The 109,542-nt window shown below is 61.3% G+C and carries 114 protein-coding genes (2 of these 114 only partly in view); 54 read left to right on the top strand and 60 right to left on the bottom strand.

Annotated elements, in window-relative coordinates; translation table 11 throughout:
* Positions 1–2,208 carry the 5' portion of an LPS-assembly protein LptD gene (locus tag QLQ16_RS03820; protein WP_283223359.1) on the bottom strand. Its footprint begins 210 nt before the window's first position, so the window shows 2,208 of its 2,418 coding nt (coding positions 1–2,208); it begins with the start codon at positions 2,206–2,208; its stop codon lies off the left edge, out of view.
* A gap of 79 nt (positions 2,209–2,287) precedes the next feature.
* Here QLQ16_RS03820 and QLQ16_RS03815 point away from each other — a divergent pair, with 79 nt between their 5' ends.
* Genes QLQ16_RS03815 through QLQ16_RS03805 form a run of 3 tightly spaced genes read left to right on the top strand, consistent with a single transcriptional unit; the run spans position 2,288 to position 5,342 of the window.
* Positions 2,288–3,382, top strand: coding sequence for an aminoglycoside phosphotransferase family protein (locus QLQ16_RS03815; protein WP_283223358.1), 1,095 nt, complete (start codon positions 2,288–2,290; stop codon positions 3,380–3,382).
* Positions 3,383–3,384: 2 nt separating this feature from the next.
* Complete coding sequence (locus QLQ16_RS03810; RefSeq protein ID WP_283223357.1) at positions 3,385–4,107, top strand: 16S rRNA (uracil(1498)-N(3))-methyltransferase; 723 nt, start codon at positions 3,385–3,387, stop codon at positions 4,105–4,107.
* A gap of 56 nt (positions 4,108–4,163) precedes the next feature.
* Positions 4,164–5,342, top strand: a complete 1,179-nt coding sequence (locus QLQ16_RS03805) for an MFS transporter (protein WP_283223356.1) — start codon at positions 4,164–4,166, stop codon at positions 5,340–5,342.
* On the opposite strand, the gene QLQ16_RS03800 is transcribed toward QLQ16_RS03805, so the two are convergent.
* Both QLQ16_RS03800 and QLQ16_RS03795 read right to left on the bottom strand, forming a co-directional pair.
* Complete coding sequence (locus QLQ16_RS03800) at positions 5,308–6,150, bottom strand: alpha/beta hydrolase (RefSeq protein WP_283223355.1); 843 nt, start codon at positions 6,148–6,150, stop codon at positions 5,308–5,310. The two genes, QLQ16_RS03805 and QLQ16_RS03800, sit on opposite strands and share 35 nt — an antisense overlap.
* Positions 6,147–7,628 (bottom strand): M20 family metallopeptidase, encoded by a 1,482-nt coding sequence (locus QLQ16_RS03795; RefSeq protein ID WP_283223354.1) that lies wholly within the window; start codon positions 7,626–7,628, stop codon positions 6,147–6,149. Before QLQ16_RS03795 ends, QLQ16_RS03800 begins: the two co-directional genes overlap by 4 nt.
* A 119-nt stretch (positions 7,629–7,747) precedes the next feature.
* On the opposite strand from QLQ16_RS03795, the gene QLQ16_RS03790 reads away from it, so the two are divergent.
* Entirely contained in the window at positions 7,748–8,419 is a 672-nt protein-coding gene (locus tag QLQ16_RS03790; RefSeq protein WP_283223353.1) for a nucleotidyltransferase family protein, read from the top strand.
* A gap of 12 nt (positions 8,420–8,431) precedes the next feature.
* Here the strand turns inward: QLQ16_RS03790 and otnI are convergent, their stop codons facing one another.
* The 6 genes from otnI to QLQ16_RS03760 all read right to left on the bottom strand — a co-directional run bounded on the left by otnI (position 8,432) and on the right by QLQ16_RS03760 (position 13,553).
* Positions 8,432–9,265: a 2-oxo-tetronate isomerase gene (otnI, locus tag QLQ16_RS03785; RefSeq protein WP_283223352.1), complete on the bottom strand. Its 834-nt coding sequence runs from the start codon at positions 9,263–9,265 to the stop codon at positions 8,432–8,434.
* Positions 9,266–9,327: 62 nt separating this feature from the next.
* On the bottom strand, positions 9,328–9,987 hold the full coding sequence (locus tag QLQ16_RS03780; protein WP_283223495.1) for a class II aldolase/adducin family protein: 660 nt from the start codon (positions 9,985–9,987) through the stop codon (positions 9,328–9,330).
* 2 nt (positions 9,988–9,989) lie between these two features.
* Positions 9,990–11,255, bottom strand: a complete 1,266-nt coding sequence (gene otnK, locus QLQ16_RS03775) for a 3-oxo-tetronate kinase (protein ID WP_283223351.1) — start codon at positions 11,253–11,255, stop codon at positions 9,990–9,992.
* Entirely contained in the window at positions 11,252–12,151 is a 900-nt protein-coding gene (ltnD, locus tag QLQ16_RS03770) for an L-threonate dehydrogenase (protein ID WP_283223350.1), read from the bottom strand. Before ltnD ends, otnK begins: the two co-directional genes overlap by 4 nt.
* A gap of 43 nt (positions 12,152–12,194) precedes the next feature.
* Positions 12,195–13,163: a Bug family tripartite tricarboxylate transporter substrate binding protein gene (locus tag QLQ16_RS03765; protein ID WP_283223349.1), complete on the bottom strand. Its 969-nt coding sequence runs from the start codon at positions 13,161–13,163 to the stop codon at positions 12,195–12,197.
* 72 nt (positions 13,164–13,235) lie between these two features.
* Positions 13,236–13,553, bottom strand: a complete 318-nt coding sequence (locus tag QLQ16_RS03760) for an NIPSNAP family protein (RefSeq protein WP_283223348.1) — start codon at positions 13,551–13,553, stop codon at positions 13,236–13,238.
* A 184-nt stretch (positions 13,554–13,737) separates the two neighbouring features.
* Here QLQ16_RS03760 and QLQ16_RS03755 point away from each other — a divergent pair, with 184 nt between their 5' ends.
* A complete protein-coding gene (locus QLQ16_RS03755) occupies positions 13,738–14,160 on the top strand; it encodes a hypothetical protein (RefSeq protein WP_283223347.1) in 423 nt (140 codons plus the stop codon).
* 50 nt (positions 14,161–14,210) lie between these two features.
* Here QLQ16_RS03755 and QLQ16_RS03750 read toward each other — a convergent pair whose 3' ends face one another.
* The 4 genes from QLQ16_RS03750 to QLQ16_RS03735 are packed head-to-tail and all read right to left on the bottom strand — an operon-like array spanning position 14,211 to position 16,723.
* Positions 14,211–14,780 (bottom strand): YceI family protein, encoded by a 570-nt coding sequence (locus QLQ16_RS03750; protein ID WP_283223494.1) that lies wholly within the window; start codon positions 14,778–14,780, stop codon positions 14,211–14,213.
* Between the two features lie 34 nt (positions 14,781–14,814).
* Entirely contained in the window at positions 14,815–15,378 is a 564-nt protein-coding gene (locus QLQ16_RS03745; RefSeq protein WP_283223346.1) for a YceI family protein, read from the bottom strand.
* Between the two features lie 7 nt (positions 15,379–15,385).
* Entirely contained in the window at positions 15,386–15,925 is a 540-nt protein-coding gene (locus tag QLQ16_RS03740; RefSeq protein WP_283223345.1) for a cytochrome b, read from the bottom strand.
* Positions 15,926–15,937: 12 nt separating this feature from the next.
* Positions 15,938–16,723: a DODA-type extradiol aromatic ring-opening family dioxygenase gene (locus QLQ16_RS03735; RefSeq protein ID WP_283223344.1), complete on the bottom strand. Its 786-nt coding sequence runs from the start codon at positions 16,721–16,723 to the stop codon at positions 15,938–15,940.
* A 51-nt stretch (positions 16,724–16,774) separates the two neighbouring features.
* Between QLQ16_RS03735 and QLQ16_RS03730 the strand changes: the two genes are divergently transcribed.
* On the top strand, positions 16,775–17,683 hold the full coding sequence (locus QLQ16_RS03730; RefSeq protein ID WP_283223343.1) for a LysR family transcriptional regulator: 909 nt from the start codon (positions 16,775–16,777) through the stop codon (positions 17,681–17,683).
* Between the two features lie 84 nt (positions 17,684–17,767).
* Complete coding sequence (locus tag QLQ16_RS03725; protein ID WP_283223342.1) at positions 17,768–19,204, top strand: NAD-dependent succinate-semialdehyde dehydrogenase; 1,437 nt, start codon at positions 17,768–17,770, stop codon at positions 19,202–19,204.
* 115 nt (positions 19,205–19,319) lie between these two features.
* On the opposite strand, the gene QLQ16_RS03720 is transcribed toward QLQ16_RS03725, so the two are convergent.
* Entirely contained in the window at positions 19,320–21,230 is a 1,911-nt protein-coding gene (locus tag QLQ16_RS03720) for a PhoX family protein (RefSeq protein WP_283223341.1), read from the bottom strand.
* Positions 21,231–21,372: 142 nt separating this feature from the next.
* On the opposite strand from QLQ16_RS03720, the gene QLQ16_RS03715 reads away from it, so the two are divergent.
* On the top strand, positions 21,373–21,795 hold the full coding sequence (locus tag QLQ16_RS03715; protein ID WP_283223340.1) for a c-type cytochrome: 423 nt from the start codon (positions 21,373–21,375) through the stop codon (positions 21,793–21,795).
* A 6-nt stretch (positions 21,796–21,801) separates the two neighbouring features.
* Here QLQ16_RS03715 and QLQ16_RS03710 read toward each other — a convergent pair whose 3' ends face one another.
* From QLQ16_RS03710 to QLQ16_RS03700, 3 genes are read right to left on the bottom strand one after another with little or no spacing between them, the layout of a single operon-like run.
* Complete coding sequence (locus tag QLQ16_RS03710) at positions 21,802–22,353, bottom strand: lipocalin family protein (protein ID WP_431310370.1); 552 nt, start codon at positions 22,351–22,353, stop codon at positions 21,802–21,804.
* Positions 22,353–23,147, bottom strand: a complete 795-nt coding sequence (locus QLQ16_RS03705) for an SDR family oxidoreductase (RefSeq protein ID WP_283223339.1) — start codon at positions 23,145–23,147, stop codon at positions 22,353–22,355. Before QLQ16_RS03705 ends, QLQ16_RS03710 begins: the two co-directional genes overlap by 1 nt.
* Positions 23,148–23,170: 23 nt before the next feature.
* The gene (locus QLQ16_RS03700) at positions 23,171–23,950 is read right to left on the bottom strand and encodes a FadR/GntR family transcriptional regulator (protein WP_283223338.1); all 780 of its coding nucleotides are present in this window, start codon (positions 23,948–23,950) and stop codon (positions 23,171–23,173) included.
* 193 nt (positions 23,951–24,143) lie between these two features.
* On the opposite strand from QLQ16_RS03700, the gene QLQ16_RS03695 reads away from it, so the two are divergent.
* From QLQ16_RS03695 to QLQ16_RS03685, 3 genes are read left to right on the top strand one after another with little or no spacing between them, the layout of a single operon-like run.
* Positions 24,144–25,811, top strand: coding sequence for an FAD-dependent oxidoreductase (locus QLQ16_RS03695; RefSeq protein ID WP_283223337.1), 1,668 nt, complete (start codon positions 24,144–24,146; stop codon positions 25,809–25,811).
* Complete coding sequence (locus tag QLQ16_RS03690; protein ID WP_283223336.1) at positions 25,808–26,041, top strand: DUF2783 domain-containing protein; 234 nt, start codon at positions 25,808–25,810, stop codon at positions 26,039–26,041. The genes QLQ16_RS03695 and QLQ16_RS03690 overlap by 4 nt, the downstream gene beginning before the upstream one ends.
* A gap of 17 nt (positions 26,042–26,058) precedes the next feature.
* Positions 26,059–26,595 carry a VOC family protein gene (locus QLQ16_RS03685; protein WP_283223335.1) on the top strand — a complete coding sequence of 179 codons (537 nt, stop codon included), beginning with the start codon at positions 26,059–26,061 and terminating at the stop codon, positions 26,593–26,595.
* Between the two features lie 36 nt (positions 26,596–26,631).
* On the opposite strand, the gene metW is transcribed toward QLQ16_RS03685, so the two are convergent.
* The 3 genes from metW to QLQ16_RS03670 form a co-directional block, all read right to left on the bottom strand.
* Entirely contained in the window at positions 26,632–27,216 is a 585-nt protein-coding gene (metW, locus tag QLQ16_RS03680) for a methionine biosynthesis protein MetW (protein WP_283223334.1), read from the bottom strand.
* Positions 27,213–28,373 (bottom strand): homoserine O-succinyltransferase MetX, encoded by a 1,161-nt coding sequence (gene metX / locus QLQ16_RS03675; RefSeq protein WP_283223333.1) that lies wholly within the window; start codon positions 28,371–28,373, stop codon positions 27,213–27,215. The genes metW and metX overlap by 4 nt, the downstream gene beginning before the upstream one ends.
* 133 nt (positions 28,374–28,506) lie before the next feature.
* A complete protein-coding gene (locus tag QLQ16_RS03670) occupies positions 28,507–29,070 on the bottom strand; it encodes a TMEM165/GDT1 family protein (protein ID WP_283223332.1) in 564 nt (187 codons plus the stop codon).
* 222 nt (positions 29,071–29,292) lie between these two features.
* Between QLQ16_RS03670 and QLQ16_RS03665 the strand changes: the two genes are divergently transcribed.
* A complete protein-coding gene (locus QLQ16_RS03665) occupies positions 29,293–30,495 on the top strand; it encodes an ammonium transporter (RefSeq protein ID WP_283223331.1) in 1,203 nt (400 codons plus the stop codon).
* A 229-nt stretch (positions 30,496–30,724) separates the two neighbouring features.
* Positions 30,725–31,234, top strand: coding sequence for an RNA-binding regulator (gene rbp, locus QLQ16_RS03660; protein WP_283223330.1), 510 nt, complete (start codon positions 30,725–30,727; stop codon positions 31,232–31,234).
* Positions 31,235–31,315: 81 nt separating this feature from the next.
* Here the strand turns inward: rbp and QLQ16_RS03655 are convergent, their stop codons facing one another.
* The 4 genes from QLQ16_RS03655 to QLQ16_RS03640 are packed head-to-tail and all read right to left on the bottom strand — an operon-like array spanning position 31,316 to position 34,278.
* The gene (locus QLQ16_RS03655) at positions 31,316–32,101 is read right to left on the bottom strand and encodes an SDR family oxidoreductase (RefSeq protein WP_283223329.1); all 786 of its coding nucleotides are present in this window, start codon (positions 32,099–32,101) and stop codon (positions 31,316–31,318) included.
* Between the two features lie 8 nt (positions 32,102–32,109).
* Positions 32,110–32,697 (bottom strand): LPS export ABC transporter periplasmic protein LptC, encoded by a 588-nt coding sequence (lptC, locus tag QLQ16_RS03650; protein ID WP_283223328.1) that lies wholly within the window; start codon positions 32,695–32,697, stop codon positions 32,110–32,112.
* A gap of 11 nt (positions 32,698–32,708) precedes the next feature.
* Positions 32,709–33,299 (bottom strand): KdsC family phosphatase, encoded by a 591-nt coding sequence (locus QLQ16_RS03645; RefSeq protein ID WP_283223327.1) that lies wholly within the window; start codon positions 33,297–33,299, stop codon positions 32,709–32,711.
* Between the two features lies 1 nt (position 33,300).
* Positions 33,301–34,278, bottom strand: a complete 978-nt coding sequence (locus tag QLQ16_RS03640) for a KpsF/GutQ family sugar-phosphate isomerase (protein ID WP_283223326.1) — start codon at positions 34,276–34,278, stop codon at positions 33,301–33,303.
* A 110-nt stretch (positions 34,279–34,388) separates the two neighbouring features.
* Between QLQ16_RS03640 and QLQ16_RS03635 the strand changes: the two genes are divergently transcribed.
* The 3 genes from QLQ16_RS03635 to QLQ16_RS03625 all read left to right on the top strand — a co-directional run bounded on the left by QLQ16_RS03635 (position 34,389) and on the right by QLQ16_RS03625 (position 37,574).
* Positions 34,389–36,374: a monovalent cation:proton antiporter family protein gene (locus tag QLQ16_RS03635; RefSeq protein WP_283223325.1), complete on the top strand. Its 1,986-nt coding sequence runs from the start codon at positions 34,389–34,391 to the stop codon at positions 36,372–36,374.
* 4 nt (positions 36,375–36,378) lie between these two features.
* Positions 36,379–36,933, top strand: a complete 555-nt coding sequence (locus tag QLQ16_RS03630; protein WP_283223324.1) for an adenine phosphoribosyltransferase — start codon at positions 36,379–36,381, stop codon at positions 36,931–36,933.
* Positions 36,934–37,037: 104 nt separating this feature from the next.
* Positions 37,038–37,574 carry a 2,4'-dihydroxyacetophenone dioxygenase family protein gene (locus QLQ16_RS03625; RefSeq protein WP_283223323.1) on the top strand — a complete coding sequence of 179 codons (537 nt, stop codon included), beginning with the start codon at positions 37,038–37,040 and terminating at the stop codon, positions 37,572–37,574.
* A gap of 69 nt (positions 37,575–37,643) precedes the next feature.
* On the opposite strand, the gene QLQ16_RS03620 is transcribed toward QLQ16_RS03625, so the two are convergent.
* The 18 genes from QLQ16_RS03620 to rpmH all read right to left on the bottom strand — a co-directional run bounded on the left by QLQ16_RS03620 (position 37,644) and on the right by rpmH (position 53,279).
* Positions 37,644–38,603, bottom strand: a complete 960-nt coding sequence (locus tag QLQ16_RS03620) for a branched-chain amino acid ABC transporter permease (protein WP_283223322.1) — start codon at positions 38,601–38,603, stop codon at positions 37,644–37,646.
* Positions 38,604–38,607: 4 nt separating this feature from the next.
* Positions 38,608–39,492 (bottom strand): branched-chain amino acid ABC transporter permease, encoded by an 885-nt coding sequence (locus QLQ16_RS03615; protein ID WP_283223321.1) that lies wholly within the window; start codon positions 39,490–39,492, stop codon positions 38,608–38,610.
* Between the two features lie 33 nt (positions 39,493–39,525).
* The gene (locus QLQ16_RS03610) at positions 39,526–40,740 is read right to left on the bottom strand and encodes an ABC transporter substrate-binding protein (protein ID WP_283223320.1); all 1,215 of its coding nucleotides are present in this window, start codon (positions 40,738–40,740) and stop codon (positions 39,526–39,528) included.
* Between the two features lie 25 nt (positions 40,741–40,765).
* On the bottom strand, positions 40,766–41,476 hold the full coding sequence (locus QLQ16_RS03605; protein ID WP_283223319.1) for an ABC transporter ATP-binding protein: 711 nt from the start codon (positions 41,474–41,476) through the stop codon (positions 40,766–40,768).
* Positions 41,469–42,245, bottom strand: coding sequence for an ABC transporter ATP-binding protein (locus QLQ16_RS03600; RefSeq protein ID WP_283223318.1), 777 nt, complete (start codon positions 42,243–42,245; stop codon positions 41,469–41,471). Before QLQ16_RS03600 ends, QLQ16_RS03605 begins: the two co-directional genes overlap by 8 nt.
* 163 nt (positions 42,246–42,408) lie before the next feature.
* A complete protein-coding gene (locus QLQ16_RS03595; protein ID WP_283223317.1) occupies positions 42,409–43,191 on the bottom strand; it encodes an SDR family NAD(P)-dependent oxidoreductase in 783 nt (260 codons plus the stop codon).
* Positions 43,192–43,214: 23 nt separating this feature from the next.
* On the bottom strand, positions 43,215–44,192 hold the full coding sequence (locus QLQ16_RS03590) for a fatty acid desaturase family protein (protein ID WP_283223316.1): 978 nt from the start codon (positions 44,190–44,192) through the stop codon (positions 43,215–43,217).
* A gap of 110 nt (positions 44,193–44,302) precedes the next feature.
* A complete protein-coding gene (locus QLQ16_RS03585) occupies positions 44,303–44,881 on the bottom strand; it encodes an amino acid synthesis family protein (protein WP_283223315.1) in 579 nt (192 codons plus the stop codon).
* A gap of 24 nt (positions 44,882–44,905) precedes the next feature.
* Positions 44,906–45,874, bottom strand: a complete 969-nt coding sequence (locus QLQ16_RS03580; RefSeq protein WP_283223314.1) for a Bug family tripartite tricarboxylate transporter substrate binding protein — start codon at positions 45,872–45,874, stop codon at positions 44,906–44,908.
* A 59-nt stretch (positions 45,875–45,933) separates the two neighbouring features.
* On the bottom strand, positions 45,934–46,929 hold the full coding sequence (locus QLQ16_RS03575; protein WP_283223313.1) for a zinc-dependent alcohol dehydrogenase family protein: 996 nt from the start codon (positions 46,927–46,929) through the stop codon (positions 45,934–45,936).
* 2 nt (positions 46,930–46,931) lie between these two features.
* A complete protein-coding gene (locus tag QLQ16_RS03570) occupies positions 46,932–47,798 on the bottom strand; it encodes a fumarylacetoacetate hydrolase family protein (RefSeq protein WP_283223312.1) in 867 nt (288 codons plus the stop codon).
* 25 nt (positions 47,799–47,823) lie between these two features.
* Complete coding sequence (locus tag QLQ16_RS03565) at positions 47,824–48,363, bottom strand: VOC family protein (RefSeq protein WP_283223311.1); 540 nt, start codon at positions 48,361–48,363, stop codon at positions 47,824–47,826.
* Between the two features lie 31 nt (positions 48,364–48,394).
* A complete protein-coding gene (locus tag QLQ16_RS03560; RefSeq protein WP_283223310.1) occupies positions 48,395–49,084 on the bottom strand; it encodes a GntR family transcriptional regulator in 690 nt (229 codons plus the stop codon).
* 138 nt (positions 49,085–49,222) lie between these two features.
* Entirely contained in the window at positions 49,223–50,635 is a 1,413-nt protein-coding gene (gene mnmE / locus QLQ16_RS03555; protein ID WP_283223309.1) for a tRNA uridine-5-carboxymethylaminomethyl(34) synthesis GTPase MnmE, read from the bottom strand.
* A gap of 56 nt (positions 50,636–50,691) precedes the next feature.
* Positions 50,692–52,377 (bottom strand): membrane protein insertase YidC, encoded by a 1,686-nt coding sequence (yidC, locus tag QLQ16_RS03550; RefSeq protein WP_283223308.1) that lies wholly within the window; start codon positions 52,375–52,377, stop codon positions 50,692–50,694.
* A complete protein-coding gene (yidD, locus tag QLQ16_RS03545; RefSeq protein ID WP_283223307.1) occupies positions 52,374–52,646 on the bottom strand; it encodes a membrane protein insertion efficiency factor YidD in 273 nt (90 codons plus the stop codon). Before yidD ends, yidC begins: the two co-directional genes overlap by 4 nt.
* A complete protein-coding gene (locus QLQ16_RS03540; protein ID WP_283223306.1) occupies positions 52,643–53,077 on the bottom strand; it encodes a ribonuclease P protein component in 435 nt (144 codons plus the stop codon). The genes yidD and QLQ16_RS03540 overlap by 4 nt, the downstream gene beginning before the upstream one ends.
* 67 nt (positions 53,078–53,144) lie before the next feature.
* Complete coding sequence (rpmH, locus tag QLQ16_RS03535) at positions 53,145–53,279, bottom strand: 50S ribosomal protein L34 (protein WP_005798102.1); 135 nt, start codon at positions 53,277–53,279, stop codon at positions 53,145–53,147.
* 239 nt (positions 53,280–53,518) lie between these two features.
* Here rpmH and dnaA point away from each other — a divergent pair, with 239 nt between their 5' ends.
* From dnaA to QLQ16_RS03515, 4 genes are all read left to right on the top strand, one after another.
* Complete coding sequence (gene dnaA / locus QLQ16_RS03530) at positions 53,519–54,919, top strand: chromosomal replication initiator protein DnaA (RefSeq protein ID WP_283223305.1); 1,401 nt, start codon at positions 53,519–53,521, stop codon at positions 54,917–54,919.
* Between the two features lie 152 nt (positions 54,920–55,071).
* Positions 55,072–56,181, top strand: a complete 1,110-nt coding sequence (gene dnaN, locus QLQ16_RS03525) for a DNA polymerase III subunit beta (RefSeq protein WP_283223304.1) — start codon at positions 55,072–55,074, stop codon at positions 56,179–56,181.
* A gap of 83 nt (positions 56,182–56,264) precedes the next feature.
* On the top strand, positions 56,265–58,862 hold the full coding sequence (gyrB, locus tag QLQ16_RS03520; protein ID WP_283223303.1) for a DNA topoisomerase (ATP-hydrolyzing) subunit B: 2,598 nt from the start codon (positions 56,265–56,267) through the stop codon (positions 58,860–58,862).
* A 227-nt stretch (positions 58,863–59,089) separates the two neighbouring features.
* Complete coding sequence (locus QLQ16_RS03515; protein ID WP_283223302.1) at positions 59,090–59,767, top strand: hypothetical protein; 678 nt, start codon at positions 59,090–59,092, stop codon at positions 59,765–59,767.
* An 88-nt stretch (positions 59,768–59,855) separates the two neighbouring features.
* Here QLQ16_RS03515 and QLQ16_RS03510 read toward each other — a convergent pair whose 3' ends face one another.
* Positions 59,856–63,719 (bottom strand): DUF3427 domain-containing protein, encoded by a 3,864-nt coding sequence (locus tag QLQ16_RS03510; protein WP_283223301.1) that lies wholly within the window; start codon positions 63,717–63,719, stop codon positions 59,856–59,858.
* Positions 63,720–63,962: 243 nt separating this feature from the next.
* Here QLQ16_RS03510 and QLQ16_RS03505 point away from each other — a divergent pair, with 243 nt between their 5' ends.
* Positions 63,963–65,696 carry an ATP-dependent nuclease gene (locus QLQ16_RS03505; protein ID WP_283223300.1) on the top strand — a complete coding sequence of 578 codons (1,734 nt, stop codon included), beginning with the start codon at positions 63,963–63,965 and terminating at the stop codon, positions 65,694–65,696.
* Positions 65,697–65,849: 153 nt separating this feature from the next.
* Here QLQ16_RS03505 and QLQ16_RS03500 read toward each other — a convergent pair whose 3' ends face one another.
* From QLQ16_RS03500 to QLQ16_RS03470, 7 genes are all read right to left on the bottom strand, one after another.
* Complete coding sequence (locus QLQ16_RS03500; protein ID WP_283223299.1) at positions 65,850–66,626, bottom strand: HNH endonuclease; 777 nt, start codon at positions 66,624–66,626, stop codon at positions 65,850–65,852.
* A gap of 25 nt (positions 66,627–66,651) precedes the next feature.
* Positions 66,652–67,074 (bottom strand): hypothetical protein, encoded by a 423-nt coding sequence (locus tag QLQ16_RS03495; protein ID WP_283223298.1) that lies wholly within the window; start codon positions 67,072–67,074, stop codon positions 66,652–66,654.
* Positions 67,075–67,183: 109 nt separating this feature from the next.
* Positions 67,184–67,609: a type II toxin-antitoxin system VapC family toxin gene (locus QLQ16_RS03490; protein ID WP_283223297.1), complete on the bottom strand. Its 426-nt coding sequence runs from the start codon at positions 67,607–67,609 to the stop codon at positions 67,184–67,186.
* Positions 67,606–67,845, bottom strand: a complete 240-nt coding sequence (locus QLQ16_RS03485) for a FitA-like ribbon-helix-helix domain-containing protein (RefSeq protein WP_108285431.1) — start codon at positions 67,843–67,845, stop codon at positions 67,606–67,608. The genes QLQ16_RS03490 and QLQ16_RS03485 overlap by 4 nt, the downstream gene beginning before the upstream one ends.
* Positions 67,846–67,898: 53 nt before the next feature.
* Positions 67,899–68,690, bottom strand: coding sequence for a metallophosphoesterase family protein (locus QLQ16_RS03480; protein ID WP_283223296.1), 792 nt, complete (start codon positions 68,688–68,690; stop codon positions 67,899–67,901).
* A 46-nt stretch (positions 68,691–68,736) separates the two neighbouring features.
* Entirely contained in the window at positions 68,737–69,135 is a 399-nt protein-coding gene (locus tag QLQ16_RS03475; protein WP_283223295.1) for a type II toxin-antitoxin system VapC family toxin, read from the bottom strand.
* A gap of 15 nt (positions 69,136–69,150) precedes the next feature.
* Positions 69,151–69,435: an antitoxin gene (locus tag QLQ16_RS03470; RefSeq protein WP_283223294.1), complete on the bottom strand. Its 285-nt coding sequence runs from the start codon at positions 69,433–69,435 to the stop codon at positions 69,151–69,153.
* A gap of 299 nt (positions 69,436–69,734) precedes the next feature.
* Here QLQ16_RS03470 and QLQ16_RS03465 point away from each other — a divergent pair, with 299 nt between their 5' ends.
* Both QLQ16_RS03465 and QLQ16_RS03460 read left to right on the top strand, forming a co-directional pair.
* A complete protein-coding gene (locus QLQ16_RS03465; RefSeq protein ID WP_283223293.1) occupies positions 69,735–69,950 on the top strand; it encodes a hypothetical protein in 216 nt (71 codons plus the stop codon).
* A complete protein-coding gene (locus QLQ16_RS03460; RefSeq protein WP_283223292.1) occupies positions 69,947–70,558 on the top strand; it encodes a 3'-5' exonuclease in 612 nt (203 codons plus the stop codon). Before QLQ16_RS03465 ends, QLQ16_RS03460 begins: the two co-directional genes overlap by 4 nt.
* A gap of 1 nt (position 70,559) precedes the next feature.
* On the opposite strand, the gene QLQ16_RS03455 is transcribed toward QLQ16_RS03460, so the two are convergent.
* Entirely contained in the window at positions 70,560–71,597 is a 1,038-nt protein-coding gene (locus QLQ16_RS03455) for a TadG family pilus assembly protein (RefSeq protein ID WP_283223291.1), read from the bottom strand.
* Positions 71,594–72,028 (bottom strand): TadE/TadG family type IV pilus assembly protein, encoded by a 435-nt coding sequence (locus QLQ16_RS03450; protein WP_283223290.1) that lies wholly within the window; start codon positions 72,026–72,028, stop codon positions 71,594–71,596. The genes QLQ16_RS03455 and QLQ16_RS03450 overlap by 4 nt, the downstream gene beginning before the upstream one ends.
* A 281-nt stretch (positions 72,029–72,309) precedes the next feature.
* Here QLQ16_RS03450 and QLQ16_RS03445 point away from each other — a divergent pair, with 281 nt between their 5' ends.
* The 9 genes from QLQ16_RS03445 to QLQ16_RS03405 all read left to right on the top strand — a co-directional run bounded on the left by QLQ16_RS03445 (position 72,310) and on the right by QLQ16_RS03405 (position 80,218).
* Positions 72,310–72,498 (top strand): Flp family type IVb pilin, encoded by a 189-nt coding sequence (locus QLQ16_RS03445; RefSeq protein ID WP_283223289.1) that lies wholly within the window; start codon positions 72,310–72,312, stop codon positions 72,496–72,498.
* A 28-nt stretch (positions 72,499–72,526) separates the two neighbouring features.
* Complete coding sequence (locus QLQ16_RS03440) at positions 72,527–73,063, top strand: A24 family peptidase (RefSeq protein ID WP_283223288.1); 537 nt, start codon at positions 72,527–72,529, stop codon at positions 73,061–73,063.
* A gap of 20 nt (positions 73,064–73,083) precedes the next feature.
* Positions 73,084–73,950, top strand: coding sequence for a Flp pilus assembly protein CpaB (gene cpaB, locus QLQ16_RS03435; protein ID WP_283223287.1), 867 nt, complete (start codon positions 73,084–73,086; stop codon positions 73,948–73,950).
* 3 nt (positions 73,951–73,953) lie between these two features.
* Positions 73,954–75,336: a type II and III secretion system protein family protein gene (locus QLQ16_RS03430; protein ID WP_283223286.1), complete on the top strand. Its 1,383-nt coding sequence runs from the start codon at positions 73,954–73,956 to the stop codon at positions 75,334–75,336.
* Between the two features lie 26 nt (positions 75,337–75,362).
* On the top strand, positions 75,363–75,692 hold the full coding sequence (locus QLQ16_RS03425; protein ID WP_283223285.1) for a hypothetical protein: 330 nt from the start codon (positions 75,363–75,365) through the stop codon (positions 75,690–75,692).
* A gap of 8 nt (positions 75,693–75,700) precedes the next feature.
* Positions 75,701–76,882, top strand: a complete 1,182-nt coding sequence (locus QLQ16_RS03420; protein WP_283223284.1) for a CpaE/TadZ family protein — start codon at positions 75,701–75,703, stop codon at positions 76,880–76,882.
* A 70-nt stretch (positions 76,883–76,952) separates the two neighbouring features.
* The gene (locus tag QLQ16_RS03415) at positions 76,953–78,272 is read left to right on the top strand and encodes a TadA family conjugal transfer-associated ATPase (RefSeq protein ID WP_283223492.1); all 1,320 of its coding nucleotides are present in this window, start codon (positions 76,953–76,955) and stop codon (positions 78,270–78,272) included.
* Positions 78,269–79,246: a type II secretion system F family protein gene (locus QLQ16_RS03410; RefSeq protein ID WP_283223283.1), complete on the top strand. Its 978-nt coding sequence runs from the start codon at positions 78,269–78,271 to the stop codon at positions 79,244–79,246. The genes QLQ16_RS03415 and QLQ16_RS03410 overlap by 4 nt, the downstream gene beginning before the upstream one ends.
* Positions 79,247–79,255: 9 nt before the next feature.
* Positions 79,256–80,218, top strand: coding sequence for a type II secretion system F family protein (locus QLQ16_RS03405; protein ID WP_283223282.1), 963 nt, complete (start codon positions 79,256–79,258; stop codon positions 80,216–80,218).
* Between the two features lie 9 nt (positions 80,219–80,227).
* Here the strand turns inward: QLQ16_RS03405 and QLQ16_RS03400 are convergent, their stop codons facing one another.
* Positions 80,228–80,824: a hypothetical protein gene (locus QLQ16_RS03400; protein ID WP_283223281.1), complete on the bottom strand. Its 597-nt coding sequence runs from the start codon at positions 80,822–80,824 to the stop codon at positions 80,228–80,230.
* A gap of 165 nt (positions 80,825–80,989) precedes the next feature.
* On the opposite strand from QLQ16_RS03400, the gene phaP reads away from it, so the two are divergent.
* The 3 genes from phaP to QLQ16_RS03385 all read left to right on the top strand — a co-directional run bounded on the left by phaP (position 80,990) and on the right by QLQ16_RS03385 (position 84,460).
* Positions 80,990–81,544 carry a TIGR01841 family phasin gene (gene phaP, locus QLQ16_RS03395; RefSeq protein WP_283223280.1) on the top strand — a complete coding sequence of 185 codons (555 nt, stop codon included), beginning with the start codon at positions 80,990–80,992 and terminating at the stop codon, positions 81,542–81,544.
* A gap of 64 nt (positions 81,545–81,608) precedes the next feature.
* A complete protein-coding gene (locus tag QLQ16_RS03390) occupies positions 81,609–82,397 on the top strand; it encodes an enoyl-CoA hydratase/isomerase family protein (protein WP_283223279.1) in 789 nt (262 codons plus the stop codon).
* An 8-nt stretch (positions 82,398–82,405) separates the two neighbouring features.
* Positions 82,406–84,460 (top strand): TonB-dependent receptor, encoded by a 2,055-nt coding sequence (locus tag QLQ16_RS03385; RefSeq protein ID WP_283223278.1) that lies wholly within the window; start codon positions 82,406–82,408, stop codon positions 84,458–84,460.
* A 3-nt stretch (positions 84,461–84,463) separates the two neighbouring features.
* Here the strand turns inward: QLQ16_RS03385 and QLQ16_RS03380 are convergent, their stop codons facing one another.
* On the bottom strand, positions 84,464–85,330 hold the full coding sequence (locus QLQ16_RS03380; RefSeq protein ID WP_283223277.1) for an EamA family transporter: 867 nt from the start codon (positions 85,328–85,330) through the stop codon (positions 84,464–84,466).
* 164 nt (positions 85,331–85,494) lie between these two features.
* On the opposite strand from QLQ16_RS03380, the gene yajC reads away from it, so the two are divergent.
* The 3 genes from yajC (at position 85,495) to secF (ending at position 88,741) form a co-directional block, all read left to right on the top strand.
* Positions 85,495–85,827: a preprotein translocase subunit YajC gene (gene yajC / locus QLQ16_RS03375; RefSeq protein ID WP_283223276.1), complete on the top strand. Its 333-nt coding sequence runs from the start codon at positions 85,495–85,497 to the stop codon at positions 85,825–85,827.
* 70 nt (positions 85,828–85,897) lie between these two features.
* On the top strand, positions 85,898–87,778 hold the full coding sequence (secD, locus tag QLQ16_RS03370) for a protein translocase subunit SecD (RefSeq protein ID WP_283223275.1): 1,881 nt from the start codon (positions 85,898–85,900) through the stop codon (positions 87,776–87,778).
* Between the two features lie 12 nt (positions 87,779–87,790).
* Complete coding sequence (gene secF, locus QLQ16_RS03365) at positions 87,791–88,741, top strand: protein translocase subunit SecF (RefSeq protein ID WP_283223274.1); 951 nt, start codon at positions 87,791–87,793, stop codon at positions 88,739–88,741.
* Between the two features lie 51 nt (positions 88,742–88,792).
* Here secF and dprA read toward each other — a convergent pair whose 3' ends face one another.
* The gene (dprA, locus tag QLQ16_RS03360) at positions 88,793–89,941 is read right to left on the bottom strand and encodes a DNA-processing protein DprA (protein ID WP_283223273.1); all 1,149 of its coding nucleotides are present in this window, start codon (positions 89,939–89,941) and stop codon (positions 88,793–88,795) included.
* 82 nt (positions 89,942–90,023) lie between these two features.
* The gene (locus QLQ16_RS03355; protein WP_283223272.1) at positions 90,024–90,737 is read right to left on the bottom strand and encodes a phosphatase PAP2 family protein; all 714 of its coding nucleotides are present in this window, start codon (positions 90,735–90,737) and stop codon (positions 90,024–90,026) included.
* 115 nt (positions 90,738–90,852) lie between these two features.
* Here QLQ16_RS03355 and QLQ16_RS03350 point away from each other — a divergent pair, with 115 nt between their 5' ends.
* The 6 genes from QLQ16_RS03350 (at position 90,853) to QLQ16_RS03325 (ending at position 96,400) form a co-directional block, all read left to right on the top strand.
* Positions 90,853–92,505 carry a phosphoethanolamine transferase gene (locus QLQ16_RS03350; protein ID WP_283223271.1) on the top strand — a complete coding sequence of 551 codons (1,653 nt, stop codon included), beginning with the start codon at positions 90,853–90,855 and terminating at the stop codon, positions 92,503–92,505.
* Between the two features lie 65 nt (positions 92,506–92,570).
* Positions 92,571–93,077 (top strand): peptide deformylase, encoded by a 507-nt coding sequence (gene def / locus QLQ16_RS03345; protein WP_283223270.1) that lies wholly within the window; start codon positions 92,571–92,573, stop codon positions 93,075–93,077.
* Between the two features lie 6 nt (positions 93,078–93,083).
* Positions 93,084–94,049 carry a methionyl-tRNA formyltransferase gene (gene fmt, locus QLQ16_RS03340; RefSeq protein WP_283223269.1) on the top strand — a complete coding sequence of 322 codons (966 nt, stop codon included), beginning with the start codon at positions 93,084–93,086 and terminating at the stop codon, positions 94,047–94,049.
* A complete protein-coding gene (locus QLQ16_RS03335) occupies positions 94,049–94,780 on the top strand; it encodes an AzlC family ABC transporter permease (RefSeq protein ID WP_283223268.1) in 732 nt (243 codons plus the stop codon). Before fmt ends, QLQ16_RS03335 begins: the two co-directional genes overlap by 1 nt.
* Positions 94,777–95,112 carry an AzlD domain-containing protein gene (locus QLQ16_RS03330; RefSeq protein ID WP_283223267.1) on the top strand — a complete coding sequence of 112 codons (336 nt, stop codon included), beginning with the start codon at positions 94,777–94,779 and terminating at the stop codon, positions 95,110–95,112. Before QLQ16_RS03335 ends, QLQ16_RS03330 begins: the two co-directional genes overlap by 4 nt.
* A gap of 94 nt (positions 95,113–95,206) precedes the next feature.
* The gene (locus QLQ16_RS03325; protein ID WP_283223266.1) at positions 95,207–96,400 is read left to right on the top strand and encodes a phosphoglycerate kinase; all 1,194 of its coding nucleotides are present in this window, start codon (positions 95,207–95,209) and stop codon (positions 96,398–96,400) included.
* A 136-nt stretch (positions 96,401–96,536) separates the two neighbouring features.
* Here the strand turns inward: QLQ16_RS03325 and QLQ16_RS03320 are convergent, their stop codons facing one another.
* Positions 96,537–97,652 carry a fatty acid desaturase gene (locus QLQ16_RS03320; protein WP_283223265.1) on the bottom strand — a complete coding sequence of 372 codons (1,116 nt, stop codon included), beginning with the start codon at positions 97,650–97,652 and terminating at the stop codon, positions 96,537–96,539.
* A 221-nt stretch (positions 97,653–97,873) separates the two neighbouring features.
* On the opposite strand from QLQ16_RS03320, the gene pyk reads away from it, so the two are divergent.
* The 4 genes from pyk to QLQ16_RS03300 all read left to right on the top strand — a co-directional run bounded on the left by pyk (position 97,874) and on the right by QLQ16_RS03300 (position 102,120).
* The gene (gene pyk / locus QLQ16_RS03315; protein WP_283223264.1) at positions 97,874–99,307 is read left to right on the top strand and encodes a pyruvate kinase; all 1,434 of its coding nucleotides are present in this window, start codon (positions 97,874–97,876) and stop codon (positions 99,305–99,307) included.
* Positions 99,308–99,460: 153 nt separating this feature from the next.
* Positions 99,461–100,525, top strand: a complete 1,065-nt coding sequence (fba, locus tag QLQ16_RS03310; RefSeq protein ID WP_283223263.1) for a class II fructose-bisphosphate aldolase — start codon at positions 99,461–99,463, stop codon at positions 100,523–100,525.
* Between the two features lie 87 nt (positions 100,526–100,612).
* Positions 100,613–101,521, top strand: coding sequence for a phosphoribosylaminoimidazolesuccinocarboxamide synthase (locus QLQ16_RS03305; protein WP_283223262.1), 909 nt, complete (start codon positions 100,613–100,615; stop codon positions 101,519–101,521).
* A gap of 77 nt (positions 101,522–101,598) precedes the next feature.
* On the top strand, positions 101,599–102,120 hold the full coding sequence (locus QLQ16_RS03300) for an Mpo1 family 2-hydroxy fatty acid dioxygenase (RefSeq protein WP_283223261.1): 522 nt from the start codon (positions 101,599–101,601) through the stop codon (positions 102,118–102,120).
* 17 nt (positions 102,121–102,137) lie between these two features.
* Here the strand turns inward: QLQ16_RS03300 and trxA are convergent, their stop codons facing one another.
* A complete protein-coding gene (trxA, locus tag QLQ16_RS03295) occupies positions 102,138–103,091 on the bottom strand; it encodes a thioredoxin (protein WP_283223260.1) in 954 nt (317 codons plus the stop codon).
* Positions 103,092–103,171: 80 nt separating this feature from the next.
* On the opposite strand from trxA, the gene purE reads away from it, so the two are divergent.
* From purE to QLQ16_RS03280, 3 genes are read left to right on the top strand one after another with little or no spacing between them, the layout of a single operon-like run.
* Positions 103,172–103,672: a 5-(carboxyamino)imidazole ribonucleotide mutase gene (purE, locus tag QLQ16_RS03290; RefSeq protein WP_283223259.1), complete on the top strand. Its 501-nt coding sequence runs from the start codon at positions 103,172–103,174 to the stop codon at positions 103,670–103,672.
* Positions 103,669–104,838, top strand: a complete 1,170-nt coding sequence (locus tag QLQ16_RS03285; RefSeq protein WP_283223258.1) for a 5-(carboxyamino)imidazole ribonucleotide synthase — start codon at positions 103,669–103,671, stop codon at positions 104,836–104,838. Before purE ends, QLQ16_RS03285 begins: the two co-directional genes overlap by 4 nt.
* Position 104,839: 1 nt before the next feature.
* Positions 104,840–105,820 (top strand): L-threonylcarbamoyladenylate synthase, encoded by a 981-nt coding sequence (locus tag QLQ16_RS03280; protein WP_283223257.1) that lies wholly within the window; start codon positions 104,840–104,842, stop codon positions 105,818–105,820.
* A 4-nt stretch (positions 105,821–105,824) separates the two neighbouring features.
* Here the strand turns inward: QLQ16_RS03280 and QLQ16_RS03275 are convergent, their stop codons facing one another.
* Positions 105,825–106,079: a SemiSWEET family sugar transporter gene (locus QLQ16_RS03275; RefSeq protein ID WP_283223256.1), complete on the bottom strand. Its 255-nt coding sequence runs from the start codon at positions 106,077–106,079 to the stop codon at positions 105,825–105,827.
* A gap of 4 nt (positions 106,080–106,083) precedes the next feature.
* Entirely contained in the window at positions 106,084–107,565 is a 1,482-nt protein-coding gene (dacB, locus tag QLQ16_RS03270; RefSeq protein WP_283223255.1) for a D-alanyl-D-alanine carboxypeptidase/D-alanyl-D-alanine endopeptidase, read from the bottom strand.
* Positions 107,566–107,618: 53 nt separating this feature from the next.
* Here dacB and QLQ16_RS03265 point away from each other — a divergent pair, with 53 nt between their 5' ends.
* The 3 genes in view from QLQ16_RS03265 to rimI are tightly spaced (each overlapping or abutting the next) and all read left to right on the top strand, a layout consistent with a single transcriptional unit that may run on beyond the window.
* Positions 107,619–108,578 (top strand): DMT family transporter, encoded by a 960-nt coding sequence (locus tag QLQ16_RS03265; protein ID WP_283223254.1) that lies wholly within the window; start codon positions 107,619–107,621, stop codon positions 108,576–108,578.
* Positions 108,575–109,327, top strand: a complete 753-nt coding sequence (gene tsaB / locus QLQ16_RS03260) for a tRNA (adenosine(37)-N6)-threonylcarbamoyltransferase complex dimerization subunit type 1 TsaB (RefSeq protein WP_283223253.1) — start codon at positions 108,575–108,577, stop codon at positions 109,325–109,327. Before QLQ16_RS03265 ends, tsaB begins: the two co-directional genes overlap by 4 nt.
* Positions 109,324–109,542, top strand: the start of a protein-coding gene (gene rimI / locus QLQ16_RS03255; protein ID WP_283223252.1) for a ribosomal protein S18-alanine N-acetyltransferase. 276 nt of this gene lie beyond the right edge of the window; only the first 219 of its 495 coding nucleotides appear in the window; its start codon is at positions 109,324–109,326; its stop codon lies beyond the right edge, outside the window. Before tsaB ends, rimI begins: the two co-directional genes overlap by 4 nt.

Here is a 109,542-nt window from a genome sequence, read left to right as displayed (position 1 = left end):
GTATTCGAAGCCGATGATGGTGTCCACGAGGCGTCTTTCAGTCAAGCTGAAGTTCATGCGGCCCACGCTGTACCAGCGGTCGGGGCCCAGGCCTTGGCCGCGTGTTCGGGTCCAGGCGGTTTCGGTCTCTCGGTCACCGCCGCCCCACAAGTCGTTGATCGGCCATTGCCAGCCCATGTCCACCTGCTCGCTCACCCCTTGGTTGAGTCGGTAGGCGACGTTGAACACGCGGTAAGGCGTGGGGTTGTAACGGCTTTGCAAGGTGGTGCGGGTGATCGCGTTGGTTTGTGAATTGACCTGCACCGTGGAGTCCACCGTCCAGCGATCGGACCAGCGCACGCCAGCGCCCAGCAGCATGTCACTCAGGCCTGCAGAAATGGTCGATTGCCCTGGCAAGACCACTTGCTGACTGTCGAAACGGATGCGCTGGGCCATGCCCAGCTTCAACCTCTCTGCGCCCGATTGCGCATCGAAAAAGCGGGTCGTGACGCCCAAAGTCAGTGAGTTGTTGTCCACCAAGCGGTCCTGGCCCACATAGGGGTTCTCGCTGTAAATGGTGGACAGGTTGAAGTCGGCTGCACCGCTGTCGTAAAGCGGCAGCAAGCTTTGGTCGCGGTAGGGCGTGCGGGCATAAAAAGCCCGTGGCTCCAGGGTTTGCAAAATGTCTTTGCCAAACCAGTTGGTTTCACGCTCAAACACCAATCCCGAATCCACACTGAACGTGGGCAAGGCTCGGTTGAACGCGCTTTCGCCAGTGCTCAGGGCGTTGTCCAGCTGGTAGCGCGTGGCGTGCATTTGCAGCTTGGGCGTGACAAAGCCCCAAGGGCGAACCCAAGGCCGGCTCACTTGCGCTTGCACATAACTGCGTTCGCCATTGCGCAAGCTGGCCAAAGTGGCGGCGCTCACATTCGGGATGCGTGAAAAATCCGTTTCGAAGCGGGTCGTGTCGCCCACCACCGACCAGTCCAGGCCTTCGGCATTCCACTGGCCATAGCGCATCGTGATTTGCGGTGCGCGGTCATAAGGTGGGGTGATGGCGGCCGTGTCAATTTGCAGGGTTTGCCAGCGCTGCACCTGGGCCGTCATGTTGAAGTTGCCGCGCCCCCAAGACACCACGCCGGTCGACGGCAGCAAGCGCTGGGTCAAGGCCAGCCCCGAGCGTGGAAAGTCACGCCAGAAATTGTCATCGCTCACGCGGTTGAGGGTCAGTCCCACACCGACACGGCCCACCGCATCCAGACCCGTGTCCAGGCTGCCATTGTGCTGCGTGGTCATGCCCCAGCGCGACTGCTGGCGCAGGCTGTCGTTGGGCATGGCGATCAGGCGGGCTTGGCCTTTGTAGTCTTGCTCCAGGTATCGGAACTCGCTGTCCACCGAGGCACCGCGCTTGCTCATCAAGTGGGTGGTGATGGTGGCGTCGCGGTTGGGTGCGATGGCCAAGTAGTAGGGCGCCGACATGCTCAAGCCACTGACCGAATCGACGCCAATCAGCGAAGGCAAGAAGCCTGATTTGGGCTCGTCGGTCATGGCAAAGCTCACCGATGAAGCGTTCATCAGGGGCACACCTTTGAAGCGCAATTGCACATCTTCGGCCTGCACGGTGGACTCTTCCATGTCCAGCGTCATGCTGGTGGCTTTGACAAACCACTCGGGCAACCACTCGGGGCCGGGTGTGCGGCGGCAGGTGGTGTAACGCGCATCGCGAACGATTTGGCGTTTGTCGTCGATGAAATCCACCTGCGAGGCATCGCCGTAGCCGCCGCTGCGGTAAAGCTCAAAAGTGGGTTTTTCAAATGTGCCCTGGAAACTGTCAACTTGCAGCTTCAAACGTGGGCCTTCGAACATGCTGCCGTCACGGCTCAGGCGCACATGGCCTTCGGCGTTCAAGATGTCTTGGCTTTGGTCGTAGAGGATGCGGTCGGCCTTGACTGCCAAGCCCGGTCTGCGCACCGTGGCTTGCCCATCGATGACCAAGTCCATGTCCGGGCGGGCCGTGACCTGATCACCCCCCACAAAGATGGCGCCTTCGCTGCGCTGGCGCTCGGAAATCCGCTCTTCCAGCATCGGGCTGCTGCGCAGCGACAAGCCCGTGCCTTGGGCTTGAGCCTGGCTGCCCAACGCGCACAACACGGCCAGCACCAGCACCCGCAAAGCGGGTGGGGCAGCAGGTGTCAGTGGCAAACGGGACAAAGCGAGAGCGGTGTGCACAAATGGGGATGGAGGATGGACAGAGGGCCGGCCTTGGCACCGGGGAGCCGAGCGCAGGCTTTGTAGAATGGGATTATCCATGAGCCACCCTACTGCCTCCCCCAACGCGACTCCTGAAGTCAGCTGGGCCGATCCGGCCCGCCAAGTCCTGTTCAACGCCTGGATGGCGGGCATCGCGCCCGCCCAAGGGCTTTTGCCTGCAACGGTGCGCATCGCCTCGGCCGATGCGAGCTTTCGCCGCTATCTGCGTGTAGACACGGCCGCAGGCGACAGCCGCATCGTGATGGATGCGCCACCGGACAGAGAAAACTCCAAGCCCTTTGTGCAGATTGCCGCCCTGATGAAGGATGCCGGCCTGCGCGCCCCTGAAGTGCTCGACTGGCACGAAGCCCATGGTTTCATGCTCCTGAACGACCTGGGCAGCGCCACCATGATGTCGGCCATCGATGCCGAGCGCCCGCAAGCCAACCATGGCCTTTACATGCAGGCGGTGGACACCTTGGTCCAGTGGCAGCTGGCGTCGCGCCCCGGCGTCTTGCCGCCTTACGACGAGGCTTTGCTCCAGCGCGAACTGAGCCTGTTCCCCGATTGGTATTTGGCCCAGCACAAAGGCGTGCAGCTGCAAGGCCAAGACAAGGCAACGTTAGACAAAGCCTTTGCCCTGATCGTGCAGCGCAACCTGGCCGCGCCTTCGGTGTACGTGCACCGCGACTTCATGCCCCGCAACCTGATGATGCCGCACCAAAGTGAGCAGCTGGGCGTGTTGGACTTTCAGGATGCAGTCTATGGCCCAGTGACCTATGACATCGCCAGCCTGATGCGCGACGCCTTCCTGACCTGGGACGAAGACTTCGTGCTCGACATCACCATCCGCTATTGGGAAAAGGCCCGCAAGGCCGGGCTGATGGATTTTGAAGACTGGCACAGCGACTTTGGCGCCTTCTACCGCGCCGTTGAATGGATGGGCCTGCAGCGACACCTGAAGGTGGCGGGTATCTTTGCGCGCTTGACGCTGCGCGACGGCAAGCCCAAATATTTGGCCGATGCCCCGCGCTTCATCCACTACATCCGCAAGACCTGCGACCGTTACCGCGAACTGGGCCCCTTGCTCAAGGTGCTCGACGAGATCGAGGGCACCACGCCCCAGGTGGGTTTTGCCTACGGGCGCATGTGAGCATGCCGCGTTTTTACTGCCCTGCCCCTTTGCAAACCGGCTTGGCGCTGAGCTTGCCGCCGGGTGCCGCCCGCCATGTGCAGGTCTTGCGCATGCAGCCGGGCGACGGCATCAATTTGTTCAACGGCGAAGGCGGCGAATTTGAAGCCACCGTCACCCGCATGGGCCGAAGCGACGTGGACGTGGAGGTGGGCACGCACCATGCGGTCGAACGTGAAGCGCCCTGCGCTGTGCATTTGCTGGCCGGCATCACCGCCAACGAGCGCATGGATTGGTTGGTCGAAAAAGCCACCGAACTGGGGTCCACCAGCATCACCCCCATCACCGCCGAGCGCAGCGTGCTCAAGCTCAAAGGCGAGCGCGCCGAAAAAAAGCTGGCGCACTGGCAAGGCGTGGCCGTGGCTGCCGCTGAGCAGTGCGGCCGCAACCGCGTCACCCGCATCGACAGCGCTTGCACCGTGGCGCAGTGGGCAGCCGAGCACCCTGCTGGCGCTGCCGACGGTGTGCGCTTGGTGCTGTCCCTGTCTGAAGGCACGCGGCCATTGAGCGATGCTGTGCAGGGCCAGACCTCGGTCACCTTGCTCAGCGGCCCCGAAGGCGGCCTCACCCCCGCCGAAGAGGCGCAGGCCTTGGCGGCCGGTTTTGTGCCGGTCACCTTGGGCCCGCGCGTCTTGCGGGCCGAAACCGCACCCTTGGCGGTGTTGGCGGCATTGACTTTGCGCTGAAGTTCACCTGCCCAAGGTGACAGGGGCTGTGCGCGCCCTTCGATACACTGCAGGGTATGAACGCCAACCTCATCCTCCTGACCCTTTGCCAGGGTCTGTTCTTCACGAACAACGTCACCTTCATCGCCATCAACGGTTTGGTGGGCCTGTCCATGGCCCCGCTGGGCTGGATGGCGACTTTGCCCGTCATGGGCTATGTGGTGGGGGGTGCCTTGTCTACGGGCTTGGTGGCCAAGACCCAGTCGCGCTTTGGGCGGCGCATCTCGTTTCAGTTGGGCTTGTTGGTGGCGGTGTTCGCGGCTTTGCTGGCGGCCTATGCGGCTTGGAGCCACAACTTCTGGTTGCTGGTGTGCGCCACGGTGATCGCGGGGTACTACAGCGCCAACGGTCAGCTCTACCGCTTTGCGGCAGCAGAGCTGTCGGTTGAGAGCTTTCGCGAAAAAGCCGTCTCGCTGGTCATGGCCGGTGGCTTGATCGGGGCCATCGCGGGGCCCAATCTGGCGTCGCGCACCAAGGGTATTTTGGAGACGCCTTTCATGGGCGCCTACCTGGCTTTGGCCGGAGTGGCTGTCTTGGGGCTGGTGGTGATCAGCTTCATCCGCTTTCCGGCCGTGCCCCCCAAAAAAGCCGGCGATGCCGTGGGCCGGCCCTTGGCCGACATCATGCGCCAGCCGATTTTCATCGTGGCGGCAGCCACAGCGGCTTTGAGCTACGGCGTGATGAACCTGCTCATGGCCGCCACGCCTTTGGCCATGCAGGTGTGTGGCTTTGGTTTCAGCGATGCCGCGTTGGTGCTCGAGTGGCATGTGATCGGCATGTTTGCACCGGGCTTTTTCACGGGCCACTTGATCAAGAAGTTTGGCGCCTTGACCATCATGTCGGTCGGTGTGTTGTTGAATTTTGTGTGCATCGCGGTGGCCTTGTCGGGCATCGAATTGCACCAGTTCATCGTCGCCCTGTTTTTGTTGGGCCTGGGCTGGAATTTCTTGTTCACCGGCAGCACCACTTTGGCCATGCGGGCCTGGCGACCTGAAGAGAAAGACCGCGCTCAAGCGGCCATCAACTTCTTCGTGTTCGCCACCATGGCGCTCACCTCGTTTGCCTCGGGAGCCTTGGTCACCACGGGGGGCTGGACTTGGTTGAACGTGGGCTCTTTGGTGCCGGTGGCCCTGGCGGGTTTGGCGCTGGCCTGGTTGGGGCTCAAGCAGCGAAGCGATCGTCCAGCCAGCGCTTGAGCGCCTGGAACACCAGCTGGCGCTGGGTGTCGTTGAAGATCTCGTGGTACATGGGCGCAAAGCAGTGCGAGTGCACCACCGAGGCCGGTGCCTTCGCGGCAAAGGCCGCATTCGCGTCGGGGTGCACCAGACGGTCTTGCCCGGCGTAAATCAGCAAACTGGGCACCTTCCACTCGGCCGCCAGTGCCACCGTCTTGGGGCCTTCGGTGTAGATCCAAGCCCCCAGCCGGGTCGAGATGCGGTCGTGCACCAGCGGGTCCAGTGTGTAGCGCTGCACGGTTTGCGCATCGCGGGCGATCAGCTTGGGGTTGAGCCCGTTGCCCACACACAGGTGTGGCCAATGTTTAGGCAAAGTGGCCAGCAGCAGTTTTTGCAAAGGGTTGGCCCAGGTGCCCAAAGCCGGTGAGGACATGACCACGCCGTCGACATAACGCAACTGTTCGGCCACCGCGCGTGCCACCACCAAACCGCCCATGCTGTGGCCTAGCAAAATCAAGGGCGCATCGCTGGCGCCGGGTTTGGCGCGTGTGTCGTCGATCACCGTGGCCAAGTCTTGCATGAGCCCGTCAGGGGTGTGCAGTGTGCCGCGCACGCCTTCGGAGTGGCCGTGGCCTTGGTGGTCGTAGCCGCGCACCGCAAAGCCCCATTGGCGCAGCTGATCGGCCACATGGCCGTAGCGCCCGGTGTGTTCCCCCAGGCCATGCACCAGCAGCACCGTGCCCCGTATGGGCCCCAAGGGCAAGGGCCAGTCGTACACGGCCAGTTGACCGGCCTGGCCTTGCAAGGTGCTGCGTTTGGCTTGTTTCATGGCATGCGGGCGATGACTTCGGCCACCGCAGCGGTGAGCTTCTTGGCATAAGGCACGTGCAAAAACTCGTTGGGCCCGTGCGCGTTGCTCTTGGGGCCCAGCACGCCGCAGACCATCATTTGCGCTTTCGGAAAGCCCGCGCTCAGCATGTTCATGAGCGGGATGGTGCCGCCTTGCCCGATGTAGCCCACCGAGGCGCCAAAGTGCGATTGGCTGGCGTGGTTGAGCGCTTGCTCAAACCAAGGCTGCGTGTCGGGTGCGTTCCAGCCGGTGGCGCCGCCTCCGCTCTCAAAGGTCACCTGAGCTTGGTAGGGCGCGTTGTCTTCCAGCAAAGTTTTGAGTTCTTGCACGGCGGTGGCCGCATCGATCAGCGGCGGTAAGCGCAGGCTGAGTTTGAAGGCCGTGTAAGGCCGCAGCACATTGCCCGCGTCTTTGAGGGCCGGGAAACCATCGGCCCCGGTCACGCTCAAAGTGGGGGCCCAGGTGCGGTTGAGCAAGGCCTGCACCGGGTCGGTGGTGGTGGGCAGTGCAAAGCTGGTGGAGCCGCCGCAGTCATAGTGCGCCCACGGAAAGCGCTTGTAGAGTTCTTCGCCCAAAATCGCCGCCGTGGCCCGGGCCTGTGCCATGCGCTCGGCAGGCACTTCGCAATGAAAGCTCTGCGGCAACAAGCGGCCGGTGCTGCTGTCCTCCAGCCGGTCGAGCACCTGGCGCATGATGCGAAAGCTCGACGGCACCACACCCGAGGCATCGCCCGAATGGATGCCTTCGGTCAGGATCTGCACCTTGAGGGTGCCGCTGGCCATGCCGCGCAGGCTGGTGGTCAGCCACAGCTGGTCATAGTTGCCCGCGCCACTGTCCAGGCAAATCACCAGGCCCACATCGCCTAGGCGCGCTCGCAGCGCGTCCACATAGGGCAGCAGGTCATACGAGCCCGATTCTTCGCAGGTCTCGATCAGGCCCACGATGCGCGGGTGCGGTGTCTTTTGGCTTTTGAGCGCTTGCAGCGCCGTGATGCTGGCGTACACCGCATAACCGTCGTCCGCACCGCCACGGCCATAGAGCTTGCCGTCTTCGTAAGTGGGGGTCCAAGGCCCCAGGTCGTTGCGCCAGCCGGTGAACTCGGGTTGCTTGTCCAGGTGGCCGTACATCAGCACGGTTTGGCCCGAGCCCTCGGCATTGGACCGTGTGGCGGCCACTTCAAAAAACAGCACCGGCGTGCGACCGGGCAGCTGAATGATCTCCAGCGTCAAGCCCTCGACCTTTTGCGCCGTCACCCAATCGGCGGCTTGGCGCATCACGGTGTCGATGTGGCCGTGCGCGGCCCAATCGGCATCGAAGGCGGGCGATTTGGCCGGCACTTCGATGTATTGCTTGAGCTCGGGCAGGATGGAGGCGTCCCAGGCCTGCGTCACTTCGCGCAAGGCTTGTGCGCTGTCCAGGTGGTGGGCGGGCATTTCTCGGTGCAAGGGGGCGTTCATCGCAAGACTCCGGAGCGAAAGAGAAATCACTGTAACGGTTTTTTGAGAGATAAATCCTTGGGGGCACAATGCTTGGCGTGCCCCGCAACGGGCAAGGCAGCAAGATGGAGCGCAGGGGCATGAACGAAAACCACGCAAAGGCAGAAGGTCTGCCTGTCAAAGTGGCCGCGGTGATCTTGGCCGCTGGCTCGGCTTCGCGCATGGGTCTGCGGCCCAAATGTTTGCTCGAGATCGATGGTGTTTCGCTGCTGCGCCGCCAATGCTTGGCATTGTCGGGTGCGGGTGTGCAAGACGTGGTGGTGGTGCTGGGGCACTATGCCCAGCGCATTCACCAGTCGGCCCGTGATTTGCCGGTGCATTGGCTCACCAACCCAGACCCCGATGAAGGGCAAGAGTCCTCACTGCGCTTGGGCTTGCAAGCCATGGCACCCGATGCAGATGCCACGCTGGTGCTTCTGGCCGATCAACCCTTGATCGATGCGCAAGACATCGCGGACCTGATCCATGCCTATCACCAAAGGCCTGCCCCAACGCAATTGGTGCGCCCGGTGGTGGAGGGTTTGCCTGGCAACCCGGTGATGTTTGGCCGCAGCGTGGCCCAGCAAATTTTGGCGGGGCCACCCACCATGGGCGGGCGGCAGTGGCAGCAGCAGCACCCGCAGCAAGTGCACCGCTGGGTCAGCGCCAATGCCCATTACCGCGCCGATGTGGACAGCCCTGAAGATATTCAAGCTCTGGCCCAAAGGACCGGCCTGCACTTGCGCTGGCCCGAAGACTTGCAGCGCGATTGAGTCCAGCTGGCTTTACAGGTAGCCGCGTGCCCAACTCAGGCCGCGTGAAGTACCGCCCACCGACGCATCGGCCGGGTTGTATTCGCAACCGATCCAGCCGTCCCAGCCGCAGGCGGCAGAGACCTCGTCGATGGTCTTGAAGATGTGGGCCCAGTTCACTTCGCCGGTACCGGGTTCGTGGCGGTGCGGCACTTCGGCGATCTGGAAGTGACCCACGCGGCCAGTCGGCAAGTATTGGGCGATCTTGGTGCTCAGGTCGCCTTCGACGATTTGGCAGTGGAACAGGTCCATTTGCACTTTCACGTTGGCAGCGCCCACGGCCTGCACGATGCGGAGCGCGTGGTCTTGCCGGTTGAGGTGAAAGCCTGGCACGCTGCGGGTGTTGATGGGTTCGATCAACACATCGCGCCCGGCCTTGGCGGCTTCACGCGCGGCCCATTGCAAGTTGCTCACCAACGTGGCATCTGCGGCCTCGCCACTGGCGCCTTCGCCGCGCAAGCCCACCATGGCGTGGATGCGCGGGCAGTTCAGCGCCTCGGCATAGTCCAGCGCTTGTGCAAAGCCGGTGCGAAACTCCGCCTCGCGTCCGGGCACGCTGGCCGTGCCGCGGCTGCCGGACTCCCAGGCCTTGGCAAAGCTGTCGGTGTCGGTGCCGCCCGAGGGCGTGTTGAACAAGACCTGTTGCAAGCCGTTGGCCTTCAAACGCGCGGCCAACTCTTGTGCGGGAAAGGCGTAGGGGAACAAATATTCCACCGCCTTGAAACCATCTTGGGCCGCCGCTTCAAAGCGGTCCAGAAACGGCAAGTCGGGGTACATCATCGAGAGGTTGGCGGCAAAGCGGGGCATGGGTTTTCTTTCAAACGGGGTGTCTTGTCATCGCGAGTCAAGCGCGGCGATTCAGGCTGTGCTCACCAGCGGGCGCCAAAGGTTTGGCGCAATTCGTCCAAGTCACTGGCCAGCAGGGGCGGTGTGTGGGGTTGCAGCAGCATGAGGCGGGCGGTTTCTTCCAGCTCTTCGAGCGTGGCCATGGCCGCTGCAGGCGTGTTGTGCCACACATTGGGCCCCAGGCGCGGCAGCATCACGGCGCGGATCGGTGTGCCTTGCGCGGCGTGGCTTCGGATCAAGGCGGCCACTTCTTTGGCGGCATCGGGGCTGCCGGGGCGGTGGTAACGCACCAGCGGCACATGGCCAACTTTCATCACAAAGTAGGGCGTGATCGGCGGCAGCAACTCGGGGCCGTGCGCGTTCAGGCTCAGTGCCACGCAGTGCGTGCTGTGGGTGTGGATCACGCAGCGCGTGTCAGCGTCGGTTTCGCAAGCAGCGGCGTAAATCTGGCGGTGCAAGGCGATGGTTTTGCTGCCTTTGTCGCCGCTGACTTGCTGGCCTTGCAGGTCCAGCTTGGCCAAACGCGCCGGGTCCAAAAAGCCCAAGCAGGCATCGGTGGGCGTGATGAGGAAGCCATCATCCAGCCGCACGCTGATGTTGCCCGCCGTGGCGTGCACATAGCCGCGCTCAAACAGGCTGCGGCCCACGCGGCACATTTCTTCGCGGGCTTGGGATTCGGTGATGCTCATGCCAGCACTGTAAAGGCTTTGGTGAAGAAGTCTTCGGTGCCAAAGTTGCCCGACTTGAGCGTGATGTGCACGCCGCCGTTGTCGCCGGGTGCATGGCACCAAGGCACGCCCGGGTCGATTTGTGGACCGATCTGCAGCTGAGCAATACCGAGTGCCTGCACACAAGCACCCGAGGTTTCGCCACCGGCCACCACCAACTGCTGCACGCCCAAACCGACCAAGCCACGGGCCACCGCAGCCAGCGCGTGCTCGACCAAAGCACCCGCCTCGGCCACGCCCAGCTGTGCTTGCACGGCTTTGACGGCCTCGGGCTCGGCGGTGGAATACACCAGCACCGGGCCGTCCTTCAAAAGCGGCGCGGCCCAAGCCAAGACCTGCTGCACCATGGCATCGCTTTGGCCGTGCATCAGCGCTGCGGGGTTGATCGCCATCGCGGGGCGACCCGTTGACTTGAAGTGCGCCACCTGCGCATTGGTGGCCAAAGAGCAGCTGCCCGAGACCACTGCTTGCAAGCCGTGGGCGGCGGGCAACTGGCTGGCCTGCAGCGAGGGCTTCAGGCCAAAGTTGGCGGGCAGGCCAATGGCCACACCCGAGCCTGCGGTGAGCAGCGGCATGTTTTTCAAAGCCGGGCCCATGCGGTGCAGGTCTTCGTTGCTGGTCGCGTCCACCACGGCCACGCCCACGCCTTCTGCACGCAGAGCGCTGATGCGCTCTCGGATGGCCGCTTCGCCAAGGGCCACGGTTTTGTAATCGATCAAGCCCACCTTGCGCTTGGTTTGCGCCTGCATGACGCGCACCAAATTCGCATCGGTCATGGGCGTGAGCGGGTGGTTTTGCATGCCCGACTCGTTGAGCAGCACGTTGCCCGCAAACAGGTAGCCCTTGAACACGGTGCGGCCGTTGTCCGGAAAGGCCGGTGTCGCGATGGTGAAGTCCGTGTGCAGCGCGTCCATCAGGGCCTCGGTCACCGGGCCGATGTTGCCTTCGGGCGTGCTGTCAAAAGTGGAGCAGTATTTGAAATAGATCTGCTGCGCCCCTTGCGCCTGCAACCACTTCAAGGCATCGAGCGACTGGGCGATGGCTTCGGCAGCCGGGATGGTGCGCGACTTGAGCGCCACCACCACGGCATGAACATCAGCGGCCAGTGGCGTTGTAGGCACGCCAATGGTCTGCACCACCCGCATGCCCGAGCGCACCAGGTTGTTGGCCAGGTCCGTGGCGCCGGTGAAGTCGTCGGCAATGCAACCGAGTTGGATGGTCATGCCTTGCCTTTCGGCAACTCGATGCCCGGAAAAATCTTGATGACAGCGCTGTCGTCTTCTTTGGCAAAGCCTGCGGTGCTGGCTTGCATGAACATCTGGTGCGCGGTGCTCGACAGCGGCAGCGGGAACTTGCTGGCACGCGCCATGTCCAGCACGATGCCCAAATCCTTCACAAAAATGTCTACGGCTGAGAGGGGCGTGTAATCGGCCGCCAGCACATGGGCCATGCGGTTTTCAAACATCCAGCTGTTGCCCGCGCTGTTGGTGATCACCTCGTACAAGGCCGCGGCGTCCACACCTTCGCGCAAACCCAGCGCCATGGCTTCGGCAGCGGCTGCAATGTGCACACCCGCCAGCAGCTGGTTGATGATCTTCACTTTGCTGCCCGCGCCTGCGCTGTCGCCCAGCTTGTAGACCTTGGCGGCCATCGCGTTCAAGAACGGTTCGGCCACGGCATAGGCCGCAGGCTTGCCCGCCGTCATCATGGTCATCTGGCCCGAGGCCGCTTTGGCCGCACCGCCCGAGATGGGCGCGTCCACATACTGCAGGCCCATGCCCTCCAGGCGTGCTTCCAGTGCCACCGACCAGTTCGGGTCCACGGTGGAGCACATCACGAACACGCTGCCGGGCTTCATGCTGGCCGCGCAACCGGCGGTGCTGCCATCGCCAAACAGCACGCTCTCGGTCTGCGCGGCATTGACCACCACCGACACGACCACGTCACACGCCGCGCCCAGCGAGGCCAAGGTGTCATGCGCCACGCCGCCCTCTGCGGCGAATGCTTGCGCCACTTCGCGCCGCACATCGAACACCTGCACGTTGTGCCCGGCGCGGCGCAAGGACGCCGCCATGCCCGAGCCCATGGCCCCCAAACCGATCAAACCCACTGTGGTCATGTCATCTACTCCGTGGCGCAGACCCAAGCCGCGCCGATTGTGTTTAATCCAAGGCGATCTTGGCGTAGGACGCCACGCTCTTCCATTGCGCCGTGTCGGCCTGCATGAAGCTGGCCATGCTGGGTGCGTTCAGCCAAGTGGGCTCGGCGCCCGCTTTTTGAATCGCGGCTTTCACCTCGGGCTGTTGCGCCACGCGCTCCAGCGCTTGTTCGATTTTTTGCTGCACCGGTGCAGGCAAGCCTGCGGGCGCGGCCAGGCCAAACCAGGCAAAAACTTGGTAGCCCTTCAGGCCCGCTTCTTCCATGGTTGGCACGCCCGGCAAAGCGCTGCTGCGCTGCGGCGTGGTCACGGCCAGGGCTTTGAGCTTGCCGCCGTTGATCAGGCCCAGGGCCGAGGGCAGGTTGTCAAACATCATGCTGACCTCGTCGGCCATCACGGCGGTCAGGCCAGCGGCCGCGCCCCGGTAAGGGATGTGCGTCACAAACAAGCCCGCTTGGCTTTTGTACAGCTCGGCGCTCAGATGCAGCGAAGTGCCTTGCCCGTTGGACGCGTAATTGAGTTGGCCGGGCCGGGCTTTGATGCGTGCGCTCAGATCGGCCACGCTCTGGATGCCCGAGGCCGGGTTGACCACCAGCACATTGGGCACACGGCCCAGCAAGCCCAGGGGCACGATGCTTTCAGGCTTGTAGGGCAGCTTGCTGTAGAGCGCGGGGTTGATGGTCAGGGGCGGCGAGGCCATCAGCAGCGTGTAGCCATCGGCCGTGGCGCGGGCCGCCTCTGCTGCACCCAGGTTGCCACCGGCACCGGGCTTGTTGTCGATCACGATGGATTGACCCAGCTCTTGCCCCAGCTTGGGCGCCACCAGACGCGCCATGTTGTCGATCAAACCACCCGGCGGAAAAGGCACCACCAGCTTGATGGGGCGGGCAGGCCAAGCCTGCGCCATGGCCGTGGCGTGCACCATAGGCAAAGCGGCCATGGCCGCAACACAAAGCCAAAATCGACGTTGCATGAGAGGTCTCCTGAGGGATAGTTATCAGGTCATCATACAAATTCTGGGTGGGATTGACCATAGGGAGAACGCTCAGGGCTTAGGCCCCCAAGGCGCAGACAGCATGAGCTTGTTGTTTTGTTCGCGGATCAGCGGGCGGATCTTGGCGGCGAAGGCCATGAACTCGGGGTCGCTGAACACGCCGGCCCAAAAGGCGCGGCGGTCCGCGTCGTCGTCAAACTTCCAGATGTGGATCAGCTCATTGAGGGCGCCGATGTCGCCGGTGAAATAGCCCACCAGTTTTTGCGGGTGCTTGGACAGCGCGGGCCAACCTTCGTGGGTGTAAAGGGCGGTCAGCTCGGCCATTTTGCCGACAATGGCCGAGTAGGTGCGCAGTTCGTAAATTGCCATGGGCGTCTCCTCAAGGGTGGATAAAACAGGTAAGGGCATAGAACAAGGATGCGGTCCTGGGCCAGCCAAGGCGTGGTCGACGTGAACATGCAGGTCCTCGCTCAGGTCAACAAATACTAACCGTCAGGGTCCGCGTTCCACGTCGCGGGCGTTCACAATGGCGCAAGTCCCACCCGCCTGAAACATGAGCACAGAACAAGCCCCCCTGCTGGCCGCAGACTTGAAAGCACTGGCCCAAAAGCCCTCCCAGGCGTGCAGCTGCAGCATGGGCGCTTGCGCCGCTTGGGAGAGCGTGCCCGGTGAGCGCTGGCCTGCAGCGCAGCTGACGCCCTTGGGCAGCTTGCGTCCGGCCGACCGCTTGGGCCCCGAGCCGACGTACGAAGAATGCCACCCCCACAAGACCCGCTACGACTCGGTGGATGCGCCGATTGCACCGGCCTTCTTTCCGTACAACCGCTGCGATGTGTTCGGCTGCGGGGTCTGCGGCCGGGTCTTGCTCAAATACACCGAGTACGGCGGCTACTACGTCGATGACCGTGTGCGTGCCGTGCGTGCCGATTTGGTGATCGCCCAAGACAAAGCCCCTGAGGACGATCGCGCATCCTGAGGGGCTTGGGCCTTGCATGACCCGGCGTGCCGGGTCAGTGGCTCAGTGTTTCACTGTGCAACAGCTTCGATGGCGATGTCGATGCGCACTTCGTCACCCACGTAAGGCGCGTATTTGCCAGCGTTGAACTCGCTGCGCTTGATGGTGGTGAAGGCGTTGGCACCCAAGGCAGGTTTTTTCATCATCGGGTGAGGCATGGCCTGGAAGCCAGTCACTGTCAGGGTCACGGGCTTGCTCACGCCCTTGATCGTCAGGTTGCCTTCGATGGTCTTGGGCTTGTCGCCTTCAAACACCACTTTGGTGGACGTGAAGGTGGCCTTGGGGAACTTGGCCGTGTGGAAGAAGTCTTCTGCTTGAATGTGGCCGTTGAAGACGGTTGAGCCCGTGTTGACCGAGGTCATGTCGATCTCGATGTCCACCGAGCCGGTTTTGGCTTCGGCATCGAACACGACTTTGCCGGTGGTGTTGCTGAAGCTGCTCAGCTGGGTCGAGTAGCCAAAATGTGAGTAAGAAAAACGCGGGAAAGTGTGTGAGCTGTCCACACTGTAGGTCACCGGTGCGGCCAATGCCGAGCCAGCGGCCAGGGATGCGAAGGCCAAAGCGGCGCTGAGTTTTTTCAAAGATGTCATGGGTTTTACTCCGTAGGGTTGAAATTCATTTGCCCGGTTGGGCGGTGAGGGAAAAGTTGACCTGGATGTCGTTGGCCACCACATCGAACTTGGCCCACATGCCTTCGCCGATGTTGAAGTCGCCCCGCTTGAGGATGAAGCTGCCACTGAGCACGCCGTCTTTGCCTTGCGCCGTGTGCTTCATCGGGAACTTCACCTCGCGGGTCTGGCCCTTGATGGTCAGGCTGCCGGTGACTTCGTATTGGTTGGGCGCGGTGGGCTTGAACTGCTTGGCCACAAAGCTGGCCTTGGGAAAGGCCGCCGCATTGAACCAGGACTTGGTCACGACTTCGTCGTCGGCCTCGCTCGATCCGGCATCCACGCTGGCCAGCTCCACGTCAAAGCTGGCTTTGCCAGCCTCGGCTTTGGCGGGGTCAAAGTTGACCTGCGCGGCAAACTTCTTGAAGCGACCGTCCACGGCCACGCCCATTTGTTTGTAGCTGAAGGTGACGCTGCTTTTGGCGGGCACGATGGCCTGGTAAGGGGCCGCTTGTGCCTGCAGGGCCAAGGCGGTGGCGGCGAGCGCCAGGGTTTTGTGCAAAAGGTTCATGGTGTTCTCATTTATCAGATGTGCCGGGCAACATGCGGCGCAGCGTGTCGTCTTTGTGCACAAAGTGGTGCATGAAAGCCGCCAGCGCATGCACCACGATCAGCAGGAGAAAGCCGACGTTCAGCGCGCTGTGCAGCTCGGCCAGCGAGCGGCCCAGGGCCTTGTCTTTGCCAATCAGGTCCGGGATCGGCAGCACGCCGAACCAAACGGTTTGAAAGCCTTTGGCCGAGCTCATCAGCCAGCCGCTCAAGGGGATGATGACCATGAACACGTAAAGCATCCAGTGGCCAGCAATCGCGGCCAGCCTCACGGCACCGTACAGGCTTGCCGACATGGGCGGCGGCCGGTGCGTGATGCGCCAGGCCAGGCGCAACCAAACCAACACAAAGACAGTGACGCCGGCCCATTTGTGCCAGGAGTACAGCTGCAGTTTTTCGGGCGACAGGGGCAAGTCGCTCATGTAAAAGCCCAGGCCCAGCAGGCCAAAGACCATCAGGGCCATCAGCCAGTGCAGGCTTTTGGCAAGGGGGGTGTAGTGGGTGCTCATCGTGTGTCCAATTCAGTGGAAAGTGTAGCCATCCATGGCGATCACATGGTCACTGATGCCCCGAAAAAACGCTTTGGGCTGTGCGTCAGCACCCGCAGCGCCCCAAGCGGTGAACAAAGGCAGCAAGTGCTCGTCGGTCGGGTGGGCGCGTTGGCCGGATGCTTGCTGGCGGTAGTTCAGCAAAGCGGCCACATCTCGCTGCACCATGTGGGTGTGGACCCAGTCGGCAAACGCTTGCACATAGGCCGGTGTGGCACCGCCTTGCATGCTCACCATCATGAAATCGCGCAGGTTGTGCGTCACGTTGCCCGAGCCGATGACCAGGATGTTTTGCGCGGCCAATGGCGCCAGCGCCTGGCCCACACGCCAAGCGTGCGCTGGACCCCAATGGCGTTGCACCGACAGGGGCACGATGGGCACGTCGCCATCGGGGAACATCTGGCGCAGCGGAATCCAGGCGCCGTGGTCCAGGCCGCGCTGGGCGTCTTGCGCTGCGGGCAAGCCGGCCGCTTGCAAGGCGGCCAGCACCTGCGCTGCGGCTTCGGGGCAGCCTGTGGCCGGGTATTGCATCTGGTACAGGCGCGGGTCAAAGCCACCAAAGTCGTGGAGGGTCTCGGGCCGGGTAGCAAAGCCCACGGTGGGCACGGCGGTTTCCCAGTGCGGGCTGACCACCACAATGGCGCGGGGCGTGCCCAGCTGCGGCACCAACTGGCTCATGGCCGCGCCCGCAGCGCCAGGGTGCAGAGCAAACATGGGCGAGCCGTGTGGCACAAACAAAACAGATTTGGGGGAAGGCATGGGTCGGACTGTAGAGCGGGATGAAGAACAGAAAAAGTAGCCAATGTGAAAATGCTTGTTGCATACTTGGCAACAATGGACAAACTCAATGCGATGCAAACCTTTGTGCGGGTGGCCGAAGCCGGCAGCTTCACCGCCGTGGCCGACCAGCTGCAGGTGGCCCGCTCTGTTGTCACGCGCCAGATCGCCGCGCTGGAAAAGCAACTGCGCGTCAAGCTCATCACGCGCAGCACCCGCAGCCTGACGCTCACGGCTGCTGGTGCGGCCTACCTCGAAAAGTGCCGCGTCATCCTCAACATGGTGGACGCGGCCGAGGCCGGCTTGGACGAAGAAAAAGCCGTGCCGCGTGGGCGCATCCGGCTGGGCTTGCCGCTGAGCTTTGGCTTGCAGCGGCTGATGCCGGCCTTGCTGGCCTTTGCCAAGGCGCAGCCGCACATCGAGCTGATGATGGATTTCTCGGACCAGCGGGCCAACCTGATCGAAGAAGGCATCGACCTTTCGATCCGCATCACCGCCGATTTGCAGCCGGGCGACATCGTGCGGCACCTGGGCGATTGCCGCTTGCTCACGCTGGCTTCGCCCGCCTACTTGTCGGCGCATGGCCAGCCGCTGCACCCCGCGCAATTGCGGCACCACGAATGCCTGATCTATTCCATGACCATGAACGCGGCCACCTGGGCCTATGCCGATGCGGGGCAGGTCAGCGCCTTTGCGGTGCGTGTCCGCATCCGGTCTAACAACGGTGTGGCGCTCACGCAGGCGGCGGCCGAAGGCCTGGGCATCACGCGCCAGCCGGACTTCATTGCCGAGCCCTTTTTGGCGCGGGGCGAAGTGGTCGAGTTGCTGCAAGACTTTGCGCCACCGCCTTTGGGCATCTACGCGGTCTTGCCCAGCAACCGCTACATCCCGCACCGGGTGAATGTGCTGATCGATCACCTGGCCCAGTCTTTGAAGCCTTGAGCCTGTCCCGTGCTTGACGCACGCCGGGGCCATTTCGGACACAATGCGCCCACTGCCGATTCAGGCGTTCATCAGGACCAGCCCATGACCTACCCCAACACCCAGCTTTTCATCAACGGCCAATGGTGCGATGCCGAAAGCGGCCGCACCCTGCCCGTCTTCAACCCCGCCAACGGCGCCGAAATCGGCCGCTTGGCCCATGCCGGTGTGGCCGATCTGGAGCGTGCCGCCCAAGCCGCCCAAAAGGGTTTTGAAATCTGGCGCGACACCCCCGCCAACGAGCGCAGCGCCATCATGCGCAAAGCCGCCGCCCTGATGCGTGAACGCGCCCCGCAAATTGCCGAGCTGCTCACGCAAGAGCAAGGCAAGCCCGTGGGCGAAGCCAAGGTCGAAGTGATGTCGGCCGCCGACATCATCGAGTGGTTTGCCGAAGAAGGCCGCCGTGTGTACGGCCGCATCGTGTCGCCGCGCAACATCAACGTCCAGCAAAACGTGCTCAAGCAACCCGTGGGCCCAGTGGCGGCTTTCACGCCTTGGAACTTCCCGGTCAACCAGGTGGTGCGCAAGATGTCCGCCGCGCTGGCCACCGGTTGCTCGATCATCGTCAAAGCGCCTGAAGAAACCCCCGCATCGCCCGCCGAGCTGATCCGCGCCTTCCAAGACGCAGGCGTGCCCGAGGGAGTGATTGGCCTGGTCTATGGCACACCGTCTGAGATCTCGAACTACCTGATCGCGCACCCCGTGATCCGCAAGATCACCTTCACCGGCTCCACGCCCGTGGGCAAGCAGCTGGCGGCCTTGGCCGGTCAGCACATGAAGCGCGCCACCATGGAGCTGGGCGGTCATGCCCCGGTGATCGTGGCCGAAGACGGCGACATCGCCCTGGCGGTCAAGACAGCAGGTGCGGCCAAGTTCCGCAATGCCGGTCAGGTGTGTATCTCGCCCACCCGTTTTTTGGTGCACCACAAAATCGCTGAAGAGTTCTCGCAGATGATGGCGGCGCATGCCCAGTCGCTCAAGGTGGGCGATGGCTTGGTGGCCGGCACGCAGATGGGCCCCTTGGCCAACGAGCGCCGTTTGGTGGCCATGCAAGCGATCGTGCAAGACGCCCGCGCCAAAGGCGCCAAGGTGCTGGCCGGTGGCGAGCGCATTGGCACCGAAGGTCTGTTCTTTGCGCCCACGGTCTTGTCGCATGTGCCGTTGGACGCCGATGTGGTGAACAACGAGCCCTTTGGCCCGATTGCCGCGATCCGCACCTTCGAGAACATCGAAGACGCCATCGCCGAAGCCAACCGCCTGCCTTTCGGCCTGTCGGGTTATGCCTTCACCAACTCGCTCAAGACCTCGCACCTGCTGAGCCAGCGCCTCGAAGTGGGCATGCTCTGGGTCAACCAGTCCGCCGCCCCTTGGCCCGAGCTGCCTTTTGGCGGCATCAAAGATTCGGGCTACGGCTCCGAAGGTGGCCCCGAAGCACTCGACGCCTACCTCAACACCAAAACGGTCTCGATCTTCAACGCTTGAGCCAAGCCCGACCGACTGGTTGGGTCCTTCCTCTTGCATGTCGGGGCTTCAGCCCCGACATGGGCGCTTGTTCGATCAGCGTCGCAGCTGAAGCTTTCGACCTGCGTGCGGGGCTTTAAGTGCCGATCACGCCGCCGTCGATTTTGCGGATCACCACGTTCGCAGAGCGGGGGCGGCCATCGGGCTGGTGGTCGGGCCAGCTGGAGTATTTTTGCGGCTGCTTGGGGTCGCTGCGGTCGGTGGGCGTTTCGCCCGGGTGCTGCACGCTGATGAACAGGTTGCGCCCATCGGGCGTGAAGGTCAGGCCGGTGATTTCGCAGTTGGTCGGCCCCGTCAAAAAGCGGCGGATCTCACCCGTGGCCGTGTCGCAGGCCAGCATCTGGTTGTTGCCGATGCGGGCGAATTCACCTTTGTACATCTGCGTGGCGTGGGCATCGGTCTGGATCCACAGCAGGCCGTTGGGGCTAAAACCCAGCCCATCCGGGCAGCCGAAGATGTCGCCCTTCACATTGCCTTTGGCTTCGGCCCGCTCGTTGGCCGGATCACCGGCCAGCACCAGCAGATTCCATTCAAACGTCATGCCGTCAAAGTCTCTGGCTTCGCGCCAGCGGATGATCTGGCCCATGCTGTTGTTGGCCCGGGGGTTGGCCGCATCCACGCCGGGCTTGCCTTCTGCGCCGCGCTGGCTGTTGTTGGTCAGCGTGCAATAGACCCAGCGCGAAGCCTTGTCGATGGCCAGCCACTCGGGCCGGTCCATTTTGGTCGCGCCCAGCAAGTCACTGGCTTGGCGGGCTTTGATGAGCACCTCGCCCTGGTCGGCAAAACCGTTGGCTGCCGTGAGTGGCCCTTGGCCGTGCACCAGCGGCAGCCACTGGCCTTGGCCGTTGGCGTCAAAGCGGGCCACATACAGCGTGCCTTCGTCCAGCAGATGGCGGTTGGCTTTGGCGCCGCCGGGCTGCATGCGGCCGGAGCTCAGGAATTTGTAGATGTATTCAAATCGAGCGTCTTCGCCCGAATAGACCACGGCGCGTTGGTCTTGCGTCATCGCTACCCAGGCGCCTTCATGCGCGGCGCGGCCCAGAGCCGTGCGCTTGACAGGGGTGCTGGTCGGGTCCATCGGGTCCACCTCCACCACCCAGCCAAAGCGGTTGGGCTCATTGGGGTTTTGTGCCGCGTCAAAGCGCGTGTCAAAGCGCTCCCAGTCGTACAGACCTTTCTCGCGCAAGCCCCAACGCTTGTGGTGGGCGCTGATGTCTGTGCCGCCGCCGAAATAGAACATCCAGTTTTCTTCGCCGGACAAATAGGTGCCCCAGGGCGTGGCGCTGCTGGCGCAGTTGTTCAGCGTGCCCAGCGTGGTGCGGCCTTGTGGGTCGGCGGCGGTGCGCAGCAGGGGGTGGCCAGCGGCCGGGCCCGACATGTCAAAGGGGGTGTCCATGGTGAAGCGCCGCGCATAGGCCGAGGGGCGCACCATCTCCCAAGCTTGGCCGTTGAACTTGACCTCATAGACCGACAGGCCGTGCGCGTTTTGCGACTTTTTGACCTTGGCCGCGTTCATGGGCACAAAGCCATCGGGGTGCAGCAAGCCGTCGTCGGTGTACTCGTGGTTGAGCGCGATCAGGCCGTGGGTGGACGAGCCGTTGAGCGGGAAAAACGCCAAGCCGTCGTGGTGCATGCCCAGTTGCACGGCTTGATCGGCGGCGCTGTTGCTGCCGTCGGTGCGAAAGGCCGGCATGTTGCCTGCAATGCCCACGGGCTCACCCCAGCGGGCAATCACCTGCGCCACATAACCGGGGGGCACCACCAGCGCATCGGTCTGGCCCGGCGGGATGGCGGTGAAGCCCAAGCGGGCCTGGCCTGTGCCTAAGTTGGCGCAGCCCGCCAAAGGATGCAACAAGCCCAGCAAACTGGCCAGGCCTGCACTTTTCATCACGGTGCGGCGGTTCAGTGGCAAGGCCGCGATCTGGTCGTGGATGGAGGCGTTGCCAGAACGGTTGCTGTCTTCCATGGTGGAGAAGTCTTTGGACATGCGGGGTTCCTGCGTTTTCAAATCGAGCCGAAAAGATAACCCAGGTCAGTGACCGTTGCGTGAATGCACGCGACTTGGGGGCGTTGGCGTACCGACGAGACGCGGTGGCTGTCGGACCATGGGGCCCTGAAAGGATCAACCCATGCACCCCACACTTCACTGGCTGAGCGCTGTCATGCTGGCGATCCCGCTGGCCGCTGCAGGGCAAACATCGGCGGCGCTGGGCCGGGCCGATTTTCGGGACAACTGCGCCAGTTGCCACGGCAAGGCAGGCCAAGGCGATGGACCACTGAGTTCTTGGCTGGTCAAGCCGCCTGCCGACTTGCGCACCATCGCCCAGCGCAATGGCGGGCGATTCGAAGAAGACCGACTGGCCGAGCTGATCGATGGCCGTTGGTCGGGGGACGGTGGGCCGCACGGCTGGCGCGACATGCCGGTGTGGGGTCAGGTGTTCAAACAACGCGCCATGACGCAACCGGGCGATTCGCCCCAAACGGCGGAGTGGTCAGCCCAAGACCGGATCCAATCTTTGCTGATGTTCCTCAAAACCCTTCAGCTGCCCTGAGGGGGCTCAGGGGCTGCTGGGCTGGATGCGCTGAAGATCAAAGCCGTTGGCGGCCAGTTTGCCCTGCAGGCTTTGGTAGGTCGCTGCGGGCAACTCGGGCGTGCGCGAGAGGATCCACAAATACTCGCGGCTGGGCTCGCTGACCACCACCCATTGGTATTGCGGGTCCAGGTCGATGATCCAGTAATTGCCCCACACCAAGGGAATGAAGGACAGCCACGAGGGCGCAAAGCGCACCTGCAGGCGGGGCGAGTTGGCGCGGCCGATTTGGCGCGCCTGGCCCAGCGCCTCGCTCCACTCGCCTTTGGCGGTTTTGCAGCGGTTGAGCACCTGCACCTGGCCATCGGCTTGCAGACTGTAGGTGGCGCTGGTGCTGCTGACGCATTTCTTTTGGAACCAGTTGGGGTATTTGGCGATCTCGTACCAGGTGCCCATGTAGCGGGGCACGTCCACCGAAGGCACCGTCGCCAAAGGCGCGGGCTGCGCCCAGGCGGCTGCGGCCATCAGCCCCAGGCAAGCGGCCAGGGCCAAGCGCTTGGCGCTTGTCAGGCGGGCCATCACACCACGATCGGGTTCAGCGCCCCGTCCATGCTCATGCATATGCCGGTGATGTAACTGGCCTTGGCCGAGGCCAGAAAGACGACCGCGTTGGCGATCTCTTCGGGCTCGGCCATGCGGCCCATCGGGATGCGGGCCACCGCTTGGGCCATGGCTTGCTCGGTGCTGATGCCTTGGTTGCGGGCATCGGCCACCATGCCTTCTTGCAGGCGGTCGGTGCGCGTCAGGCCAGGGTTGATGGCGTTCACACGGATGCCCTGCGGGCCATAGGCGGCGGCCAGTCCCACGCTGGCCAGCATCAAGGCCGCATTGGCTGCGCCGCCGGGCAGGTGGATCGGGCTGGCCACTTTGCCGCCGTTGCCCACCACGTTGACCACATTGCCGGTGCCCCGTGCGGCCATGCGCTGGATGGCGGGGTTCATCATGTGGATGTAGGTGAAGTACTTGGCCTGCATGGCGTCTTGCCAGGCTTCGGGCGTCAGTTCAGGGGCGGGCGTGCGCTTGGCCGCGCCGGCCGAGTTGACCAGCACGTCCACCGGGCCGAAGGCCGCTTCGGCCGAGTCGAGTGCGGCCAGTGCTGCTTGCGCATCGCGCAAATCCGCGGCCACGGTGTGGATGCGATCCGCCGCAAATTGGGTTTGCAGGGTGTGGCGGGCTTTGTCCAAGTTGGCGCTGTCGCGCGAGACCAGGCTCACCTTGGCGCCTTCTTGCAAGAAGGCCTGCGCACAGGCCAGGCCAATGCCTTTGCTGCCGCCGGTGATCAAGATGTGTTGGTGGTTCAGTTGCAAGTCCATGGCTGCCTGGGTGGGGTGTGGGGTTAACGGGGGGTGCGCAAGCCTTTGACCAAGGGCTGCGCCAAGCGCTCGCCTTCTTGTTGCCAAAAGCTGGGGTCGGCCCTGCGGATGCGCACGATCGCATTGCCCATGTGGGTGGCGGCAGCTTGGCGGGCCAGCTCGGGGTCGCCCGCTTCCACCGCTTGGACAATGGCTTGGTGTTCGTTTTGCACTTCGCTGGCAAAGTCCACGCGCCGTGCTTCGTTGGCGCGGGTGACTTCGGTCACGCCGTGCAAAAACTGACCCAGGTATTCCAGCGTCTGGATCAAAAAAGGGTTGCGCGCTGCATTGGCGATGGCGCGGTGAAACTTCACATCTTCGTCCACCCCGTTGCGCCCGGCTTGCACCGCCTGGTCGAGGGCCTGGACCGACTGGCGGATGGCTTGCACATCGTCGGGTGTGCGCCTTTGCGCGGCCAAGGCGGCCACTTCGGCTTCGAGGGCGCGGCGCACTTCGACCATCTGGATCACGGCCTCTTGCGAGGCGGCCAACTGCGCCTCGAAGTGCAAGGGCGCAAAGGGCAGTTGGGGGTTGACGAAGACCCCGCTGCCTTGGCGCGAGTCCACCAGACCCAGCGATTTGAGGCGCGAGACCGCTTCGCGCACCACGGTGCGGCTGACCTGAAATTGCTCGACCAGCCGCGCTTCGGTGGGCAGCTTGTCGCCGGGCTGCAGGCGGCCTTGCTTGATCAGCGCGGCCAATTGCTCGGCCACCTGGTCGGACAGCCGTGCGCCGCTGGAGACGGGGGTGAGGTGCTGACTCATGGGGTTGTCATACAAACAAACAAGTTTCGAAGCATAGCCTTTGCCGTGCTTTTGCGCTGAAAGCGGTGTGAACGCAGCCTGGGTGGGCGCCAAGTGGTGACTTTTAAAATTACGTATAGGTAAATGAATTTATCAATGGTAAATTACGGGTCTTGCACCGCAGGGTGCTGTAACACCAGCCCGGAGACCATGCATGGGTGCCTACGTCAACCCGATTTATCCGTACAAATCGTCCGCCGACTGGATGACCACACCGCCGCAGCGCAAGCCTTTGATCGTCATTGGCGCAGGTCCGGTGGGCTTGGCAGCGGCCATCGACGCCCGGCTGCAAGGCCTGGAGGTGTTGGTGCTCGACGACGACAAAACCGTCTCGGTGGGCTCGCGGGCTGTGTGCTACGCCAAGCGCTCGCTCGAAATTTTGGACCGCCTGGGCATTGCCGACGAGGCCTGCCAGCTGGGCGTGAGCTGGAACATTGGCCGCACCTTCCTCGAAGAGGACGAGGTCTACCAGTTCAACCTGGTGCCCGATGCCGGCCATAAACGCCCCGGCATGATCAATTTGCAGCAGTACCACATCGAGGAAATGCTGATTGCCCGTGCGCTGGCGCTGGGCGCCGACATCCGCTGGCAACACAAAGTCACGGCGGTCACGCCCTCTGCGGACCACGCCACGCTGACAGTGGAAACGCCCGATGGCCGCTTCGACATCGAAGCCGATTGGTTGGTGGTGGCCGACGGTGCGCGCAGCCCGATTCGCCGCCATTTGGGGCTGGACATCGAAGGCCGCGTGTTCCAGGACCGCTTTTTGATCGCCGACGTGATCATGAAAGCCGACTACCCTGCCGAGCGCTGGTTCTGGTTCGACCCGCCTTTTCACCCGAACCAAAGCGTGCTGCTGCACAAGCAGAGCAACAACGTCTGGCGCATCGACTTCCAGCTCGGCTGGGACGCCGACCCCGAAGAAGAAAAGAAGCCCGAAAAAGTCATCCCACGCCTGAAGGCCATGCTGGGCGATGACAGGCCTTTTGAGTTGGAGTGGGTCAGCATCTACACCTTCCAGTGCCGCCGCATGACCGACTTCCGCCATGGCCGTGTGCTGTTCGTGGGCGATGCTGCGCACCAGGTCTCGCCTTTTGGCGCGCGCGGGGCCAACTCGGGCTTTCAGGATGTGGACGATTTGATGTGGAAGTTGGCCTTGGTCATGAAGGGCCAGGCCAGCGACAAGCTGCTCGACAGCTACGCGCACGACCGCCAGTTTGCGGCCGACGAGAACATCATGAACTCGACGCGTTCGACCGACTTCATCACGCCCAAGAGCCGCACCAGCAAAACCTTCCGCAACGCGGTGCTGGCGCTGGCCAAGCACCACCCCTTTGCCCGCAAGCTGGTCAACTCGGGCCGCTTGTCCATGCCCTCATTCCTCACCGAGTCGGCGCTCAACACGCCCGACACCGAGGTGTTTGCTGGCCAGATGGTGCCCGGCGCCCCGATGGACGATGCGCCGGTGCAGCTCAACGGCCAAGACGGCTGGCTGCTCGATCAGGTGGGCCGAGGTTTTCAGTGTTTGCTGTTTGCCGACGCGGTGGATGCACAGACCTTGGCGGCCTTGCAAAATTTGAAGCTTGGCGCAGTGCCAGTGGACACGCTGGTCGTTTCCAAGCAAAGCCTGTCCGTGCCCGGCTTGGTGGTGTTGGTCGATGCCCAAGGGCTGATGGCCAAACGCTACGACGCCCAAGCCGGCACGGCCTATTTGCTGCGGCCCGACCAGCATGTGGTCGCCCGTTGGCGCCAGTTGCAAGCCGCAGCGGTGCAAGCTGCGGTGGCCCGCGCCATCGGTCAAATTGGAGGACAAAAGCCATGAGCACATCTGCACTGAAAACCGACCCGAATTTCCACGAAGCTGGCCGCCGTTTCTTTCGCGATTTTTCGCCAGGCGATGAGTTTTACGAGCACCTGATCGATGCCCACAACGGCCTGAGCGATGAGCAAAGCGAAGCGCTCAATGCCCGCTTGATCTTGCTGCTGGCCAATCACATTGGCGATTTGAACGTGTTGCGCGAAGCACTGCAGGCCGCCCGCCAAACCGACTGAGCCCCTTGGAGACCCCCATGAAAATCAACCGCATTCACCACGTGGCCTACCGCTGCAAAGACGCCAAAGCCACCGTGGACTGGTACGTCAAAAATCTGAACATGGACTTTGTGCTGGCGATCGCCGAAGACTTGGTGCCTTCGACCAAGGCACCCGATCCTTACATGCACGTGTTTCTGGATGCCGGTGGCGGCAATGTGCTGGCGTTTTTTGAGCTGCCCAACTCACCCGAAATGGGCCGCGACACCAACACGCCCGAGTGGGTGCAGCACATTGCCTTCAAGGTCGACAGCCTGCAGGCGCTGGAAGAAGCCAAAGCGCAACTGCAAGCCAACGGCGTGGAGGTGTTGGGACCGACCAACCACACCATCTTCAAAAGCATTTACTTCTTCGATCCCAACGGCCACCGCCTGGAGTTGGCCGCCGATGTGGGCACCCCCGAGATGTACCAAAAGCTCGACGAATGCAAATGGGACATGCTGGAGGAGTGGGCCCAAACCAAACGCGCTCCCAAACACGCCGCTTGGATGCACGACCAGGAATTCACGGGCTGATCATGGATGCGGTGGCGGGCTCAGCCCGTCCGCACATCAGCCGCGCTGCAGTTTGAAGACGGCCGTGCCGGCCATCAGGTTGGGCAAGACGCGCACTTCTTGGCCGTGTTGCAGGCCAAAGGCGTCAAGGATGCGCAAGTCGTTCTTGCGGGCCAAGTCGGCAAAGTCGGCGTACGTGCCCACGCGGATGTTGGGCGTGTCGTACCACTGGTAGGGCAGGCGCTTGGTCACCGGCATGCGGCCGCGCAGCACGCTCAGGCGGTTGAACCAATGGCCGAAGTTGGGGAAGGCCACGATGCCGATCTTGCCCACGCGGGCGGTCTCGCGCAGCATGACTTCGGCGTTGCGCAGGTGTTGCAGCGTGTCGATTTGCAGCACCACATCAAAAGACTGGTCGGCAAAAACCTTCAGGCCTTGGTCGAGGTTGAGCTGCAGCACGTTCACGCCGCGCTGGGCGCAGGCGAGCACGTTGGCGTCGTCGAGCTCCACGCCGTAGCCGGTGCAGCCATTGTGCTTTTGCAAATAGGCCAGCAAGGCGCCGTCGCCACAGCCCAGGTCCAGCACACGGGCGCCTTGCGGCACCAGCCGCGCGATGGCTTGCATGATCAAAGGATCGCTCATGCGGCACCTCCGCTGATGGGCGTCAGGGTTTGGGCGATCTGCTCAAAGTAGGCGCGCACCACATTCATGTAGCGGGCATCGTCGAGCAAGAAGGCATCGTGCCCGTGCGGTGCGTCGATCTCGGCGTAGCTCACATCGCGGCGGTTGTCGATCAGGCCTTTGACCATTTCGCGGCTGCGTGCGGGCGAGAAGCGCCAGTCGGTGGTGAAGCTCACCAGCAAAAATTTGCAGATGGCGCGCTCCAGCGCCTTGGACAGGTCGCCGCCAAAAGCGCGGGCCGGGTCGAAGTAGTCGAGCGCCCGGGTGATCAGCAAATAGGTGTTGGCGTCGAAGTACTCGCTGAATTTGTCGCCCTGGTAGCGCAGGTAGCTTTCGATCTGGAATTCCACCTCTTGGGTCGAATACTTGTAGCCGGTTTCGCTGTTGACGGCGTTGCGCAGTTCGCGGCCAAACTTCTCGTTCATCACGTCGTCGCTCAGGTACGTGATGTGCCCGATCATGCGGGCGATGCGCAGGCCGCGCTTGGGCACCACGCCATGCTCGTAAAAGTGGCCGTTGTGAAAGTCCGGGTCGGTCACGATGGCGCGGCGTGCCACTTCGTTGAAGGCGATGTTTTCGGCGTTCAGGTTGGGGGCGCTGGCCACCACCACGGCGTGCTTCATGCGCGCGGGGTATTGCAGCGTCCAGCTCAATGCCTGCATGCCGCCCAAGCTGCCGCCCATCACGGCGGCCAGTTGTTCGATGCCTAAAGCGTCCAGCAATCGGGCCTGCGCGTTGACCCAGTCCTCGACAGTGACCACGGGGAAATCGGCGCCGTACACGCGACCCGTGTCGGGGTTGGTGTGCATCGGACCAGTCGAGCCAAAGCACGAGCCCAGGTTGTTCACGCCGATGACAAAAAAGCGGTCGGTGTCCAGCGGTTTGCCCGGGCCAATCATGTTGTCCCACCAGCCGGCGTTGTCGGGTTGGTCGGCGTACACGCCTGCCACGTGGTGCGAGGCGTTGAGCGCATGGCAAATCAGCACCGCGTTGGACTTGTCGGCGTTGAGCGTGCCGTAGGTTTCGTAGCTGAGCGAATAGCCACGGATGGACGCACCGCTTTGCAAGGGCAAAGCGGCTTCAAAGTTCATCGACTGTGGCGTGGCAATCAAGCGCATGGCGAAAATGAAAAAACCCGATAACGCTGCAGAAGCGATACCGGGTTGGGCTCGACCTCTTTAGCTGCATTTTGGAATCCTCTGGATCCCTGCGCCCGCAAGCTGGAGCAAATCGGCGCCCTGCAAGTATAAATCAGCCCCAGCCCAGCAGGGCTAAAGCCCCCAGCACGGCAAAAATCAGCGCCGACACGGTATGGACCATGCGCAAGGGCACCCGCTTTGTGATCGCGTCGCCCAGCCACACCACCGGGGCATTGGCCAGCATCATGCCCAAGGTGGTGCCGGCCACCACGGCAAACCAAGCTTGGTACTGCGCGGCCAGCATCACCGTGGCGATCTGGGTCTTGTCGCCCATCTCGGCCAAAAAGAAGGCGACCACGGTGGTCAAGAACACCCCCATGCGCGGTGCGTTGTCGCCCTCTTCCTCGTCCAACTTGTCGGGGATCAGCATCCACACCGCCATGGCGATGAAGGAGCCGCCCAGCACCCAGCGCAGCACATCGGGGCCCAGCACCGTGGTGACCCAGCTGCCCACCGCCCCGGCCAAGCCGTGGTTGGCCAATGTGGCCACCAAGATGCCCAACACGATGGGCCAGGGCTTGCGAAAACGCGCCGCCAGCACCAACGACAGCAGCTGGGTTTTATCCCCCATTTCGGCCAGGGCCACGATGCCGGTGGAGACAAGAAAAGCTTCCATGTGGGGGCTTCACAGGTCTGCGCCTGTGCTGAAGAAATAAAACCCGATCTTACGGGCGCTGCGCTTGGCCATTTGGGGGCGTGACGGGGGTGTGTGCACTAAAGCAGGACTCGCGGTGCGCGTTTGCATCAAATTGGGCATGATTTGTGCTTGTAAATGGTGCGAAAAGCCAAAAACGGCTATTTCTGCACCAATTTAATTCAAAAATCAAAGAGGACAGTGATGGATGCACTGAAACAGGGCGCAGATGCGCTCTTTATTTTGCTCGGCGGCATCATGGTGTTGGCCATGCATGCGGGTTTTGCCTTTCTGGAGCTGGGCACCGTTCGCAAAAAGAACCAGGTCAATGCGCTGGTGAAGATCCTGGTGGACTTCTCGGTGTCGACGGTGGTTTATTTTGTGGTGGGCTACGGCGTGGCTTACGGCACCAACTTCTTTGTGGGCGCTGAGCAGTTGGCGGCCAAGAACGGCTACGAGCTGGTCAAGTTCTTTTTCCTCTTGACCTTCGCGGCGGCCATTCCGGCCATCATCTCGGGCGGTATCGCCGAGCGCGCGAAGTTCTGGCCCCAGCTGATCGCCACAGCGGTCATTGTGGGTTTTGTTTACCCCTTCTTTGAAGGCATCGCCTGGAACCAGCACTTTGGCGTGCAGGCCTGGATCAAAGCCTTCACCGGCGATGAGTTCCACGACTTCGCCGGCTCTGTGGTGGTCCACGCCATGGGCGGCTGGATCGCTTTGCCTGCGGTCATCTTGCTGGGCGCACGCTACAACCGCTACCGCAAGGACGGTCAGGTCTCGGCTCACCCGCCATCGAGCATCCCTTTCCTGGCCTTGGGTGCCTGGATCTTGATCGTGGGCTGGTTCGGCTTCAACGTGATGAGCGCACAGACCCTGGACAAAATTTCTGGTTTGGTGGCGGTGAACTCGCTCATGGCCATGGTCGGCGGCACCTTGACCGCCTTGCTGTTGGGAAAAAACGACCCCGGTTTCGTGCACAACGGCCCCTTGGCCGGCTTGGTGGCCGTTTGCGCTGGCTCTGACCTGATGCACCCCTTTGGTGCCTTGGCCGTGGGTGCGGTGGCCGGTGCTTTGTTTGTGGTCATGTTTACCCTGACCCAGAACAAGTGGAAGATCGACGACGTGCTGGGCGTTTGGCCTTTGCACGGTGTGTGCGGTGCTTGGGGCGGCATTGCTGCGGGCATCTTCGGCCTGCAAAGCTTTGGTGGCCTGGGCGGCGTGAACTTCACCGCCCAATTGATCGGCACCGCCATGGGTGTGACCTGGGCCCTGTTGGGCGGCTTGGTCATCTACGGCTTGCTCAAAGTGACCTTGGGTCTGAAGCTCAGCCCCGAAGAAGAATACGAAGGCGCTGACCTGACAGTCCACAAAATCAGTGCCACGCCTGACCGCGAAGTGAGCTGGTAAATCGGCCCTTTTGTGTGTTGTAGCCCACCATGGCGCGCCTTGCAGGGATACCCCTTGCAACATTTTTTGTTTTATGGCGCATAATGGTCGAGCGCTGCTGTCTGAAAACAGCAGCGCAATGTCTGCGGTGACCAGATCAGTTTCGCTTCCCTTCCGATGTTTTCAGGTTTGTTGAATGCGCTTTCGGAGCTCCATCGCTTTTATCTCTGTGTTTTGAGGAGTCCCTTTCATGGGCAACAAACTTTACGTCGGCAACCTGCCTTACTCGGTTCGCGACGGCGATCTGGAACAAGCTTTCGGTGAATTCGGTGTCGTCACCAGCGCCAAAGTCATGATGGAACGTGACACTGGCCGCTCCAAAGGCTTCGGCTTTGTGGAAATGGGCAGCGATGACGAAGCCCAAGCTGCGATCAACGGCATGAACGGTCAGCCTTTGGGCGGCCGTAACGTGGTCGTGAACGAAGCACGTCCCATGGAGGCACGTCCTCCCCGCACCGGTGGTTTCGGTGGTGGTGGCGGCTTCGGTGGCGGTCGCCGTGAAGGCGGTGGCGGCTACGGCGGCGGTCGCGAAGGCGGCGGCGGTTACGGCGGTGGCCGTGAAGGCGGCGGCGGTGGCTACGGTGGTGGCGGTCGCGAAGGTGGCGGCGGCGGTTTCCGCAGCCCCTACGGCGCTGGCCCACGTGGCGGCAGCGGTGGCGGTCGTCGCGAAGGCGGCGGCGGCTACGGCGGCGGTTACTGATTCACCACTTCGGCGGGGTTAACACCCAGCCGATGAATCCCAACAAAGCCCTGCATTGCAGGGCTTTGTTGTTTCTGGCCTTCAGTGGTCCGAATGGCGGAGCTTGCGGGGCTGGCCTTTCAGCACGCGGTCAAACAGCGCATTGGGCAAGAGCCGCAGCAGCTTGGCCACCACGCCCATGGGCCAAGGTATGACACGGTAGCTGGTGCCCTGTGCAATGGTCTTGACCGCTTGGCGGGCAAAGTCATCGGCCTTCATCAAAAAGGGCATGGGGTAGCGATTTCGCGCCGTCAGTGGCGTGGCCACATAGCCGGGCGCAATCGTGATGACCTGCACGCCCGAGGCGCGCAACTCGCCGCGCAAACTCTCGCAATAACTGATGGTGGCGGCCTTGCTGGCGCAGTAAGCCGCATGACCTGGCAAGCCCCTGATGCCCGCCACACTGGCAATGCCCACCAATTGGCCCGATCCCCGCGCTTGCATGCCTTGGATGAAGGGGTGAAACGTGGCGGCCATGCCCAGCACATTGGTGTCCATCACTTGGCGCATCACTTCCAGGTCTTCGCGTTCGGCGGTGTCCACGCCCAAGCTGATGCCAGCATTGGCGATCACCACATCGGGCAGACCCATGTGGGCGATGCACTGCTGGGCCGCCGCAATGATGCTGTCGGTGTTTTGCACATCGGCGGCGAACACGCCCATGTGGTCTGGTGGCAAGTTCAGCTGTGCACGAGTTTCTGCGGTCCAAGCTTGCAAGGCATCCAGCCGGCGAGCGGCCAGTGCCACACGCCAGCCTTGTTGCAGATAGGCCAAGGCCAGGGCTTGACCAATGCCACTGGACCCTCCGGTGATGAAGACCAGTTTCATGGGGGCTTTCAGGGTTTGGGGGCGAGCACGCCGCGCACGCGGCCGTCGAGCAGGTATTCACCAGACTTGCTGTTGAAGTTCATCGTCAGCGCGTTGAACACATCTTTGTCGCGGGTGATTTCCACGGGGTCAGAAGACAGCAGCTTTTCTTCTTTGACCAAGGCCAGCAATCGCTCGCCGCGCAATGCCATACGGGGCGCGTTGGCGTCGGCCGCCCGAACGGCCACGGCTTGTCCCAGCAGCGTCACGCGTTCCCCGTCGCCTGTGGCCACGCCCGTGTTGGCTTTGGCGTTGATCTTCACGCCGGTATCACTTTGGGCATAAACGCGCACGTGGTCGATGTGCATTTCATCCACATCCGGATAGTGGCGACCCTTGTCGCCCATCACTTCGCGGGTCATGCGGCCTGTTGTGTCAAAAGACTTGACCGAGAAATTTTCGAGCCGGTAATCGGGCTCTTGGCGCACGGGTTTGTTTTCGTCGGCATAAATGATGGAGGGCATGCTGCGCACCAGCCACCAACTGCCCAGCGCCAAAAAGCCCATCAGGATCAGCGGCAGGTACAGCGACAGCCGATCGATCAAGCGGCGAATCATGCCGACAGCCTTCATGCCGAGGCGCCCTTGTGCGCGGTCACGCCCACTTGCGCGAGCAAACCGGCGTAGTGGCCGCCTGCGACGAGCAGCAAATCGCACAAGGCGCGGGCTGCGCCTTCGCCGCCCCGCTCAGCGGTCACGTGGTGGGCCAGGGCTTTGGCTTGGGCATGGCCGTTGGCCGGTGCGCAGGCAAAAGCCACGCGTTGCATCACAGGCAGGTCGGGCCAGTCGTCGCCCATGGCGGCCGCTTGTGCCCACGACAAGCCCAGTTCTTGAAGGAACGCCTCTGCCGCGGGCCGTTTGTCTTCGGTGCCAAAGCGGGCGTGCGTGATGCCCAGGGCCTTCAGGCGCAAGCGCAGCGGTGCCGAATCGCGCCCGGTGATGACCACCGGTGTGATGCCCGCTTGCTGCAAGAGCTTGAGGCCTTGGCCGTCCAGTGTGCTGAAGCGCTTGAGGGTTTCGCCCGACTCTGAAAAATACAGGCCGCCATCGGTCAGCACGCCATCGACGTCAAAAAACACCACGCGGATGCCCTGCGCTTGCAGCAGCAATTCGGATGCGTAGTTCAAGGCCGGCACCAAGGGTTGAACAGCAGCGTTCATGTCAGATCACCTTCGCACGCATCAGGTCGTTGGTGTTGATGGCGCCGCACAAGCAGCCCGCATCGTCGACCACCAAGATGCTGGTGATGCGGTGCAGCTCCATCATCTCGGCCGCTTCCACGGCCAGCGCTTCGGCGGCGATGGTGCGGGGCTGGGGGTGCATCACATCTCGGGCTTTGAGGCCGCGCAGGTCAGCGCCCTTTTCAATCAGGCGGCGCAAGTCGCCGTCGGTGAAGACACCCAGCACCTGACCACTGTCATCGACCACCGAGGAAGCGCCCAGACCTTTGCTGCTCATCTCGCGCATCAACTCAGAAAAGCTGGCGTTCGGTCCCACGCGCGGGACTTCATCGCCCTTGCGCATCACGTCGCCCACATGGGTGAGCAACTTGCGACCCAGCGAGCCACCGGGGTGTGAGCGGGCAAAGTCCTCGGGTTTGAAGCCCCGTGCATCGAGCAGGGCCACGGCCAAAGCGTCGCCCATGGCCAGCTGCGCGGTGGTGCTGGCGGTGGGGGCCAGGTTCAGGGGGCAGGCTTCTTTTTCGACCGAGGTGTCCAGCACCACGTCGGCGTGGCGGGCCAGCGATGAGCTCAAGCCCCCGGTCATGGCGATCAGGGGCACGCCTTGGCGTTTGAGCACGGGCAGGATCGCGACCAGTTCGTCGCTCTCGCCACTGTTGGAGATGCCCAGTACCACGTCCACGGTTTTGATCATGCCCAAGTCGCCATGGCTGGCTTCGGCCGGGTGCACAAACATGGCGGGTGTGCCGGTGGACGCCAGTGTGGCGGCGATCTTGCGGCCGATGTGGCCGCTCTTGCCCATGCCGGTCACGACCACGCGGCCTTGCACGCCGAGCATCATGTCCACGGCCTTCAAAAAGCGTTCGTCCAGCTTGGCCTTCAGGCCGAGCAAGGCGGCGGCTTCGATGTCGAGGGTCTCGCGGGCGAGCTGGAGGGTTTGGGCGTTGTGAGCGGGCATGGGGCCATTTTATCGGTCGGCATGCCAGGTCACAGCCCCTTGACCTTGAGCGGTGATGGACACGGGTCATCACGCATGAAACACAGCCTTGCGCTTGTTACCATCGAAGCATGAGTGCACTCGAGTTGACCCTGCTGTATTTGCTGGCCGCCGTCATGGGCGTGGTCGGCTGCCGCATGCTCAAATTGCCGCCCATGCTGGGCTATTTGGCGGTGGGTGTGGTGATCGGACCCAATGCGCTGGCGCTGGCGCAAAACTCCGATGGCGTGAAGCACCTGGCCGAATTCGGCGTGGTGTTCCTGATGTTTGTCATTGGCCTGGAGTTCAACCTGCCCAAGCTGCGCTCCATGCGCAAGCATGTCTTTGGCTTGGGGCTGTTGCAGGTGGTGCTGACGCTGGTGATCGTGACCCTGACTTCCTTGTTTGTGGCGACTTTGGCGCCCAGTCTTTGGAAGATGGAGTGGCAGACCGCTTTGGCCTTGTCGAGCGCCATGGCCATGAGCAGCACGGCCATTGTGGTCAAGCTCGTTGCCGATCGCATGGAACTGGAGTCCGAGCACGGCAAGCGGGTGATGGGCATTTTGTTGTTTCAGGATCTGGCGGTGGTGCCGCTGATCGTGATGATCCCGGCCCTGAGTGCGCCCGCAGAGGAAATGTTCACCGCCTTGCTGCTGGCCGGTCTCAAGGCCACGGTGCTGATCACATTGCTCATGACAGGTGGGCAGCGCGTGATGCGCTGGTGGTTGACCTTGGTGGCGCGGCGCAAGAGCGAAGAGCTGTTTGTGCTCAACCTTTTGCTGGTGACTTTGGGCCTGGCTTGGATCACGGAGCTGGCAGGCCTCAGCTTGGCTTTGGGCGCTTTCATTGCCGGCATGCTGATCTCCGAGACCGAATACAAGCACCAGGTGGAGCTGGACATTCGGCCTTTTCACGATGTGTTGCTGGGGCTGTTTTTCATCACCATTGGCATGCTGCTGGACTGGCACATCGTCATCGAGCGCTGGCCTTTGGTGCTGGTGCTCACCGTGTTGCCCGTGCTGTTCAAGCTGGTGCTGGTGACGGCCCTGGCCAAGCTCACCGGCGCAACCCAAGGCGTGGCCCTGCGCACTGGCTTGTATCTGGCGCAAGCGGGCGAGTTTGGCTTTGTGCTGCTCACCTTGGGCTCGCAACACCAGTTGATCCCCCCCAACTTGCTCAACCCCGTGCTGGCGAGCATGGTGCTGTCGATGCTGGCCACGCCCTTCATCATCTTGCACAGCAACACCATCGTCATGAAGCTGGTGGCCAGTGAGTGGTTGCAGCAGTCGCTGCAGATGACCACCATTGCCCGCAAGTCGATCAACACCAGCAAGCACGTGATCATTTGCGGTTACGGTCGTTGCGGCCAGAATTTGGCACGCATGCTGGACAAGGAAAACATCCCCTACATGGCACTGGATCTGGACCCAGACCGGGTGCGCCAGGCCGCAGCCGCCGGCGACTCGGTGGTGTTTGGCGATGCCGGGCGCTTGCAGTCCCTCATGGCCGCTGGCCTGGCGCGTGCCAGCGCGGTGGTCATCACCTACTTGGATGTGCCAGCCGCCATGAAGGTGCTGGACCACGCCCACAGCCACGCACCGCAAGTGCCGGTGATCGTGCGCACGCAAGACGACCTCGACCTGGAAAAACTGCAAAACGCGGGGGCCACCGAAGTGGTGCCCGAGGCGCTGGAAGGCTCGCTCATGCTGGCCAGCCACGCGCTGGCGCTGGTGGGTGTGCCCATGCGGCGCGTGATCCGATTGGTGCAAGACCAGCGTGATGCCCGCTACAACCTCTTGCGCGGTTACTTCCATGGCGCCGACGACGACACGTTGGAAGAAATCGACCACGAGCGATTGACCACCGTGGGCTTGCCACTGGTATCGCCCTGGTTGGGCAAGCCGGTGCAAGACTTGGCTTTTCACGCCATGGGGGTGCGCGTGGTCAGTTTGCGCCGCGCCAACGGCCACACCGAAGCCGTTACCGACGACACCGAACTGAAGATCGGTGACACCCTGGTCTTGTCGGGCAAATCTCAAACCTTGGCCGTGGCCGAGGAAAAACTCTTACGGGGCTGAAGCCATGCCGGACTTGAACGTCAACGAATACCTCAAAAGCCATATCCGCACCGTGCCCGATTGGCCCGCACCGGGCGTGCAGTTCCGCGACATCACGCCGCTCTTGCAAGACCCCCGCGTGTTCCGTGTGCTGATCGATGCGTTTGTGCACCGTTACATGGCCACGGGCATGCGCCCCGATGTGGTGGCCGGGCTGGATGCCCGTGGCTTCATCTTGGGCTCGGTGGTGGCCTACGAGCTGGGCCTGGGCTTTGTGCCCATCCGCAAAAAAGGCAAGCTGCCTTTCACCACCGTGGAAGAAACCTACGAACTCGAATACGGCAGCGCCACCGTGGAGCTGCACACCGATGCGGTCAAAGCGGGCCAACGTGTCTTGTTGATCGACGATTTGATCGCCACCGGCGGCACCATGATGGCGGGTAAGAAGCTGCTGGAGAAATTGGGCGCCACCGTGCTCGAAGGCGCGGCCATTGTGGACCTGCCCGAGTTGGGCGGCTCGCAGCGCATCGAAGCCTCGGGGCTGAAGCTGTTCACGCTGGTGTCTTTCGAGGGGCACTGACAGCGAAAGAGCAAGCATGCCTGCGCGACGCGCTGTCGCGCACAGTGCTGACAAGCGGCAGCGCAGCTTTTACGCTGTCTTTTTTTTGCCCGTACAGGACTGCCATGACCTCCACCGCCACCCCGCCTGCCGCTGCGGACGACCGCGTGCCCTATGCCAAGCCCCAGCCGTGGGGCATGTCCCCCGACATGGTGATCCCCGATGTGGACACCGATGACGAGCGCTTGTGGGCGCCTGTTGCGCCGGGCATCTGGTCACGCCCCTTGCACCTGAATGTGACCGGTGGTTTTTACATCCACCTGCTCAAGGTCAAGCGTTCGGGCTTGCTGCAACGCCACCGCCATTCGGGCATGGTGCATGCCTATGTTTTGCGCGGCAAATGGCTGTATCTGGAGCACGATTGGGTGGCCGAAACAGGGGGCTATGTGTACGAGCCGCCGGGCGAGACCCACACCTTGGTCGTGCCCGACGATTGCCAGGACATGGTGACCATGTTCACGGTGCATGGTGCGCTGATGTACGTGGACACCCAAGGCAATGCCACCGGCTACGACGATGTGTTCACCCGCATCGAAAAGTACCGGGCGCATTTTGAAAACGTCGGCTTGGGCGCGGACTACGTGAAGAACTTCATGCGTTGATGTTCAACGCGCTGCAAAGCAAAAGGCCTGCTCGGTGAGCAGGCCTTTTTGCGTGGTGCGGGGCTGCGCTTACAGCGGCTTTTTGAGCCAGTGGGCGATCTCGCCAATGATGCCGCGGCGGAAAGCCAGCACGCAGATCACGAAGATCACCCCCTGGATGATGGTGACCCAGGCGCCAAATTGGGCCAGGTAGTTTTGCATGCTCACGATCACCGCTGCGCCCACCACAGGGCCAAACAAGGTGCCCAAGCCGCCCAACAGGGTCATCAGCACCACTTCGCCCGACATGGACCAGTGCACATCGGTCAGCGATGCCAATTGGAAAACCAGCGACTTGGTGGCACCGGCTGTGCCTGCCAAGGCGCCCGAGATGACAAAGGCAATCAGCTTGTAGCGGTCGGTGTCATAACCCAGCGAAATGGCGCGGTCTTGGTTTTCGCGAATGGCTTTGAGGATCTGGCCAAAGGGCGAGTGCACGATGCGCCAGATCAGCGAAAAGCCCATCAGGAAGATGGCCAGCACAAACACGTACATCGTGAAATTCTCTTGCAAATCAAAGACGCCAAACAGCTTGCCGCGGGGCACGCTTTGAATGCCGTCTTCACCACCGGTGAACGGTGTTTGCAGGTAGAAGAAGAACACCATTTGCGAGAACGCCAAAGTGATCATTGCAAAATAAATGCCTTGCCTGCGGATGGCCAAGGAGCCGGTGACCAAGGCCAACAGAGCGGAGCAACCGGTGGCAAACAGCACGGCCAACTCGGGGTTCCAGCCCCAGACTTTGGCAGCGTGTGCGGCGGCATAACCGGCGGTGCCCAAGAACATGGCGTGACCGAACGACAGCAAGCCGCCAAAGCCGATGAGCAGGTTGAAAGCGCAGGCAAACAAGGCAAAGCACATGACCTTCATCAGGAAGATCGGATAAACCCAGATGGGCGCGATGACCAGCAGCATCACCATGATGGCAAAGGCCACCCACTGGTGCGTGAACGACTGGGTCTTGAAGGAGGGCGTCGAGACTGTGGTCATGGTCTTACTTCTGGGTGCCGAACAACCCGGCAGGCTTGATCAGGAGAACAATGGTCATGATGATGAAAATCAGCGTGCTGGAGGCTTCGGGGTAAAACACTTTGGTCAGGCCTTCGATCAAGCCCAGACCAAAGCCCGTCAAGATCGCGCCCATGATGGAGCCCATGCCGCCGATCACCACCACCGCGAACACCACGATGATGATGTCAGCACCCATGGTGGGGTTGACCTGGTAAATCGGGGCGGCCATCACACCCGCAAATGCCGCCAGGGCCACGCCAAAGCCATAGGTCAGCGTGATCATGCGGGGCACGTTGATGCCAAAAGCTTGCACCAGGCTGGGGTTCTCGGTGGCGGCACGCAAATACGCACCCAGCTTGGTGCGCTCGATCACGTACCAGGTGGACAAGCACACCACCAGCGAAGCCACGATGACCCAGGCGCGGTATTTCGGCAAGAACATGAAGCCGGTGTTGAACGCACCCCGGAACACTTCAGGCACCGGATAAGGCATGCCCGACGAGCCAAACTCGTGGCGGAACAAGCCTTGGATGATCAGCGCCAAGCCAAAGGTCAGCAAGAGCCCGTACAGGTGGTCCAGTTTGTAGAGCTGTTTGAGCATGGTGCGCTCAATCAGCATGCCGGTCGCACCCACCAGGATCGGCGTGATGATGAGCGAGACCCAGTAATTGATCCCCAATTTGGTCAGGGAGAGGTAGGCCACGAAGGCGCCCAGCATGTACTGGGCGCCGTGCGTGAAGTTGATGATGTTCAGCAAGCCGAAAATCACGGCCAGGCCCAAGGAGAGCAGAGCGTAAAAGGACCCGTTGATGAGTCCGATCAGCAACTGCCCGAACAGCGCTTGAGAGGGAATGCCAAAGATTTCCATGGTGATTTCAGGCTTGCATGAACAGGTTGCTGATTACTTCTTGACCAGAGGGCAATCGCTCTCGGACAGTGGGCGGAAAGCTTCGTTGGCCGGAATGGTGGCCACCAGCTTGTAGTAGTCGTAAGGGCCCTTGGACTCTGCAGGCTTCTTGACTTGGAACAGGTAGGCAGGATGGATCTTGCGACCGTCTGCACGGACGCTGCCTTTGCCGAACAATGGATCGTCAGTGGGCAGCTCTTTCATCTTGGCGGCGACCTTGGTGCCGTCGTCGGTCTTTGCGGCATCCACGGCTTTCAGGTAGTGGATCACGCTGGAGTAAACACCGGCTTGCACCATTGATGGGTTCTTGCCACCGTTCAATGCCGCGAAACGCTTGCTGAATGCGCGGGTGTTGTCGTTCAGATCCCAGTAGAAAGTTTCGGTGAGCATCAGGCCTTGTGCGATGTTCAAGCCCAAGGAGTGCACGTCAGGCAAGAACACCAACATGCCGGCCAGGTTCTGGCCACCTTTGGTGATGCCAAATTCAGCCGCTTGCTTGATCGAGTTGGTGGTGTCGCCACCGGCGTTGGCCAGGCCAATGATCTTGGCTTTGGAGGCTTGAGCTTGCAACAAGAAAGACGAGAAGTCTTGTGTGGGGAATGGCGTGCGGACTTTGCCCACCACTTTGCCGCCGTTTTTGAGCACCACGGCTTCGGTGTCGCGCTCCAGGGCGTGACCGAAAGCGTAGTCAGCGGTCAGGAAGAACCAAGAATCACCACCGCTTTTGACAATGGCTTTGCCCGTGCCGTTGGCCAGCATCCAGGTGTCATAGACCCAGTGGATGGTGTTGGCGTTGCAAGCCTTGCCGCTCAGGTCAGCCGTGGCCGAGCCCGAGTTGACGTGCAGTTTGCCCTTGTCGCTGGAAATTTTGGCGATGGCCAAACCCACCGACGATGTGGGCACGTCGGCGATCATGTCCACCTTGTCGGTGTCATACCACTGGCGGGCCACGTTGGAGCCCACGTCGGGTTTGTTTTGGTGGTCAGCGCCCACGACTTCCACTTTGAGCGTGCTCTTGGTGGACTTGATGTAGTCCTCAACGGCCATCTTGGCCGCGACCACCGAGCCGGGGCCGGTGATGTCGGAGTACAGGCCCGACATGTCGTTGAGCACGCCGATCTTGACGATGCCGTCAGAGATTTGGGCTTGTGCACCGCCGGCAAAGGCGCAAGCGGCCATGGCGGCCAGGGAAAGAAGTTTGCGTTTCATCGTGTTGTCTCCAGTTAGAAAAAAATCAGACACCCAGGTACTCGTTCAACATGCCCATCTTGGAGGACAGCTCTTGCGCGCTGAAGTTCTCCACCATCTGGCCATGCTCCATCACATAGAACCGGTCGGCCAGCGGCGCGGCAAACCGGAAGTTTTGCTCCACCATGATGATGGTGAAGCCCTTGGCCTTGAGGGCCAAAATCATGCGCGCCAAGGCTTGCACGATGACAGGGGCCAAGCCTTCGGAAATTTCGTCCAGCAACAAAAAGCGTGCGCCCGTGCGCAAGATGCGGCCCACGGCCAGCATTTGCTGCTCACCGCCCGACAGGCGGGTGCCGGGGCTGTTGCGACGCTCCAGCAGGTTGGGGAACATCTCGTAGATTTCTTCCACCGACATGCCGTTGGGGGCAATCACGGGCGGCAGCAACAGGTTTTCTTCGCAGGTCAATGCCGAGAAAATGCCGCGCTCTTCAGGGCAATAACCCAGTCCGAGTTTGGCAATCTGGTGCGGCGCCCAGTTCACGGTCTCTTGACCCTTGATGGTGATGGAGCCGGTGCGACGGCCCACCAAGCCCAAAATGGATTTGACCGTGGTGGTGCGCCCTGCGCCGTTGCGGCCCAGCAAGGTCACCACTTCGCCTTCGTTCACCGTCAGGTCCACCCCGTGCAGGATGTGCGACTCGCCGTACCAAGCTTGCAGGTTGCTGATGCGCAGGAATTCTTTGGATTCAGCCATGGGCCCCCTCCAGCTGGTTGTCGGTGGTGCCCATGTAGGCTTCGAGCACTTGGGGGTTTTGCGACACCACGGCGTAAGGTCCTTCTGCAATCACTTGTCCGCGCTGCAAAACACTGATGGTGTCTGCAATTTTGGACACCACATTCATGTTGTGCTCCACCATCAAGATGGTGCGGTTGGCACCCACTTTTTTGATCAACTGCGTCACGCGGTCCACGTCTTCGTGGCCCATGCCCTGGGTGGGCTCGTCGAGCAGCATCAACTCGGGGTCCATGGCCAAGGTGGTGGCAATTTCCAAAGCGCGCTTGCGGCCATAAGGCAGCTCCACCGCGGTCAGGTCGGCCATGCTGCCCAGATCGACCTGGTCAAGCAGGTCCATGGCCTTGTCGTTGAGCTGGTTCAGGCTGCGTTCGGAGCGCCAAAAGTGCATCGAAGTGCCGGTGGCCCGTTGCAAACCGATGCGCACGTTTTCCATGACCGTGAGGTTCGGGAAGGTGGCCGAAATTTGGAAAGACCGCACAATGCCGCGCCGCGCCACCTGCGAGGGTTTTTCGGCCGTGATGTCGTTGCCGTTGAACACAATCTGGCCCTTGGTGGGGATCAGAAATTTCGTCAACAGGTTGAACACCGTGGTTTTGCCTGCACCGTTGGGGCCGATCAAGGCATGGATCTGCCCACGCTGGACCCCCAGGTTGACGCCGTTGACGGCGACAAAGCCCTTGAACTCTTTGACGAGCTCACGGGTTTCGAGAATGAAATCTTTGGACATGGCTTGTGAACAAGGTTCCTGTGAAGGCCTGTGCATGCAAGGTTGCTGCAAGGTTGTCTCATTCTGGGTTCATCGTTGTCGCAGGGCTGTAGTGGTTATCCCGAACGCTTGTCTCACACGTGTCTGAGCGTTCTGTGCGATTCACAAACGCGTTGAAAAAAGCTCAACTCAAGACCATGCCGCCATCGAGGTGAATCGACTGACCCGTCATGCCGCGAGATTCGGCCGAGCCCAGATACACCGCCAAAGAAGCGATCTCGTCCGGGTCCAGCACACGGCCCAGCGGCACCCGTGCCAGTGCGGCTTTGACCATGTCTTCGCCACTGATGCCCGAGCTCTTGGCCACCTGCGCCTTGAGCTCTTCGACCATGTCGGTCTGGATGAAGCCCGGGCAAATCGCGTTCACAGTCACCTTGTAGGGACTGGCCTCGAGTGCCAGGCAACGCGTCAGACCCACCACCGCATGCTTGCTCACGTTGTAGGCGCTTTGGTTGCGCGAGCCCCATTTGCCGGCGGTAGACGCCATGTTGATGATGCGGCCATGCTGGCGCGCCTGCATGCCTGGCAAGCACGCCTGTGTGAAGTGCAGCACACCGAACAGGTTCACATCGAGCATGTCCTGAAAGTCTTGTGGCACATAGTCCATGAAGGGCTTGGCGCGGTACACCCCGGCGTTGTTGATCAGCACATCCACACGGCCAAAGCGTTGCTCGACCTGTTCCACCGCAGCAAAGCAGGCATCGCGGTCGGTCACGTTCAGGCCCACGGTCATGATCCGCTCGGCCGGCAGGCCCAGTGCGTCTTTGACTTCGCTCAAGCGTGCGGTGTCGGTGGCCACCAGGCACAGGCTGGCACCTTCGGCGGCGTAGGCCTCAGCGATGGCGCGCCCGATGCCTCGGCTGGCACCGGTGATGATGGCCACTTGTTGGTCAAGGCGATGTGCCATGTTCAATCCTTGAAGTGTGAAAGTCAGATGAGGGCTGCGCTTTTGCGCTGATCGGCGGGTTTGCCGTGATCGGGATCGTCGTGCGGATTGGAGATGGCCTTGCGCAGCACTTGCCGGTAGCCCTGCGTCAGCTCCATGCGCGGGCCAAAGCCTTGCGCGATCAGCATGCGGTGGGCGGCGGGCAACTTCCAGCAAGGCGTGAAGACAAACAGGTGGTGCTCCAGGTGGTAGTTGACCCAATACGGCGCCAGCACCATGCGCATGCCCCAGTTCGTCAGGGTGGTGCGGGTGTTGCGCAAGCGGTCATCGTTGTCGCCCACCACCGCGTGTTCGGCGATGTTGCGGATGCGGCTGATCACCTGGTACCAAGTCAGCAAAGGCAAGAGCCACAGCGCAAAGTAGGCCCACCACACACCGGCAGCGGCGCACACCAGCAAGATGGCCAGATTGCTCAAGGCGAAATACTTTTCGGCACGCCAAAGGTTCAGCCAGCGCTTGGCGCGGCTGGGGTCATCACCCATCTCCATGCGGAAAAATTCCATGCGCCGCTGGTATCCGGTGACGCCCAAAATGTCGCGACGCATTTTGCGCCAGAAGCTGGCTTGGCTGATCGGAAACGGTGCTGACAGGATCAGGTCGGGGTCTTCTTTTTGTTGGGTGTGTCGGTGGTGGCTCAGGTGGTAGGGCCGGTAAAGCGTCAAGCTCGCACCCACCGGCCAGCCGCACAAAAATGCGCCCAGCGTGTCGTTGAGCCACGTCGTCTTGAACAGGGCGCGGTGCGCGGCGTCGTGCATCAAGATCGCCAAGCCCAGTTGCCTGCCGCCGATGACGATCACGGCCACGACGAAGCTCAAGGGGTTGGGCCAGGCGATGAAAAACGCCATGGCCAGTGCGATGACGCCCCAGGCGTGCAGCACCAGATAGGCGCCCACCCCATCGGATCGGCCGCGCAGAAAAGCGTCTTGCTCGGGGCTGAGCGCGGGTTGGGCGTCTGTGACCATGGTGGGCAATGCAAAAAGGCAAAGGAATCATCTTGAGATGAAACCTTTGCCCAATCAGTCACTGACGTGACCAGTGCGTGCGGCCAGGCGCTTGGCCCGGCGACGGCGCTTTAGCGTTGGCCGTCGTGCACCGAGACTTTGTCTTTGGTCAAGCCACCCAAGCGCGAGTGCACACGGCCCCCTGTGCCCATCACCAAGGCGAACAAAATTTCGTTGGGGCGTGGCGCATCTTGAATGCCCACTTCCATGCTGTTGAAATGGCTGCGCACATAGGCCGCATGGATGTAATGCAGCGGCACCATCAAGCGGTAACCGGCACTGGCCACGGCTTTGGCTGCAGGCACGATGGCTTTGGGATCCCCCAGCAAGGTGCGCATGGCCCAGCCGCCCGCTTCGTGCCACACCGCGCCGTGCTCCATCTCGCCGTTCACGCCCACGATGGCCGCTTTGCTGTACACCTCGATGTTGTCTTTGCCCAGCGTGTCCACCAGCTCTTGCGCCAGCACGGTGCCAAGCGACCGCAGTTCCGCCATGAAGGGCATCAGGTCAGGCTCGTAGCGCCCGGCATAAGGGTTCTTGATCACCGCGCACGCGGCGGCCAGTTTCAGCGGCGTGTCCGTGACCGGACCGCCATCGTGGTAGATGGTTTCGATCGTCAGGCTGCGTTTGCGAATTTCAATCAATGACATCAGAGGTCCTTGTTTCAGTGGGCTTTATTGTTTGGGAATTTTGGCGTCGTTGACGACCTGGATCCATTTCTGGGTTTGACTTGCCACCAAGGAGCGCATCTCCTCGGGGGTGCTGCCACGCACTTCGCCACCCATGTCTTCCAGACGCGATTTGACCGCGGGCACCACGATCGCTTTTTGCAGTTCGGCATTCAGGCGGTCGATCACGGCACGGGGCGTGCTCGCAGGCGCCATCAAGCCAGCCCAGGACTGCACGTCGTAGCCGGTCACGCCCTGTTCAGTGACCGTGGGCACATCCGGCAGGCCTTGCCACCTTTGGGGGCCCGTGGTGGCAATGGCCCGCAGCTTGCCGCCTTTGATGTTGGCCATCACCGCGGTGGGTGGTGCAATGATCATGGGGATTTCGCCACTGAGCAATGCCGTCAGCGATGCCGAGTCACCCCTGAAGGGGACATGCAGCAATTGGGTTTTGGACATGCTGGCCAACAGTTCACCGGCCAGGTGATGGGTCGAGCCAATGCCCGCCGTGCCGTAACTGATTTCTGTGGGGTTGGCTTTGGCGGCGGCCAACAAAGCCGTCAAATTGGCATACTTGCTGTTCGCAGGCACCACCACCAGAAATGGGAAATACGTGATGGTGCTGACCATCTCAAAGTCTTGCACTGTGCGGTAGGCCAAGTTGTTGTACAGGGCCCCAGCAACCGCATGACCGCCCGTGGCCAAGAGCAGCGTGTAGCCATCGGGTCTGGCCTTGGACACGGTGGTGGCTGCAATGGTGCCCCCGGCACCGGCCTGTGCCTCGACCACCATGGATTGTCCCAAGCCCTTGCTCATTTCCTGGCTCACGGACCGTGCAATGGCGTCCGCATTGCCGCCGGGTGCAAAGCCCTGAAGAATTTTGATGGGACGCTCTGGATAGGTTTGGGCCAGAACAGCCATGGGCATGGCCAGCGATGTGGCGCTCAGTGCGATGAGTAATTGTCTGCGAATCATTTTTGTCTCCTGATGGATAAACCCTGCAGCTTCTCTGCGGACGCTTGCAGGGGGGAACTTCATGGCTGCATGACCAGCTTGCCGCTGACCATGCCCTGATCGAGCAACTCGTGCGTTTGGCGAACCTCGCTGAGTTTGAAAATCCGGTGTTCGGGGGCCTTCACTTGCGCGTTGGCCATCAAGTCCATGGCCTCTTGCATCAATGCGCGTCTGGCCTCGGGGTCTTCGTCAAAGGTGTGCATTGAAAAGCAGCGCACAGCCAGGCTCTTGCCCAAGAAATGGCGCAGCACCTGAAACACATCTTGTGTGGGCAGGCCCTGAACAATGTTGTAGGACACCAGCGTGCCCAGCGGCGCCAGGCCGTGCAAACCATCGATCAGGCTTTGCCCACCCAGGTGGTCGAACACCACATCCAAGCCACGGCCTTGTGTGATCGCTTGAACCTGCGCTTTCAGCTCGCCTTGCTCGGTGCACACCACATGGTCAAAACCGTGCTGCAGGGCGTCTTGGCATTTGCCCGGGGTTCGGCTGGTGCCGATGGTTTTGTAGCCCCGGCTTTTCGCGGCCTGACACAACATGCCCGCCACGCCACCCGAGGCGCCGGTGATCAGCACCTGCGGTTGTGCACGGTGCATGGGCCCGGCCACACGCAAGAGGGCCAAAGCCAGTTGCAAGTTGGGCAGGCTGACGGCATCTTCAAAGGCCACACTGGAGGGCAAGCGGTAAGGTGCGTCTTGCGGCACCACGATGGCCTCGGCATAACAGCCGCCGCGCTGCGCCAGCTCACGGGCGCTCACCAACACGCGATCGCCGATGTGCCACTGCGTCACCCCTTCGCCAATGGCATCGACCACACCGGCCAATTCCGCGCCGGGAATGGCGGGCAGTGGCGGCATCCATTTGTAGGTGCCTTGGCGGATCAACACATCCGGGCGGCCCACGCCAATCGCTTGGGCCTTCACGCGCACCTGTCCAGGGCCAGGCAGCGGATCGGGCAGATCCACCCACAGCAAGCGCTCGGGCCCGCCGGGCACCTGGACTTGGATGGCTTTCATGTTCAGGCTTGGGCTGCGATCGGGTTGACCAAGGTGCCGATGCCCTCGATCTCGACCTCGCACACATCGCCGGGCTTCATGAACCAGGCCGGCTTGCGGCTCCAGCCCACACCCGCTGGCGTGCCGGTGGCGATCACGTCGCCGGGCACCAGCGTGAAGATGGTGGAGGCGTAGCTGATGAGCTTGGCGATCGAGAAGATCATGTGGCCGGTGTGACTCGACTGCACCACTTCGCCGTTCAGGCGCGTGACCAGCTTGAGCTGCTGGTTGGGGGCGATTTCGTCGGCGGTGACCATCCAGGGGCCAAAGCCGCCGGTGGATTCAAAGTTCTTGCCCGAGGCAATTTGCTTGGCGTGGAATTGCCACTCGCGGATGCTGCCGTCGTTGTAGCAGGAGTAGCCCGCCACGTGGTCAAAAGCATCGGCCTCGGCGATGTTGCGGCCTTCCTTGCCGATGATCACGGCCAACTCGCCTTCCCAGTCGAGCGAGCCCGACACTTTGGGGCAAATGATGGGCTGGCCGTGCGCCACTTGCGAGCGCCACACCCGCAAGAAGATGGGCGGCTCTTCAGACAGCTCGCGGTGCATGCCGGCGGCCAGCACTTCTTGGTGGTGGTCCATGTAGTTGCGCACGGCGCAGACGATTTTTTCGGGCTTGGGAATCACCGGCAAGAAGGTGATGTCGGCCAGTTTCACATCGGCGGTTTTATGGGCCACATCCTGCTGGGCGTTCAGGTAGGCGCCCGAAGCGATGTAGTCCGTCAGCGTGGCGTATTGCGGCAGCGCTTTGCCCAGGTCAACGATGGCGTCTGCGCCGACGAGTGCGCCCCAGGTTTCACGGCCTTGGTGGATGAAAGAAAGCAATTTCATGGGTGTTCCTTGATGGGTGAAGAGTTCAGTGAGCGTTGGCGAATTTCGCTTGCCATTGTTCGATCGGCATGAAGCTCGGATCTTGTCTGCAGATGGCTTCGGTCTCGCGCAAGATGGTCTCGTCGTCTTGGCTCAAGTCGAGTGGATCGCCGTGCGGCTGCGAAATGTAGAAAGGCATGTCGATGTAGATCTCGATCGTGTTGCCCTCCGGGTCGGCGAAATACACCGACAAGGCATTGCCGTGGTTCAAGGGCAGCACTTTGCTGGCACCCAGGGCCACGGCTTGGTCTTTCAAGTCGCGCAAAGACTGGATGGAGGGCACCGCAAACGACAGCTGCATCACCGTGCTGAAAGTCGCCTCGGCGGGGCGGCCACCCGCGATCACCAGTTGATGGTGCTGGTGCGGGCTGGAGCTCAGAAACACCAAGGGCGCCTTGAAGGTCTTGCCCACACCCCGGTCGGTCTCGACCAGACCGAAAACGGTTTTGTAGAAGTGCACCATCTTCTCGACATCGGTCACGTAGATGCCGAAATGCGAGGGCGTGGGTTGACTGACTTTCAGCATGGGGGTCTCCTGGGATTGGTTTTTGTGCAGATCAGCGGCGCTGCTTTTCTTGCAAAGCGAAGGCCGCCATCACATTGGTCTGTGTGCTGCAGATGTGCTCGGACAACATGGCGGTGGCGGTCGCGCCGTCACGCCGGAGCACCGCTTTCATCAAGGTGCGGTGTTCTTCGTCTTTCTTTTTCGAGACGGTGCGGTGGCGCGCCGCAAAGTGACGGTAGCGCTCGGCCTGGTCGAACAGGCTCATGCTCCAGAGCAGTTGACGCTCCGAAGGGCAAGCCGCAATCATGGCCATGTGAAAGTCGCGGTGGCGCTGGCTCCATTCGGCGTCCAGCACCACGGGGCCCTGGGGCAGACGGGACTCGATCTTTTCGAGGCGGTGGAAGGCGGCCACGATCTGAGCTTCCCAAGCGTCATCGCCCGCAGCGATGGATTCTTGCAAGGCCGGGATGTCCAGCATCAAACGCATTTTGGTGATGTCGGCCAGATCTGTTGGCGAGATGGGCGTGACCCGAAAGCCTCGGCGTTCGTCCGCTTTGACCAGGCCTTCTTGCACCAGGCGGTTGAGGGCCTCGCGCAGCGGGCTGCTGGAAAAACCATACATCTGCTGCAAAGCATCCACCTTGAGCTTGCTTTCTGGCGCATGGCGACCCGACAAAACATCGCCGCGCAAGACCTGAAAGGCTTGTTCTGACAAAGTGGCGTTGGATGCTGAATTTTGCATGATTTGAAAATTGTGCATAAAAAAGAAATGGTGCGCATTCACGCAAACCCTGATGCATTGGCATTGGGGTCAGCGTTTTTGATGAAGTGAGGTGCTTGCGGGCCTTGCGCGATAAGCGGGGCAAGCGCAGGAACGGGCTTATTTGCCGATGCAAAAACTCGAAAAGATCACACCCAGCAAATCGTCGGCGCTGAACTCGCCGGTGATCTCGTTCAGAGCGTTTTGGCCCAAGCGCAGCTCTTCGGCCAGCAGGTCCAGGTTTTGTGCCTGTGCGGCCAAGTGGGCATCGGCGATCTCCAAGTGCTCTCGCACCCGGTGCAGGGCCTGCACATGGCGTTCGCGCGCAATGAACAGGCCTTCGCTGGCTTGTTGCCAGCCCGCTTGTTGCAGCAGTTGCTGGCGCAGCGCCTGCAGGCCTTCGCCAGTGCGGGCCGACAGGGTCAGGCCCGAGCGATCGCTCAAGGCGCTGGCGGCATCGGCCTTGTTCCACACATCGATCACCGCCACACCCGCAGGCAAGCGGCTTTGCAGGCCGGTGGCGATGTCGGCATCGGCGCGGTCATAGTCGGCCTGGCCCACACGGGTCAGGTCGTGCAAGAACAGCACCGCATCGGCGTTTTCAATCTGTCCCCAGGCGCGGGCAATGCCGATTTGCTCGACCTCGTCCACGCCCTCGCCTTCGCGCAAGCCGGCGGTGTCGATCACATGCAGCGGCACGCCTTCGATCTGAATGGTTTGCTGCACCACATCGCGGGTGGTGCCGGCAATGGGTGTGACGATGGCCAGTTCAGCCCCCGCCAAGGCGTTGAGCAGCGAACTCTTGCCCGCATTGGGCTGGCCCGCGATCACCACCTTGATGCCCTCGCGCAGCAGCGCACCTTGTTTGGCGCGGCCCAGCACGGTTTCCAAAGCGGCTTGCAATCGCGTCAATTGTCCCTGTGCATCGGCCTTTTGCAAGAAGTCGATTTCTTCTTCCGGAAAGTCCAGCGTGGCCTCCACCAGCATGCGCAGGTGGATCAGCGCATCGCGCAGCTGGTGGATCTCTTTGGAAAAGTCGCCCGCCAAGGATCGGCTGGCGCTGCGGGCTGCGGCTTCGGTGCTGGCGTCGATCAGGTCGGCAATGGCCTCGGCCTGGGCCAAGTCGATCTTGTCGTTCAAAAAGGCCCGCTCGGAAAACTCACCGGGTTGCGCCACGCGCAAACTGGTCAGGCGTGGCTGGCCGGTGGCCGGGTCGGTTTCGGCCGCGGCTTGCAGGCAACGCGCCACCAAGAGCTGCAACACCACCGGCCCACCATGGGCCTGCAGCTCCAGCACGTCTTCGCCGGTGAAGGAGTGCGGCGCCACAAAGTGCAGCGCCAGGCCATGGTCGATCGGGCTGCCATCGGCATCGGCAAAGGGCAGGTAGGTGGCTTCGCGGGGTTTGAGGCTGCGCCCGCACAGGGCCTGAATGAGGGAGGACAAGTTGCGGCCCGACACGCGCACGATGCCCACGGCCCCTCTGCCGGGGGCGGTGGCAATGGCGACGATGGGTTCTTGATGGCGGGCAAGCATGGCGGTTCCTCAAACAAAAAGGGCCGCTTGCGCGGCCCCATCAGCATATACGCTGCTTACTTGAACTTGGGCAGATTGAACTGCGGTGGCACGCCCATGCGGGTGTTGATGATCCACTGCTGTGCAATCGAAAGCACGTTGTTGGTGATCCAGTACAGCACCAGACCGGACGGGAAGAAGAAGAACATCACGCTGAACACCAGCGGCATGATCCACATCATTTTCGCTTGCATGGGGTCTGGTGGCGCGGGGTTGAGCGCTGTTTGCAGCAAGGTGGTCAACGTCATCACCAAAGGCAAGATGAAGAAGGGATCGGGTGCCGACAAGTCGTGGATCCAGAGCGTCCAAGGTGCATTGCGCATCTCGACGGTGGACAAGAGCACCCAGTACAAAGCGATGAACACCGGGATCTGGATCATGATCGGGAAGCAGCCACCCATGGGGTTGACCTTTTCCTCGCGGTAGATGCGCATCATCTCTTGTTGCATTTTTTGCGGATCGCCTTTGAGGCGTTCGCGCATTTCCATGATCTTGGGGTTGATGGCTTTCATCTTGGCCATGCTGGAGTAGGCCTTGGCGTTGAGCCAATAAAAAGCAATCTTGAGCAGCAGCACCAAGGCCACAATCGACCAGCCCCAGTTTTGGAGGATGCCAAACAGCTTGTCCAGCAGCCAGTACAAAGGCTTGGACAACATGGCCAACCAGCCGTAATCCTTCAAGAGGTCCAGCCCAGGCGCCAAAGCTTCGAGGACTTTTTCTTCTTGAGGACCCACAAACAGTTGCGAGCTCACGGTTTTGGACTGACCGGGGGCCACATCGGCCACAGGCGTGATCATGCCGACGGCGTACAGGTTGTTGTCCACCTTGCGCACGAAGTTTTCGCGGTTGATGCCATCACCGAGCAACCAGGCCGAAGCGAAGTAATGCTGCACCATGGCCACGTAGCCGTTGGGCGAGGTCTTGTCGATCTCGGCCTTGTTCTTTTCGATGTCGCTGAACTCGACCTTGTTGTACTTCTTGGCATCGGTGTAAATGGCCGGGCCTGTGAAGGTCGAGTAGAACGAAGACTCGCCAGCAGGCTTGTTGCCGTCACGCACCAATTGCAGGTAAAGCTGAGGCGACACAGCGGCCGTGCCGGTGTTGATCACTTCGTGCTTGACGCCGATGGCATAGCTGCCGCGCTGCAGGCTGTAGGTCTTGACCAGCTTCACGCCGTTTTGCACGTCGGACTCGAAGCGCACGGTCACTTCGTTCTGGCCATCTTTCAGGCTTTTCTCACCCGCAAAGCGCATGGCGCTCTTGTGCGTCGGGAAGTTGCCGCCGATCAGGCCGGTTTGAGCGGTGTAGACGCGAACAGGGCTTTGGTCCAGCAAAACAAAGGGCAATTTCGAATCGACCATGTCCTTGTGCTGGGTGAACTCGGCGCGTGTGAGCGTGCCGCCTTCGGTGTCAAAGCGCAGCTTGAGCACGTCGGTGCTGACCTCGATTTGCTCGCTGGCACTGGCGGCGGCTGCGCCTGCAGGCACTTGGCCAGGAGTGGCTGCAGCGGCAGCGGTCGCCACGGGGGCCGATGCGGTCGGCACGCCACTGGCCGTGCTGGCGGGGGCTGCAGCGACAGGGCTTGCCGCGGGCTTGGGGAAGAAAGTGGCTTTTTGGCCGTTATGGACCTGCCACGCGTCCCACAGCAGGACCATGGAGAAGCCAAAAATCACCCAGAGGATGGTGCGACGGATATCGTTCATGAGGTCTTCTTTGACGAAGTAGGGGAAAACAAAGCCGTGAACAAGCGAGGCGCCTGTTCGGGAATGGGGTCGCTGCCACCAGCGCACCAAGGGTGGCAACGCATCAGGCGGTGAACGGTCATGTAACTGCCAGCGGCGGCGCCATGGCGCTCCAGCGCTTGCAAGGCATACACCGAGCAGGTGGGCTCAAAGCGGCAAGCCGACCCGAGCCAAGGGCTCAGGAACAGGCGGTAGCCGCGAACCACACCCATGAGCAACTGCCGAATCATGCCACCACCTCCGGGCGGCTGGCTCGTTCAAACAATTGCTCCAGCTCCAGCCGAACCGCCAGTTTGAGGTGGTCAGATGTCGCGCTGATGAATTGTTTGCGGTCAAAACCCGTGCGCAGCCGCACCACATGGGCGGCCAGGGGCAAACGGGCTGCAAAAGCTTGGCTCACGGTGTAGATCTGGCGCTTGATGGTGTTGCGCGTGACGGCTCGGCGCGCCCAGCGCTTGGGCACCATGGCCCCCATCCAGACATCAGGCAAGTCAAAAAGGGCCTGCTCCGGTGAAGGTGCAGGCCCGATTGAATCGGCTTGTGCCAAAGGGGGTGTCGGTGCTGTCAAGCTCAAGCGGTGCAAAGCAAAATGCGCCGTGCGCGAGACGGTGCCACCAGCCAGGGTGGCCTGAAATTGTGGGCGTGTTTTTAGACGCTGCACGATGACCAGGCCCCGGCATGAACCGCCAGCCGTGGCCCATAGCCACCGCCCGACGGCCGGATGGACATTAGACAGCCAGACGCTTGCGGCCCTTGGCGCGGCGTGCGTTGATCACAGCACGGCCGCCACGGGTTTTCATGCGAACCAGAAAGCCGTGGGTACGGGCGCGACGTGTTTTGGATGGTTGGTAGGTGCGTTTCATAACTCTTCCTTTGAGCCCAGAGCCATATGGCTGCGTTGGGCGAAACCCAAGATTATCGCAAACTTTCCGGCCCACCGCAAATTTGAATGCTTTTAAGCTTTCGGGATGACCCGCATCCAAATCTTGTGGATGTGGTTTATGATGCCCTTCCAGTTGCTTTTGCGATTGTGGATAAGCTCTTGATAAAGTCAGCTGTCCTGCCGTTTTTCTTCTTCTCTATCCACAAAAACAAATACAACATGTCCGAGGGATCCTCCCCAGAATTTCAGATGGATGCAGGCCAAGCGCTGTGGCAGACCTGCGTGGACGAACTGTCCCGCGAGCTGCCCGAGCAGCAGTTCAACACCTGGATCAAACCGCTCACCGCCCAGGTCTCTGAAGACCAGCAACGCGTCACCTTGTTCGTGGCCAACCGCTTCAAACTCGACTGGATCCGCGCCCAATACGCCGGCCGCTTGTCGGCACTTCTGGAGAACCTGCAAGGCCATCCGGTCCAAATAGAGTTAGCGATCACTCCTCGTGAGGCTGGCGTCAGGCCTGTGCGTCAGTCCACGCCATCGTCGATGGAGAACGCCCCTGAAGTGCTGGAGGTCGCCGACGAACCGGTGGCCAACACCTTCCGCAGTCGCCTCAATTCGGCCCTGACCTTTGACACCTTGGTCGAGGGCACGGCCAACCGCATGGCGCGTGCTGCGGCCATGCACGTGGCCGGCCAGCCCGGGCACCTGTACAACCCCTTGTTCATCTATGGCGGCGTCGGTCTGGGCAAGACCCACCTGATGCACGCCATTGGCAACAAACTGCTGGCCGACCGCCCAGAAGCCAAGGTTCTCTACATCCATGCCGAACAGTTCGTCTCGGATGTGGTTAAGGCCTACCAGCGCAAGACTTTTGACGAATTCAAGCACCACTACCACTCGCTCGATCTGCTCTTGATCGACGATGTGCAGTTCTTTGCCAACAAGGACCGCACGCAAGAGGAATTCTTCAACGCTTTTGAGGCCTTGTTGGCCAAAAAGTCCCACATCGTGATGACCAGCGACACCTACCCCAAGGGCCTGGCCGACATCCACGAGCGCTTGGTGTCGCGTTTTGACTCCGGCCTCACGGTGGCGATCGAGCCGCCCGAGCTGGAAATGCGCGTGGCGATCTTGATCAACAAAGCCATCAGCGAAGGCAGCGAAATGCCCGAAGAGGTGGCGTTTTTTGTGGCCAAAAACGTGCGCTCCAACGTGCGTGAGCTCGAAGGCGCTTTGCGCAAAATTTTGGCGTATTCGCGTTTCAACCAGAAAGACATCTCCATCCAGCTGGCCCGCGACGCCTTGCGCGATCTGCTGTCGATCCAAAACCGCCAAATCAGTGTGGAAAACATCCAAAAAACCGTGGCCGATTACTACAAGATCAAGGTCGCGGACATGTACAGCAAAAAGCGCCCGGCCAGCATTGCCCGCCCGCGCCAGATTGCCATGTACCTGGCCAAAGAGCTGACGCAAAAGAGCCTGCCCGAGATTGGCGAGCTGTTTGGCGGCCGCGACCACACCACGGTGCTGCACGCCGTCCGCAAAATCAATGCCGAGCGCCAGCAACTGACCGAGCTGAACCAGCAACTGCACGTGCTGGAACAGACCCTCAAAGGCTGAGCCACATGAGCACCCAGGCACCCCAGCAAAAGAATGGCCTCAAGGCCACTTTGGCGGGGCAAATGACCCAAAAAACGGCGAAAATGTCGCTTGTATCTGAAAACCGTCGCCCAGCCGGGCCCGACGCCTGAAAAACCACCAAAGGTAGACAAATGATCGTCCTCAAGGCCACCCAAGACAAATTGCTGTCGGTTCTGCAATCCGTGTCCGGCATTGTGGAACGCCGTCACACCTTGCCGGTGCTGGCCAACGTGCTGATCCGCAAAACCGGCCATGCCGTGCAGCTGACCACCAGCGACCTTGAAATCCAGATCCGCACCACCGCCGAGATGGACGGCGACCCCGGCGACTTCACCACCACCGTGGGCGCCCGCAAGCTGATCGACATCCTGCGCACCATGCCTTCAGACCAGACCGTCAGCCTCGAATCGTCGCAGGCCAAGCTGATCTTGAAGGGTGGCAAATCCAAATTCACCCTGCAGACCCTGCCCGCCGAAGACTTTCCGCTGGTGCAAGAAGCCGCCAGCTTTGGACCCGTGTTCAGCGTGCCGCAAAAGACCCTCAAGCAATTGCTCGGTCAGGTCTCGTTTGCCATGGCCGTGCACGACATCCGTTACTACCTCAACGGCATCTTGTTTGTGGCCGAAGGCAACAAGCTCAGCCTGGTCGCCACCGACGGTCACCGCCTGGCCTACACCTCGGCCACGCTCGACGTCGAAGTGCCCGTCAAGCAAGAAGTCATCTTGCCGCGCAAGACTGTGCTCGAAATGCAGCGCCTGCTGTCGGACGCCGACGGCGCGATTGAAATGCAGTTCGCCAACAACCAAGCCAAGTTCAGCTTTGACGGCATGGAGTTCGTGACCAAGCTGGTCGAAGGCAAGTTCCCCGACTACAACCGCGTCATTCCCAAGGGCCACCGCAACAACCTGACGCTGGGCCGCCAAGCTTTGCTGTCGTGCTTGCAGCGCACCGCGATTTTGACCAGCGACAAATTCAAAGGCGTGCGCCTGAACCTGGAGCCCGGCACCTTGCGTGTGGCCTCCACCAACGCCGAACAAGAAGAGGCCGTCGACGAACTCGACATCGACTACGGCGGTGACGCCATCGAGATCGGCTTCAACGTGACCTACATCATCGACGTGCTCGGCAACATGTCCCAAGACATGGTCCGCATTGACTTGGCCGACGGCAACAGCTCGGCGCTGATCACGATCCCCGAGAACGACAACTTCAAATATGTGGTGATGCCCATGCGCATTTAAGGCAAAAGCCCTCAAGGCCCACCTTATCGAAACCCGCGACCTCTCGCGGGTTTCGGCCATTCAAGCGACAGAGAAAACAGACCATGACCGAAGAAAACAAGCCCAGCGAAGAGTCCTTCACCACCGTTCAGCCCAAGATTGACACCAATCAGGCCGGTGCATCCGAAGGCTACGGCGAAGGCGCCATCCAGATCCTCGAAGGCCTGGAAGCGGTGCGCAAGCGCCCCGGCATGTACATCGGTGACACATCCGATGGCACCGGCTTGCACCACCTGGTCTTTGAGGTCGTGGACAACTCCATCGACGAAGCACTGGCCGGTCACTGCGACGACATCGTTGTCACCATCCACTCCGACAACTCGCTGAGCGTGACCGACAACGGCCGCGGCATCCCCACCGGCGTGAAGATGGACGACAAGCACGAGCCCAAGCGCAGTGCGTCTGAGATCGCGCTGACCGAGCTGCACGCCGGCGGCAAGTTCAACCAAAACAGCTACAAGGTCTCGGGCGGCTTGCACGGCGTGGGCGTGTCTTGCGTGAACGCGCTGAGCAAATGGCTGCGCCTGACGGTGCGTCGCGACGGCAAAGTGCACGAGATCGAATTCGCCCGTGGCTTTGTGCAAAACCGCATCCTTGAGCAAGTCAACGGCGTTGAAGTCTCGCCCATGAAGGTCACCGGTGCCACCGACAAGCGCGGCACTGAGGTTCACTTCCTGCCCGACACCGACATCTTCACGCAGAACAACGACTTCCACTACGAGATCCTGGCCAAGCGCCTGCGCGAGCTGTCCTTCCTCAACAACGGCGTGCGCATTCGCCTCAAAGACGAACGCAGCGGCAAAGAGGACGACTTCTCTGGCGCCGGTGGCGTCAAAGGCTTTGTGGACTTCATCAACGCCAACAAAAAGGTGCTGCACCCCAACGCCTTCCATGCCATGGGCGAGCGCCCTGCCGACAGCTACGGCGGCATCCCCGGCACCAGCATCGGTGTGGAAGTGGCCATGCAGTGGAACGACGGCTACAACGAATCGGTCTTGTGCTTCACCAACAACATCCCCCAGCGTGACGGTGGCACCCACCTGACCGGCCTGCGTGCGGCGATGACCCGCGTGATCGCCAAGTACATCGAGAAAAACGAGATCGCCAAAAAGCAAAAAGTCGAAGTCAGCGGCGACGACATGCGCGAAGGCCTGTGCTGCGTGCTGTCCGTCAAAGTGCCCGAGCCCAAATTCTCGAGCCAGACCAAAGACAAGCTGGTGTCGAGTGAAGTGCGCGCCCCGGTGGAAGACATCGTGGCCAAAGCCCTGACCGACTTTTTGGAAGAGCGCCCCAACGACGCCAAGATCATCTGCGGCAAGATTGTGGAAGCCGCCCGCGCCCGCGAAGCCGCCCGCAAAGCCCGTGAAATGACACGCCGCAAAGGCGTGCTGGACGGCATGGGCTTGCCCGGCAAACTGGCCGACTGCCAAGAAAAAGACCCAGCGCTGTGCGAAATCTACATCGTCGAGGGTGACTCTGCCGGCGGCTCTGCCAAGCAAGGCCGCGACCGTAAATTCCAGGCCATCTTGCCCCTGCGCGGCAAGATCTTGAACGTCGAAAAAGCCCGCTACGAAAAACTGCTGACCAGCAACGAAATCGTCACGCTGATCACCGCCTTGGGCACCGGCATCGGCAAAGCCACCGCCGAGTCCGGCAAGAGCGGCACCGACGACTTCAACCCCGACAAACTCCGCTACCACCGCATCATCATCATGACCGACGCGGACGTTGACGGCGCCCACATCCGCACCCTGCTGCTGACCTTCTTTTACCGTCAGATGCCCGAGCTGGTCGAGCGCGGCCACATCTACATTGCCCAGCCACCGCTCTACAAAGTCAAGGCCGGCAAAGAAGAGCTGTACCTCAAAGACGGCCCCGCGCTCGACGGTTTCTTGCTGCGCATCGCCTTGAAGGACGCCAGCATCACCACCGCCACACAGCAAGTGCTGACCGGTGAAACCCTCGAAGCTCTGGCGCAAAAACACCAAGTGGCCGAAGCCGTCATTGCCCGCCTGTCCAACTTCATGGACGCCGAAGCCCTGCGAGCCATTGCCGACGGCGTGTCGCTCAACATGGAGTCGCTGGAGACCGCTGCTGCCAGCGCACCCGCACTGCAAGCCAAGCTGCGCGAACTCAACACCACCGGCATCCCCGCCGAAGTGGCCGCCGAGTTTGACGTGCGCACCGACAAACCCATCTTGCGCATCAGCCGCCGCCACCACGGCAACATCAAGAGCAGCGTGCTCACGCAAGACTTTGTGCGCGGCGCCGACTACGCCGCATTGGCCGAAGCGGCAGACACCTTCCGTGGCCTGTTGACCGAAGGCTCCAAAGTCTCACGCGGCGAAGGCGAGCGCCAGAAGGAAGAAAAAGTCAGCGACTTCCGCCAAGCCATGCATTGGCTCATCAGCGAAGCCGAACGCACCACCAGCCGCCAGCGCTACAAAGGTCTGGGCGAGATGAACCCCGAGCAGCTTTGGGAAACCACCATGGACCCCAACGTGCGCCGCCTGCTGCGCGTGCAGATCGACGACGCCATCGAAGCCGACCGCGTCTTCACCATGCTCATGGGCGACGAAGTCGAACCACGCCGCAACTTCATTGAGAGCAACGCCTTGCGGGCGGGGAATATTGATATTTGATGGGGTGAGCGGCTGAAGCCACGCCATCAACGGCCACAGAGCCGGGTGGGCTTCAGTTTTGGGTCAGGGAGGCTAGAGACCATGTGTTTTTTGAATGGCCCCGGCGTGGGCTTATCCAAAAGAAAAAGCCCGCACGAGGCGGGCTTTTCAGACTTCATCTGTCCTCGGGGGGAGCTTTCGCCAACGTGTCCCAAGGCTAGTGCTGCGATTCTAAGCTGCAAGACGCCATGAAGTCAACCGGCACACCTGATCACGACGCGGCACAAGCCATCAAGGCTACTCTGTCTACGCCAAGGATCGAAACCTATGAGGCCGCCACGCCGGATGATCCAACGCTTTCAAGTGCGCTGGCTTTATATGCATGGAATGCTCAAGTATCTGCAGCATTGCTGGCACCTTTGCACATTTGCGAAGTCAGCATCCGCAATGCAATTTCTGAAGCGATTGTTGCAGCCCATGGCCCGCAATGGCCTTGGAGTGCCGGCTTCGTTCGTAGCCTCCCGAACCCTTTGGTCGGGTACAGCGCTCGATCAGACCTGCTTTCCTCCAGGGTCAACAAAACAACAACAGGCCAGGTCATTGCTGACTTGAAGTTCGTCTTCTGGCAAACCATGTTCACCAGTCGCTTTGATGCCAGGTTGTGGACGCATCACCTTCGCCAAGCGCTGCCTTATGCGGACGCCAAGAAGACCACTGCACAAACGCGTGCCTTGGTTTATTCGGAGCTTGAGCAAATCAGGAAGCTACGCAACAGGATTGCGCACCATGAACCCATTTTCCAGCGCAATCTGGCTACTGATTTTCAGAAAATCCATGACCTGATCGCTGCCCGTTGCCCCATCACGGCCGCCTGGATGCTGCAAAACCAAGGCGCACAAGCACTGATCTTGAACAAACCGGCTTGACGCGCTGCGGGCGATGGGGCCAAAGCCACATCCTGCAGCTTGCGCCTCACTTTGTCGTCGGCAGACTTGGCAAATTGAGCCCTGCAAATTACCCCACTGCCGCATCAAGTCCAAACACAATGCTCATGGGCCTGCTGCCCTGGTGCGACTGGTAGCGCACCCGGCCGTGGTACGTGAACGGTGCCGCCTTGCCAGCGGCCAGCTTGGCGTCGCGCACAAAGAGGTGGATGTCGATGCCTAAAGCGGCGTGGCGGATGATTTCGTTGCCGCGTTTGCTGGTCGGGTCGGTGGCGTTCTGGCTTTGCCAGTGAAAGTGCGTGTCATCGATCCAATGGTCCATGTACTTGTGCTCGTCAGCCCGGCCTTGTTTGTTAAGCGTGACCAGCAGGATGTGCGCTTTTTTCTGGGCCAGCACCACATGGCCGACATTCCAATTGCCGGGGTTGTAGGCCTCGCCAAACAGCGGCGGAATGTCTTCGCGCATGAAAGGCTCACCGAGCGCCAAATCCAGTGGGTCGATGATGTTGCGCAGACGGGCGAGCGTGCGCATGTCGTCGGTGGCAGTCAGATCGTCGTAATCCGGGTTGTTGGCTTTCAGAATGTATTGGCCATCGCGGCCCTTGGTGACCACCCGCAGCAGGTATTGGTTGTCGCCGCTGTCGTCTTGCCGCTCGATGGCCACCACGTTGCCCGTGATCGAGCCTGCCCGACTGGGCGTGATCAATTCCAGCAGCAAATAGTCGCCGTCCAGCACCGGGTTTTTGCCACCGTTCATCGAGTTGCCCGATGCGCGGGCAATGAAGTGGCGACTCGGGTCCAGCGTGCCATAGGCCAGCGGCAAAGCCCTGTGCTCTTCGGCGTCTGCACGCCCGGTTTTGAAATGGCCGCACGCGATTTTGAGGTTGGGGAAATACGGCAACTCCACTGTCTCGCGACGCTTGACGGGGAAGGGAATCACATTGCTGGCGGGCTGGACAGCCACCCTGCGCACCTCGTAAGCGGCTAGTTTGTAATCGACCAGTTCTTGCACCATGTCCGTCAGCGGTGCCACGTCTGATTCCAAAAGAGTCTGCTTGAGTCCAAAGCTGCCATCGATTGCCTTAAACGGGACCGATGCAGGGTTTTTGGAGTTGCCCCCAGTTAAGGCTGTGATGGGGTTGATCAGCCAATAGCGTTGCCACGCGGCGTCGGTGCCCGGGGTGGTCAGCATCTTGGCATCGAGGTCGGACAACAAAGGGCGACGACGGTCGAGCACACCACGCGAGTGGGCGGCCAAAACGCCCAGCGCAACAGGCTGGCGCAGGCCATCAAGTTCAAGCCACGCCTCAAGCGTGACTGCCATGAAGCTTTTTTTCATCTCCATGGTTTCCACGTACTGCAAGACCATTTGGAAACGCTCGGCAACGGCGGTTTCGTCCGCAGACAAATCACCCATGCTTTGGGCCAGTGCAAACCAATGGCCTTCACGCCGACGCATGTCCTGCATGCTGCTGCCCGAGTGGTAAAACTCAGTGAGGGTGGGCCTGCGACCCAGAACAGCCCGAAGCGCCTCATAGTCCTTTTGCGTTCCGGCGCCATCGAGCGATTTCAGAAACTCGATGATCGACAGGTCGTAATTGACGTAACAACCGTTTGGCAGCGCCAGTGCGTTCTTTTCTGCTTTACGCCCAAACTCAGCCAAAGCTTTGTACGTGGAGCCTACGCCAAACAAGGCTTGCGGCTTGCCCAAAAAGGCTTGGTGATTGCCAATGAAGTCCAGCACCACCAACTGCTGTTTGCCTTCGTGCCGCCGCAGGCCACGCCCCAGCTGCTGCAAAAACAAAATTTTGGATTCGGTGGGCCGCAGCATCAGCACCGTGTCAATGCTGGGCAAGTCCACGCCCTCATTGAACAAGTCCACCGAGAACAAAACTTGCAAACTGCCGTCTTCCAGTTTTTCGAGCGCCTGTGCACGCCCCAGCACAGAGCCCGCATACACCGCAGCGGCCGACACGCCAGCCCGCGTGAAATGCTCGGCCATGAAGTCGGCATGACGGGTGGACACACAAAACGCCAGCGTGCGCTTCTGGGCCTTGGCCCGCCATTGCGCCAGGGCATGACGCGCACGCGCCAATGTGGCCAACTTGTTCGACAGTGCTTCAGGATCAAAGCGTCCATTGCGCCAAGGCACTTCCTTGTAATCGACCGACTCGTCGTGAACGCCGTAGTAATGAAACGGGGCCAACAAGCCGATGGTGATGCCCGCAAACAGGTTGCAGCCGAAGACCAAGTTGTCGTCACACAGAGTCAAGATGTCTGACTGGTCTGTGCGGTCTGGTGTGGCCGTCAAGCCCAACAAAAACGAGGGTGCAAAGTGCGCCAACAAGCGCTTGTAAGTGGCCGCAGCGGCATGGTGGAATTCGTCCACCACGATGTAATCGAAGTGCTGCGGCGCAAAGCGCTCCAAGTGCGCCGCCTTGCCCAGCGTTTGCACCGATGCACACAGCACGTCCACATCGCCATCGCGGCTACGCCCGGTGTAATAACCCACACGCTTGCCGGGCAAGATGCGGATAAAGGTGGCCGCCGCTTGGCTCAAAATTTCTTCGCGATGCGCCACAAACAAAATGCGCCGAGCCCCCATGCGCACTGCATCAAAAGCCGCCAGCCATGTTTTGCCAAGACCTGTTGCCAAAACTACCAAGCCGCGCCGGTAACCGTTTTCGCGGGTTTCGGCCAGTGCGGTCAGGGCTTCTTGCTGAATGTCGTTGGGCAGTGGTGGCGCTTCTTGTTCGTGGCTACCGGGTGCCACCGAGCGCGTGGGCGGTAAGCGCCGCTGTTCATAGGCCTCGATCCAGCTGTCGGTCAAGGCCATGGTTTTGGGGTGTGCAAAGAGTTCTTCAAACCGTTCGCGTGCTTCCAGATAACCGGCGTCTTGCGGAAACACCACGCGGTAGTTCCACTCCAGCCCATCGCGTAGGGCTTTACTGCTGATGTTGCTGGACCCAATGAAGGCGGTGCCAGACGCCAACTGCCCGGCTTCGAAGCGGGCGAACACATAGGCCTTGAGGTGAAAGCTGTCTTGGTTTTGAGTGGCGTACACGCGCACCTCGGCACCGCTTTCTTGCAGCAAGAGCAGCAAACGCAAGGCCTCTGGGTCGGTGATGTCCAAGTAGTCGCTGGTCAACACCCGAACGCGATGGGTATCACCGGCTTCTGCCATGGCCTGCAAATCGGGCAACAGCAAACGCAGCCCCGAAGTCTTGACAAAGGACACCGCCAAATCGGCTTGATTGGAACGCGCAAAAGCGGCTGACAGGTGCGGCAAAAAATGGTCGTCACCGCCCGTGACCAGTCGCTTGTCAGGCCCAGTCGAACGGTGGGCCAAAGCATTGGTCCAGCTTTCAGTGCGGTCTGGCCGTTGGTCTTGGGTTTGCCACAACTCCATGCGCAGCAACTCGGGCATGGCCCCCAGCCAAGCCCGCACGGTGTCCTCGTCGGCATCGGTAAACCGTCGCCCGTCGTGCTCACGCTCGCCGCTGCCAAGCTTGTAGCTCACATAAATGCGGCCACCAGCTTTGAGCGCCGCCCACAATTTGGACAACACCCTGGGCATGTCTAAAAGCGGCACATGCAGCAAGCTCGCGCAGCACCAAATCGCATCGTATTGAGCGACCTCGTCCACATCTTCAAAGCGCCGCACATCCACCACAAAACCACAGTGCTCACTGGCCCGCTTGGCCAGTTCAACAGACGCATCAAAAGCGCTGACACTGAAACCCCGGTCAGCAAATGCACGCGCATCACGCCCCGAACCGCAACCCGCATCCAAGATGCTTGCGCCCGGTGCAAGCCCGTAAAGAAAGCGCTCGTAGATTGGCTCCATGTCCACCCGTAAAGTGGAGCTGAAAAACTGCTCGGCGCGGTCGTTGTAGTAGCCGACGGTGAACGATAGATCGGGCTGGGTGGTCATTTACGGAGTTTCTGGCCATGCGTTGATGTTGCCTTTGATTGTCCTCATTTTTAATAAGGGGGGCCGGCATGGGGCAACTAATAAATTTATCACGATGTCATTTTTTTCATTTATTGAATATGAGAGACTTAAGCTTTTATGTGCGACTTCATAAATGTAAAATAGCAGATTGCGATGCAGCATCGCCTCTGGTATTTGTTATGCTGGATGTAATTCGGTACGCGTATGAATAAAGGAGTGGTAATGGATGAAATAACTTCGACATCTGTACAAAAAAATAATCCCTCTGTACCACTGGTTCAGCCATCTGCATCTATTGCTTCAATTACTTTCTCAGATGGTGTAACTGTAGCTTTTGGTCCGACGGAGAAAGTTATATTGGTTGGTCCAAATAACAGCGGAAAATCTCAGTCACTACGAGATATCCTTGCCATTTGTCAGAATGGGTTGACGGTACGTACTACTGTGGTTAAGGAGATTACTCTTTCAAAGAGCGGCTCAATTGAAGATCTACAAGCATTCTTGGAAGCAAATGCTGTATTCAAAGATAATAATTATTACTATCGAAACTGGTCGCTGCCAGAACGGCATGTTAACTTCTGGAAAAATGAATATCTTATTCATGGCCTGGCAAATGGCTTTATTCGAAATATCTCTGCTAGCGAACGTCTGAATATCTGTGCTCAGCAGCCGAGCATATCACCTGGTGAGCCTAAAACTCGCCCGCAGCATGTGCTTTATGACAATGATGCGCTGATGTCGAAGATCAGTGGTCTCTTTCGGTCCGCCTTCGGTAAAGATATGTTTTTTAATTTTCGAGACGGCAGTAAACTTCCGATTCATGTTGGTCAAATTCCAAATAAGCCAGGGCTGGTTGATCGAGCATCCGATCAATATGTGGCTTTAGTTACTCAGAATCCTCTGTTAGATCAGCAGGGCGATGGAATTAAGGGATATGCGGGAATTTTATTTGAGGCAATTGCATCGGAGGTTGATGTAACATTAATTGACGAACCTGAGGCCTTTTTGCACCCACCACAAATGCGACGACTAGGTGAAACGCTCGCAGCAGAAGTCACTGGACAACTATTTGTTGCTACCCACAGTAGCGATATTATGAAAGGCTTCCTTGAGGGAACAAAGGGATCGGTTCGGGTCCTTCGTATTACACGCAATGGTTCGGTAAATACGATTGCAGAAACTTCAACTGATACCATTCGTGAGCTTTGGGAGAGGCCTGAATTAAGATACTCTAACGCCTTAGATGGAGTATTTCATGAACAAACTATAATTTGCGAAGACGACAGCGATTGCCGAATTTTTAATTCAGTTGGCGATTATCTTGGTGGTCTTTCTGATACTCCTTGGCCAGATACTGCGTATGTTCCCACTGGCGGAAAACACGGCATTCCCAAGGTTGCATCAGTGCTTCGAAAGATTGGCGTTCCAGTGAAAGCTGTTTTTGATATTGATTTCTTGTCTGAGCGAAATCTTGTCGAAACAACTGTGACGGCTTTTGGGGGTAATTGGGAATCCATCGAGCCATTTTGGATTCGAGTCGACGCTGCGGTCCGCGAGGGTATCAAACCGAAATCACCCGATGAAATTAAGAAAAGTATTGTTAACATCCTCAATTTATCTGAACAGGATAAGCTGCCTAAAAGCGAAGTGTTGGAAGCCATGAAACAAGGGTCGTCGTGGAATCACGTCAAACGTTATGGCGAACGCGGAATTCCGTCAGGTACGGCACAAACTGAATACCAGAAACTACGCATTTATTTGGAGGGTATTGGTATTTATCTCGTTCCCGAGGGTGAGATCGAAAACTTTTGTCGAGAAGTTGGTTCACATGGGCCGAAGTTTGTTGCCAAGTTATTGCATGACATTCCGATGAATGATGAACGCCTCAGAGATCTGCGTGGGTTTGTCGAGAGGGTCTACATGGGAGAGAGCGCGAAATTTAATTCAGGTCAATAGCTCACTTCAGGCGATAGGAGCTTTTGAATACTATTAAGTTCTCAATAGACGAATAGTTAATGTTCAGTGTAATTGCATGATCGCAGTTCAGGTTAAATCACGTCACCTTTCGCTGCACACCTGTCACCAAGTTAATACGCAAACCTCAACCCCTCACAAAAACCCAAACCGCCTCGCATGTGTCTCCAAAAACGCTGGCGCTGGCCGAAAGCGTTCCGGCAGGCGAATCGCTTGCCCTTGGCATTGCGCCAAGCTGCTTTGTGCAAACGGGTCTAACTCGGCGTGCCGCAGCGCCTCGCCCACGCGGATGGTGAAGTCCGGTAACACCGTGATCAGCCCTTGGTCATAGGCCCGGTCGTGCAAGGCCGACAGGCACAGGCCGTTGCTGGGGTTCAGGCGGTTTTGGGTGTCCATGCTCCACGGCACGATGTGGCTGGTCACGAGCAGCTTGGGCACGCGCAGGCCGCTCATGCAGCAGGTGGCGTTGTAGCTGGCCAATATGGCGCGGCGAAACCGGGCTTGGTTGACGCGCACCTGCACGATGGCCGTGGTGGTTTTGCCTTCTGCAATGTCGGGCACTTCGTCCAGCACGTCCACAAAGGGCGGTAGGCCGTTTTGTTCTGCATAGTGGCCAAAGGACATGGCCGCTTCGGTGACCACGAGGTCGTTGGCCGCCAAAAACTCGTTCCAAATTTGTTGGTCAAGCTTGGATGCATTGCCCATGCCGCGTCGGCCACTGGCCACAATTTGGGGGTCGAGGCTGGCCAAATTGACCAGCTTCATGGCCACAGCGCTGGCGGTGCGCCCCATCCAGTGCGACAACTGCACGATGCGCGGTTGGTTGCGGTGCAGCTGCCCAAATGGCAGTTGCAGGTAAATGTGAAACGCCGCCAATGTTTCGTTGCGCGTCCAGTTGGTGGATCGTGGCATGTGTTGTTCTCCCTGACGGCAGATGTTAGCTGTCCTCGTCCCACGGGATCGGTTTGGCTTGTCTGCGCAAATCGTTGGGACGGGTGTTTTGCCGGAAGGTGTCGGGTGGCCTGAAGCATTCATCGGGCGTCACCATGTAGACGGTCCAATCGCCATAAAGCTTGCCGTCAAAGCAAAGCAGGTCACCGTTGATGGCCAAGTCCATGAGCGTGTCGTGCGTGCCTGTGAACAGTTGGGCATCTGTGGGGCTGACAAATTCCACATTCACCGAGCAGGCGTAGGTGGTGTGAAAGTACCGGAGCGGCCCAATGGCCGGGCCATCGAATCCCCAGCCGTGCATGGTCTGGCTGGGCGTGTCGCGGCCATGAAACAAGCCCAGATACAAGCCGGGCTTGCTGGGGCGAACGCCATAAACAGGCGTGGTGCTGGGGTCTGTTGCGGGGTGCATGTTGCCTCCATGTGGGTGAGGCAATCAGCTTAAGAAAAGGGTGCGGCTTTGTGTACCAGGGCTTTGCCTGGGTTACCTTGCAAAAATCAAAAGCCCATAATGGGCTTTGTCAGTGCCTGGACGTCCAAGGGTTGATCACGGTTAGCCCCGCAGCCTCAAAGGGACTGGCGTCGCGCGTGGCCACCATGAAGCCATGTCGCTTCGCGGTGGCGGCGATGTAGCCGTCCGCGGTCGAGATGGCTCGGCCCTGGGTGCGGGCTGTCGAAAGGATGTCTGCATAGGCCTGCGATGCGCTGGCGTCAAAAGGCAGGATTCGGTCAGCAAACAAAGGCAGGATGCGTTGCTCTAGGCCCAGGTGCAGGGTCTCTTTGCGTTTGCCCGATGGCAGGGCGGCGATGCCAAAGCGCAATTCGGCCAGGCTGATGGCGGACAGGTAAAGGGTGTCGATGGATTGCGCATCGATCCACGACAAAACGCCCGCGTCCGCCGACAGCTTCAGTGGCTCCGAGATGACGTTGGTGTCGAGCAAGATCATTCAAACACCATGGGTTTTGCGGGTGTTTTGTCGCGCTCAATATTCAAGTCAAAGCCGCCAGCTTGTTGGCCAATTTCGGCCAGCAGCGATCCCAGTTGGATGCGCCCTTGCGGGCGTGCGGCTTGCTCCAGAATGGCGCGCACTTCGGCCTCTGTGCTGCGGCCCGCCAATGCGGCACGCTGTCGCAAAGCTCTGTGGGTTTCTTCGGGCAAATTGCGGATGGTGATGGATGACATGGCTGGGTCTCCTGAAGCAAGGTGAGAATGATATCAAAATTTGGTCATTGATATCAATTGTCCAGTTTGAGGGCAGAAAGCTCAATTGAGCCGGACATCCCTTCGAAAGGGTCTCGCTCGTGCGTTGGCGTATGGCCATGTGAGCTGCGCTCGACGCTGCCCAAAAAATCATCGAACCCATCCACTGCCATCACCCCCCGCAGCCCCACCCCAAAGCTCTGAAACCCTTGCCCGTCCCAGTGGGCGCTGCTGTCAATACTGTCGTGCTGGTGGCCGTGCACCGTCATGCGCACGCCCATGCGGCGGGCCAGTGAGTCCAGCTCTTTGAAGCCGTGCTCGTGGTAGCCGGGCGCTTCGTGGGTGATGAGGATGTCGGCTTGTTGCGTGGCCAGGTGTTCCACCTCGTCGGGGTAGATGCTGGACCAGTGCTTGAGTTGCACGCCGCCTTGCCAGCGGTCTTGGCGCGGCGTCACGCGTGCGTGCGCTTCGCGGCTTCGAAACTTGGGCTTTTGTGCGTCTTTGGGGTACCACACCGCACCGCGAAACACGCCGCCCAACCCGGCGATGCGCGTGCCGCAGGGCAGCGTGACGACACGACCGTGCAGGCTGCGCTCGCTCACTTCGTCGTGCCACACGTTGCCAAAGTTGTCCGCGTGGTCGGTGTCGCGGTTGCCGTGGATGAACCAGACCCGCTCCCAAATCGCTTCCAGCTCTATGTGCAGCGGCTGGGCTGGCTCCAGGTCGCCCAGCAAGATCACGGCGCGGGCGTGGGTTTGCAAGGCGGCATCGAGGATGTGCTGCCATTGGCCGTGCGGGTCGCCGCAGAAGAGGATGGGGCCGGTCATGTGTGCGCAGCTTGGGGCTGTCAGTGTTGAACTGTTCAGGAGTTGATCAAGACCAGTTTTCAAGCTGCAGGCCTGCGACTTGCACAAAGGCTTTGTCGCTGCTCACCAAAGTGGCTTGGGCATGCAGTGCATGGGCTGCAATTTGGGTGTCCAGCGCTGCCAATGGTGTGCCCATGCTTTGCAGCTGTGCGCGAACGGTGCCGTAGGTGTGGGCCACGGCGGCATCCCAAGGCAGCACATCGACACGGCGCAAAAACTCTGTGACGGCTGCTTTCAAGGCCATGGCCTCGGGGCGCTTGGCCAGACCAAATGACAATTCGCCCGCCGTGATGGCCGAGATGCAAACGGTGTGCATGGGCACAGCCAGCAAGCGCTGTATGACTTGCGGGTGTCGTTTGATGATGTGGCTGACGGTGTTGGTGTCCAGCATGTAGCGCGGTGACATGGGCGTGCTCGCTGGTCAGTGATTGAGTGAAGGGGGCATGTCTTCAAATGGGTCTCGCTCGGGAGCTGGCGCGTGGCCTTGTGCTTGGCGTTCTTCGCTGCCCAAAAAGTCATCGGGCACTTGGGCTGCCAGAGCGGCGGTTAAAAAACCCTGCCAGTCTTCGGGCCGCCGAGACAAGATCACGTCGCCCGTGGCGGGGTCTTGTCGGATGAAGACTTCTTGGGTGTCAAACCGAAATGCAGCTGGCAGGCGCACAGCCTGGCTTCGGCCGTTGGCAAAAAGTTTGGCAGTTTGTGACATGGAGACCTCCTTGGGCGCGGACATATACCAAAGTATATGACGCATTTTGATTGGGCGCTACCCAAGGGGCACATCCAACGCCATGCCCACTCGCAGCCCCTCCCAAAAATTCTAAAAGCCTTCCGCGTCACAGTGGGCGCTGCTGTCAATGTTGTCGTGTTGTAGGCCGTGCAGGTCGGTGCAGAAGAGGAGGGGGCCGGGGTGCATGGGAGTTTTTAAATTAAAGGATTCTTTAATGTCGTGCCGTTCAATCAAAGCGGGCTTTCATGTGACCATCTGATCAGCTGTTGCAGAGTTGAGTGAAGCAGGCTCGCTATAGTTTCATCAAGATGAATACAACAGACCGAAAAACTACTATTCAACGTGCATTGCATGCGCAAAAAAATCTTGCTGAAAGTGGCATGGTCGTTGACGGACGGGCCATGGCCGCTTATCTCAAGGATAAAGTTCGTGGGTGCTTCTCCAATAGACCAGAAATGCAAAGCATCACTCAATTGACTGTGCCGCGAAAATGACCCCCATCGCCATCATCGACTTCGAAACCACAGGCATCTCGCCCAACATGGGCGACCGCGCCACCGAGGTGGCCATCGTCATGCTCGAAGGTGGGCAGGTGGTGGACCGCTACCAAAGCCTGATGAACGCCGGGGTGCGGGTCAACAGTTTCATCACCCAGCTCACGGGCATCACCAACGAGATGGTGCAGGCCGCGCCAGCAGCCGAGCAAGTGATGCGCGAGGCGGCCCGCTTTGTGGGCGGGCGGCCCATGGTGGCGCACAACGCGGCGTTTGATAAAAAGTTTTGGCAGGCCGAGTTGGCCCGTTGCGGCGAAGACGGCGCACATCCGTTTGCTTGCACCTTGCTGCTGTCGCGCCGCCTGTACCCGCAGGCGCCCAATCACAAGTTGGGCACGCTGGCGGCGCTGCACCATTTGCCGTCGTCGGGCCGTGCGCACAGGGCCTTGGCCGATGCCGAGATGGCCGCGCATTTGCTGGCGCAGATGCAGCACGACCTGAAAACCCGCTACGGCTGCAGCCAGGCAGACCACGCTTTGCTGATGGGCCTTCAGCGCACCAGCCGCCACATGGTGGGGCCGTATTTGAAGCAGCGGGCCGCTGCCTGACTCACTTGAACAAACTCGGCGGCGAGACCACGCCGTAGTTGGGGCCGATGCCTGTGCCCCATGGGGCTTTGCACTTGGTGCTCATCTCGGCCTCGATGTATTTGCTGCCCTGGTTGGCATCCAAAATGTGCACGCAGGCAAACGCGATGATGGGCGTGCGCGAGTGAGAGGTGACGGTGTTCACGGTGGGGATGACCACGTACTCGCACTTCTTGTTGCCCGCTGCGCTGCAGGCTTTCACGGTGCCGAAGACCGCGGCTTTGGCGCCGGTTTGTATCCAGATGGATTGGCCAATGCTCAGGTCCACCGGGTTGCCTTCGTCGATCAGTTCTTTGATGTCCGATGTGCTGTTGGAGTCGTCGAGCAAAGAGGTCCATTCGCCCGAAGCACAGGTGCCGTAATGGTAGGCACTGCCAATTCTGAAAATGTAGGGCTTGCCGGTGGCCGGGTCGAGCTTGGGGCCGGCTGGGGTGGTGTTGAAGTTCCAGTAGTTGTCGTACAGGCATTGGGCAATGGCCATAGGGAACACCCCACCGGGCAAGATCGTGCTGGGGCTGGACAGTCCGGCCACAGCCGTGGCCTGCATGGGCCGCGAGACGATGCCCCAGTAACGCGCAAAGAAGGTGGGCACTTCGCCACCGTTGGTGCTGTTGGCCTTGGCCACGGTCACTTGGATGGCTGGCGCATCGTAGGGCTTGGGCACCATGGGCAAGGCTTGCAGCACTTTGGGCGTGTCCACCAAGTTCCAATAGCCGGTGGCTACGGTGCCGGTGGTCAGCGCCGCACCGTCTGCCGTGTTGCGGGTGATGGCCGTTTGTGCTTTTTGGCTGGCCAGGGTCCAGTTGGGCGTGGCGTTGGTGCCGTCAAAAAAGTAGCCCGCACCGGCCAGTGCTGCGGCGTCGGCATCGTTTTGCATTTCGTTGCGCACGACTTGCAAATAGACCAGGTCAATCGCCAAGGCGGCCAAGCCGATCAAGACCGGCAACAAAAAGGCCACCATCAGGCTCACCGAGCCGCGTTGGGTGTGGTCGGTTTTCATTCGTTCACCATCGATGTGCTGCTGGTCAAGACAATGGGCGCGCCCAATGCGCCCAGCATGGTGCCCACACCCAAGCCCTTGTAGGTGTAGCTCACCGTCACGCGCAACGGGTTGGGAAAGCTCGCCGGTGTGGATTGTTCAATGGTCACCGTGGGCGCGGTGGTGCTGCCCAGCGAAATTAAAGCACCGTTGGTGTAGTTGAGCACCACGGTGCGGATTTGCGCATCGGTGAGTTTGGGCGAGCTCAGCACAATGCCTGCCCTTGCGCCTTCGCGGCTGGCGTTGGTGAGGATGGCTTTGTCGTACAGCGCCAAGCTCAACTCGATCATGCCGAAAAACACCAGCAACAAGATGGGCAGGATGAGTGCGAACTCCACGGCGGCAGCGCCCTGCTGTGCTTGCCGCCGGATGGCCATGTGAAGTGGGTGCATGTGTCTTCTCCGAGTGCGTGCAAGGCCCCTGTGGCCATGCATGGATCACGCACCTTAGGCCACTTGCGCCCGTCATTCGGTGCGCACGCTCACACTCAGCATCACAAAAATCAAGCCGCCAACAAGAGCTTCAAAGCCTGTCGCACAGATGCATGGTTTTTGTGCGATGGAGAACAGACCCCAACCATTTCAATTTTTAAAGTAGCTCCACGGTGCTTGGAAATTTGTTCAGGACCGGCGTGAACCCTCACGTTTCATCACTTTTGATTTGGAGTTCCATCATGAAAAATCTGACAACCGCTGTAACGCAATTTTTGAACGATGAGTCTGGCGCGACCGCCATCGAGTACGGCCTGATCGCTGGCTTGATCTCTGTGGTCATCGCCGCATCGGTGACCACCATCGGTACCGATCTGAAAACCATCTTCGCTTCGATCGCCACCAAGCTGACCGCTGCGGCCACACCTTGATGCGTGTGTGAAACACCAGGAGCGCAACATGCCCACCTTCAACACACAGACACAAGGCCTATGGGTATTGGGCTTGGTTTTGCTGATCGCCATGTGGAAAGACATGACGCAACGCAAGATCCCCAATGCTTTGCTGGTCGTGGCCAGCGCTTTTGCATTGCTGTGGTCAACGACCGCAGGCGGTGTGGGCCTGGCGTCTGCCTTGGTGGGGGGAGTGGTCGCGCTGTTGGTGTTTGTGGTGTTTTACGCCATCGGGGCCATGGGCGCCGGTGACGTCAAGCTCATGGCCACCGTGGGCTTGTTCCTGGGGCGCGCCGATGTGATGGGTCTGTGCATCACCGTGCTGATTGCCGGTGGGGTGCAGTCACTCATTTGGGCCTTGTGGAAGGCGCGCCTCCAGGAAGTCTTGCGCAGCACTTGGCAGACCTTGTGCAACGGCATGTTTTCACTGGCCTGGGGCGATGTGCCCCTGCGCCTGGACAAGTCCACCGTGCATGGCTCCATGCCTTATGCCTTGGCCATCGGTGCGGGGACCTTCGCTTACCTGCATGGGCCAACTTGGTAACGCCCTCAAGAAAGAAAAAAATGAGAAACATACGCGTCGTGGTGATGCTGCTGCTGGCCGTGGGCCTGGGCATTGCAGCCGTGGTCATGGCCGCCCTCTGGCTCAACAGCAAATCCTCTGTGCTGACCAGCCATGTGGTGGTGAGCACCGAAGACTTGCAAATCGGAACCCGCTTGCAGGCCAACATGGTGGAGCTGGTCGATTGGCCCAGCACCAGCCTGATCAAAAACCCCATGACCTCGGTCGACCAAGCGGTGGACCGTGTGGTGACCATGCCGGTGTTCAAGGGTGAACCGATTCTGACATCCAAGTTGGCAACCAAAGGCGAAACCGGCGGATTGTCAGCGGTGCTGCAAGACGGACGCAGGGCTGTCACGGTCAAGGTCAACGAGATCGTGGGTGTGGCAGGTTTTGCCTTGCCGGGCACCTTTGTCGATGTGATGGTCAATGCCGTGGACGAAAAGAACAGTCAGGTCTCCAAGATCGTGATCGAGCGGATCAAAGTCTTGGCGGTGGCGCAGGATGTCTCCAACCTGGAGACCAAGCCCAAAGTGGTCAATGCCGTGACGCTGGAAGTCACACCCGCCCAGGCCGAGAAGATTGATCTGGCGCGAAGCATCGGTTCTTTGTCGCTGGTCTTGCGCAGCCAGGTGGACATGAAAAGTGTCTCGACCGGTGGTGCGCGCAAGAACGATTTGCTCGAGACCGCAGAAAGCACGCTGGGCAATGTGTCCAGTGCATTGGGCAGTGTCTTCGCTGGCGTCAAGCCTCCAGCGGCCAAGCCACCCAAAACCAATGTGCGTGCCGCCATGGTCCCTCCTCAAAACACCGCACCAGCGCCCGAGACCACCGAAGTCATTCGCGGCCTGAACAAAACAACGGAGTAAGGCATGAAGACCCCCGAACAAAAAAACAACCGCCGCTTTTTGCAGTCATGGCCTGTGGCCTTGGCATGCGCCATCACCTGTTGGGCCCCATGGGCGCAGGCCGCTGAACCGGCCGACAGCACCAAGGCCAAAGCCACCCAAGTGGCCTCCGCCTTGCCCCCCACACAAGGGCCGGTGCGGGTCGAAGTGCCCGTGCGCTTGACCGCTGGCAAGTCGCTGGTGATGAGCTTGCCCGACAAGGCGGTGCGCATCTCGATCGCCAACCCAGATGTGGCCGATGTGATGCTGCTCAACCCCAAAGAGGTGTACCTGCTGGGCAAGAAAACGGGCTCGACCAATTTGTTTGTCTGGTCGGTGGGCGGTGCCACCAGCTTGCGCGATGTGACGGTGCATGTGGACACCGATGCCTTGCAAAGCCGGCTGCGCGAGTGGGTGCCCACGGCCGATGGCGTGCAAGTGGACTCGGTGTCTGACACCTTGGTGGTGCGCGGCCGCGTGGCCGATGCCATGAAGGCGCAACGCATCATGGGCTTGGCCGAGGCGTTTTCGGGCGGCAAGAAAGCCGTCAACATGCTGCGCGTCGAAGGCGGCCAGCAGGTGATGCTGGAGGTCAAGGTGGCCGAGGTCTCCAAAACCCTGCTCGACGAGTTGGGCGTGGACCTGAACCTGACGCGCAACATCGGTGGCGCGTCGGTGAATTTGCTCTCGCAGTTGTTGACCAATGGCTCGACCTCGATCACCAGCACCCGCACGGGCAACAACATCGCTTTGACGGCCGAGATGAAAAAAGGCCTGGTCAAAGTGCTGGCCGAACCAACCATCACCGCCGTCAACGGACAAGAAGGTTCGTTCTTGGCCGGTGGCCGCATCTACATTCCGGTGCCGCAGTCCAACGGTTTGGGCGGCACGTCCATCACCCTCGAAGAAAAAGAGTTTGGCGTGGGCCTGAAGTTTTTGCCCACGGTGCTGGAAGACGGCCTGATCAATTTGCGCGTGACGCCCGAGGTGTCGGAGTTGTCGCAGTACGGCACCACGGTGCAAAGCTTGGGCGGGCAAACCAGCTTGTTGCCATCGATCACCACGCGCCGCGCCTCGACCACGGTGCAGCTGCGCGACGGCGAGAGCTTTGCCATCGGCGGGCTGATCAAAAGCAATGTGACAGAGTCCATCAAGGCCTTGCCGCTCTTGGGCGAGTTGCCGGTGTTGGGTGCTTTGTTTCGCAGCACGGCTTTCCAAAAAGAGCAGTCCGAACTGTTGTTTGTGGTGACGCCGCGTTTGGTCAAGCCCACCCTGGCCAGGCCCGCCTTGCCCACCGACAACTTCAAGCAGCCCACACGCACCGAGTTGTTCATGGACGGGCAACTCGAAGGCAAGGACAAACCATGACACACCCTTCACCACAGGAGAACCCCATGCGCACATGGACACCCCGCCTCATGGGCCTGCTTGGCAAAGGCGCTGCGCTGTGCGCTGTGCTGGCGCTCAGCGCCTGCGCTTCATCGATCTGGACGCCGCAGGCCTCGTTTGGCGAGGCGGTGCGTCAGGCCCAACAAATCCAGGTGCTGGACCCCGCAGCGCCCAAACCACCGGTGGCCGAGGTGGGCACCGACGGCGTCATCGCCAAATCGGCGGTGGACCGTTACCAAAAATCGTTTGAAGTCTTGCCCCTGCCCGTCAACGTGCTGAATATCGGTGTGGGCACCGGCACAGCGGCTGGCGCCGGTGCCATGGGTGTGCGTTGAGGAATGTCATGAATGCCGATTTGATTTTGTCCAACGCCACACTGGCCAAGGCCGTGGCGGGCAGTTTGTCGGCTGCTGGCCTCACGGTGCAGACCCAGAGCCTGCGCCAACCGGCGCATGCGCTGGACTTGGCGGCATTGACGGGCGATGTGCTGATCGTGGAGAGCTCGCAGTTCCATGAGGCGGCGGACCTGCAAGCGATCGAGGCGCTGACCTTTGCCAAGCCGCAGCTGTATGTGATTTTGATGACCGACAACACCGACAAGGCTTTGCTCTTCAACGCCATGCGCGCTGGGGTGCGCGAGGTGCTGAACCTGCCACTGCCCGAGGGTGCGCTGGACGAAGCCTTCAAGCGCTGCGCATCGCACCAGATCAAGACCCAGGCGCAGGCCGTGAGCGCAGGCCCCAAGGGCAAGGTGGCGGCCTTTGTGTCGTGCAAGGGCGGCAGTGGCGCCAGTTTTGTGGCCACCAATTTGGCCTACTTGATGGCCACGGAGTTTGGCAAAAGCTGTGCCTTTTTGGATTTGGATTTGCAATACGGCGATGCCTCTTTTTACTTAGGGGGCGCTGCTGTCAAAAACAACATCAGCGATTTGACGCAGCAAATCGATCGGCTCGATGGGCAGCTGTTGCTCAGCTGCATGCATCAGGTGGCGCCTGGCTTGGTGCTCTTGGCCGCGCCCCACGACATCGAGACCGCTTTGTCGGTCACGGCCAAGCAGCTGGAAAAGGTGTTGCTCTTGGCGCGTCAGCGGCACGAGGTGGTCTTGCTGGACGTCCACCGCGCCATGGATGGCCTGGCCATCCAGTCGCTGGACATGGCCGATGTGGTGTATTTGGTGATGGACAACACCATGCCCTCGGTGCGCGATGCCAAGCGCTTGGTCAAGCTGTTTCGCACGCTGGCCTACACCGATGGCAAATTGCGCTTGCTGGTCAACCGCTACGACAGCCGTGGCTTTGTGGACCTCAAGAGCATCGAAGAAGCGGTCGGTTTGCCGGTGACACAAACCTTGCCCCCGCAGGCCGAGGCGGTGACCGAGTCGATCAGCCTGGGGCAACCCTTGGTCAAGACCCATCCGAAAAATCCAGTGGTCGATGCTTTGCGTTTGGTGGGGGCCAACTTCTTGGAAACCGCACCGCCCAAGAGCAAGACTTGGCTCTCGCGTTGGGTGGGTGCCCATGCTTGATGCGTCTGCGCTCCACCACACCGAGGCGCCTGAGCCATCGCCGGGCATTCGCCACCACTTTGAAACGCGCATGGCCGATGTGGGCTCGCCCCATTTGGGCAGCAGCAAGCTGAGCCATTTGCGCTTTGACCAGATCAAGTCGCACATCCATCGGCAGATCCTCGAAGAGATGGATTTGCGCCGACTGGAAAAGCTCTCGCCCGAGCGCTTGCGCATCGAACTGCAAAGCCTGACCGAAAACCTCATCGTTCAAAACCACTTTGCTTTGAACGAAACCGAGCGCAAGCAAATCGGCCAAGGCATACAGGACGAGATGTTGGGCTTGGGGCCCATCGAGGCCTTGCTGAGCGACACGACGGTGTCGGACATTTTGGTCAACGGGCCCTACAAGGTCTTTGTGGAGCGTCACGGCAAGATCGAGTTGACGGCCATCCGTTTTGAAAACGATGCCCACTTGCTGCGCGTGATCGACCGCATCGTCTCGCGCATCGGGCGGCGCATCGACGAGATGAGCCCGATGGTCGATGCGCGCCTGGCCGATGGCTCGCGGGTCAATGCGGTCATCCCGCCCTTGGCCATCGATGGGCCGCTGCTGTCGATCCGACGTTTTGCGGTGGTGCCCTACACCATGAAGGATTTGCTGGCCTTTGACTCCTTGACGCCCGACATGGTCAGCCTGATCGATGGCGTGATCAAAGCCAAGCTCAATGTTTTGATTTCGGGCGGCACGGGCAGCGGCAAGACGACCTTGCTGAATGTGATTTCGGCCAGCATCCCGCCCAACGAGCGGATCGTGACGATCGAGGACGCCGCCGAACTGCAACTGCAGCAGCCCCATGTGGTGCGCATGGAAACCCGGCCACCGAACATGGAGGGCACGGGCGAAGTGTCGCAGCGCGCCTTGCTGCGCAACAGCTTGCGCATGCGGCCGGACCGCATCATTTTGGGCGAGGTGCGCGGGGTGGAGGTGATGGACATGCTGCAGGCCATGAACACCGGGCACGAAGGCTCGATGAGCACCATCCACGCCAACACGCCGCGCCATGCCATGACGCGACTGGAGCACATGCTGGGCATGGCCGGCATGCAGTCCGATGTGCGCAGCATGCGCCAGCAAATCGCAGCGGCCTTGACGGTGGTGATCCAGGTCTCGCGCCTGTCGGACGGCAAGCGAAAAATCACCAGCATCCAAGAGATCACCGGCATGGAGGGCGACGTCATCACCATGCAGGAGATTTTCAAATTCGAGCAAACCGGTTTGTCGGAGGCCTCCGAGGTGCAGGGCAAGTTTTTGGCCACGGGCATCCGGCCGCGCTTTGTGCAGCGCTTGCACACACGGGGCATTGATTTGAACCCGGCCATGTTCATGTTGGAAGGAGGTCCGCCATGAGCGGTGTTTGGTATTGGATGACGTTGTGCATCGCCGGTCTGGCCACGGCTTTGCTGGTGGTGGGCTTGTGGATGACCTGGGAGCACACCATGGGCCCCGGGCGCAAACGCTTGCTGGCGCGTTGGCGTGTGGTGTCCCAAGACGATGGGGCAGAAGACGCGGTGCGCCTGACCCAAAAGCGCCACCTGAGCGAGAACGCTGCGCTGCAGGCCTGGCTGCAAAAGATGCCGGTGATGAAATCACTGGACCGCTTGCTGGTGCAGGCGGGCTTGCCCATCAGCTTGGCCCAGGCCTTTGGCATGGGGGTGTTCTTGACTTTGGCGGGCACTGCGGTGGTCTTTTTTGCCGGTGCGCCGATGGCGTTGGCGGTGTTCGCCATGCCCTTGCTTTGGGGTGTGGCGGGTTGGTATGTGCTGTACCGCAAGCGGCGGCGCTTGCTGCAGATTGACCGGCAACTGCCCGATGCGCTGGACATGATGGCCCGGGCCTTGCAGGTGGGTCACGCCTTGAGCGGGGCCTTGCTGATCGCGGCCAAGGAGTCGCGCCAGCCGATCGCCAGTGAGTTGCAAACCGTGTTCGACGAAGTGAACTTTGGCATCTCCCTGCAAGTGGCGCTGCCGCATTTGGCCGAACGGATCGCCAGCGACAACGTGCGCTACTTTGTGGTGGCGGCGCTGGTGCAAAGCGAGACGGGCGGCAACTTGGCCGACATCTTGCGCAGCACGGCCTTTTTGATCCGCGAGCGGCACAAGCTGACCGCGACGGTGAAGGTCTTGTCGGCCGAAGGGCGGCTGTCGGCTTGGATCTTGTCGGCCTTGCCCTTTGCGATCGCGGCCTTGCTCAGCTGGGTCAACCCCGAATTCATCTCCAAACTCTGGACCGATCCCTTGGGCCTGAAACTCTTGATCGGCTCCTTGGTCTTGGCCTTGGTGGGCATCGTCTGGATGCAGCGCCTGGTCAGTGTCCGCATTTGAAAGCACAACATGTCCTGGATGCTCTTCTCGATTTACGCGCTGGTCTTCGCTTTGGTGTGCGGGCTCAGTTATGGGGCCATGGCGGTCCTGATGCCCAACGCCATGACCCAGCGCATGGACAGCATGAAAGCAGATGTTGCCGGCAAGTCGGCACCAGCGTCTTCGGCCTGGTGGGGCAAGTGGTGGCAGCAAACCCAGCAGATGCTCGAGTGGCTCAGCCCTTTGTCCTCGAGCAGCGAACCGGAAGATCCGGCGCAGACCTTTCGCTTGCGGCTGCGGTTTTACAACGCAGGCCTGCATTCGCGTTTGGCCCCCATGGTCTATCTGGCCAGCAAGACGGCCCTGACGTTCGCCCTGCCCGGGGTGGCCATGTTGGTGCTGTGGCAGATCAAGGTCAATTTCGCGCAGTCGGTGGACATGGCCATCTTGCTGTCGTGCGCCGTGCTCGGTTACTACCTGCCCAATGCCGTGCTGGCCCACTGGGTGCAGAAATACCAGCAGGCCTTGTTCAATTCATTTCCAGATGCCCTCGATTTGATGCGCGTGTGCGTGCAGGCTGGTTTGGGGCTGGACGCCGCCATCGACCGGGTGGGGCGCGAAATGAAACTGAGCAGCCCGGAGTTGTCTTTTGAGTTTGAGTTGACCGGTCTGGAATTGCGCGCCGGTGCGAGCCGGGCCGATGCCTTGCGGCATTTGTCTTCGCGCATCGGGCTGGAAGACCTGGACGCGCTGGTGGTGATGCTGATCCAAGCCGATCTGCTGGGCACCAGTGTCAACGAGTCACTGCAGGTGCATTCGCAAGCCCTGCGCACCAAGCGCCGCCTGCAGGCCGAAGAAACCGCGGCCAAGCTGCCCGTGAAGCTGCTGATCCCCTTGGTGTTTTGTGTGTTCCCGGCGCTGCTGACGGTGCTTTTGGGCCCCGCGATGATCAGCATCCACGAGATCTTGGCGCCCACGGCGCAGGCCAATTGAGGCAGGGCCTCAGGCCAGCACCACGGCCAGGTAAGCCTCGCGCGTTGCGGGGCTGACGCCGTCCAGTGCTTGCTCGTAACGGGTTTGGTGCTGGGTCAGCATGCGGGCCGAGGCGATGGTTTTGGATTTGCAAAACCAGTGGCAGCTGTGCTGCATCAAGAACATCTCGGCCATGATGCGAAAGGACCGCTCTTTGGCGCCCTGCGCCGTTTGCGCGATGGCCCGGTCGATGCCCTGGGCGTGCACTTCGAGCAAACGGCGCATGTCGAAGGTGGCTTTGGGCGAGAGCTGGTCGATGTAGGGCAACGCGATCTTGAAGCCCCGGGTTTCGGGGGCTGCCAGCCGCCCGAAATCCTTGGCCAAAGCCTTGAACTCCTCGGCCAGTTGCTGCTCGGCCATCTCTTGCAATTGCAAGATCTGCTGCTGCCGCTCGGGCTCGGCCTCGCCCAGCGCCCGCATGTAGGCGCTGGTCAACTGTTCCATGTGTTTTTCAATTTGGTAGGGACGCAGGTGCTCCGCCAGCAAAGCCGTGCGTTTGCGCTGCCCTTGCTTGTTCAGCCATTGCATGGCCACGCCGCATAAAAACAAAAAACTCAGAAGTTCCATACCTGCCCGGTTTTGGGGCCACAGGGCCCGATGCCCCAAGTGTAAAGAGCCACGCCTTTCCCTTAAATTGGAGTGCCGCCTCTAAAGTTCGGGTAATCCCTTGCTTTGGGCCATGGCTGGTGTTCAAATTGCTGCACTGCAACAAACCTTTTCAAGGAGTCCCACATGACCTTCAATGCCGAACAACTCGTCGCTTCCCAACAAGCCAACCTGAAGGCCGCTGCTGGCCTGTCGCAATCGGCTTTCGCTGGTTTCGAGCGCCTGGTTGAGCTGAACATGGCCGCTGGCAAAGCCGCTGTGGGTGAGTCTTTCGCCAACGCGCAAGCCATGTTCGCTGCCAAGAACCCCCAAGACCTGTTGGCCGCTCAAGCTGCCTTGGTGCAACCCGCTTTCGAAAAAGCCGTGTCTTATGGCCGTCACCTGACCGACATCGCCAACACCACCGGCGCTGAATTCACCAAAGCCGTCGAAGGCAAGTTCGCCGAGACCGAGCAAGCGGTCAAAAGCCTGGTTGAAAACAGCCTGAAGAACGCTCCTGCTGGCTCTGACGCCGCTGTGGCCGCCATCAAGACCGCTTTCGAAGCCAGCCAAAGCGCTGCTGAAACCCTGAAAAAAGTGGCCAAGCAAGCCGCTGACACCGCCGAGTCCAACATCAAGGCCGCCACTGCCCAAGCTGAAGCTTCGGTCAAAGCCGCCATGAGCAAGGCCAAAGCCAAATAAGCTGCCCCGCTGCTTTCTACAATCAAGGCGTCTTCGGACGCCTTTTTTGTTTCTGGATCGCCCCATGCCCCTCTTGCCCGCCCAGCCCTCTGCCCCAGCCCTGCACATCGAAGGCGGCGTGGCCACCCTCACCTTGAACCGCCCGGCCCAGCGCAACCGACTGGAAAACGGCGACCTCAAGACCTTGCTGGCGCATTTCGAGGCGGTGAACCAGAACCCCGATGTGCGCGTGCTGGTGCTCACCGCCAACACCGAAGGCCAGCCCAAGCCGGTCTTTTGCGCAGGCTACGACATCAGCGGTTTCAACGAACCTGGCCACGGCTCGACTTTCTTTGAAGAAATCCCCGACGCGCTGGCCAAGCTGCGGCCGGTGACGATTTGCGCCTTGAATGGCAGTGTGTATGGCGGCGCCACCGATGTGGTGCTGGCCTGCGACCTGCGCATCGGCTTGCAGGGCATCGAGTGGCGCATGCCCGCCACCGCGCTGGGCTTGCATTACTACCCCAGCGGCTTGCAGCGCTACGTCAGCCGCTTTGGCGTGGCGGGGGCCAAGCGTGCATTCTTGACGGCCAGGCCTTTCTCGGCCGAGCAACTGAACGCCATGGGCTTGTTCGAGGCCTTGGTCGCGGACGCGGATTGGGCTGCGACCCTGCAAATGCTGGTCAGCGACATCCTGGCCCTCGCCCCTTTGGCGGTGCAAGAAACCAAGAAGTCCATCAATGAAATCGCCGCAGGCCAGATGGACACCGAACGCCTTCGCGCACGCGAACACATGACCAGCGACAGCGTGGACTTTGCCGAAGGCCGCGCCGCCTTTGCCGAGCGCAGAAAACCCGTGTTCGTGGGGCGCTGAGCGCGCCGATGGCCGTGCCGCTTCATTGGCGCCCATCGCTGCCCCTGCTGTGGGCAGCAGCCAGCGTGGGCCTGTGCGCCAGCGTGCAGGCGCAAGGCGCTGACACGGTGCAGGTGCGTGCCGAGCTGGAAAACATGGCGGGCCTGGCGCGTTCGGCCAGCGAAGGCATTGTCTCGGGCGAGCGTTTGCGCACCATGCCATTGCTGCGCCCCGGCGAGGTCCTCGAGATGGTGCCCGGCCTGATGGTCACGCAGCATGCGGGCGACGGCAAGGCCAACCAATACTTCTTGCGCGGCTTCAACCTCGACCACGGCACAGACTTTGCGACCTTTGTGGCGGGCATGCCGGTCAACATGCCCAGCCACGCGCATGGGCAGGGCTACACCGATCTGAACTTTTTGATCCCTGAGCTGATCCAAAAGGTGCGCTACCAAAAAGGCCCTTACGACGCGCAGGTGGGCGACTTCGCTTCGGCGGGCACGGCCCACATCGACTACCTGCGGCAGATGGACAGCCCTTTGGCGCAAGTCACACTGGGGCAAGGCGGCTTTCGGCGCATGTTGTTGGCGGGCTCGCCCACGGCGGCACCCGGGCAGGGCCAGCTGCTTTATGGCCTGGAGGCCTTTCGCAACGACGGCCCTTGGCAAACGCCCGAGGACTTGCGCAAGCTCAATGGGGTGCTGCGTTACAGCGATGGCAGTGCGCTCAATGGGTTTTCGCTGACGGCCATGGCCTACAAAGGCCAATGGACTTCGACCGACCAGGTGCCCCAGCGCGCCATCGACCAAGGCGTGATCGGCCGCTATGGCAGCTTGGACAGCACCACCGGCGGGCAAACGCAGCGCTACAGCCTGTCGGGCGAATGGTCTTGGCTGCAAGGCGACACGCGCACCCGCGCCAACGCGTGGTGGCTGAAGTCATCGCTCGATCTGTGGTCCAACTTTCAGTATTGCCTGAGTGACCCCAGCACCCACTGCCCCACCGGCGACCAGTTCATGCAGCGCGAGCAGCGCCAGGCGATGGGCTTGGCGCTCTCGCAATCGGTGCCGGCGCAATGGGGCGACAAAGCGGTGGACAACAGCTATGGCTTGCAGCTGCGCCAAGACAACATCGCGCCCATCGGCCTGTACGCCACGCGTGAGCGCGAGCTGCTGCGCACTGTGCGACAAGACCAAGTGGTGCAGCGCAGCGCGGCCATTTGGTTCCAAAACGATGTGCGCTGGTGGCCTTGGTTGCGCTCCATCGCGGGCCTGCGTGCCGATGCCTACCAGTTCGATGTGGCGTCGACCTTGCCTCAGCATTCAGGCCGATCCAATGCGCACATGAGCTCGCCCAAGTTGGGGCTGGTCTTGGGGCCGTGGCACAAGGCCGAGGTCTACCTCAACCACGGCCAGGGTTTCCATTCCAACGATGCGCGGGGCACCATCCAGCCGGTGGACCCCGTCAGCCCGCTGGTGCGCACGCGTGCGTCGGAAATCGGTGTGCGCTGGACCGTGCAGCCGGGCTGGACGTCCACGGTGTCACTGTGGCAATTGAAGTCCGACTCGGAGTTGCTGTTTGTGGGCGATGCGGGCACCACCGAGCCCTCGCGCCCTTCGCGCCGCACCGGGCTGGAGTGGGGGCACTTTGTGCGGGTGGGCCAGCATGTGGCGCTGGACGCGGACCTGTCTTGGTCGCGTGCGCGCTTCACCGACGCCGATGCGGCCGGCCCCTTCATTCCGGGCGCGGTCACCACCACGGCCAATTTGGGCATCACGCTGGACGCGTGGGGCCCTTGGTCGGGGTCGTTTCGCGTGCGCTACTTTGGGCCACGCCCTTTGATCGAAGACGCCTCGGTCCGGTCGGCCTCGTCACTGATCGGCAACCTGCGCGTGGGCTACCGTTGGGATGCACGCAACCGGCTGAGCCTGGATGTGTTCAACCTGTTCAACACCCGCAGCCAGGACATCGAATACTTTTACGAATCCCGTTTGAAGGGCGAGGCCGTGCCCGTCTGGGACCGCCATGTGCACCCGGCCGAGCCGCGCCAGCTGCGCCTGAGCTGGCGCCACCGCTTCGACTGAACGTCAAGGGCTGCTGGGGCTGTTGGCGCTGCGCCTGCCGGCCGACCCAGCGCTGCCCATGCAGGCGCCGATGATGAAGGCCATGGCGGCCCATTGGCTGGTGCTCAGCCGCTCGGACAGCACCACCCAGCCGGCCAACGCACCCACGGCGGGCTCTAAACTGAGTAAGACGCTGAAGGTGTTTTTGGGCAGGTGGTTCAGGGCGTACATCTCCAGCGTGTAGGGGATGGCGCTCGACAGCAAGGCCACGGCCAGGCCTGCGGCCAGCCATTGGGTGTTGAGCAAGGCGCTGCCCGCTTCGTACAGACCAAAGGGCGTGACCACCAGGGCAGCGGCCAGCATGCCCATGGGCGTGGCCATGCCGCCGTAGCGCTTGGCCACGCGTTGGCCAAACACGATGTACAGCGCCCAGCAGCCCCCAGCCGCCAGCGCAAAGGCCATGCCAGCAGGGTCCAGTGCGTCGCTGGCGCCCGGCAAGGGCAAGATCAGGCCCAGGCCCACCACGGCCAGCGCCACCCAGACCAAGTCGCTGGCCCGGCGCGAGGTCCACAGGGCCACGGCCAGCGGGCCGGTGAACTCGATCGCGATGGCCAGGCCAAAAGGAATGGTCTTGATGGCGTTGTAAAACAGCAGGTTCATCACGCCCAGCGTCACGCCATACAGCCCCAGCGGCCAGGCATCGGCCCACACCCAACTGCGGCGCCAGGGCCGCCAAAACGCCATCAGCATCAGCGTGGCAAACACCAGGCGGTAAAGCGTGGTGCCCTCGGCCCCCACGGCCGGGAACAGGCTTTTGGCAAACGAGGTGCCGATCGACAGTGAAACCAGCGAGCCCAGCAGGGCGGCCACAGGCCAAACAGGGAAGGTCAAATGTGGACTTTCGAGGTGAAATTGGCCTTCTCAAGGCCTAAAACCCGACGACGGCGGGTGCATTCGGGGGCATCATAGCCCCGCATACAATCCTTCGTTGGTCTGCCCGGTGGCGCTTTGGCGCGGGGCAGAAGACAGATGTCCCGTTTTTGTGGAGTTTCCCCATGTTCATTTCTTCCGCTTTTGCCCAAACCGCTCCTGCTGCCGCTGCTGGTGGCGACATGCAGTCCACCCTGATGAGCATGCTGCCTTTGCTGCTGATGTTCGCGGTGCTGTATTTCGTCATGATCCGCCCCCAGATGAAAAAGCAAAAAGAGCACCGCGCCATGATCGACGCACTGGCCAAGGGCGACGAAGTCGTGACCGCTGGCGGTTTGCTGGGCAAGGTCAGCAAAATCGGTGACAGCAACATCGGCGTGGAAGTTGCCGCCGGCGTGGAAGTGCAAATGCAGCGCAGCGCTGTGGTGCAGGTTTTGCCCAAAGGCACTTTGAAGTAATTCCCTCCGGTTTCGGCTTTTTCAGCGGGGCGCTTGTCGCCCCGGTTTTTCATCCTGTACGCGAGTCCTTATGAACCGTTACCCGGTCTGGAAATACGCGATCATCGTGATCGCATTGTTGCTGGGGGTGGTCTACACCCTGCCCAACTTCTTTGGTGAGGCGCCTGCCGTTCAGGTGTCTTCGGGCAAGGCCACCATCAAGGTGGACACCGGCACGCTGCAAAAAGTCGAAGACGCGCTCAAGGCTGCGGGCGTGAATGCCCAAAGCGTGGCCCTCGAAGGCGGCTCCATCCGGGCCCGCTTTGACAGCACCGACAACCAGCTCAAGGCCAAAGACGCGGTTCAAAAAGCCCTGATTCCCGATGCCGCCGACCCGCAGTTTGTGGTGGCGCTGAACCTGGTGTCGCGCTCGCCCGATTGGCTGACCGCCTTGCATGCCTCTCCCATGTATTTGGGCCTGGACTTGCGTGGTGGCGTGCACTTCATGCTGCAGGTGGACATGCAAGCGGCGCTGACGCAACGCGTGGAGTCCATCACCGGTGACCTGCGCAGCTTGCTGCGCGAAAAAGACATCCGCCACGGTGGCATCAGCCGCAATGGCCAGACGGTGGAGATCCGCCTGCGCGATGCGCAGCAGCTCGAAGCCGCCAAGCGTTTGATTTCGGCCCAGTTGGCCGACTTGCAAACCCAGGACGTGGCCGAAGGTGCCGAGTTCCGCATGGTGGTCAGCGTCAAGCCCGAAGCCGCCCGCAGGGTGCAAGAGCAGGCCTTGAAGCAAAACATCACCACCTTGCACAACCGGATCAACGAACTGGGCGTGGCCGAGCCGGTGATCCAGCAGCAAGGTCTGGACCGCATCGTGGTGCAACTGCCCGGCGTGCAAGACACCGCCAAGGCCAAAGACATTTTGGGCCGCACCGCGACGCTGGAAGTGCGCATGGTGGACGAGAGCACCGAAGCGCGTGCCGCCGAGCAGCCTGGCGGCATCGTGCCCTTTGGCACCGAGCGCTATCTGGAGCGCGAAGGCCGTCCGCTGATCGTGAAAAAGCAAGTGGTGCTGACCGGCGACAACCTGACCGATGCCCAGCCTGGCTTTGACAACCAGACCCAAGAGCCTGTGGTCAACCTGACGCTGGACGCCAAGGGCGCTCGCATCTTCAAGGATGTGACCCGCGAGAACGTCGGCAAGCGCATGGCCATCCTCTTGTTTGAAAAAGGCAAGGGCGAAGTGGTGACGGCGCCCGTGATCCGCTCTGAGATCGGTGGCGGTCGCGTGCAGATTTCGGGCCGCATGACCACGGCCGAAGCCAACGACACCGCGCTGCTGCTGCGTGCTGGCTCGCTGGCCGCACCGATGGAGATCATCGAAGAGCGCACCATCGGCCCGAGCTTGGGCGCTGAAAACATCGCCAAGGGCTTCAACAGCGTGACCTGGGGTTTCCTGGTGATCGTGGCCTTCATGTGCATTTACTACGCCATGTTCGGCTTGTTCTCTGGCATCGCGCTGGGGGTGAACTTGCTGTTTTTGGTGGCCATTTTGTCGATGCTGCAAGCGACCTTGACCCTGCCCGGCATGGCCGCGATGGCGCTGGCGCTGGGCATGGCGATCGACTCGAACGTGCTGATCAACGAGCGCGTGCGTGAAGAGCTGCGCAACGGTGTCAGCCCGCAAGCGGCCATCCACGCGGGTTACGACCGCGCCTGGGCCACGATTTTTGACTCCAACATCACCACGCTGATCGCGGGTGTGGCCTTGCTGGCTTTTGGCTCCGGCCCGGTGCGTGGCTTCGCTGTGGTGCACTGCATCGGCATTTTGACCAGCATGTTCTCGGCCGTGTTCTTCTCGCGCGGCTTGGTCAACCTCTGGTACGGCGGCAAAAAGAAACTCAAGTCGGTGTCGATTGGCACGGTCTGGCGGCCTGAAGGCGGCTCTGCGGTGAAAGCCGATTAAGGGGAAAAGACCATGGAATTTTTCAAAATCAAAAAAGACATCCCGTTCATGAAGAACGCGTTGGTGTTCAACGCGATTTCTTTCGTGACCTTTGCGCTGGCGGTGTTCTTCCTGTTCAGCCGTGGCCTGCACCTGTCGGTGGAGTTCACGGGCGGCACGCTGATGGAAGTCAGCTACAGCCAGCCTGCCGACCTGAACAAGGTGCGTGCCACCGTGGGCACCTTGGGTTTCAGTGAGGTGCAGGTGCAAAACTTTGGCACCGCCCGCGACGTGATGATCCGCCTGCCTGCCCAAAAAGGCGTGAGCTCGGCCCAGCAAAGCGAAAAAGTGCTGACGGCCCTCAAGGCCGACAACGCCGAGGTGACGCTGCGCCGCACCGAGTTTGTCGGCCCACAAGTGGGTGACGAGCTGGCCGAAGACGGTCTGAAGGCGCTGGCCTTTGTGGTGATCGGTATCGTGATTTACCTGGCGATCCGCTTCGAGTGGAAGTTCGCCGTCTCGGCCATCATCGCCAACTTGCACGACGTGATCATCATCTTGGGCTTTTTCGCCTTCTTCCAGTGGGAGTTCTCTCTGGCGGTGCTGGCCGCGGTGCTGGCGGTTTTGGGTTACTCGGTGAACGAATCGGTCGTGATTTTTGACCGGATCCGCGAGAACTTCCGCCGCTACCGCAAGATGAACACGGTGGAGATCATCGACAACGCGATCACCTCGACCATCAGCCGCACCATCATCACCCACGGCTCGACCCAGATCATGGTGCTGTCCATGCTGCTGTTTGGCGGCGAGACGCTGCATTACTTCGCCATGGCGTTGACGATTGGCATTTGCTTTGGCATTTACTCGTCGGTGTTTGTGGCTGCGGCCATTGCCATGTGGCTGGGCATCCAGCGCGAAGACCTGATCAAGCCGATCAAGAAAGACCGCGACAACAGCGATGAGAATTCGGGCGCGGTGGTCTGAGACTTCGTCACTCTCCGCAAGGGCACCTTCGGGTGCCCCTGCAGGTCGGTGCTAGGCCGAGCCGATGCGCTGAAACAGCCCGCCGGGCAAGCGCCCCACTTGGCCCATCAATTCCAGCTCCAACAACTGCGCTTGCAATCGGGCCGTGGGCCAGCCGCAGCGCGCTTGCAGGGCGTCGAGCCCGACCGGGTCGTGGCCCATCAGTGGCAGCAATTCATCCTCGCTGTCCACCCCGGTGCTGGCGACATCCAGCGCCAGCGGCACTTGCGCAAACGGGTCGGGCAGGCGCAGCTCTTCGAGTACGTCTTGCGCCGACTCCACCAGCTTGGCGCCTTGCTTGATCAGGGCGTGGCAGCCTTTGGCTTGTGCCGAGTGGATGGAGCCGGGAATGGCCAGTACGTCGCGCCCTTGTTCAAGGGCCTGTTTGGCGGTGATCAATGAGCCCGATTGCAGCGCGGCTTCCACCACCAAGGTGGCTTGCGACAAGCCAGAAATCAAACGGTTGCGCTTGGGGAAGTTGGCGTTGAGCGGCGGTGTGCCCAGGTGGTATTCGCTCAGGATCAGGCCGCGCTGGGCGATGCGGTGCGCCAGCTCGCGGTGCTGGCGCGGGTAGACCCGGTCCAGGCCCGTGCCGACCACGGCGATGGTGGCCAGAGCCTGGACACCAGCGCCCAGCAGTGCGCCATCGTGCGCTGCGCCGTCGATGCCCAGCGCCATGCCTGAGACGATGGTCAAACCGCTGCTGGCCAAGGCGCGGGCAAATTCACGCGCATTGGCCTGGCCTTGGGGGGTGGGGTTGCGGCTGCCCACCATGGCCAGCGATTGCTCGGCCTTCAGGTTTTGCAGCGCTGCGGTTTGCCCCAGCGCATACAGCATCAAAGGTGGGTCGGGGATGAGCAGCAAGGGCGCCGGGTAGTCGCCATCGCCCAGCGTGACCAGCGCGCAAGCGGTGTCGGCAGAGGGTGGGTTTTGCAGCCAGTCCCAGGTCTCTTGGGTGAGTTCAGCCCAGCCGTCTGGCAGGCTGGCCAGGTGCCGGGCCTGCGTGGCCGAGACCACTTGCCGCAAGGTCGATTCGCTTTGTGCAAAAACCTGCTCGGGTTGGCCAAAGGCGGCCAGCAGTTTGCGTGCGCCTTCGTTGCCGATGCCGCTGGTGAGCGACAGTCGCAACCACGCGCCGAGTTCTTCGGGGGTGTCCACCATGCTTGTCTCCCTGTGCAGCCTTGCAGGCTGTCTGTGGGGCATTGTGGTGGGCGCAAGCTGAGGGCGTCAAGCGCCCGGCGCTTCAGCTGCGGGCTCGAATCCGGTGCGCGAGCCCGTCAAATGCCCAGTGGTTGAGCAAGGCCACCACCCAGCAAATCAGACCTGTCCACAGGGTGTGGCTGGGGTAGTGCGCGCCGCGCACTGTCTGGGTCATGCCCAGTATGAAGCCCAGCACCAGCACCGAGGCCAAGAGCAGTCGGCCACGGCGGCGGGCCTCGGTGGTGGCGTTGCTCAGCCAAGGCAGGCACAGCGCCAAGTAGGCCAGGGCCGACGAGGCATGCCCACCCGGAAAGCAGTGGCCGCCGCCGCCATCGGCCACACCCCAACGCCAGTGGGAGACATAGACGGCCGCGCCGCCAAAGTCTTGCAAGTCCCAGGGGCAGCTGGTCAGGCTGATGCGCTTGAGGCTGCTGATGCACAAGAGCCCCCAGAAAACGCCCATGACGATCTCGATGCGCTGCAGGCGGCTGAGGGCGCGAAACCAGCCACGCGGCCACCAGACCATGAGCACCAGCACGGCCAGCACCACGCCCGACAACTGGCGGGCTTTGGTGTGCAAGATCTCTTCGAGCCACCAGTTGGTTTTGAGCGCAAAGCCCTGCGCATTGCCCAGCGCTTGCATGACGGGGTAGTCCAGCCCCGAGTAGTCCCAGGCCAGCACGCACAGCAAAGCCACCACGCTGTAGAGCGTCAGGTCTCTCAGGGGGCTGTGTTCGCGTGTCAGGGGCATCTGCATGGGGGCTGGGTCCAAAGAATGGCAGGATTACACCACGGTCATGCCCTCAGAGCCTTCACGGCGCAGACACCTTGGCCGACTAAAATCAGCCCCGCCTTCATCATCAAAGCGCCTCATGAAAAGCCTCATCTACAAACAGCCTTGGCATCCCACCACTTTGTTGTTGGTCCTGGCCGTCTGGCTGACCACGGCGGGCAATTTGCCTTTGTGGCTCACGGTCTGGCAACTGCCCGAAACACAAGGCTTCAAGGCGCTGACCACGCTGGGCAGCTTGATGCTGATCTTGCTGAGCATGGTGAGCTGGCTGCTGCTGTTTTTCGTGTGGCCCAAGTGGCTCAAGCCGGCTGGCATCGTGTTCATGGCGGTGGTGACCTCCAGCAGTTATTTCATGCTGACCTACAACGTGGTGATCGACGCGAGCATGATCGCCAACGTCGTGCACACCGATGCGCGCGAAGTGCGTGACTTGCTGTCTTGGCGCATGTTGGGCGCTTTGCTTTTGGGCGTGGTCTTGCCGGGTCTGTGGTGGTGGCGTCAGCCCGTGCGGGCGGTCAGGCTCAAGCCTTTGCTGCTGCGCCAGCTGGGCCTGTTTGTGCTGGCTTGGGCGTTGATGTTCATGTTCGTCTGGGCGTCTTTCCAAGATTTGGCTTCGCTCATGCGCAACCACATCACCTTGCGCTACATGGCCAACCCTTTCAACAGCGTGTACGCGGTGGTCCGTTTGTCGGTGGGCCAGGCTTCGCAAGCGGCCAAGCCTTTGTTGCCCATTGGCGAAGACGCCAAACTGCTGGCTGTGCCCGCTTCTGAAAAAGAGGCCCCCCTGGTGGTGCTGGTGGTGGGTGAGACGGTGCGAGCGGCCAACTTTGGTTTGTCGGGTTATGCGCGGCAGACCACCCCCGAGCTGAATAAGCTCAAGGCGCAGGGGGATCTGGTGTATTTCTCGGACGTCAGCTCTTGCGGCACCAGCACACAGACCTCGCTGCCCTGCATGTTCTCGCACCTGGGCAAGGCGGGCTATGAAAGCAGTGACCAGCCCTACGAAGGCTTGCTCGACGTGCTGCAACGCGCGGGCCTGGCGGTGCTGTGGATCGACAACCAATCGGGCTGCAAAGGCGTGTGCAACCGGGTGGCGCAACACGAAACCCAGGCCCTGAAAGTGCCCGCGTATTGCCAAGACGGTGAGTGCTTTGACGAAATCATGTTGCAAGAGTTGCCCAAGCAGCTGAGCTTGCTGGACCCGGCCAAACGTGCCAAGGGCACGGTGGTGGTCTTGCACCAGATGGGCAGCCATGGCCCTGCCTATTACAAGCGCTCGCCAGAGGCCATCAAACAGTTCAAGCCCGAATGCAAAACCAGTGCTTTGCAAAACTGCCCGGTAGAGCAAATCGTCAATGGCTACGACAACTCGGTGCTGTACGCAGACCATTTCATCTCCAAAACCATCCAGTGGTTGCAGGCCCAGTCGCGGCCCACGGCCTTGATGTACCTGTCGGACCACGGCGAATCGCTGGGTGAAAAAGGCCTGTACCTGCACGGCATGCCCTACCGCATGGCGCCTGTGGAGCAAAAGCATGTGCCCATGTTGGCCTGGCTGTCCAAACCCATGCAGCAGCAGCGCGGCTGGCGCATGGACTGCCTGCAGGCCCAGGCGGGCAAATCGTGGTCGCACGACAACCTGTTTCACTCCATGCTGGACCTCAATCAGGTGGGCACGGCCTTGGCCAAGCCTGAGCTGAACATCTTCGGAGCGTGCGCGGCTGGCCGTTGAGCGGCAAGTCCATCCGAAATTAGGGACAATAGGGCATCGGTTTTGACCTTTGCCCCACACGACCCATGGCCCTGCTTCCTATTCTTTGCTATCCCGACCCCCGCCTGCACAAGGTGGCCCAACCCGTCGCCGCCTTCGATGAGCGCTTGAGTGCCTTGATCGACGACATGCTGGAGACCATGTACGACGCCAATGGCATCGGTCTGGCCGCCACGCAAATCGATGTGCACCAACGCTTGGTGGTGATCGACGCCTCGGAAGAGCGCAACAAGCCGCTGGTCTTGATCAACCCCGAAATCACCTGGATGAGCGACGAGCGTGTCAAGGGCGATGAAGGTTGCCTGTCGGTGCCTGGCATTTACGACGGCGTGGAGCGCGCCACTGCGGTCAAGGTCACGGCCTTGGACCGCCAAGGTCAAACGCAAAACATCGAAGCCGATGGCCTTTTGGCCATTTGCATCCAACACGAGATGGACCACCTCAAGGGCAAGGTGTTTGTGGAGTACCTCTCGCCCCTCAAGCAAGGCCGTATCAAGACCAAGATGATCAAGGCTCAGAAAGCCGAGCGCTGATCTGCTATGCGTTTGATTTTTGCGGGCACGCCCGAATTTGCCCAGGTGGCCATGGCCGCCCTGCACGCGGCAGGCCATGAAATTGTGCTGGTGCTGACCCAGCCCGACCGGCCTGCCGGTCGCGGCATGAAGCTGCAACCCTCGCCCGTCAAGCAATGGGCCTTGGACCATGCTGTGCCCGTGGCCCAGCCGCGCAGCCTGCGCCTGGACGGCAAATACCCCGAAGACGCGGCCGCTGCCCGCCAGACGCTGCTGGAGGCGAAGGCCGACGCCATGATCGTGGCCGCCTATGGCTTGATCTTGCCGCAGTGGACGCTGGATTTGCCGCCCCGCGGGTGCCTCAACATCCATGCTTCGCTTTTGCCCCGCTGGCGCGGTGCAGCGCCCATTCACCGTGCCATCGAGGCGGGGGACAGGCAAACCGGCATCACCATCATGCAAATGGACGCGGGCCTGGACACCGGCGACATACTGCTGGTGCGCACGGAGGCCATCTTGCCCACCGACACCACCGCCGTGCTGCACGACCGGCTGGCCGCTTTGGGCGGCGAGGCCATCATGCAGGCGCTGGCCGACATCGACCAGCTCAAGCGTCAGCCCCAGCCGAGCGAAGGCGTGAACTATGCGCACAAGATCGACAAAGCCGAAGCCGCACTCGACTGGGCCTTGAGCGCCGAGGTGCTGGCTTGCCGCATCCGGGCGTTTGACCCCTTCCCCGGCATGACCGTGCCCTTGACCACCACCAACGGCAGCGAAACCCTCAAGATTTGGCAAGCGCTGGCCGAGCCATTGGCCAGCCCCGCCGAGCCCGGCACCGTGGTGCAGGCGGACGCCAGTGGCGTGCGCGTGGCCTGTGGCCAGGGCCAGCTGTGCCTCACGCAACTGCAGCGCCCTGGTGGCAAGCGCTTGGGCGCGGCCGACTTTTTGCGCGGTTGCCCCCTGCAAGTGGGCCAACGCTTGGTGGCCGCCTGATGTTTTTCCTCTCCCGCCTGTACCGTCACCCTGCTTTTGTGGTGGGCATGCGCGAGGTGTCGCCCCAGTCGCCTGGTATTGCAGCTTGGGGCCTCATGACCGGTGTGGCCATGGTCAAGTCGGGCATGAGCGTGTTCGAGGCCAGCGCCATGACGCTGCTGGTGTTCGCCGGCAGCTCTCAGTTGGCGGCCATTCCGCTCATCGTGGCGGGTGCGCCCGCTTGGGTGATCTTGGCCACCGGCTTTTGTGTGAATTTGCGCTTTGTGGTGTTCAGCCTGCACTTGCGGGCTTTTTTGATCCATTTGCCGCGCTGGCAGCGCATGCTGCACGGCTACCTGACCGCCGACATCAGCTACGTGCTGTTCGCCCGCAAATACGCCCACCCGGCCGAGACCGCCGAGGGGCGGCTGGAGCAAGAGGCGTATTTGGCGGGCAATGACTTTTTGAATTGGCTGTCGTGGATCGTGGCCAGTTTTGCGGGCATCGCGCTGGCCAACCTGATTCCGCCCAGCTGGGGTTTGGGCTTTGCCGGCATTTTGTGCCTGCTGGGCATCCAGTGCTCGCTGGCCAGCTCGCGCATGCGCATGCTGTCTTCAGCGGTCGCTGGCGCTGCGGCGGTGGTGGCCTACAGCCTGCCGCTCAAGCTCAACATCGTGGTGGCGATCGCCGTGGCGGTGATCTTGTGCCTGACGGTGGAAAAACTCCGCCCTGCCCCCGGAGCCGCGGCATGAGCGGCACGGACCTGTGGACTTTGGCCGTCATCGTGGGCTTGGCGCTGGTGACGGTGCTCACGCGCAGCTTCTTTTTCATCTCGAGCAAAAACTGGCAGCTGCCCCACTGGGCGCAACGCGGCTTGCAATACGCGCCGATTGCCGCACTGTCGGCGGTGGTGGTGCCCGAAATCATCACTGTGCAAGGCACCCTCATCAGCACCTGGCAAGACGCCCGCCTGTTTGCCGCCTTCATGGGCGCTGGCATTTACTTTTGGCGTCGCGACGTGCTGCTGACCATCTTGGCCGGCATGGCCGTGTACCTGCCCTTGCACTTGGGCCTGGGCTGGTAAATCTGAATTGTTCCGGTGACGTTACCGGCCATTTGTCAGGCCGCGTCAGATGCGCCTTTTAAAATGAGAACAGTTTTCCCGATACAGGACCCCCATGAACGTCATCCGTTTTTCTGATTTGTGCGCCAGTGGCAAAGCCGCCGGCCAACGTGTTTTCATCCGCGCCGACCTGAACGTGCCGCAAGCCGATGACGGCAGCATCACCGAAGACACCCGTGTGCGCGCCAGCGTGCCCTGCATCCAGATGGCTTTGGCCGCAGGCGCCGCCGTCATGGTGACCAGCCACTTGGGTCGCCCCACCGAAGGCGAGTTCAAAGCCGAAGACTCCCTGGCCCCAGTGGCCAAGCGCCTGGGCGAGCTGCTCGGTCGTGAAGTGCCCTTGGTTGCCAACTGGGTGGACGGCGTGACCGTGGCCCCCGGCCAAGTGGTCTTGCTGGAGAACTGCCGCGTCAACAAAGGCGAGAAAAAGAACAACGAAGAGTTGGCCCGCAAGATGGCTCAGCTGTGCGACATCTATGTGAACGACGCCTTTGGCACAGCCCACCGCGCCGAAGGCACCACGTATGGCATCGCGCAGTTCGCGCCCATCGCTTGCGCAGGCCCCTTGCTGGCGGCCGAGATCGATGCGATCAGCAAGGCCCTGGCCAACCCGAAGCGCCCGCTGGCGGCCATCGTGGCGGGCTCCAAGGTGTCCACCAAACTGACCATTTTGAAGAGCTTGGCCCAAAACGTGGACCAACTCATCGTGGGTGGCGGCATTGCCAACACTTTCATGCTGGCTGCGGGCCTGAACATCGGCAAGAGCTTGGCCGAAGCCGATCTGGTGGGCGAAGCCCAAGCCGTGATCGAGGCCATGAAAGCCCGTGGCGCCGAGGTGCCGATCCCAACCGATGTGGTCACGGCCAAGGCCTTTGCCGCCGATGCACCCGCCACCGTCAAAAAAGCCACCGAGGTGGCCGACGACGACATGATCTTGGACATTGGCCCCGAGACCGCGGCCAAGCTGGCCGAGCAGCTCAAAGCCGCAGGCACCATCGTCTGGAACGGGCCTGTAGGTGTGTTCGAGTTTGACCAGTTCGCCAATGGCACGAAAGTCATTGCCCAGGCGATCGCCGAGTCCAGCGCCTTCAGCATCGCCGGCGGCGGCGACACCTTGGCCGCGATCGCCAAATACGGCATTGAAAAACAGGTTGGCTACATCTCCACCGGCGGCGGCGCTTTCTTGGAAATCCTGGAAGGCAAGACCTTGCCGGCCTTCGAGATCTTGGCCAAACGCGCTGCGGCTTGATGGAGCGTCGGAGCTGAAGCTTCCGACCTGCCGGGATGTTGTAGATCGGTGGCTTCAGCCCCGACGCAGGCTTTCGATACGCCCAACAAAAAACCCCGCATTGCGGGGTTTTTTGTTGTCTGAGTCCAAGCCCTGATCAGGCTTGCGCGGCCGGTGGCAGGTTGCCGCGCACCGGGCTGGTCATATTGCCTTTGAAGTCGGTCCAGCATTCGCGTGTGAAGTCGTACATCTTGCAGTTTTTGGCGGTCTCGAAGTACCACTTCCAAGAGAAGGGCTGCACGATGATGCGGCCGGGCAGCATTTCTTCGAGCTTGGCTTGGGCCTTTTTCAGGCGGTACAGGGGCACGCTCATGTCCACGTGGTGGGCGGTGTGCTCCATGATGTGGTGCATCAGGGCGCCAATGTTGAACGGAAAGGTCAGGTGCACCGTGGTCGACACGAAGGGCGCGGCCTTGGTCCAAGCGGCCTTGTTGTCGTGCCAGGACACTTTGACATGGGTGTGGTGCACATAGACCACAAAGCCGATCATGCTGTTCCAAAAGAAGAAGGGCACGGCAAAACCCAAGAGCAGCGACAACCAGACCGATTGACCGGTGCTCACGGCGGCGCCAGCGATCACCGCCATCCAGATCACAGCAAAGACGCTGACCAGCATGCTGTCTTTGAAGAAGATCGGGCGGCGTGTGGGCATGTGGGTTTTGTTGGGGAAGAACTCGCGCTTCCACCAGATCTCGATCATGTAATACAGACCAGGGGCCCAACCGCTGCGGTAGGCACGCTCCAGCAGTTTTTGCATGGGGTTCAGGGCGTCGAATTCGGCGGCTGTCAGGGGTGTCCAGACAAAGTCCACGCCCTTGAGGTTGGTGTAGCCGTGGTGCACCACGTTGTGACCGGTGTCCCACAGGCTGTAAGGCGTGAGCGAGGGCAAGAACGCGATGCGGCCCAGCACCTTGTTGAGTTCGCGGTGCGGCGTCAGGCTCTGGTGGCAGGCGTCGTGGCCAATGATGAACAGGCGACCGATCACGAAACCGGCGGCCAGGCCGCTCAGCAGTTTGGCCCAAACGGCATCAAAAGCGATGGTGCCCGCGATCAGCGCAAAGAACAGGGCATAGTCCACGATCAACAGCACAAAGGCCAGCACGGTGGTGCGCTCGGCCAATGGGATGAGCCACTCGCGGATGATCTTGCGGTGTGGCAGGGGTTGATCCAGAGGGATCGGTTGGTTCGGATTCGGAGTTTGGCTTGCGGTCATGACGCTGTGTCGGTGGATTTCGCTGCCCCGAGTTTAGTCGCTTGGGGTTTTCCCGTGACTGACAAGGATCAAACCGCAAAGGGTCATGCCGAGAAATGTGAATGTTTTCGAACTCATTGCGCGCGTTTTCAGTTGCTGTGGATCCTGAGGGTGTCCGAAAGAACCGGGCATGTAACCGATTCCATGGGAAAATTGAAACCAAGTTACAAGGAGACCCCCGAATGCCCCGTCATGCCACCAAAATCGTTGCCACCCTCGGCCCCGCTTCCAGCGATCCCGCACTGCTCGAAGCCATGATCCGCGCCGGCGTCAACGTGGTGCGTCTGAACTTCAGCCACGGCAAAGCCCAAGATCACATTGACCGCGCCACGCTGGTGCGTGCGGCTTCGCAGCGCGCTGGCCGCGAAGTGGCCATCATGGCCGACCTGCAAGGCCCCAAAATCCGCGTGGGCAAATTTGCCGAGGGCAAGGTCATGTTGGAGCCCGGCGCCAAGTTTGTGCTGGACGCGTCCCGCACGGAACCGGGTGATTTGCAGGGCGTGGGCCTCGACTACAAAGAGTTGCCCCGCGATGTGAAGGCCGGCGATGTGCTCTTGCTCAACGACGGTCTGATTGTGCTCACCGTGGATGCCGTCAAGGGCGAACAAGTGCACACCACCGTCAAACTCGGCGGCGAGCTGTCCAACAACAAGGGCATCAACAAACAAGGCGGCGGCTTGACCGCGCCGGCTCTCACGGCCAAGGACATGGACGACATCAAGACCGCCATGAGCTTGCAGGCGGACTATGTGGCCGTGAGCTTCCCGAAGAACGCCACCGACATGGAAATGGCCCGCCAGCTGTGCAATGTGGCCGGTGCCGAATACGGCCACAAGCCCGGCCTGATCGCCAAGATCGAGCGCGCCGAAGCCATCCCGCACCTGGAAGCCATCTTGCGCGCCAGCGACGGCATCATGGTCGCTCGTGGCGACTTGGCGGTCGAGGTGGGCAACGCCGCTGTCCCTGCTTTGCAAAAACGCATGATCAAGCTGGCCAAGGTGCACGACAAGGTCGTCATCACCGCCACCCAAATGATGGAAAGCATGATCACCAACCCGGTGCCCACCCGCGCCGAGGTGTCGGACGTGGCCAACGCGGTGCTGGACGGCACCGACGCCGTGATGCTGAGCGCCGAAACAGCTGCTGGCAAATACCCGCTGGAAACCGTCGAAGAGATGGCCAAGATCTGCGCGGCCGCCGAAAGTGCGGAAGATCCCGAACTGGATGCTGACTTCAAAGGCCAGACCTTCAACCGCATTGATCAATCGATCGCCATGGGCGCACTGTTCACGGCGCACCATTTGGGCGCCAAGGCCATCGTGGCGCTGACCGAATCCGGTTCTACCGCCTTGTGGATGAGCCGCCATCGGGTGCACGTGCCGATCTATGCCTTGACCACCAAGCTGTCCTCGCAACGCAAGATGGCCTTGTTTCGCAATGTGCGCCCCTTGCTGATGGACACCAGCGCCGACCGCGATACGGCTCTGGAACAAGCCGAGCGTCACCTCAAGAAGCGCAACATCGTGAGCACGGGCGATGTTTACGCCATCACCTGTGGCGAGCCCATGGGCTCGCCCGGCGGCACCAACATGCTCAAGATCTGCCGCGTGGGCTGATGCCTGCGCCGCTGCGGTCTGCCCAAGCCGCAGCCCCAGGTCTGGGACGATTCAGTCCCCTGTCAGACCGAAACCTATAAAATTCAGCCCAGTTACAAGCCGGGTACATGCCCGGCTTTGCCCGATTTTTAAACTCTCTGGGAATTCACCACCATGGCACTCGTTTCAATGCGCGAGCTGCTGGACCATGCGGCCGTCAACGGCTACGGCATTCCAGCTTTCAACGTCAACAACCTCGAGCAAGTCCAGGCCGTCATGACCGCCGCCGACGAAGTGGGTGCCCCGGTCATTCTGCAAGCCAGTGCTGGTGCTCGCAAATACGCCGGTGAGCCCTTCATCAAACACCTGATCCAGGCCGCCACCGAGATGTGGCCTCACATCCCACTGGTGATGCACCAAGACCACGGCCAAAGCCCCGCCATCTGCCAAGGCGCGATCGATCTGGGGTTCTCGTCCGTGATGATGGACGGCTCCTTGATGGAAGACGGCAAGACCCCGGCCAGCTTTGAATACAACGTCGATGTGACCCGCCGCGTGGTGGACATGGCCCACCAAAAGGGCGTGTCGGTCGAGGGCGAACTCGGCTGCCTGGGCAACCTGGAGACCGGCGAAGCCGGTGAAGAAGACGGCATCGGCGCCGAAGGCAAGCTGGACCACAGCCAGATGCTGACCGACCCCGAAGAAGCGGCCCAATTCGTCAAGGCCACCGGTCTGGACGCATTGGCCATTGCGATTGGCACCAGCCACGGCGCCTACAAGTTCAGCCGCAAGCCCACGGGCGACATTTTGGCGATCAGTCGCGTCAAGGAAATCCACGCCCGCATCCCCAACACCCACTTGGTGATGCACGGCTCGTCCAGCGTGCCGCAAGAACTGCTGGCCCTGATCAACCAGTACGGCGGCAAGATGAAGGAAACCTACGGCGTGCCCGTCGAGGAAATCCAAGAAGCCATCAAATTCGGCGTGCGCAAAATCAACATCGACACCGACATCCGTCTGGCCATGACCGCCGCTTGCCGCAAATTCTTGTTCGAGAACCCCGACAAGTTCGACGCCCGCGAGTGGCTCAAGCCCGCCCGCGAAGCGGCCAAGCAGCTGTGCAAGCAGCGCTATCTGGAGTTCGGCTGCGAAGGCCAGGCCCCCAAGATCAAAGGCGAAACCCTGCAAGTGGTCGCCGCCCGTTACGCCAAGGGTGAGCTGGCGCAGGTGGTCAACTGATCGCGCCCAGAGCCTGCGATAATTGACCCGAATGGCCCGTTGACTGTTCAACGGGCCTTTTTCTTTTCTGCTTTGACGGCTATTGACATGACTTCTGCGCTCCACACCTCGGCCCTGAACTCCTTGCCCCTGCTGGCGCGTGGCAAGGTGCGCGACAACTATGCCGTGGGTGACGACCGCATCTTGATGGTGGCTTCTGACCGCATCAGCGCGTTTGACGTGATCATGGGCGAGCCCATTCCCGGCAAGGGCGAGTTGCTCACGCAAATGGCCCTGTTTTGGTTCGACAAGCTCGGCCCTAAAGGCTTGAACATCTGCCCCATTCACCTGACTGGCGATGCACCCGAAAGCGTGGTTTCGGCAGCGGAAGTGGCGCAGGTCAAAGGCCGCTCCATGCTGGTCAAGCGTTTGAAGCCCATCCCGGTCGAAGCCGTGGTGCGTGGCTACTTGGCCGGCAGCGGCTGGAAGGAATACCAGGAATCCCGCTCCGTCTGCGGCGTGCCCTTGCCCGAAGGCCTGAAAAACGCCAGCTTGTTGCCCGAACCCATCTACACCCCGGCCGCCAAAGCCGCTGTGGGCGAGCACGACGAGAACATCACCTTTGAGCAAACCGTGGCCATGATTGGCGCCGATCTGGCCGGCCGTATCCGCGACATCAGCATCGCGCTGTACAAAGCGGCGCGAGACATCGCCGCCACCAAGGGCATCATCATTGCTGACACCAAATTTGAATTTGGCTTGGACACCGACGGCACCTTGGTGTTGATGGACGAGGTGCTGACCCCAGACTCTTCGCGCTACTGGCCCGCCGACAGCTATGTGGAAGGTGCCAACCCCTCCAGCTACGACAAGCAGTTCTTGCGCGACTGGCTCGAGACCGCCCAGGTCAACGGCCAGCTGTGGGACAAAACCGCTCCCGCCCCCCGCTTGCCGCGTGAGGTGATCGAGAAAACCGCCGCCAAATACCAAGAAGCCTTGCAGCGCCTGATGGCTTGACAGCAGGGCGGCTGACCGGTGCAATGGGCATGCCCGTGGCCGATACGGGCGCCATGGCCAACAGAAAGAGACACACGATGAGTTTTTTCCGCCCCGCCAACGCACTGATGGTGCAGTACGCCCACTACCACCGCGACCGCCGCAACATTGCCACCCATCTGCTGGGTGTGCCCCTCATCTTCATGGCCATTGGCATCTTGCTGACCCAGCCCGCATGGGTGCTGGCCGAGCGCATCATTACGCCCGCCTGGCTGATGTGGGGGCTGACCAGCCTGTGGTACCTGTCACGTGGCAACTTCTTGCTGGGCTTGGCCACATCGCTGGTCAATGGGGCGCTGATCGCCTTGGCCCATGTGTTGGCACCCATGGCAGGCCAAGTGGGCCTGCAGGGCTGGCAATTGGGTTTGGCCGTTTTTGTGATCGGCTGGATCATCCAGTTCATTGGTCACTACTGGGAAGGCCGCAAACCCGCTTTCGTAGACGACATCGTGGGCCTGCTGGTGGGTCCCATGTTTGTGGTCGGCGAGGTGCTGATGGCCATCGGGCTGCTGCCCAACTTGCGCATGGCCATCGAGCGCCAGGCAGGCCCTTCGCGCTGAAAGCCTGCCCGTAAAGATCAGTTGAGCGCCATGCTCAACTTGCGGCGGTAGCTGGCGATCATGGCGACCAGCGGGTCTGCTTCCACGGCCGCTTTGCCTGTCAGTTCGATGCCTCCGGCCGATTTGCCGGTCGCGTCTTGGTCCTTGGGCTTTTGGGGTGTCATCAGCTCCAGCAGGGCGACAAAGGTTTTGCGGGGCGCTTCGTCGTCCCATTTCTTGTCGCGCATGATGATTTCCAGCAACTCCTCCATGGCCGCTTCCCATTCGCCCACGGCGATCAGCAGGCGGCTTTTGGCAAAGCGGGTTTCAAAGTCGCGTTTGTTCTGGCCGATCAGCGCGTCGAATTGGTCCAAGGTCCAGCCACCGCGCGGGTCGTTGGTCACAAACTCCAGTGCATTGAGCCACTGGCTCTGCGCCTCAAAGCGCAGCGGCACCGGGATGCGGCTCATGGCCGGGGCCAGCAAGGCGGCGGCTTCGGCCAGCTCGCCCAGGCCAATCAGCAGTTTGACCAGATCAAAACGCGCATCGTCGTTGCCGGGATCGGTGGCCAGAGCTTGCTCCAGCGCGGCGCGGGCGCTGTGTTCGTCGCCCGATTCCAAATGCTGTTGCGCTTCGTCGGCCACGGCTTGCGCTTGCAAGGCGTCGGCTGAGGGCAGGTGTTTGTCCAAAAACTGCTGGATCTGACCTGCCGGCAGCGCGCCCATGAAGCCATCCACAGGTTTGCCCCCCATCATCAAAATGCAGGTCGGGATGCTGCGGATGCCAAAGGCCTGCGCCAGTTGTTGCTCGTCGTCGGAGTTGATTTTGACCAGCTTGAAGCGCCCTTCGTAGCTTTCCTCGAGCTTTTCCAGAATGGGGCCCAGCGATTTGCAGGGACCGCACCACGGGGCCCAGAAGTCCACCAGCACGGGCGTGGTCATCGAAGCGGCAACCACCTCGGTTTCAAAATTTTGCAGGGTGACGTCCATCATGGGGGCAGTGTTCCGGGTTGTGTTTCTGGCCCACATGGCCTGAAACCTTAAAATTCAACATTGACATCGAAAAGCACCCAATGACTCAAGCGCTCATCGGCGTGGTCATGGGTTCCAGCTCTGACTGGGACACCATGCAGCACGCAGTCCAGATTCTCCAACAGTTTGGCATCCCCCACGAAGCCCGCGTGGTTTCCGCCCACCGCATGCCCGACGACATGTTCGACTACGCACAAAGCGCCGCTGGCCGTGGCCTGCAAGCCATCATCGCCGGTGCGGGCGGCGCCGCCCACCTGCCGGGCATGATTGCGGCCAAGACCGTGGTGCCGGTGCTGGGTGTGCCGGTGCAGACCAAGGCCCTGTCGGGTGTGGATTCTTTGCACAGCATCGTGCAAATGCCCAAGGGCGTGCCGGTGGCCACCTTTGCCATTGGCCAAGCGGGCGCGGCCAACGCGGCCTTGTTTGCGGTGGCCATGCTGGCCAACCACGACGCCGCCCTGCGCCAAAAGCTCGTGACCTTCCGCGCCGAGCAGACCGCTGCCGCCCGCGCCATGACTTTGCCACCAGTGGGCGCCGCATGAACAAACCCCTCTTGCCCGGCGCCCTCGTCAATGGCCAGCCCGCCACCCTGGGCGTGATGGGCGGTGGCCAGTTGGGCCGCATGTTCGTGCACGCGGCGCAGGCCATGGGCTACTTCACCGCCGTGCTCGACCCCGACACCGCCAGCCCTGCGGGCTTGGTGAGCCACCACCATGTGCAGACCGACTACCTGGACGAGCAAGGCCTGGCCCAATTGATCCAACGCTGCGCGGCCATCACCACCGAATTTGAAAACGTGCCCGCGCCTGCGCTGGTGACCTTGGGCGCGCACCGCCCTGTGGCCCCTTCGGCCGACGCGGTGGCCATCGCACAAGACCGTGCGCTGGAAAAAGCCCACTTCGTGCGCTGTGGCGTGCCGGTCGCGCCGCATGCCGTGATCGCCACCCCTGCGCAATTGGCCGCAGTTTCGGCCGATTTGTTGCCAGGCATCCTCAAGACCGCCCGCATGGGCTACGACGGCAAGGGCCAGATCCGCGTCAAGACGGCGCAAGAGCTGGCCGATGCTTGGGCGCAACTCAAGAACGTGCCCTGCGTGCTCGAAAAAATGCTGCCCCTCAAGGCCGAGTGCTCGGTGCTGGTGGCGCGGGGCGCCGATGGGCAGATGGTGAATTTCCCGGTGCAGCTGAATTTGCACCGCGAAGGCATTTTGGCGGTGACCACCGTGACCGAGGGCGCTGTGCCCACCGAATTGGCCGACAAAGCCGTGGCCGCGACACGCGCCATCGCCGAAGGCCTGAACTACGTGGGCGTGCTGTGCGTGGAGTTTTTCATCCTCGAAGGCGGCCAGCTGGTCGTCAATGAAATGGCGCCCCGCCCCCACAACAGTGGCCACTACACCCTGGACGCATGCGACCAGTCGCAGTTTGATTTGCAAGTGCGCACATTGGCCGGCTTGCCGCTCACGCAGCCGCGCCAACATTCACAGGCCATCATGCTCAACCTCTTGGGCGACCTGTGGCCCGAAGGCGGCTCGCCTGCGTGGGACCAGGTGCTGGCCTTGCCCGGCACGCATTTGCACCTGTACGGCAAGCTCTCGGCCCGGCCCGGCCGCAAGATGGGCCACCTGAACATCACCGGGGCCACGCCCGAGGCGGTGCGTACCACGGCTTTGCAGGCGGCGGCCTTGCTTGGCATTGAAGCGCTCTGAAATGATCTTGACGGCAGACGACAGCGCCATCGCGCAAGCCGCACAGGCTTTGCGTGACGGCCATGTGGTGGGCTTGCCCACCGAGACCGTCTATGGCCTGGCGGCCAACGCCACCGACGATGCGGCCGTGGCCCAGATCTTTGTGGCCAAAGGCCGCCCGGCCGATCACCCGCTGATCGTGCATGTGGCCAGCGCTGCGCAAGTGCCGGTGTTTGCCGCACAAGTGCCCGACTTTGCGCAAGCGCTGATCAATGCCTTTTGGCCCGGCCCTTTGACCTTGATCTTGCCGCGCCAAAGCGGCGTGGCCACCGCCTCGGCCGGTGGGCAAGACTCGATCGGTTTGCGCTGTCCCTCGCACCCGGTGGCGCAGCAGCTTTTGCGAGCCTGTGCGGCCTTGGGGGTGCAGGGCGTGTCCGCTCCCAGCGCCAACCGCTTTGGCCGGGTGAGCCCCACCACCGCAGCGCATGTGCAGTCTGAGCTGGGCCAAGATTTGTTGATTTTGGATGGCGGCGAATGCGCAGTGGGCATCGAGTCCACCATCATCGACTGCACACGCGGTGCGCCAGTGCTGCTGCGCCCAGGGCACATCACCCGTGTGCAAATCGAAGCCGCTTGCGGCCGCCCGGTGCTGGACAAAGAAGCCGTGGCCCAAGCCGCCCCGAGGGCTTCAGGCACGCTCGAATCGCACTACGCGCCACGCGCTAAAGTGCGCTTGATGGCGGCGCAAGACATTGAGGCCAAACTGCAAGCCTTGGGCCCACATGCCAACAACCTGGGCGTGTGGTCCGCCGTGCGACCCGATGCCGGTGCAGGCGTACTCTGGCGCGCCCAGCCCAGCAGCGCCGAGCAAGCCGCACACAATTTGTTCAGCGTGCTGCGCGAACTGGACGCGCGGGGCGTCTCGCAAATTTGGGTACAGCTGCCGCCAGACACCCCCGAGTGGGAAGGCGTGCGCGACCGCCTGCAAAGGGCGGCCGCCTGAGGTTTCAGCGGTAGCGCAGCTTCATCACCAAAATCATCAACGCCAGGCTGGTGGTGATGGTGTTGGCGATGATGATGGGCCAGGCCACCATCAGCACGCCGTAGACCAGCCACAGCGCCACGCCCACGGTGAACAGGCTGTACATGCCCAGTGAAATGCCGCTCACATCGCGTGTGCGGAAGGTGTGCCAAGCTTGGGGCACAAAGCTGGCGGTGGTCAGGATGGCGGCAGCGGTGCCGACCCAGTCGATCAGGTTCATGGCTTCATTGTCGCTGGCGTTTGGCCACAGTGCGGGGGCTGTCGGTGTTGTTCGTGTCCCGTACCGTCCATTCCAGCAGCTGGTCCAGTGCGGGCCGGGCCTGGTTGGCATTGGGGTGGTTGATGATGGCGACCACCGCGTAGCGCTGGCCGCTTTGGCCTTGCACAAAACCGGCCACCGAGGCCACATCGCGCAAAGAGCCGGTCTTGAGCCAAGCTTGGCCGATCACCGGCGAGTTGGGGTTGCGATCGCGCAGGCGGGCGCTGGTGCCATCCACCCCCGCCACCGACAAAGAGTTTTGAAAGGCCTGGGCATGGGGGCTGTTGCTGGCCGATTGCAGCAAAGCCGTCAGGGCTTGGGCGCTGCTGCGCTCGGTGCGCGACAGGCCCGAGCCGTTGTCCAGCACCGGCTCGTCTTGCGCTGGCAACTGCTGGCGCCACCACTGCAGCACCCGCAGGCGCGAGGCCTCAAAACGCCCGGGCGCGCCCATGTCGCTCGACATCGTCAAAAACAATTGCTGCGCCATCACGTTGTTCGAAAACTTGTTGATGTCGGCAATCACCTCGCCCAATGGCAGCGAGGGGGCTTCGAGCAGCAAACGCGCTTTGGCCGGCAGACTGCCGTAGCGCACCTGGCCACCCAGCCGGTTGCCGTTGGCCAACCACGCGGCTTGGATCAGTTTGCTGCCATAGACCTCGGGTGAGGGGTAGGCCACAGGCCAAGGTCGCTCGCCACAGCTGGCGGGGTAGCTGCCCGAAAAGCGCACCTGGTGCGCCTGAGAAAAGTCGGCCCGCAGCTGGCTGCGCCAGTCCTGGCAAGGGCCGTTGCCCATGGGCACGCTGCGTGGCGCATCGAAATCGGCCAATGGCGGCTCCACCCGCACGGCCACTTGGCCGGTGCTGGCATCGGGTGTGAAGGTGTAGATCAGCGCCTTGAAATTGAGCAGCAAGCCATCGGGGCTCACGTTGTAGGGGCGCAGGGGCTCGTCGTCAAACGCCTCGGTGCGCGGCGTGATCTCGAACACGCTGCGGTCGAGCACGATGTCGCCCCGCACATCGCGCAGGCCCAAAGCGTTCAGCTGGGCCATCAGGTCTTGCAGCCGCTCGATCACCAGCTTGGGGTCGCCGCTGCCGCGCACGATCAAGTTGCCTTGCAGCACGCCGTCCTTGATCGGGCCATCGGCATACACGCGATTGCGCCAGATGAAGTCGGGCCCCAGCAAGGACAGACCCGCATAGGTGGTGATCAGCTTCATCACCGAGGCGGGGTTGACAGCCACTTGCGCCCGGTGTGCCAAGCGTGGGGTGGCGCTGCCCAAAGGGGTCACCTGAACGCTGATGGCCGAGGGCGGCACATTGGCTTGGCGCAGCGCTTGCAGCGTGGCAGGCGGCAAGTCATGGGCCAGGCTGGCGGCGGTGCTCAGTGCCGCACACAGGCCCATGCAGAGGCTCAAAAAAGGGCGCAAACCCAGAGCGAAAAACTTCATGCCGCAAGTCTAACGGTCAGCGCCTGTGCAGGTGGGGCCGTATGATTCGGGCCATGCGATTTTCTTCTCGAACCGTGGGCCTGGCCTCGGCCGTCATCACGGTGCTGATCTGGACCGGATTCATTGTCATTGCGCGGGCCTCGGCTTCGCGGGGGTTGCTGCCTCTGGACATTGCGCTCGCCCGCATCTTGGGCGCCAGTGCGGTGCTCTTGCCTTGGGCTTGGTGGCTCATGCGCCCTGCTCGCCAGCGTGGCGAAAAAACCGGTTCCTTGTTGGGCCTTTCGCCCTTGCCTTGGGGGCAGACCGTGCGTGCCGGATTTTTTGGTGGCCTTCTTTACGCCGTGCTGGCCTACAGCGGTTTCTTTTTTGCGCCGGCGGCCCATGCCAGCGTCTTGTTGCCCGGCAGCTTGCCCTTGTGGACCACTTTGCTGGCCTGGCTGGTTCTGCGTGAAAAGGTCTCTTCTGGTCGGGCGTTGGGCTTGGGCTTCATTGTGCTGGGCGACTTGCTGGTGGGGGGCTTGAGTTTGCTCAAGGCTTTTGAGGGCGGCGATGTTTGGAAGGGCGATTTGCTGTTCATGTGCGCCGCTTGCAGCTGGGCGGCCTACAGCGTCACGGTGCGCCGGTTTGGCCTGGACGCGGTGCGCGCCACCATGGCCATCACAGCGTTTGCGTTTGTGTTTTTTGTGCCGGCCTACGCGCTGCTCACCATCACGGGTGTGCTGCCCACCCATTTGCCCCAAGCGCCGTGGTCCGAGATTTTGTTTCAAACCGCCTTTCAGGGCGTGGGCTCGGTGGTGATTTCGGGCATCACCTTCACGCAGATGGTGCGGCACTTTGGTCCTGTGCGCTCGACCATGATCACGGCCTTGGTGCCGGGTTTGTCGGCCTTGGGGGCGGTCTGGTTTTTGGGCGAGCCCATGCACTGGAATTTGCTGGCCGGGCTGGCGCTGGTCACCGGCGGTATTTTGTTTGGGGTGCGTCAGGCCAAGCCTGCCGCTGAAAGCAAAGCATGAGTCTTCATTCAACCGAGTTGCGATGGCTGGCCATGGACACCAGCACCGATGTGCTGTCTTTGGCCGTGGCCCGAGGCGATCAGGTCTGGACGCAAACCTTGCCCGGTGGCGCACAAGCGTCCAGTGGTTTGATCCCAGCCGTCATGGCCATGCTGGCCGAAGCCGACATGCCCCTGGCCTCGCTCACGGCCATTGTGTTTGGCCGGGGCCCGGGTTCGTTCACGGGTTTGCGCACGGCCTGTGCCGTGGCCCAGGGCTTGGCCTTTGGTGCGGACCTGCCCGTCTTGCCGGTGGACACCTTGTTGGCCGTGGCCGAAGAAGCCCGCTGGCAGCGTGTGCAAGCCGGGGCGGCCGATGCCGATGTGTCGGTGCTGGCCATGTTGGACGCCCGCATGGACGAGGTGTACAGCGCGGCTTACCAATGGACTGCGGTCAACCAGACTTGGCAGGGCGTGTCGGACTTGCAGGTCAGCGCACCCGAGCAAGTGAAGGCCACAGCCGCTGTGCTGGCGGGCAATGTGTTTGAGGCCTATGGCCCGCGCTTGCTTGCTGGCCCTGAACGCTTGGCGGCCTTGCCCACGGCATCGGCCCTGCTGCGTTTGGCGCCTGCCTTGTGGGCGCAAGGCCGTGCGGTGCCCGCCGATCAGGCCATGCCCTTGTACATCCGTGACAAAGTGGCCAACACCACCGCCGAGCGCGAAGCCATGAAGGCCCAGGCGGCTTTGGCCAAGGCCGCGGAGACCCCATGAGCGCCACCATGTCCGCCCGCCCGCAGCCGACAGAAGACATCCGCAATGCCGTCACCTTGCGGGGCATGACACCCGAGAACCTGGATGCGGTCATGGCCATCGAGCAAACGGCCTACAGTCACCCTTGGTCGCGCGGCAATTTCCGCGACTCATTGAACCCGCTGTTCGAGGCCCAATGCCTGTGGCTGGGCGATGAACTCTTGGGCTACTTTCTG

Origin of the sequence: Limnohabitans lacus, from assembly GCF_030053395.1 — a bacterium.
In the GTDB taxonomy this organism is placed as follows: Bacteria; Pseudomonadota; Gammaproteobacteria; order Burkholderiales; family Burkholderiaceae_C; genus Limnohabitans_A; species Limnohabitans_A lacus.
This window is presented reverse-complemented; position numbering and strand designations above follow the sequence as displayed.

Bases quoted from the DNA above. Each gene is read 5' to 3' on its own strand.
- QLQ16_RS03385 (WP_283223278.1), top strand. From the start codon at position 82,406: ATGGCCGTGCCGCTTCATTGGCGCCCATCGCTGCCCCTGCTGTGGGCA.
- QLQ16_RS03720 (WP_283223341.1), bottom strand. From the start codon at position 21,230: ATGTCCAAAGACTTCTCCACCATGGAAGACAGCAACCGTTCTGGCAAC.
- ltnD (WP_283223350.1), bottom strand. From the start codon at position 12,151: ATGACCACAGTGGGTTTGATCGGTTTGGGGGCCATGGGCTCGGGCATG.
- QLQ16_RS03755 (WP_283223347.1), top strand. From the start codon at position 13,738: ATGAGCACAGAACAAGCCCCCCTGCTGGCCGCAGACTTGAAAGCACTG.
- QLQ16_RS03480 (WP_283223296.1), bottom strand. From the start codon at position 68,690: ATGACCGGCCCCATCCTCTTCTGCGGCGACCCGCACGGCCAATGGCAG.
- otnI (WP_283223352.1), bottom strand. From the start codon at position 9,265: ATGCCCCGCTTTGCCGCCAACCTCTCGATGATGTACCCCGACTTGCCG.
- metX (WP_283223333.1), bottom strand. From the start codon at position 28,373: ATGCGCTTGATTGCCACGCCACAGTCGATGAACTTTGAAGCCGCTTTG.
- phaP (WP_283223280.1), top strand. From the start codon at position 80,990: ATGACCTTCAATGCCGAACAACTCGTCGCTTCCCAACAAGCCAACCTG.
- QLQ16_RS03815 (WP_283223358.1), top strand. From the start codon at position 2,288: ATGAGCCACCCTACTGCCTCCCCCAACGCGACTCCTGAAGTCAGCTGG.
- dnaA (WP_283223305.1), top strand. From the start codon at position 53,519: ATGTCCGAGGGATCCTCCCCAGAATTTCAGATGGATGCAGGCCAAGCG.
- QLQ16_RS03405 (WP_283223282.1), top strand. From the start codon at position 79,256: ATGTCCTGGATGCTCTTCTCGATTTACGCGCTGGTCTTCGCTTTGGTG.
- QLQ16_RS03690 (WP_283223336.1), top strand. From the start codon at position 25,808: ATGAGCACATCTGCACTGAAAACCGACCCGAATTTCCACGAAGCTGGC.
- yidC (WP_283223308.1), bottom strand. From the start codon at position 52,377: ATGAACGATATCCGTCGCACCATCCTCTGGGTGATTTTTGGCTTCTCC.
- QLQ16_RS03695 (WP_283223337.1), top strand. From the start codon at position 24,144: ATGGGTGCCTACGTCAACCCGATTTATCCGTACAAATCGTCCGCCGAC.
- QLQ16_RS03640 (WP_283223326.1), bottom strand. From the start codon at position 34,278: ATGCCCGCTCACAACGCCCAAACCCTCCAGCTCGCCCGCGAGACCCTC.
- QLQ16_RS03305 (WP_283223262.1), top strand. From the start codon at position 100,613: ATGACTTCTGCGCTCCACACCTCGGCCCTGAACTCCTTGCCCCTGCTG.
- QLQ16_RS03495 (WP_283223298.1), bottom strand. From the start codon at position 67,074: ATGCACCCCGCAACAGACCCCAGCACCACGCCTGTTTATGGCGTTCGC.
- QLQ16_RS03795 (WP_283223354.1), bottom strand. From the start codon at position 7,628: ATGAACGCCCCCTTGCACCGAGAAATGCCCGCCCACCACCTGGACAGC.
- QLQ16_RS03500 (WP_283223299.1), bottom strand. From the start codon at position 66,626: ATGCCACGATCCACCAACTGGACGCGCAACGAAACATTGGCGGCGTTT.
- secD (WP_283223275.1), top strand. From the start codon at position 85,898: ATGAACCGTTACCCGGTCTGGAAATACGCGATCATCGTGATCGCATTG.
- QLQ16_RS03615 (WP_283223321.1), bottom strand. From the start codon at position 39,492: ATGGAAATCTTTGGCATTCCCTCTCAAGCGCTGTTCGGGCAGTTGCTG.
- QLQ16_RS03735 (WP_283223344.1), bottom strand. From the start codon at position 16,723: ATGCCTTCCCCCAAATCTGTTTTGTTTGTGCCACACGGCTCGCCCATG.
- QLQ16_RS03715 (WP_283223340.1), top strand. From the start codon at position 21,373: ATGCACCCCACACTTCACTGGCTGAGCGCTGTCATGCTGGCGATCCCG.
- QLQ16_RS03655 (WP_283223329.1), bottom strand. From the start codon at position 32,101: ATGAAACTGGTCTTCATCACCGGAGGGTCCAGTGGCATTGGTCAAGCC.
- QLQ16_RS03805 (WP_283223356.1), top strand. From the start codon at position 4,164: ATGAACGCCAACCTCATCCTCCTGACCCTTTGCCAGGGTCTGTTCTTC.
- rpmH (WP_005798102.1), bottom strand. From the start codon at position 53,279: ATGAAACGCACCTACCAACCATCCAAAACACGTCGCGCCCGTACCCAC.
- QLQ16_RS03505 (WP_283223300.1), top strand. From the start codon at position 63,963: ATGGATGAAATAACTTCGACATCTGTACAAAAAAATAATCCCTCTGTA.
- cpaB (WP_283223287.1), top strand. From the start codon at position 73,084: ATGAGAAACATACGCGTCGTGGTGATGCTGCTGCTGGCCGTGGGCCTG.
- QLQ16_RS03800 (WP_283223355.1), bottom strand. From the start codon at position 6,150: ATGAAACAAGCCAAACGCAGCACCTTGCAAGGCCAGGCCGGTCAACTG.
- QLQ16_RS03810 (WP_283223357.1), top strand. From the start codon at position 3,385: ATGCCGCGTTTTTACTGCCCTGCCCCTTTGCAAACCGGCTTGGCGCTG.
- QLQ16_RS03475 (WP_283223295.1), bottom strand. From the start codon at position 69,135: ATGTCACCGCGCTACATGCTGGACACCAACACCGTCAGCCACATCATC.
- QLQ16_RS03515 (WP_283223302.1), top strand. From the start codon at position 59,090: ATGAAGTCAACCGGCACACCTGATCACGACGCGGCACAAGCCATCAAG.
- QLQ16_RS03585 (WP_283223315.1), bottom strand. From the start codon at position 44,881: ATGTCATTGATTGAAATTCGCAAACGCAGCCTGACGATCGAAACCATC.
- dacB (WP_283223255.1), bottom strand. From the start codon at position 107,565: ATGAAGTTTTTCGCTCTGGGTTTGCGCCCTTTTTTGAGCCTCTGCATG.
- secF (WP_283223274.1), top strand. From the start codon at position 87,791: ATGGAATTTTTCAAAATCAAAAAAGACATCCCGTTCATGAAGAACGCG.
- QLQ16_RS03710 (WP_431310370.1), bottom strand. From the start codon at position 22,353: ATGGCCCGCCTGACAAGCGCCAAGCGCTTGGCCCTGGCCGCTTGCCTG.
- QLQ16_RS03285 (WP_283223258.1), top strand. From the start codon at position 103,669: ATGAACAAACCCCTCTTGCCCGGCGCCCTCGTCAATGGCCAGCCCGCC.
- def (WP_283223270.1), top strand. From the start codon at position 92,571: ATGGCCCTGCTTCCTATTCTTTGCTATCCCGACCCCCGCCTGCACAAG.
- rbp (WP_283223330.1), top strand. From the start codon at position 30,725: ATGGGCAACAAACTTTACGTCGGCAACCTGCCTTACTCGGTTCGCGAC.
- lptC (WP_283223328.1), bottom strand. From the start codon at position 32,697: ATGATTCGCCGCTTGATCGATCGGCTGTCGCTGTACCTGCCGCTGATC.
- QLQ16_RS03350 (WP_283223271.1), top strand. From the start codon at position 90,853: ATGAAAAGCCTCATCTACAAACAGCCTTGGCATCCCACCACTTTGTTG.
- QLQ16_RS03470 (WP_283223294.1), bottom strand. From the start codon at position 69,435: ATGTCACAAACTGCCAAACTTTTTGCCAACGGCCGAAGCCAGGCTGTG.
- QLQ16_RS03355 (WP_283223272.1), bottom strand. From the start codon at position 90,737: ATGCAGATGCCCCTGACACGCGAACACAGCCCCCTGAGAGACCTGACG.
- QLQ16_RS03460 (WP_283223292.1), top strand. From the start codon at position 69,947: ATGACCCCCATCGCCATCATCGACTTCGAAACCACAGGCATCTCGCCC.
- QLQ16_RS03330 (WP_283223267.1), top strand. From the start codon at position 94,777: ATGAGCGGCACGGACCTGTGGACTTTGGCCGTCATCGTGGGCTTGGCG.
- QLQ16_RS03410 (WP_283223283.1), top strand. From the start codon at position 78,269: ATGAGCGGTGTTTGGTATTGGATGACGTTGTGCATCGCCGGTCTGGCC.
- gyrB (WP_283223303.1), top strand. From the start codon at position 56,265: ATGACCGAAGAAAACAAGCCCAGCGAAGAGTCCTTCACCACCGTTCAG.
- QLQ16_RS03335 (WP_283223268.1), top strand. From the start codon at position 94,049: ATGTTTTTCCTCTCCCGCCTGTACCGTCACCCTGCTTTTGTGGTGGGC.
- QLQ16_RS03420 (WP_283223284.1), top strand. From the start codon at position 75,701: ATGAATGCCGATTTGATTTTGTCCAACGCCACACTGGCCAAGGCCGTG.
- QLQ16_RS03570 (WP_283223312.1), bottom strand. From the start codon at position 47,798: ATGAAATTGCTTTCTTTCATCCACCAAGGCCGTGAAACCTGGGGCGCA.
- QLQ16_RS03725 (WP_283223342.1), top strand. From the start codon at position 17,768: ATGACCTACCCCAACACCCAGCTTTTCATCAACGGCCAATGGTGCGAT.
- QLQ16_RS03730 (WP_283223343.1), top strand. From the start codon at position 16,775: ATGCTTGTTGCATACTTGGCAACAATGGACAAACTCAATGCGATGCAA.
- QLQ16_RS03620 (WP_283223322.1), bottom strand. From the start codon at position 38,603: ATGACCACAGTCTCGACGCCCTCCTTCAAGACCCAGTCGTTCACGCAC.
- QLQ16_RS03485 (WP_108285431.1), bottom strand. From the start codon at position 67,845: ATGTCATCCATCACCATCCGCAATTTGCCCGAAGAAACCCACAGAGCT.
- pyk (WP_283223264.1), top strand. From the start codon at position 97,874: ATGCCCCGTCATGCCACCAAAATCGTTGCCACCCTCGGCCCCGCTTCC.
- QLQ16_RS03595 (WP_283223317.1), bottom strand. From the start codon at position 43,191: ATGGCACATCGCCTTGACCAACAAGTGGCCATCATCACCGGTGCCAGC.
- otnK (WP_283223351.1), bottom strand. From the start codon at position 11,255: ATGACCATCCAACTCGGTTGCATTGCCGACGACTTCACCGGCGCCACG.
- QLQ16_RS03590 (WP_283223316.1), bottom strand. From the start codon at position 44,192: ATGGTCACAGACGCCCAACCCGCGCTCAGCCCCGAGCAAGACGCTTTT.
- mnmE (WP_283223309.1), bottom strand. From the start codon at position 50,635: ATGCTTGCCCGCCATCAAGAACCCATCGTCGCCATTGCCACCGCCCCC.
- QLQ16_RS03625 (WP_283223323.1), top strand. From the start codon at position 37,038: ATGACCTCCACCGCCACCCCGCCTGCCGCTGCGGACGACCGCGTGCCC.
- QLQ16_RS03415 (WP_283223492.1), top strand. From the start codon at position 76,953: ATGGCCGATGTGGGCTCGCCCCATTTGGGCAGCAGCAAGCTGAGCCAT.
- QLQ16_RS03430 (WP_283223286.1), top strand. From the start codon at position 73,954: ATGAAGACCCCCGAACAAAAAAACAACCGCCGCTTTTTGCAGTCATGG.
- dnaN (WP_283223304.1), top strand. From the start codon at position 55,072: ATGATCGTCCTCAAGGCCACCCAAGACAAATTGCTGTCGGTTCTGCAA.
- QLQ16_RS03390 (WP_283223279.1), top strand. From the start codon at position 81,609: ATGCCCCTCTTGCCCGCCCAGCCCTCTGCCCCAGCCCTGCACATCGAA.
- QLQ16_RS03685 (WP_283223335.1), top strand. From the start codon at position 26,059: ATGAAAATCAACCGCATTCACCACGTGGCCTACCGCTGCAAAGACGCC.
- QLQ16_RS03790 (WP_283223353.1), top strand. From the start codon at position 7,748: ATGAACGAAAACCACGCAAAGGCAGAAGGTCTGCCTGTCAAAGTGGCC.
- QLQ16_RS03455 (WP_283223291.1), bottom strand. From the start codon at position 71,597: ATGAAAACCGACCACACCCAACGCGGCTCGGTGAGCCTGATGGTGGCC.
- QLQ16_RS03275 (WP_283223256.1), bottom strand. From the start codon at position 106,079: ATGAACCTGATCGACTGGGTCGGCACCGCTGCCGCCATCCTGACCACC.
- QLQ16_RS03425 (WP_283223285.1), top strand. From the start codon at position 75,363: ATGCGCACATGGACACCCCGCCTCATGGGCCTGCTTGGCAAAGGCGCT.
- QLQ16_RS03300 (WP_283223261.1), top strand. From the start codon at position 101,599: ATGAGTTTTTTCCGCCCCGCCAACGCACTGATGGTGCAGTACGCCCAC.
- QLQ16_RS03450 (WP_283223290.1), bottom strand. From the start codon at position 72,028: ATGCACCCACTTCACATGGCCATCCGGCGGCAAGCACAGCAGGGCGCT.
- QLQ16_RS03670 (WP_283223332.1), bottom strand. From the start codon at position 29,070: ATGGAAGCTTTTCTTGTCTCCACCGGCATCGTGGCCCTGGCCGAAATG.
- fmt (WP_283223269.1), top strand. From the start codon at position 93,084: ATGCGTTTGATTTTTGCGGGCACGCCCGAATTTGCCCAGGTGGCCATG.
- QLQ16_RS03560 (WP_283223310.1), bottom strand. From the start codon at position 49,084: ATGCAAAATTCAGCATCCAACGCCACTTTGTCAGAACAAGCCTTTCAG.
- metW (WP_283223334.1), bottom strand. From the start codon at position 27,216: ATGAGCGATCCTTTGATCATGCAAGCCATCGCGCGGCTGGTGCCGCAA.
- yidD (WP_283223307.1), bottom strand. From the start codon at position 52,646: ATGATTCGGCAGTTGCTCATGGGTGTGGTTCGCGGCTACCGCCTGTTC.
- QLQ16_RS03630 (WP_283223324.1), top strand. From the start codon at position 36,379: ATGCCGGACTTGAACGTCAACGAATACCTCAAAAGCCATATCCGCACC.
- QLQ16_RS03665 (WP_283223331.1), top strand. From the start codon at position 29,293: ATGGATGCACTGAAACAGGGCGCAGATGCGCTCTTTATTTTGCTCGGC.
- QLQ16_RS03580 (WP_283223314.1), bottom strand. From the start codon at position 45,874: ATGATTCGCAGACAATTACTCATCGCACTGAGCGCCACATCGCTGGCC.
- QLQ16_RS03400 (WP_283223281.1), bottom strand. From the start codon at position 80,824: ATGGAACTTCTGAGTTTTTTGTTTTTATGCGGCGTGGCCATGCAATGG.
- trxA (WP_283223260.1), bottom strand. From the start codon at position 103,091: ATGATGGACGTCACCCTGCAAAATTTTGAAACCGAGGTGGTTGCCGCT.
- QLQ16_RS03490 (WP_283223297.1), bottom strand. From the start codon at position 67,609: ATGATCTTGCTCGACACCAACGTCATCTCGGAGCCACTGAAGCTGTCG.
- QLQ16_RS03265 (WP_283223254.1), top strand. From the start codon at position 107,619: ATGCGATTTTCTTCTCGAACCGTGGGCCTGGCCTCGGCCGTCATCACG.
- QLQ16_RS03440 (WP_283223288.1), top strand. From the start codon at position 72,527: ATGCCCACCTTCAACACACAGACACAAGGCCTATGGGTATTGGGCTTG.
- QLQ16_RS03600 (WP_283223318.1), bottom strand. From the start codon at position 42,245: ATGTCCAAAGATTTCATTCTCGAAACCCGTGAGCTCGTCAAAGAGTTC.
- fba (WP_283223263.1), top strand. From the start codon at position 99,461: ATGGCACTCGTTTCAATGCGCGAGCTGCTGGACCATGCGGCCGTCAAC.
- QLQ16_RS03565 (WP_283223311.1), bottom strand. From the start codon at position 48,363: ATGCTGAAAGTCAGTCAACCCACGCCCTCGCATTTCGGCATCTACGTG.
- tsaB (WP_283223253.1), top strand. From the start codon at position 108,575: ATGAGTCTTCATTCAACCGAGTTGCGATGGCTGGCCATGGACACCAGC.
- QLQ16_RS03700 (WP_283223338.1), bottom strand. From the start codon at position 23,950: ATGAGTCAGCACCTCACCCCCGTCTCCAGCGGCGCACGGCTGTCCGAC.
- QLQ16_RS03610 (WP_283223320.1), bottom strand. From the start codon at position 40,740: ATGAAACGCAAACTTCTTTCCCTGGCCGCCATGGCCGCTTGCGCCTTT.
- purE (WP_283223259.1), top strand. From the start codon at position 103,172: ATGACTCAAGCGCTCATCGGCGTGGTCATGGGTTCCAGCTCTGACTGG.
- QLQ16_RS03575 (WP_283223313.1), bottom strand. From the start codon at position 46,929: ATGAAAGCCATCCAAGTCCAGGTGCCCGGCGGGCCCGAGCGCTTGCTG.
- QLQ16_RS03510 (WP_283223301.1), bottom strand. From the start codon at position 63,719: ATGACCACCCAGCCCGATCTATCGTTCACCGTCGGCTACTACAACGAC.
- QLQ16_RS03745 (WP_283223346.1), bottom strand. From the start codon at position 15,378: ATGAACCTTTTGCACAAAACCCTGGCGCTCGCCGCCACCGCCTTGGCC.
- QLQ16_RS03605 (WP_283223319.1), bottom strand. From the start codon at position 41,476: ATGGCTGAATCCAAAGAATTCCTGCGCATCAGCAACCTGCAAGCTTGG.
- QLQ16_RS03320 (WP_283223265.1), bottom strand. From the start codon at position 97,652: ATGACCGCAAGCCAAACTCCGAATCCGAACCAACCGATCCCTCTGGAT.
- QLQ16_RS03740 (WP_283223345.1), bottom strand. From the start codon at position 15,925: ATGAGCACCCACTACACCCCCCTTGCCAAAAGCCTGCACTGGCTGATG.
- QLQ16_RS03280 (WP_283223257.1), top strand. From the start codon at position 104,840: ATGATCTTGACGGCAGACGACAGCGCCATCGCGCAAGCCGCACAGGCT.
- dprA (WP_283223273.1), bottom strand. From the start codon at position 89,941: ATGGTGGACACCCCCGAAGAACTCGGCGCGTGGTTGCGACTGTCGCTC.
- yajC (WP_283223276.1), top strand. From the start codon at position 85,495: ATGTTCATTTCTTCCGCTTTTGCCCAAACCGCTCCTGCTGCCGCTGCT.
- QLQ16_RS03760 (WP_283223348.1), bottom strand. From the start codon at position 13,553: ATGGCAATTTACGAACTGCGCACCTACTCGGCCATTGTCGGCAAAATG.
- QLQ16_RS03445 (WP_283223289.1), top strand. From the start codon at position 72,310: ATGAAAAATCTGACAACCGCTGTAACGCAATTTTTGAACGATGAGTCT.
- QLQ16_RS03635 (WP_283223325.1), top strand. From the start codon at position 34,389: ATGAGTGCACTCGAGTTGACCCTGCTGTATTTGCTGGCCGCCGTCATG.
- QLQ16_RS03705 (WP_283223339.1), bottom strand. From the start codon at position 23,147: ATGGACTTGCAACTGAACCACCAACACATCTTGATCACCGGCGGCAGC.
- QLQ16_RS03325 (WP_283223266.1), top strand. From the start codon at position 95,207: ATGAACGTCATCCGTTTTTCTGATTTGTGCGCCAGTGGCAAAGCCGCC.
- QLQ16_RS03765 (WP_283223349.1), bottom strand. From the start codon at position 13,163: ATGCAACGTCGATTTTGGCTTTGTGTTGCGGCCATGGCCGCTTTGCCT.
- QLQ16_RS03645 (WP_283223327.1), bottom strand. From the start codon at position 33,299: ATGAACGCTGCTGTTCAACCCTTGGTGCCGGCCTTGAACTACGCATCC.